This window comes from Paenibacillus intestini, assembly GCF_030803945.1.
Lineage (GTDB): Bacteria > Bacillota > Bacilli > Paenibacillales > Paenibacillaceae > Paenibacillus > Paenibacillus polysaccharolyticus.
This window is the reverse complement of sequence record NZ_JAURUN010000002.1, coordinates 749,729-865,071: the sequence shown is the minus strand read 5'-3', so window position 1 is coordinate 865,071 and position 115,343 is coordinate 749,729. Positions and strand designations below refer to the sequence as shown.

The 115,343-nt window shown below is 44.5% G+C and carries 100 protein-coding genes and 1 pseudogene (1 of these 101 cut by a window edge); 76 read left to right on the top strand and 25 right to left on the bottom strand.

The genetic code is table 11. From position 1 onward, the window contains the following. From J2T16_RS08955 to J2T16_RS08940, 4 genes are all read left to right on the top strand, one after another. On the top strand, window positions 1-2,427 hold the 3' portion of the coding sequence (locus tag J2T16_RS08955) for an EAL domain-containing protein (RefSeq protein WP_154886820.1). Its footprint begins 60 nt before the window's first position; only the last 2,427 of its 2,487 coding nucleotides appear in the window; its start codon lies off the left edge, out of view; it ends in the stop codon at window positions 2,425-2,427. 192 nt (window positions 2,428-2,619) lie between these two features. Beyond that, window positions 2,620-2,853: a hypothetical protein gene (locus J2T16_RS08950; protein ID WP_336122199.1), complete on the top strand. Its 234-nt coding sequence runs from the start codon at window positions 2,620-2,622 to the stop codon at window positions 2,851-2,853. 446 nt (window positions 2,854-3,299) lie between these two features. After that, a complete protein-coding gene (locus J2T16_RS08945) occupies window positions 3,300-3,977 on the top strand; it encodes a hypothetical protein (RefSeq protein ID WP_221786428.1) in 678 nt (225 codons plus the stop codon). A 4-nt stretch (window positions 3,978-3,981) separates the two neighbouring features. After that, complete coding sequence (locus J2T16_RS08940; RefSeq protein WP_221786429.1) at window positions 3,982-5,721, top strand: zinc ribbon domain-containing protein; 1,740 nt, start codon at window positions 3,982-3,984, stop codon at window positions 5,719-5,721. A gap of 459 nt (window positions 5,722-6,180) precedes the next feature. On the opposite strand, the pseudogene J2T16_RS08935 reads toward J2T16_RS08940, so the two are convergent. Further along, window positions 6,181-6,489, bottom strand: a pseudogene (locus tag J2T16_RS08935) (stage V sporulation protein R); the annotation flags it as partial. Between the two features lie 14 nt (window positions 6,490-6,503). Between J2T16_RS08935 and J2T16_RS08930 the strand changes: the two are divergent. Beyond that, window positions 6,504-6,701 (top strand): hypothetical protein, encoded by a 198-nt coding sequence (locus tag J2T16_RS08930; protein ID WP_221786430.1) that lies wholly within the window; start codon window positions 6,504-6,506, stop codon window positions 6,699-6,701. Between the two features lie 182 nt (window positions 6,702-6,883). On the opposite strand, the gene J2T16_RS08925 is transcribed toward J2T16_RS08930, so the two are convergent. Continuing rightward, complete coding sequence (locus J2T16_RS08925; protein WP_221786431.1) at window positions 6,884-7,297, bottom strand: hypothetical protein; 414 nt, start codon at window positions 7,295-7,297, stop codon at window positions 6,884-6,886. A gap of 60 nt (window positions 7,298-7,357) precedes the next feature. After that, on the bottom strand, window positions 7,358-7,780 hold the full coding sequence (locus tag J2T16_RS08920) for a YqxI family protein (RefSeq protein WP_221786432.1): 423 nt from the start codon (window positions 7,778-7,780) through the stop codon (window positions 7,358-7,360). 400 nt (window positions 7,781-8,180) lie between these two features. On the opposite strand from J2T16_RS08920, the gene J2T16_RS08915 reads away from it, so the two are divergent. Continuing rightward, window positions 8,181-8,876: a hypothetical protein gene (locus J2T16_RS08915; protein WP_221786433.1), complete on the top strand. Its 696-nt coding sequence runs from the start codon at window positions 8,181-8,183 to the stop codon at window positions 8,874-8,876. A 184-nt stretch (window positions 8,877-9,060) separates the two neighbouring features. Here J2T16_RS08915 and J2T16_RS08910 read toward each other — a convergent pair whose 3' ends face one another. Continuing rightward, window positions 9,061-10,497: a SpoVR family protein gene (locus tag J2T16_RS08910; RefSeq protein ID WP_154886817.1), complete on the bottom strand. Its 1,437-nt coding sequence runs from the start codon at window positions 10,495-10,497 to the stop codon at window positions 9,061-9,063. Continuing rightward, window positions 10,494-11,660, bottom strand: coding sequence for a sporulation protein YhbH (gene yhbH / locus J2T16_RS08905; protein ID WP_154886815.1), 1,167 nt, complete (start codon window positions 11,658-11,660; stop codon window positions 10,494-10,496). Before yhbH ends, J2T16_RS08910 begins: the two co-directional genes overlap by 4 nt. A gap of 257 nt (window positions 11,661-11,917) precedes the next feature. On the opposite strand from yhbH, the gene J2T16_RS08900 reads away from it, so the two are divergent. The 9 genes from J2T16_RS08900 to J2T16_RS08860 all read left to right on the top strand — a co-directional run bounded on the left by J2T16_RS08900 (window position 11,918) and on the right by J2T16_RS08860 (window position 21,860). Next, the gene (locus J2T16_RS08900) at window positions 11,918-13,258 is read left to right on the top strand and encodes an MFS transporter (RefSeq protein WP_261769205.1); all 1,341 of its coding nucleotides are present in this window, start codon (window positions 11,918-11,920) and stop codon (window positions 13,256-13,258) included. Window positions 13,259-13,615: 357 nt separating this feature from the next. Beyond that, window positions 13,616-14,884: a sulfotransferase family protein gene (locus tag J2T16_RS08895; RefSeq protein WP_253495843.1), complete on the top strand. Its 1,269-nt coding sequence runs from the start codon at window positions 13,616-13,618 to the stop codon at window positions 14,882-14,884. Next, entirely contained in the window at window positions 14,881-16,812 is a 1,932-nt protein-coding gene (locus tag J2T16_RS08890) for an asparagine synthase-related protein (protein ID WP_336122202.1), read from the top strand. The genes J2T16_RS08895 and J2T16_RS08890 overlap by 4 nt, the downstream gene beginning before the upstream one ends. Window positions 16,813-16,853: 41 nt before the next feature. Next, window positions 16,854-16,991 (top strand): paeninodin family lasso peptide, encoded by a 138-nt coding sequence (locus J2T16_RS08885; protein ID WP_123065008.1) that lies wholly within the window; start codon window positions 16,854-16,856, stop codon window positions 16,989-16,991. Between the two features lie 138 nt (window positions 16,992-17,129). After that, window positions 17,130-18,074 (top strand): aldolase, encoded by a 945-nt coding sequence (locus tag J2T16_RS08880; RefSeq protein WP_499018166.1) that lies wholly within the window; start codon window positions 17,130-17,132, stop codon window positions 18,072-18,074. Next, entirely contained in the window at window positions 18,071-18,370 is a 300-nt protein-coding gene (locus J2T16_RS08875; RefSeq protein ID WP_090919998.1) for a lasso peptide biosynthesis PqqD family chaperone, read from the top strand. Before J2T16_RS08880 ends, J2T16_RS08875 begins: the two co-directional genes overlap by 4 nt. A 4-nt stretch (window positions 18,371-18,374) precedes the next feature. Continuing rightward, window positions 18,375-18,857 carry a lasso peptide biosynthesis B2 protein gene (locus tag J2T16_RS08870; RefSeq protein WP_221786435.1) on the top strand — a complete coding sequence of 161 codons (483 nt, stop codon included), beginning with the start codon at window positions 18,375-18,377 and terminating at the stop codon, window positions 18,855-18,857. Then, complete coding sequence (locus tag J2T16_RS08865; RefSeq protein ID WP_221786436.1) at window positions 18,847-20,043, top strand: nucleotidyltransferase domain-containing protein; 1,197 nt, start codon at window positions 18,847-18,849, stop codon at window positions 20,041-20,043. The genes J2T16_RS08870 and J2T16_RS08865 overlap by 11 nt, the downstream gene beginning before the upstream one ends. 20 nt (window positions 20,044-20,063) lie before the next feature. Then, window positions 20,064-21,860, top strand: a complete 1,797-nt coding sequence (locus tag J2T16_RS08860) for an ABC transporter ATP-binding protein (RefSeq protein WP_499018165.1) — start codon at window positions 20,064-20,066, stop codon at window positions 21,858-21,860. Between the two features lie 107 nt (window positions 21,861-21,967). On the opposite strand, the gene cysC is transcribed toward J2T16_RS08860, so the two are convergent. Next, a complete protein-coding gene (gene cysC, locus J2T16_RS08855; protein WP_090920009.1) occupies window positions 21,968-22,606 on the bottom strand; it encodes an adenylyl-sulfate kinase in 639 nt (212 codons plus the stop codon). Between the two features lie 148 nt (window positions 22,607-22,754). Here cysC and J2T16_RS08850 point away from each other — a divergent pair, with 148 nt between their 5' ends. Continuing rightward, window positions 22,755-23,162, top strand: a complete 408-nt coding sequence (locus J2T16_RS08850; protein WP_499018163.1) for a hypothetical protein — start codon at window positions 22,755-22,757, stop codon at window positions 23,160-23,162. Between the two features lie 100 nt (window positions 23,163-23,262). Beyond that, window positions 23,263-24,042: a delta-lactam-biosynthetic de-N-acetylase gene (gene pdaA, locus J2T16_RS08845; RefSeq protein ID WP_499018162.1), complete on the top strand. Its 780-nt coding sequence runs from the start codon at window positions 23,263-23,265 to the stop codon at window positions 24,040-24,042. Between the two features lie 156 nt (window positions 24,043-24,198). Here the strand turns inward: pdaA and J2T16_RS08840 are convergent, their stop codons facing one another. Next, on the bottom strand, window positions 24,199-25,047 hold the full coding sequence (locus tag J2T16_RS08840) for a DegV family protein (RefSeq protein ID WP_221786439.1): 849 nt from the start codon (window positions 25,045-25,047) through the stop codon (window positions 24,199-24,201). 111 nt (window positions 25,048-25,158) lie between these two features. After that, window positions 25,159-25,578 carry a hypothetical protein gene (locus J2T16_RS08835; protein ID WP_499018161.1) on the bottom strand — a complete coding sequence of 140 codons (420 nt, stop codon included), beginning with the start codon at window positions 25,576-25,578 and terminating at the stop codon, window positions 25,159-25,161. A 184-nt stretch (window positions 25,579-25,762) separates the two neighbouring features. On the opposite strand from J2T16_RS08835, the gene J2T16_RS08830 reads away from it, so the two are divergent. Further along, entirely contained in the window at window positions 25,763-26,149 is a 387-nt protein-coding gene (locus J2T16_RS08830; protein ID WP_154886792.1) for a DUF423 domain-containing protein, read from the top strand. A 100-nt stretch (window positions 26,150-26,249) separates the two neighbouring features. Here J2T16_RS08830 and J2T16_RS08825 read toward each other — a convergent pair whose 3' ends face one another. Continuing rightward, a complete protein-coding gene (locus J2T16_RS08825; protein WP_154886790.1) occupies window positions 26,250-26,849 on the bottom strand; it encodes a hypothetical protein in 600 nt (199 codons plus the stop codon). Window positions 26,850-27,095: 246 nt separating this feature from the next. Here J2T16_RS08825 and J2T16_RS08820 point away from each other — a divergent pair, with 246 nt between their 5' ends. From J2T16_RS08820 to J2T16_RS08705, 24 genes are all read left to right on the top strand, one after another. Further along, window positions 27,096-29,825 (top strand): hypothetical protein, encoded by a 2,730-nt coding sequence (locus J2T16_RS08820; RefSeq protein WP_336122206.1) that lies wholly within the window; start codon window positions 27,096-27,098, stop codon window positions 29,823-29,825. Next, window positions 29,822-30,562, top strand: a complete 741-nt coding sequence (locus tag J2T16_RS08815) for a hypothetical protein (RefSeq protein ID WP_336122207.1) — start codon at window positions 29,822-29,824, stop codon at window positions 30,560-30,562. The genes J2T16_RS08820 and J2T16_RS08815 overlap by 4 nt, the downstream gene beginning before the upstream one ends. A gap of 319 nt (window positions 30,563-30,881) precedes the next feature. Beyond that, window positions 30,882-31,370, top strand: coding sequence for a YomW family phage-derived protein (locus J2T16_RS08810; RefSeq protein WP_336122208.1), 489 nt, complete (start codon window positions 30,882-30,884; stop codon window positions 31,368-31,370). 26 nt (window positions 31,371-31,396) lie between these two features. Continuing rightward, on the top strand, window positions 31,397-32,083 hold the full coding sequence (locus J2T16_RS08805) for a hypothetical protein (RefSeq protein ID WP_499018157.1): 687 nt from the start codon (window positions 31,397-31,399) through the stop codon (window positions 32,081-32,083). 55 nt (window positions 32,084-32,138) lie between these two features. Next, window positions 32,139-32,882 (top strand): YomU family phage tail tube protein, encoded by a 744-nt coding sequence (locus J2T16_RS08800; protein ID WP_090920040.1) that lies wholly within the window; start codon window positions 32,139-32,141, stop codon window positions 32,880-32,882. Window positions 32,883-33,124: 242 nt separating this feature from the next. Then, window positions 33,125-33,622 carry a YomO family phage-derived protein gene (locus J2T16_RS08795; protein ID WP_499018156.1) on the top strand — a complete coding sequence of 166 codons (498 nt, stop codon included), beginning with the start codon at window positions 33,125-33,127 and terminating at the stop codon, window positions 33,620-33,622. A gap of 42 nt (window positions 33,623-33,664) precedes the next feature. Beyond that, window positions 33,665-34,063, top strand: a complete 399-nt coding sequence (locus J2T16_RS08790) for a hypothetical protein (RefSeq protein ID WP_499018155.1) — start codon at window positions 33,665-33,667, stop codon at window positions 34,061-34,063. A 50-nt stretch (window positions 34,064-34,113) separates the two neighbouring features. Then, window positions 34,114-40,671: a phage tail tape measure protein gene (locus tag J2T16_RS08785; protein WP_499018154.1), complete on the top strand. Its 6,558-nt coding sequence runs from the start codon at window positions 34,114-34,116 to the stop codon at window positions 40,669-40,671. A gap of 29 nt (window positions 40,672-40,700) precedes the next feature. Continuing rightward, complete coding sequence (locus J2T16_RS08780) at window positions 40,701-44,174, top strand: phage tail spike protein (protein WP_499018153.1); 3,474 nt, start codon at window positions 40,701-40,703, stop codon at window positions 44,172-44,174. A gap of 30 nt (window positions 44,175-44,204) precedes the next feature. Then, complete coding sequence (locus J2T16_RS08775) at window positions 44,205-44,822, top strand: distal tail protein Dit (protein WP_499018152.1); 618 nt, start codon at window positions 44,205-44,207, stop codon at window positions 44,820-44,822. A 20-nt stretch (window positions 44,823-44,842) separates the two neighbouring features. Continuing rightward, the gene (locus J2T16_RS08770) at window positions 44,843-45,478 is read left to right on the top strand and encodes a hypothetical protein (protein ID WP_499018151.1); all 636 of its coding nucleotides are present in this window, start codon (window positions 44,843-44,845) and stop codon (window positions 45,476-45,478) included. A 10-nt stretch (window positions 45,479-45,488) separates the two neighbouring features. Then, the gene (locus J2T16_RS08765) at window positions 45,489-46,130 is read left to right on the top strand and encodes a hypothetical protein (RefSeq protein WP_336122215.1); all 642 of its coding nucleotides are present in this window, start codon (window positions 45,489-45,491) and stop codon (window positions 46,128-46,130) included. Between the two features lie 9 nt (window positions 46,131-46,139). Next, on the top strand, window positions 46,140-46,628 hold the full coding sequence (locus J2T16_RS08760) for a PAAR domain-containing protein (protein WP_139168889.1): 489 nt from the start codon (window positions 46,140-46,142) through the stop codon (window positions 46,626-46,628). 24 nt (window positions 46,629-46,652) lie between these two features. Continuing rightward, window positions 46,653-47,807: a hypothetical protein gene (locus J2T16_RS08755; protein ID WP_499018150.1), complete on the top strand. Its 1,155-nt coding sequence runs from the start codon at window positions 46,653-46,655 to the stop codon at window positions 47,805-47,807. Window positions 47,808-47,828: 21 nt separating this feature from the next. Then, window positions 47,829-48,371: a hypothetical protein gene (locus J2T16_RS08750; RefSeq protein WP_499018148.1), complete on the top strand. Its 543-nt coding sequence runs from the start codon at window positions 47,829-47,831 to the stop codon at window positions 48,369-48,371. An 84-nt stretch (window positions 48,372-48,455) separates the two neighbouring features. Continuing rightward, window positions 48,456-49,076: a hypothetical protein gene (locus tag J2T16_RS08745; protein ID WP_244159306.1), complete on the top strand. Its 621-nt coding sequence runs from the start codon at window positions 48,456-48,458 to the stop codon at window positions 49,074-49,076. A gap of 36 nt (window positions 49,077-49,112) precedes the next feature. Further along, on the top strand, window positions 49,113-49,685 hold the full coding sequence (locus J2T16_RS08740) for a hypothetical protein (RefSeq protein WP_499018147.1): 573 nt from the start codon (window positions 49,113-49,115) through the stop codon (window positions 49,683-49,685). A 4-nt stretch (window positions 49,686-49,689) separates the two neighbouring features. Beyond that, on the top strand, window positions 49,690-50,376 hold the full coding sequence (locus J2T16_RS08735; RefSeq protein ID WP_499018146.1) for a hypothetical protein: 687 nt from the start codon (window positions 49,690-49,692) through the stop codon (window positions 50,374-50,376). Window positions 50,377-50,378: 2 nt separating this feature from the next. Continuing rightward, on the top strand, window positions 50,379-53,024 hold the full coding sequence (locus J2T16_RS08730; RefSeq protein WP_499018145.1) for a discoidin domain-containing protein: 2,646 nt from the start codon (window positions 50,379-50,381) through the stop codon (window positions 53,022-53,024). Between the two features lie 55 nt (window positions 53,025-53,079). Continuing rightward, window positions 53,080-54,624, top strand: a complete 1,545-nt coding sequence (locus J2T16_RS08725) for a discoidin domain-containing protein (protein WP_499018144.1) — start codon at window positions 53,080-53,082, stop codon at window positions 54,622-54,624. Between the two features lie 60 nt (window positions 54,625-54,684). Beyond that, window positions 54,685-55,350 carry a hypothetical protein gene (locus J2T16_RS08720; RefSeq protein ID WP_499018143.1) on the top strand — a complete coding sequence of 222 codons (666 nt, stop codon included), beginning with the start codon at window positions 54,685-54,687 and terminating at the stop codon, window positions 55,348-55,350. 50 nt (window positions 55,351-55,400) lie between these two features. Beyond that, window positions 55,401-57,407 (top strand): hypothetical protein, encoded by a 2,007-nt coding sequence (locus J2T16_RS08715; RefSeq protein WP_499018142.1) that lies wholly within the window; start codon window positions 55,401-55,403, stop codon window positions 57,405-57,407. Window positions 57,408-57,721: 314 nt separating this feature from the next. Next, window positions 57,722-59,377 carry a CBM96 family carbohydrate-binding protein gene (locus tag J2T16_RS08710; protein ID WP_499018141.1) on the top strand — a complete coding sequence of 552 codons (1,656 nt, stop codon included), beginning with the start codon at window positions 57,722-57,724 and terminating at the stop codon, window positions 59,375-59,377. A gap of 222 nt (window positions 59,378-59,599) precedes the next feature. Then, complete coding sequence (locus tag J2T16_RS08705; RefSeq protein WP_090920088.1) at window positions 59,600-59,902, top strand: YunC family protein; 303 nt, start codon at window positions 59,600-59,602, stop codon at window positions 59,900-59,902. A 135-nt stretch (window positions 59,903-60,037) separates the two neighbouring features. Here the strand turns inward: J2T16_RS08705 and mtnA are convergent, their stop codons facing one another. Further along, window positions 60,038-61,102, bottom strand: a complete 1,065-nt coding sequence (gene mtnA, locus J2T16_RS08700) for an S-methyl-5-thioribose-1-phosphate isomerase (RefSeq protein WP_336122228.1) — start codon at window positions 61,100-61,102, stop codon at window positions 60,038-60,040. 23 nt (window positions 61,103-61,125) lie between these two features. Continuing rightward, the gene (gene mtnK, locus J2T16_RS08695) at window positions 61,126-62,343 is read right to left on the bottom strand and encodes an S-methyl-5-thioribose kinase (protein ID WP_336122804.1); all 1,218 of its coding nucleotides are present in this window, start codon (window positions 62,341-62,343) and stop codon (window positions 61,126-61,128) included. A 297-nt stretch (window positions 62,344-62,640) separates the two neighbouring features. Between mtnK and J2T16_RS08690 the strand changes: the two genes are divergently transcribed. The 9 genes from J2T16_RS08690 (at window position 62,641) to J2T16_RS08650 (ending at window position 70,620) form a co-directional block, all read left to right on the top strand. Next, the gene (locus J2T16_RS08690; RefSeq protein ID WP_090920097.1) at window positions 62,641-63,102 is read left to right on the top strand and encodes a Dps family protein; all 462 of its coding nucleotides are present in this window, start codon (window positions 62,641-62,643) and stop codon (window positions 63,100-63,102) included. Between the two features lie 153 nt (window positions 63,103-63,255). Continuing rightward, a complete protein-coding gene (locus J2T16_RS08685) occupies window positions 63,256-63,834 on the top strand; it encodes a DUF1802 family protein (protein WP_499018140.1) in 579 nt (192 codons plus the stop codon). A gap of 443 nt (window positions 63,835-64,277) precedes the next feature. After that, entirely contained in the window at window positions 64,278-65,060 is a 783-nt protein-coding gene (sufC, locus tag J2T16_RS08680) for a Fe-S cluster assembly ATPase SufC (RefSeq protein WP_090920103.1), read from the top strand. Window positions 65,061-65,084: 24 nt separating this feature from the next. After that, window positions 65,085-66,389 (top strand): Fe-S cluster assembly protein SufD, encoded by a 1,305-nt coding sequence (gene sufD, locus J2T16_RS08675; RefSeq protein ID WP_251502704.1) that lies wholly within the window; start codon window positions 65,085-65,087, stop codon window positions 66,387-66,389. Then, window positions 66,386-67,606: a cysteine desulfurase gene (locus tag J2T16_RS08670; RefSeq protein ID WP_336122231.1), complete on the top strand. Its 1,221-nt coding sequence runs from the start codon at window positions 66,386-66,388 to the stop codon at window positions 67,604-67,606. The genes sufD and J2T16_RS08670 overlap by 4 nt, the downstream gene beginning before the upstream one ends. Further along, window positions 67,596-68,027: a Fe-S cluster assembly sulfur transfer protein SufU gene (gene sufU, locus J2T16_RS08665; protein ID WP_090920111.1), complete on the top strand. Its 432-nt coding sequence runs from the start codon at window positions 67,596-67,598 to the stop codon at window positions 68,025-68,027. The genes J2T16_RS08670 and sufU overlap by 11 nt, the downstream gene beginning before the upstream one ends. 20 nt (window positions 68,028-68,047) lie before the next feature. Beyond that, on the top strand, window positions 68,048-69,445 hold the full coding sequence (gene sufB, locus J2T16_RS08660; RefSeq protein WP_090920114.1) for a Fe-S cluster assembly protein SufB: 1,398 nt from the start codon (window positions 68,048-68,050) through the stop codon (window positions 69,443-69,445). Window positions 69,446-69,600: 155 nt separating this feature from the next. Next, complete coding sequence (locus J2T16_RS08655) at window positions 69,601-70,314, top strand: M23 family metallopeptidase (RefSeq protein WP_499018138.1); 714 nt, start codon at window positions 69,601-69,603, stop codon at window positions 70,312-70,314. 165 nt (window positions 70,315-70,479) lie between these two features. Beyond that, complete coding sequence (locus J2T16_RS08650; protein WP_167375722.1) at window positions 70,480-70,620, top strand: hypothetical protein; 141 nt, start codon at window positions 70,480-70,482, stop codon at window positions 70,618-70,620. 85 nt (window positions 70,621-70,705) lie between these two features. Here J2T16_RS08650 and J2T16_RS08645 read toward each other — a convergent pair whose 3' ends face one another. Together J2T16_RS08645 and J2T16_RS08640 are read right to left on the bottom strand one after the other, a co-directional pair. Then, window positions 70,706-71,752, bottom strand: coding sequence for an HD-GYP domain-containing protein (locus J2T16_RS08645; protein WP_499018137.1), 1,047 nt, complete (start codon window positions 71,750-71,752; stop codon window positions 70,706-70,708). Between the two features lie 116 nt (window positions 71,753-71,868). Continuing rightward, the gene (locus tag J2T16_RS08640; RefSeq protein WP_499018135.1) at window positions 71,869-72,618 is read right to left on the bottom strand and encodes a molybdenum cofactor biosynthesis protein; all 750 of its coding nucleotides are present in this window, start codon (window positions 72,616-72,618) and stop codon (window positions 71,869-71,871) included. Window positions 72,619-72,737: 119 nt separating this feature from the next. On the opposite strand from J2T16_RS08640, the gene J2T16_RS08635 reads away from it, so the two are divergent. From J2T16_RS08635 to J2T16_RS08605, 7 genes are all read left to right on the top strand, one after another. Next, complete coding sequence (locus J2T16_RS08635; protein ID WP_499018134.1) at window positions 72,738-74,168, top strand: bifunctional metallophosphatase/5'-nucleotidase; 1,431 nt, start codon at window positions 72,738-72,740, stop codon at window positions 74,166-74,168. A 69-nt stretch (window positions 74,169-74,237) separates the two neighbouring features. Then, a complete protein-coding gene (locus J2T16_RS08630; protein ID WP_154958199.1) occupies window positions 74,238-75,359 on the top strand; it encodes an HD-GYP domain-containing protein in 1,122 nt (373 codons plus the stop codon). A gap of 224 nt (window positions 75,360-75,583) precedes the next feature. Then, window positions 75,584-76,720, top strand: coding sequence for a radical SAM/CxCxxxxC motif protein YfkAB (yfkAB, locus tag J2T16_RS08625; RefSeq protein WP_499018133.1), 1,137 nt, complete (start codon window positions 75,584-75,586; stop codon window positions 76,718-76,720). Between the two features lie 46 nt (window positions 76,721-76,766). Then, the gene (locus J2T16_RS08620) at window positions 76,767-78,113 is read left to right on the top strand and encodes a hemolysin family protein (RefSeq protein WP_221786445.1); all 1,347 of its coding nucleotides are present in this window, start codon (window positions 76,767-76,769) and stop codon (window positions 78,111-78,113) included. A gap of 272 nt (window positions 78,114-78,385) precedes the next feature. Then, a complete protein-coding gene (locus J2T16_RS08615; protein WP_090920510.1) occupies window positions 78,386-78,676 on the top strand; it encodes a spore coat associated protein CotJA in 291 nt (96 codons plus the stop codon). After that, complete coding sequence (locus J2T16_RS08610; RefSeq protein ID WP_090920142.1) at window positions 78,648-78,923, top strand: spore coat protein CotJB; 276 nt, start codon at window positions 78,648-78,650, stop codon at window positions 78,921-78,923. Before J2T16_RS08615 ends, J2T16_RS08610 begins: the two co-directional genes overlap by 29 nt. A 22-nt stretch (window positions 78,924-78,945) precedes the next feature. Further along, window positions 78,946-79,515, top strand: coding sequence for a manganese catalase family protein (locus J2T16_RS08605; RefSeq protein ID WP_090920145.1), 570 nt, complete (start codon window positions 78,946-78,948; stop codon window positions 79,513-79,515). 373 nt (window positions 79,516-79,888) lie between these two features. Here the strand turns inward: J2T16_RS08605 and J2T16_RS08600 are convergent, their stop codons facing one another. The 4 genes from J2T16_RS08600 to J2T16_RS08585 form a co-directional block, all read right to left on the bottom strand. After that, on the bottom strand, window positions 79,889-80,881 hold the full coding sequence (locus J2T16_RS08600) for a 3-oxoacyl-[acyl-carrier-protein] synthase III C-terminal domain-containing protein (protein WP_336122233.1): 993 nt from the start codon (window positions 80,879-80,881) through the stop codon (window positions 79,889-79,891). Window positions 80,882-80,946: 65 nt separating this feature from the next. Further along, window positions 80,947-81,288: a hypothetical protein gene (locus J2T16_RS08595; RefSeq protein ID WP_154886770.1), complete on the bottom strand. Its 342-nt coding sequence runs from the start codon at window positions 81,286-81,288 to the stop codon at window positions 80,947-80,949. 194 nt (window positions 81,289-81,482) lie between these two features. Next, entirely contained in the window at window positions 81,483-81,851 is a 369-nt protein-coding gene (locus tag J2T16_RS08590; RefSeq protein WP_499018131.1) for a carboxymuconolactone decarboxylase family protein, read from the bottom strand. Between the two features lie 12 nt (window positions 81,852-81,863). Beyond that, window positions 81,864-83,501 carry a thiamine pyrophosphate-binding protein gene (locus J2T16_RS08585; RefSeq protein ID WP_336122235.1) on the bottom strand — a complete coding sequence of 546 codons (1,638 nt, stop codon included), beginning with the start codon at window positions 83,499-83,501 and terminating at the stop codon, window positions 81,864-81,866. Window positions 83,502-83,784: 283 nt separating this feature from the next. On the opposite strand from J2T16_RS08585, the gene J2T16_RS08580 reads away from it, so the two are divergent. The 9 genes from J2T16_RS08580 (at window position 83,785) to J2T16_RS08540 (ending at window position 94,910) form a co-directional block, all read left to right on the top strand. Next, window positions 83,785-84,765, top strand: a complete 981-nt coding sequence (locus tag J2T16_RS08580) for a Gfo/Idh/MocA family protein (protein WP_336122236.1) — start codon at window positions 83,785-83,787, stop codon at window positions 84,763-84,765. Window positions 84,766-84,794: 29 nt separating this feature from the next. After that, window positions 84,795-85,481 (top strand): HAD family hydrolase, encoded by a 687-nt coding sequence (locus tag J2T16_RS08575; RefSeq protein WP_251502718.1) that lies wholly within the window; start codon window positions 84,795-84,797, stop codon window positions 85,479-85,481. 285 nt (window positions 85,482-85,766) lie between these two features. Beyond that, complete coding sequence (locus J2T16_RS08570; protein ID WP_090920165.1) at window positions 85,767-86,657, top strand: carbohydrate ABC transporter permease; 891 nt, start codon at window positions 85,767-85,769, stop codon at window positions 86,655-86,657. Between the two features lie 22 nt (window positions 86,658-86,679). Then, a complete protein-coding gene (locus J2T16_RS08565; RefSeq protein ID WP_499018130.1) occupies window positions 86,680-87,561 on the top strand; it encodes a carbohydrate ABC transporter permease in 882 nt (293 codons plus the stop codon). A 116-nt stretch (window positions 87,562-87,677) separates the two neighbouring features. Next, window positions 87,678-89,423, top strand: coding sequence for a sensor histidine kinase (locus tag J2T16_RS08560; protein WP_499018129.1), 1,746 nt, complete (start codon window positions 87,678-87,680; stop codon window positions 89,421-89,423). Between the two features lie 14 nt (window positions 89,424-89,437). Continuing rightward, window positions 89,438-91,045, top strand: a complete 1,608-nt coding sequence (locus tag J2T16_RS08555) for a helix-turn-helix domain-containing protein (protein ID WP_499018128.1) — start codon at window positions 89,438-89,440, stop codon at window positions 91,043-91,045. A gap of 129 nt (window positions 91,046-91,174) precedes the next feature. After that, the gene (locus J2T16_RS08550; RefSeq protein ID WP_499018127.1) at window positions 91,175-92,575 is read left to right on the top strand and encodes an ABC transporter substrate-binding protein; all 1,401 of its coding nucleotides are present in this window, start codon (window positions 91,175-91,177) and stop codon (window positions 92,573-92,575) included. Between the two features lie 92 nt (window positions 92,576-92,667). Then, window positions 92,668-93,003, top strand: coding sequence for a cupin domain-containing protein (locus tag J2T16_RS08545; RefSeq protein WP_499018126.1), 336 nt, complete (start codon window positions 92,668-92,670; stop codon window positions 93,001-93,003). Beyond that, a complete protein-coding gene (locus tag J2T16_RS08540) occupies window positions 93,000-94,910 on the top strand; it encodes an alginate lyase family protein (protein WP_499018125.1) in 1,911 nt (636 codons plus the stop codon). The genes J2T16_RS08545 and J2T16_RS08540 overlap by 4 nt, the downstream gene beginning before the upstream one ends. A 173-nt stretch (window positions 94,911-95,083) precedes the next feature. On the opposite strand, the gene J2T16_RS08535 is transcribed toward J2T16_RS08540, so the two are convergent. The 5 genes from J2T16_RS08535 to J2T16_RS08515 all read right to left on the bottom strand — a co-directional run bounded on the left by J2T16_RS08535 (window position 95,084) and on the right by J2T16_RS08515 (window position 101,430). After that, window positions 95,084-96,262 carry a YheC/YheD family endospore coat-associated protein gene (locus J2T16_RS08535; RefSeq protein ID WP_499018124.1) on the bottom strand — a complete coding sequence of 393 codons (1,179 nt, stop codon included), beginning with the start codon at window positions 96,260-96,262 and terminating at the stop codon, window positions 95,084-95,086. A 37-nt stretch (window positions 96,263-96,299) separates the two neighbouring features. Next, window positions 96,300-97,406: a YheC/YheD family endospore coat-associated protein gene (locus tag J2T16_RS08530; protein ID WP_221786547.1), complete on the bottom strand. Its 1,107-nt coding sequence runs from the start codon at window positions 97,404-97,406 to the stop codon at window positions 96,300-96,302. After that, window positions 97,406-98,779, bottom strand: coding sequence for a YheC/YheD family endospore coat-associated protein (locus J2T16_RS08525; protein ID WP_090920191.1), 1,374 nt, complete (start codon window positions 98,777-98,779; stop codon window positions 97,406-97,408). The genes J2T16_RS08530 and J2T16_RS08525 overlap by 1 nt, the downstream gene beginning before the upstream one ends. 61 nt (window positions 98,780-98,840) lie before the next feature. Next, a complete protein-coding gene (locus J2T16_RS08520) occupies window positions 98,841-100,031 on the bottom strand; it encodes a YheC/YheD family endospore coat-associated protein (protein ID WP_499018123.1) in 1,191 nt (396 codons plus the stop codon). A gap of 31 nt (window positions 100,032-100,062) precedes the next feature. Then, on the bottom strand, window positions 100,063-101,430 hold the full coding sequence (locus J2T16_RS08515; protein WP_090920197.1) for a YheC/YheD family endospore coat-associated protein: 1,368 nt from the start codon (window positions 101,428-101,430) through the stop codon (window positions 100,063-100,065). 233 nt (window positions 101,431-101,663) lie between these two features. Here J2T16_RS08515 and J2T16_RS08510 point away from each other — a divergent pair, with 233 nt between their 5' ends. The 3 genes from J2T16_RS08510 to J2T16_RS08500 all read left to right on the top strand — a co-directional run bounded on the left by J2T16_RS08510 (window position 101,664) and on the right by J2T16_RS08500 (window position 103,948). Beyond that, the gene (locus J2T16_RS08510; RefSeq protein ID WP_090920200.1) at window positions 101,664-102,011 is read left to right on the top strand and encodes a YlbF/YmcA family competence regulator; all 348 of its coding nucleotides are present in this window, start codon (window positions 101,664-101,666) and stop codon (window positions 102,009-102,011) included. Window positions 102,012-102,119: 108 nt separating this feature from the next. Further along, window positions 102,120-102,404 (top strand): hypothetical protein, encoded by a 285-nt coding sequence (locus J2T16_RS08505; RefSeq protein ID WP_090920203.1) that lies wholly within the window; start codon window positions 102,120-102,122, stop codon window positions 102,402-102,404. Window positions 102,405-102,613: 209 nt separating this feature from the next. Continuing rightward, entirely contained in the window at window positions 102,614-103,948 is a 1,335-nt protein-coding gene (locus J2T16_RS08500) for a DRTGG domain-containing protein (RefSeq protein WP_090920206.1), read from the top strand. A gap of 287 nt (window positions 103,949-104,235) precedes the next feature. On the opposite strand, the gene J2T16_RS08495 is transcribed toward J2T16_RS08500, so the two are convergent. The 3 genes from J2T16_RS08495 to J2T16_RS08485 form a co-directional block, all read right to left on the bottom strand. Beyond that, complete coding sequence (locus J2T16_RS08495) at window positions 104,236-104,556, bottom strand: YtpI family protein (protein WP_090920209.1); 321 nt, start codon at window positions 104,554-104,556, stop codon at window positions 104,236-104,238. Window positions 104,557-104,648: 92 nt separating this feature from the next. Further along, on the bottom strand, window positions 104,649-105,137 hold the full coding sequence (locus tag J2T16_RS08490) for a sporulation membrane protein YtrI (RefSeq protein ID WP_090920211.1): 489 nt from the start codon (window positions 105,135-105,137) through the stop codon (window positions 104,649-104,651). Window positions 105,138-105,157: 20 nt separating this feature from the next. After that, window positions 105,158-105,487, bottom strand: coding sequence for a YtrH family sporulation protein (locus J2T16_RS08485; protein WP_090920214.1), 330 nt, complete (start codon window positions 105,485-105,487; stop codon window positions 105,158-105,160). 290 nt (window positions 105,488-105,777) lie between these two features. Between J2T16_RS08485 and J2T16_RS08480 the strand changes: the two genes are divergently transcribed. The 6 genes from J2T16_RS08480 to pyk all read left to right on the top strand — a co-directional run bounded on the left by J2T16_RS08480 (window position 105,778) and on the right by pyk (window position 115,300). Then, the gene (locus tag J2T16_RS08480; RefSeq protein ID WP_499018122.1) at window positions 105,778-109,959 is read left to right on the top strand and encodes a DNA polymerase III subunit alpha; all 4,182 of its coding nucleotides are present in this window, start codon (window positions 105,778-105,780) and stop codon (window positions 109,957-109,959) included. 506 nt (window positions 109,960-110,465) lie between these two features. Further along, entirely contained in the window at window positions 110,466-110,957 is a 492-nt protein-coding gene (locus J2T16_RS08475; RefSeq protein ID WP_123064193.1) for a phosphatidylglycerophosphatase A family protein, read from the top strand. Between the two features lie 282 nt (window positions 110,958-111,239). Continuing rightward, complete coding sequence (locus tag J2T16_RS08470; protein ID WP_090920220.1) at window positions 111,240-111,428, top strand: glutamate decarboxylase; 189 nt, start codon at window positions 111,240-111,242, stop codon at window positions 111,426-111,428. A gap of 339 nt (window positions 111,429-111,767) precedes the next feature. Then, complete coding sequence (gene accD / locus J2T16_RS08465) at window positions 111,768-112,661, top strand: acetyl-CoA carboxylase, carboxyltransferase subunit beta (RefSeq protein ID WP_123064194.1); 894 nt, start codon at window positions 111,768-111,770, stop codon at window positions 112,659-112,661. Next, window positions 112,662-113,765: an acetyl-CoA carboxylase carboxyltransferase subunit alpha gene (locus tag J2T16_RS08460; protein ID WP_154958184.1), complete on the top strand. Its 1,104-nt coding sequence runs from the start codon at window positions 112,662-112,664 to the stop codon at window positions 113,763-113,765. 107 nt (window positions 113,766-113,872) lie between these two features. After that, window positions 113,873-115,300 carry a pyruvate kinase gene (gene pyk, locus J2T16_RS08455; RefSeq protein WP_090920229.1) on the top strand — a complete coding sequence of 476 codons (1,428 nt, stop codon included), beginning with the start codon at window positions 113,873-113,875 and terminating at the stop codon, window positions 115,298-115,300. Window positions 115,301-115,343: the final 43 nt, after the last annotated feature.

Sequence of the window (115,343 nt, the reverse complement as noted above, 5' to 3'; positions counted from 1 at the left end):
TCGTTAGCCTCTTATGCAGCACTTGATCTTGCAGGCCGTGTATCTTTGACGAGTGGAAAGGCGCGTCACTGGTGGGTTGCTTGCGGGGCAATCTCTATGGGACTGGGTATCTGGTCGATGCACTTTGTTGGCATGATCGCTTTTGTGCTCCCTATGCACGTTTCCTATTCCATGGACAAGGTGATCTTGTCCGTTTTGTTAGCTATTATCGCGTCGGGGGTAGCATTGGAATTTGCAGGTCGCCCGTCCAACCGGATTAGCAAACTTGTGTTTGCCGGATTGTTGCTGACTGCAGGCATCACCTCTATGCATTATGTAGGCATGGCAGCGATGTCTATTCCGATTACGTACAAGCCGGGCCTTGTGGTGTTATCCGTTCTGATCGCGGCACTGGCTTCCTATGCAGCGCTGTGGCTGATGTTTTTTTTCAATCGTCCGGAATCTAAACATCATTGGGTCTATAAAATAGGCAGTGGACTCATTATGGGTTTGGCCATTACAGGCATGCACTACACCGGAATGGCAGCAGCTCAATTTCATCAAGTGCAAGTCATCCCTGAGAGTCTAAGCAGACAGGTGGAGTCGGAGGTTCTTGCTTACCTTATTGCGGCGGGAACGATTGTGGCCATTGGTCTCACGTTATTCGGTAATTTTATCAATCAACGGATGATTCAGAAAGATCAACGTATTCATGAAAATGAACAGTGGTATCATGCACTGTACCATAATCATTCGGATGCCATCGTTTCCGTAGATCGCGAAGGTATCATTAAAGGCATTAACGCTGTAGTCACTACAATTACTGGATATCCTGAAAAGAGGGTGATTGACCGCCCGATTAACCAGATTATTGAGCAGATCAGTGTACAGTGTTCGAGTAAGGATAACGCTCACACGTGGGACAACCAGGAATTGCAACAGCGGCATTACATGGCCAAAATGAGAAATACACAAAATGAACTCCTTGATCTGAGTATTGCGGTCATTCCAGTCATCATTGATGACACCCATGTTGGGAGCCATATCTTGATTAAAGATATTACAGAAGAGACCCAGGCACAGCAAAATATTCGGCATCAGGCTCTGCATGATCCACTTACAGGGTTGCCTAACCGACGCAAGTTGGATGAAGTGCTGGCTACTACGATAAATGTCTGTGAACAACAAAAACAGCATAAGTTTGCTGTAATGGTCATGGACATAGACCGGTTTAAGATGATTAATGACTCTCTGGGGCATTCCATCGGGGATGTGTTTCTGAAAGAAGTGAGCAACCGGATTATAACCGTAATTGAAGCTTCTCATCCTCAGGCAACCTCTAATGTTACGCTAGCCCGAATGGGCGGGGATGAGTTTACCATGGTAGTCACAGGAGAACAAGCGGATGAAAAACAGGTGGTTCGACTTGCAGAAGAAATTGTGGAAGCGATTAAGCAACCTTATCGTTTGAAGGAAAATGATTTTTACGTTACAGCCAGTATCGGTATTGCCATGTACCCTGAACATGGGGTTGGAACGGATGCTTTGATTAAACATGCCGACTCCGCAATGTATGAGGTGAAGAAAAATGGCAAGAACGGTTACCAGTTCTATACGGCTCAGCTCGACTCTGAACTTTATGAACGGATTGAGCTCGAAGGTTATCTAAGGAAAGCACTGGAGCGTAATGAGATGGTGCTGTACTATCAGCCGCAGATTCGTACGCTGGACAGCCGAATGATCGGGGTAGAGGCTCTGATTCGCTGGCAACACCCGCTTAAAGGGCTGCTTGCACCCGATGTATTTATCCCCCTGGCCGAGGAGACCGGCATGATCTACGATATTGGTAACTGGACGATTCGTGAAGCCTGTAGACAGATGAAGCTGTGGCACGCTAGCGGCGGGCCACTCATACCGGTGTCTGTGAACTTGTCCAGCCAGCAGTTTCACCAGTCCAACCTGGTGGAGCAGGTGCAGAATGCTTTAACTGAGACAGGTCTGGAAGCCAAATATCTGGAACTGGAAATCACAGAGAGCATGATGATGGATGCAGCGGTATCCACGGCAATTCTAAACGAGCTATCCGCTCTGGGTGTGAAGATCAGTCTGGACGACTTTGGCACGGGATACAGCTCACTGAGTTATCTGAAGCATTTTCCGATCCACAAACTCAAGATCGACCGCTCGTTTGTCACGGATATCACCGAAAGCCATAGCGATCAGGCTATCGTAGCCACAATTATCTCGATGGCCCAGAATCTTAAGATGGAAGTGATTGCAGAAGGGATCGAGACCAAAGGCCAGCTCGATATTTTGATGCAAAATGACTGTCGGGAGATCCAGGGTTACTACTTCAGCAGGCCACTACCCGCCAATGAAGTGGAAAATAATTTCTTTGTACCCCTGCGTTTGCTGGGGGAACGTAACACGGTGTTTCATTCGGTATAACAGGCTAAGCGGCAAGTTCTCGATCTGTATCGGGAACTAGCCGCTTTTCTGTTCTAAGATACAAATGAGAAATGATTAAATACAGGATTATCACAGTGGGTGACGACTAAGTTCTTACTTGGTTATATGCTATAATCAGATTAAACATTTCATCAGAAGATGTTGTGATTTCATCAAAGGAGGTTGCAAGGGATGAACTTTAGTCTGAAAGCTCCTGATGACACCGTCATTGAATCCTATGAGAAAGATCATAAGGAATTTATTCGTATTGCAGGCTTGGAATATGAAGTGTATAACCCGGTGGATAAGTTGGATTCCGATCCGGAAATAAGACAAATGATTGAAGCATCCGAGAAAGACATCGAGCAAGGCAAGTTGTATTCAACAGATGACCTGATTGAACTGGTGAAGCGTGGTGAGCTGTAATTGATGGTTCAATGGACCGCAACGGCGATGAATCGACTTCGTCAGATCAAGAGTGAACATTTTACAGATCAAGAAACGTTTTGTAGAGTGAAAAAAGTAGCCACCATTGCCCATTGTTCCTGCTCATCTCGTGTTGGATGACCCCAGCGGAGGTCGATATCTTCAGAAATTTTGAGTACTAGATAGTATAGGTTCAGACTCTTTTTGGACGGCTACACAACGGAAAAATCAGCTCGGCAAATTTGATGGTATCTTAACTACTCAGGTCAAACTTGCGTATGATACGTTGAGGCTAGTTCGAAGCCCGGCCTTCTTTGAATAAAGCGCTTGAATTAAAATGAATATATGGATAAGTATTACAACGTAAAATTTATTTTTCTAGTATAATAAAGTCTTACGCATGTAAGAAAGAGGTGAATTATCTGGACTCAAAAAAAAGTTTAAATATGTACCAAGAGCTACATAAGAAATTCAAAACTAACTTTACTATATCTTTGGCTAGCGAATCAGTTCTTCTAACTAGAGTGGAGTTAAAGTCTAGGTCATTTGCTATACTAGGTCAAATTATCAGTGAAGATAAATCTCTGAATCCTCATCAAAAAGAAATAATCACAATATTTGACGAACTTTTTTCTGACATATCAATAGGTATTTATTTTGCAGCATGTTCATTGGAGAACCCAGCAAAGATTCAGTTGAGGAGGGTTTTAGAACTAGGAATAGCTTCAGTGTTCCTTTGGGATATGCCTCATATTTTTTGGGGGTGGAAAGACCACGATAACGATTTAAACTTCAATGATATGCTAGAGCATTTTTCTAAAGATGGATACAAGTCCTATATTAAGTCGATCAACAAGGAATATAACAATGCTGAAATTTTAAACTTTAAAGATGCCCGAAGACTTTACAGGATCTTAAGTAATACTGTACATGGTAAAATAACAACTTTTGAGTCAAATTTACCAAAACGTTATTCCCATCAAGTAGAGGACTGGAAATCCATCTTACAGATGGCTGAGGAAGTCGAGGATATAGTTTTAGGTTTATGGAAAAAAAGATTTAATAAATATTTCCCTGAGCTTTACATTCAAGTTCCGTCTCTTACTATATTAAATGGAAGGTGAAAGCATGATTAGTACGTTACAAGAAGATGACTTGCTACAAGCGGCAAGGATGGAAGACTTGGTCTATGATCAAATTAGTGATTTAACAGTTCTCGGAGGTTTTGAAAGAAAAATTGTTGACACTTTAAAACAAAGTGGTGCGCATTTGTTAATGGGTGCACGTGGTGTTGGCAAATCAATGTTATTAAAACAAGCAGAGATAGAGCTTGATAAGGATTTCACAGCTAGTAGGAAATTAGCTGTGTACGTTACATTCAAAACCAGTACTATTCTAGAAGGGGTTAAAGCTGAAGAGAGAGATGCTTTTCAAGTCTGGGTTGGGGCTAAGATTCTGCAAGCTCTACACGACAAACTAACTCAACTAAATTTAATTGGTCATGAAGGAAGTACCGACCCTTATTTTAGAATTTTTGGTATTAAGTCAGCACATGGTACAAAAACAATGTTACAAGATAAAATTCATCAATTGCAAAAATTGGCGATTGCTTCTGATAAAGAAAAAATTATAAATGATATTGGCAGTAATTTTTTAGATAAAGTTAACGATGTAAGCTTTATAAATGAAATAATCAGAGATGTACTTAGTGAATTTAAAATTCAAAAACTAATTTTCTTATTTGACGAAGCCGCACATACGTTTATTCCTGCTCAACAAGAAATATTTTTTGAAATTTTCAAATTATTACATGGTGGACCTATTGCAGTAAAAGCTGCGGTGTATCCAAGTGTCACTTCTTATGGAAGGAATTTTGAAGTAGGGCATGATGCATATATTTTACAAATGGACAGATACGAAACTGGTGAGTTAGGACGTAAAGCAAATAGAAAGCTATTTAGAGATTTATTGGATAAGCGATTACCCCAACAGAGTTCGCTGAGAAAAAAAATCTTCCAAAAGGGAGAAATCTTAGATAATTGTATTGATCTGTCTACAGGAAATCCTAGAGCGTTTTTGCATCTATTAGTCAGAAGCCTGGATAAAGGCTTTTCAGAAAGAGCATTGTCATTATCAACGCAAGAGTATATTGATCAGGAACTGCTACCTTATCATAATAATCTTACAAAAAGGTTACCTAAATATTCCAATCACATTAAAGTTGGTTTGGATTTATTAAAATCTTATGTTATACCTGAAATTAAAGAGAAAAATTTACGTGAACGAAAAAATACATATCAGTCAGCATTTTTCACGTTTCCCAGAGATGTTTCTCCTAACTTAAAATTGGCATTAGATATTCTTTGCTATTCAGGGGTTCTAACCAGTAGAGGTACTGTAAAAATAGCCGATAGAAAAACTGGGCTTAGGTATATGGTCCATTTAGCTTTACTTACTACAGAAAAAGTCTTCTCTTCAAATAATATTAGTGAATCGTTGGGGAACATTAGTCTAACTGATTATAGAGAATTCAGTTTAAATGATTCTAATATTGAAGGCTATCTCCAGGAGATCAAGGATTTGTCTGATAAATGTGCTGATTGTAATAGAGACTTGTCCCCGAATGCAAAGTTTTGCTCTGAGTGTGGAAAAAAAGTCGAAAACACTTCTATTATAAGTAGTTTATTGGATGAATCAGTATATAAACTACCAATAGAAGCTCATTTAAAAAATAAAATTTCTTCTACGTATCCTCGGGTAGGAGATATTATCCAGACTTCTCGTGAAGAACTTATGACTATAAAATATATTAAAGAAGTTCGCTCGAGAATTATTAAGAACGCTGCGGATGAATTTGTATCAGGATGACAACGTAAATTTAGAGAGTGTTGTGAAACTGGAATGTCAGTTTTACAACACTCTTTAGATTGTTAAAGAGCTTGGAATTAATCGATGGAAATATGAACTTTTAGATTAAACTCTCGCATAATAACTCGTTGATAAAAAAACAAGAAAGACATTGAGCAAGGCAAGCTGTATTCAACAAATGAATTGATCGAATTGGTGAAGCGTGGTGAACTATAATTGATGGTTCAATGGACCGCAACGGCGATGAATCGCAAATATAGATTCTAGTTTTCGAAACAATCATGTTAAAACGGCCAAGCGGCAAGTGCCCGAGTTATATGGTGAACTTGCCGCTTTTTTTTTATGTCATATCCTCATATGTTTTAAGCGGAAGATAAGGCATTCTTTTTCTAAAGGAAAAGATTGGTACCACCTCACTCTGACTCATGCAAAACATTTCGGGTGTACGATCACTTCCGCCTATAAAAACTTGCGGTGGTGTTTTTTGCCGTCATAGGTGAACCAGATCAAGTTTATCCTCCACACTGGTCTCCACATGCACCGTACTTCTCCAGAGTCGATATAGGTAGAGGAGTGTGTGCTCCATGTATTTCAGAACCATTTCGATGCCCTCGTATGAGCTACTGTTCACACGGGAGAATACCAACTGGTGCTAATGCTTTCCCAAGACTTGTCGGTGATTTTCCAGCCCGGTCCTTTTTTCTCAAACACATAGAGGTCGAGATCTTCGGTTAACTTTTTGGTCATGTAGTTACGGATAAAGGCTATTATCCAGAAATAGGGTGACGGTTCGAAATACCGGAGATGATGAATACCGGATTGCTTATCGTTATGTACGGAACGTCAATGTGGACGCTATTAGTTCAATTGGGCATAACGGTCGAAGAGATGAACAGTTCAACGAAGACTTCTATATTGTTACGGCGGGCACAGTGCATGACGAAGCGCTTCTTCAAAGTGGGAAGCACGACTACGCGTGAAAGAAATAGCCGCTATCAAAGTTTGTATGACAAATGCTGTAACCGTTGAAGGTCGATGTTGAAATATGCAACGAAGGGTTGAAGGAATTAAGTAGGAAGATTAATCTGGAACAATTCATGTAGGACAACATATGTGTAGACAAAAAAACAGCCGTATAGGCTGTTAGAAAAAGCATGGTATGTTAAGAGTCTTTTAAAAGTAACTCGCATAATTCTGAAAACATGGATTGTCTATGCATGGCTGTTAATAGATACTTTGGGTTAATATCACTATTCATAATCTTGTCTATATATCCGCAAAATTCATGATAATTAGGCATATTATTTACATTTAATTCTTGGACGGTTATTCCATGATTTTTCAACTTATTTAATATGTTATCAGAAATTAAAGCAGTAGTATCAATTATTTCGCGGTTGTCTACTAAATAGCGGCGGCGTGAATTCATTGAAATCATTAAAGAGTTCAGTAAGTTTGTTTGATCTTCTGTTACCTCATGATCGAGTAGATACATGAAATAAGGGTGACTATCACCGCCTATTACCATTTTCATCAGTTTGATTTGATACTTCAACAGTTCAATTTCCTTGTTCAAAAGATCGCTTCCTTTATTTATTTAATAGTGTAGCAAGGCGCTAGAGGACTTACAAATTAATTAAAGCAGAATGCCCGTAATTGCACCAGCAATTACCCTAGCATAGCCTTGTGGTATATCACATTGGAATATTAAGAAATCTAACAATTTCTTTTCGATCTCATCAGTGACAGAATCGAGGAAATCAGCTATTTTACTAGAATGCTTAGATAAGTATTTAGCTTCTTTACTAGCAACTCCTAACCAGTCTAACAGAGTGTCAAGAGCTTCTCCACCATGTCGCAATGCTTTGACAACAACAGTCTTTTTAAAACCCATTGCATCAACTGTGTCATTAGCAGGTTCTTCAACTATAGTTGGTTGTGGAAATTGTGGTTGTACTCGATCTTGTGGATTAGCAGCATAAGTTAACGACGGAGCAACTATTCCAAGACCTAAAGCTACTACTAGCGTAGCAGCAACATACTTGATTTTTTTGAACATCAATATATTACTCCTTTATCCTTTTTTTTCCTCTAGCGTCTCTCTTGAATATAATCGGGTGTGTATAAAATGTCAATAAAACACTTCTTTTTACTTTATTGTGTTTTTATTTTATATTTTAGAAGTTTTTTTAGAAATACCCAAAGAAAATAGCCTGAAAAGGGTAATTTTGGAAAAAAATACTTATTACTAAAATAGGGAAAGTACGTGAAAACTGAAATCGGGAAGGGATAGAAAACAAGGCGCATCGGACGTTAGTATGGTCGCCAAACGGAAGTAATCATTTCGGAATACGGTCAATAAATGGTTGCCAACATAAAAAAACACTTCGATTGTTTTCACCTGTTGCCTGATAAGCCGCTAGAAATGGCGCTGCTAAACATGGAAACTTTGGAACCTGATGAATCGGAAACGAATCAATTTTGAAAAGGGACGTGTAACGTTCTCGCCGTTTTCTGCGTCCGAGTGTGAACGCGAATTGTTCTATAAGACGTTGAAGGGTGATAAGGATGAACAAGTAATATTTCCGTATCAGAAACGTTGGGTTCGTAATGGTTCCGCTACATGCGGCACGGTACAAAAAGATCTGATTTATGCTGAACGTTTGGACGGTGTGAAGTTCACCGTTGATCGAATGTCTGACAAAACACCCGCATGGGAGCAAAACTTGAAGGGCGTAAAGCTAGTTAAGCATAACGGCGTTCGATTCCAAATTTTTTTAGGCATGATGGACGGTATTCTTGTTTACAAAGACGGTTCACAGGCTGGATTCGAGTTCAAAACGAAATCGACGACGATGGGCGCGATTGGTGAATATAAAATGAAGGATGCCCAAGATGGGCATAAAGAAAAATGCGTTGCGTATTCGATTCTCTTCGACATGGACGAGTTCCATTTGATATATGAAAGTCTTGTTAAGAATGGATGGAACAAAGGCGAAGAAGCTAAGCCTAACGTTCGACCGTCTTCCCTGAAATGGTCAAAGATGCTGAATTCCCTTGACTTCGAGAAGCATTCCCAGCTCAAGTACGAATACGGAAATCGAAAATTTTGGACGAAGCTGAATGAAAAATTAATACGAAGAGCCATTCAGTAGTAATCGGAGGCAAAAGAAGTAAAACCAGTTTAACTGATAAGTCAAGGTGACAAATAACACTGAGCCTGAACAACCCTGCTGCCAGGCTAGCGTTTTTAGGCGGAGTTTAGCAACAGGGGTTATACTCCGAGAGCAAACCACCCGTTGGACGGGTGGTCATGATTTCAAATATTATTACTCCCGCCTATAAAAACTTGCGATGGTGCTTTTTGCCGTCATAGGTGAACCAGATCGGTTTATCTTCCACACGGGTCTCTACATGCACTGTGCGTCCCCAGAGACGGTACAGATACGGAAGCGTGCGCTCCATGTATTTCAGATCCAACTCGATGCCCTCATACTGATGTTTCAACACGAGTTCGCCTGTACGCAGATAGTCTGCATCCTGTACGACTAGATACGGAGAGCCGCCGTTAATGCGGGAAAATACAAGCTGGTCACGGATGTTTTCCCAAGACTTGTCGGTAATTTTCCAGTCGGGTCCTTTTTTCTCAAACACGTAGAGGTCGAGGTCCTCGGTTAACTTTTTGGTCATGTAGTTACGGATGAACGAGGTATCGGAGTCGAACTCGCGCACTTCGAACATTTTGGCCCGGCCTTGCCCAGGCTGACGTCCCCAACGTTCCTGTTCCTCGCGTGTCGGATGATCCCAGCGCCGCTCGATATCTTCAAAGATTTTCAGTCCCAGGTAATATGGATTCAAACTCTGCTTGGACGGTTGCACAACGGAAGAATTCAGCTTGGCAAATTCGATGGTATCCTCACTGCTCAGATCGAGTTCGCGTATAATACGTTGATGCCAGTACGAAGCCCAGCCTTCGTTCATGATTTTCGTTTCCATCTGAGGCCAGAAATAGAGCATCTCCTCACGCATCATACTCATAATATCCCGTTGCCAATCGGTGAGCACCTCGGAGAACTCTTGGATGAACCACATAATGTCTTTCTCCGGCTCTGGTGGAAAATGATGCACTTGCAGACTATCCGTGGACTTTTCCTCAGTTTGCAGATTGTCGAGCGACCACAGGTCGTCATATTGACCTTCCGGTTTAGGGGCTTTATCACCACGTTGTTCGCGAATTTTCATCTCCATATAACGCTGTTTGTCTAGGTGCCGCGGTTTAATGAGCTGTGGGTCCACATGTTCTTGAATGGCAATTACCGCATCGATGAAGGCTTCAACCGCCTCCGTGCCATATTCCATCTCATAATTGCTGATTCGATCCGCCGTGGCGGCCATGCTTTCAACCATATTGCGGTTGGATTTGGAGAAGCGGGCATTGTTTTTGAAAAAGTCGCAGTGTGCGAGTACGTGGGCGACGATTAATTTATTCTGAATCAAAGAGTTGCCATCCAGCAGAAAGGCGTAGCAAGGGTTGGAGTTAATAACGAGTTCATAAATTTTGCTCAGGCCAAAATCATATTGCATTTTCATCTTGTGAAACGTTTTGCCAAAGCTCCAGTGGCTGAACCTTGTTGGCATGCCGTAAGCACCAAAGGTGTAGATGATATCCGACGGGCAGATTTCGTAGCGCATCGGGTAATAGTCGAGGCCGAATCCATCGGCAATCTCCATAATTTCAGCAATCGCGTATTCCAGTTCGCGGATTTCATCGGTCATCCTAGGCTGCCTCCTTCTCTTTTTTGAAAAAAGCTGCGGAGCGCTTTGTACACCTCGCCTTTTTCCTTGATGACGTAATACATAAACTGATCCATCTTAATATGGCGGTAAGCAGACATGAGTGTACTGCTGCGGTTATATTGGTTCACTTCACCGTAACCAAACATGTTGCTGCGCTTCATTAATTCCCCGATCAGCTTCACACAGCGCTCATTATCCGAGGTGAGGTTATCGCCATCCGAGAAATGGAACGGGTAGATGTTGTAACTGGTAGGCGGGTAACGTTTATCGATAATATCCAGTGCCTTCATATATACAGAGGAGCAGATCGTACCGCCGCTCTCGCCACGAGTGAAAAATTCCTCTTCCGTCACTTCTTTGGCTTCCGTGTGGTGAGCCAGAAACACAATTTCGACTTTCTCATACTGACGACGAAGAAAACGAGTCATCCAGAAGAAAAAACTGCGGGCGCAATATTTTTCAAATGATCCCATCGACCCGGATGTATCCATCATGGCGATGATGACGGCATTGGACTGAGGGATGATTTTGTCTTCCCACGTTTTGTAGCGGAGATCATCCGGACTGATGTGATGAATGCCCGGATTGCCCGTGGTTGCATTGCGGCGCAGGTTCTCCAGTATGGTTCGTTTCTTATCGATGTTAGACTGCATGCCTTTTTTGCGAATATCGTTGAAGACCACGGTATGTGTCTCGATCAAATCTTTATCCTTTTGTTTCAGATCCGGCAATTCCAGTTCGGCAAAAAGAATATCTTCCAATTCCTCAATGCTGACCTCAGCTTCCACTATGTCATGACCTGGTTGATCGCCAGCTTTCTCGCCCTTGCCCGGCTTCTGGGACGCAGGATCACGGCCAATGACATCGCCAACCTGACTGTCACCGTCCCCCTGACCGACATGTTTTTGCTTTTGGTAGTTATACACGAAACGGTACTCATCCAGACTGCGAATGGGTACCTTGATGATTTGTTTTCCATCGGACATGATAATATTTTCTTCGGTGATCAGATCGGGCAGATTCTGCTTAATGACATCTTTCACCTTTTGCTGATGGCGCTGCTGGTCCTGGTACCCTTTGCGGTGAAGCGACCAATCTTCCCGGGATACGACGAACGAGTAAGGCTGGTGTGAATTTGACATGTAGGCACCCCCCATTGATTACGCGGCACAGTTTGGCCTGTCGGTAATTAAGTATATTCACGGGCGGGGACGATATGTGATGCGATCTCAACTAAAATGAATGAAATACGCTGCAATTGCCTTAGGATAGGCTGGAGCGAGGTACATGTTTAAATTTTACAAAAATCATGATCATATGTGATATCTTTCCTTTACAATAGAGAAAAAGGTCTGATTCTGAGCATCGAGCCCTGATGCATGTAAAGGAAGGATTAAGTGTGGATAAACGTGCAGTAAAAGCCTGGATTACGTATGACTGGGCCAATTCGGCTTATGCTACAACCGTGCTTGCGGCGGTGCTACCTGTATTCTATGCTTCTGTTGCTGCGGCAACATTGGATAAGGATACGGCAGCTTCTTACCTTGCTTATACACACTCTATTGGAATGTTGTGTGTGGCGCTGTTAACTCCGCTGCTAGGAACACTGGCTGATCTATCGGGACGAAAAGGGGACTTCCTGCGAGTTTTCGCGATAACAGGAATTGTGTCAACGCTGGGATTCAGCGTGATCGGAGAAGGAGACTGGTTGCTTGCGTCTACCCTGCTCGTGTTATCCACGATTGGTTTTGCCGGAGGAAATACATTCTATGATGCGATGTTACCGGATTTAGTTCCCGCAGAACGAAGAGACATGGTATCCTCCAAAGGTTATGCCTATGGTTATATAGGCGGGGGGTTACTGCTTGCAATCAATCTGTTAATGATTCAGCAGCCGGGCTGGTTCGGCATGCCGAGTACACTTGCAGGTACGCGACTTGCGTTCATTTCAGTTTCGATGTGGTGGCTACTGTTCTCCCTTCCCATCTTCCGCTATGCACCTAGAAGGCCAGCCTCGTCTGAGTTGCCTGCATCCGCAACAGGTTATGCAAAGGTTGGCGTACGCAGATTACGGCAAACCTTCGGTCAGATCCGGCGTTTTCCGCAGTTGCTTCGGATGTTGGTCGCATTCTGGTTTTTCAATGACGGGATTAATACCATTATTCTGATGGCTACAATCTATGGAACAAGCATTGGCATTGGTACATCGGATTTGATGTTGGCGCTACTAATTACGCAATTCATCGGTTTCCCGTGTACACTGCTTCTAGGTGCTTGGGCGCAGCGGTGGGGAGCAAAGCAGGTGTTATTGGTAAGTTTAAGTATTTATATTTGTATCGTTATACTTGGCTACTTTATGACCCAAGCTCTGCACTTTTATGTGCTCGCAGGGTTGGTTGGCGTTGTGCAAGGGATTAGTCAATCGACGGCACGTTCCTTGTTTAGCAATCTGATGCCGGCTGCACGAACGGGGGAGTATTTTGGATTTGTTAACATTACAGGGAAGTTCGCTTCGATCTTTGGGCCATTTGTATTTGGTTACGTGGGACAGATTACAGGTTCTACCCGCTGGGGCATTCTGTCACTGATCTTCTTTTTTGTAGCAGGCATTGCGGTATTATTAACCGTGAAGGTACAGAAAGGAATGCAGGATGCTCAGTCAGCCGACCAGGAAGAGTTGGAACGTATGCAAGGCCTAGGTATGGCTGGAAAAGGGAAGGATGTTACCTTTACCGGATAAGTTTAGTCTGGTTTCAATTGGTTAGGTTAGATTAGGTCAGCTTGGTTTAGATAAGATGGATATAGTCATTGTGTCGTATCGGTTATTGATTATCTCGGTCTCCAGATTCTGTTTATCTCATAACAGGAACTGGAGGCTTTTTTGCATTGTTGCGTACTTAGATCATCGGCAAGTGAATAAATTATGAAAAGGTGAAAATAAAAGATTGACATGATACATTTTGTATCATAGAGTAAAGGTATAAATACATATTGTATCTTAGAGTGTCGAAATTCCCTGTCATTTCCAAGGTAATGATCATCCGGTCGATCCGATCCCACGGCATAATTTTATAAATTTACAGAGGAGAGGCTGCCATTGATAGATACGCAAGGAAACGGACTTGTCTTTTTATTATGCATTCCCCGCAGTGGCAGTTCGTTATCTACCGTTATGCTGCAAAATCATAGTCGCATATTTGCCACGCAGGAGATGTGGTTTCTGATGAATCTCGTCGATTTGTCCAAAGCCGACTCTCGCGCTTACGGTGGCAGTTCCATCATCCGTCAATTTTATCAAGCGATGGTGTCCGAAGATATTTTCGAAAAGGCGTGCAGAAGCTTTGCTCTTGAAATATATAATGGATTTCTGGAAGGGAGCGGAGCAGACTTCATCGTTGATAAATCTCCGCGTTATTATTATATGCTTGAATGGCTGGATCGATTGTTTCCGCAGTCCAGACGCATTCATCTTCAGCGTAACCCCCTTTCTGTAGCGGCATCCTTTAAAAAAGTAAATCGCCATACCGGCGAAGGTTTTGATCTGATTCAGAGTCTGAATCATTCAAAACTCAATATGAAAGCCGTAGACCTGACACTTGGTCTAACTCGATTGAATGATTATTTTGCAGAGGCTCATCCTTTGGCCTACGAATTAAAATATGAACAGCTCGTTATGAAACCTCAGGAAGAACTGGAGAAGTTATGTGCTTTTCTAGGCATTACTTATGAACAAGGCATGGAGCGATATGGTCAGTTTGTGGATAGTACGAAATCTGACATGTTCTATAGTATGGGCGTCGGGGACCCCTTCCTCTCTTCACATCAGGAGGCACATCAAGGTTCTGTTAACAACTGGAAAAACATACTCGAGCGGCAAGAAGTTGAACTGTATTGCCGTGTACTCGGTGCGAACCTGTTCCACCGGATGGGGTACAGTGAACAGCTACAAGAAGCTGAAGATTGGACGGGAGTCCAGTTTCAGGCAGAGCCGGATACAGAGGTATTGGAGCGGCTCAAGCAACAGCTAGTACTCGCAACGGAGTGTCGTTGGCAGCCAAATTACCGCATGGATGCGCCGATGAATGGAGCCAAGGATCGGTCTCCGATCCACAGCGGCAGTGAGGAGAAGGAAAGCGCCAAGATTGACCCGTCACTAGCCGCTATGGCCACGATCAGACAATTGCAGGCAGCTCTTCGCGCAGCGGATCAGCGGCTGGAACGTGGGTATACGGAGCGGGAACGTTTGAAGAAACAGCTACATGCTGCCCATAGCAAATTACAACGAATCAAATCATGGATACCATTTGGTCATCGAATTAGCGCATGGGCATCCCAGCGCAAGATCGTTCGGGGAGGAAAGTCATGAGCGCCATAGCCGGAATCGTACATACAGAAGGTCAGCAAGCACTATGGGAGGACAGCTGGCGGCTCTACGCAAGTCTTGGACATATCCCGGCAGATACAACGGGGGTATGGAAAGGGGATGAAGCGTTTCTTAGTTGCCATGCTCAGTGGATTACGCTGGAGTCCGTAAACGAGAAATTGCCTCTCTATGATGAAGAAAGTCAATTGACCATCACTTCAGATGCCATTTTGGATAACCGTGAGCAACTGGCCGATCAGTTGCAGATTTCACGAGCAGAGCTGGCTGGACTGGCGGACAGCGAACTGATTCTCCGTGCATACCAGCGCTTTGGAGAAGATGTAGCTAGTCAACTTCTTGGGGACTTTGTATTTGCGATCTGGGATGAACGCCGCCGCATGTTGTTTGCTGCGAGGGATATTACGGGCATGCGGGCATTTTATTACCGACATGACGGTTCGCGATTTGCCTTCTGTACGTTAATGAAGCCATTGCTTGAGCTTGGAGGGGTGCAGAAGGCACTTGACGAAAACTGGCTATCCGAATTTCTGGCCATCCCTGACATGCACGATTCGGCTGATATTCATTCCACGGTGTATCGCGGAGTGAACCAGTTGCCCTCTGCGCACACGCTGACGTTTCGAAACGGGAGGATCGAACTCAGGCAATATCATCGCTGGGATGATGTCGAACCGCTTCGACTCAAATCAGATGAAGACTATGTTGAAGCTTTTCGTGAGGTGTTTAGCCAAGCCGTAGGTTCGCGCTTACGAACGCATAGACAGGTTGCAGCGGCATTAAGTGGTGGACTGGATTCAGGAGCTGTTGCGGGTTTTGCTTCCGGAACGCTCCGGAGTCAGGGGAAGCAGCTACAAGCTTATAGCTACGTGCCTGTTCCGGATTTTACGGATTACACATCGAAAACGTTACTAGCAGACGAGCGACCATTTATTCGTTCCACCATTAATCACGTAGGCAATATCTCGGAGAACTATCTCGATTTTGAAGGACGCAGTCCGCTCAGTGAAGTGGATACGTGGCTGAACATGATGGAGATGCCTTATAAATACTTTGAAAATTCATTCTGGATCCGTGGATTTTATGAAAAAGCGAGTGAGCAGGATGCCGGTATTTTGCTGACAGGCGCACGTGGCAATTTTACGATCTCATGGGGACCTGCACTTGATTATTACGCTAGTCTACTGAAAAGTGGCCGATATTTCCGCTGGTTCCGTGAGATGCAACAGTACAGCGAACGAACAGGGATGGCATTCTCACGCATCGCCCGTATTACAGGCCGTAAAGCGTTCCCAGACTGGTTCAAAGGAAATAACAAGGGGACAGCTCAGCCTGCAGGCGCACAACTGATTCATCCAGATTTGGCCAGGAGAACAGGCGTGCTGGAGCGACTTAAATCCATCCTTGTACTCCAGGGCGGTGCCCGAGCCGATGCACTACAGGTGCGAGCCGACAAGTTCAACAATCTAGCGATCGCGAATAAAAATGGGGCCGTCGCCACCAAATGTTCCCTTCGTTACCGGGTATGGGAACGCGATCCAACAAGTGATCCAAGAGTGATCCGATTTTGTCTCTCTGTCCCGATTGAGCAGTATGTAAGACAGGGAACGGATCGTTCGCTCATTCGCCGTGCTACATCACCGGAATTGCCGGACAAAGTGAGGCTTAATCAGCGTGTACGGGGCGTACAGCCTGCCGACTGGCTACACCGTATTTTGCCTGACTGGCAGACGTTTACCTCGGAACTGCAAACCTTGTGTTCTGACAGTCAGGTTGCCGGCATATTAAACACGGATCGGATTAAATCGGCTCTGGCTAATTTTCCGAGTCCCAGGCCCGAACTGGCATCCCATCCAGATTTGCGTTTAATGATGCACAGTTTAATTGTATACCGCTTTATTCAGAAGTTTTGATCCAAGGCAAACGTATACGCTCTTGAAAGGAGGTGAAAACGATGCAAAACGAAAAAAAGGAATGGCAAGCACCCGTTCTTGAAGTGTTGGATGTGAATGAAACGATGGCAGGGGTAGGATACAGACAAATCGACTGGATCACTGTTCACGATGCCGACATGTACGATCCAACGTCCTAATTTTGTAGTTTCCCCAGCTAGTTCATACTTAAAGGGCGGAAATGCAACCAATCCAGCTTTTTCGCCTCCGCCCTAATATTGAGCTTGTGAATATCAGGGCTTTTTTCATATCTATAAATGAAGGAGGCGCCCTTATTGTTGCCTTTGTACTATGAAGCTTATGGTTTACGCTGGTTGAGTCAGATTCCAATGCCTGAGTTGCAGCGCGCAACTCTGACTGCTGAAACGCAGCAGGATGTAGCTGATGTACAGATCGAGTCTTTTGATCTGGCAGGGTTATGGGAGAAATGGGATGTTGGTAGCGACAACTTTGTGGCGCGAGACGGTTGTCTTTTTTTCAGAATCGAAGATACGGGTCTTTTTTTAATGGAGCATGGCAAAAGAATCGTTGTCTCTCAAGTATCTGGTGCCGATCCGAAAAAAGTCAGGCTGTTTATCCTCGGGACATGCATGTCCGTGATTATGATGCAGCGTGGAATTCTTCCTCTGCACGGAAGCGCAGTTGTGATTGATGGTTGGGCCTACGCGTTCGTTGGGCATTCTGGCGCGGGAAAGTCTACGTTGTCAGCGGCACTGGCCTCACGCGGATATCCTCTTCTCACCGATGATGTGGTTGCCTTGACCTGGGATGCTGGAGGCAGAGCGATCGTATCCCCCGGATATCCCCAGCAGAAATTATGGCAGCCTAGTCTCGAAGGCTTCGGAATGAAGCAGCAGGATTATGCAACGGTGCATGCTGAAATTACGAAATACGCCATACCGGTTCAGCACTACTTTCACGAGAGGGCTGTTCCACTTGGGGGAATCTACGAACTTGTACCTGAGCCGGACCAGGAATCTGGTTCTGTGTATTTGCAGGAGGTAAGTGGTCTGGAACGTCTGCACTTGCTCTGCTCTCATACCTTTCGCGGTGGACTGGTGAATCGCCAAGGACTCGCTCAATGGTTGTTTGAAACAGCTTCAAGACTTTCAGCCAGTGTGGAGATTAACAGAATTAGCAGAACGGGGCACCATTTTACAGCATTTGAAATGGTGGATCGGATCATTAATCATATACGCAAAGGAGTGCAGATAGAAATATGACAGCAATTACACCTATCGATGCGAATGACGTCGTAATCCAGAAGGATGGCAACTTGGTCAGTGATATGGGTGGCGAAAAGGTGATGATGAGCATCAGTTCAGGGAAATATTACAATCTGGGGAGTACAGGCGGACGAATCTGGGAACTGATTGCAGAAGAGAGAACGCTGAATGAATTGATTGAGACGCTTGCTACAGAATATGACATTCAGGCAGAACAATGCCGTGATCAGGTTGTGGCTTTTTTGGAACACCTCTCACGTGAAGGTTTAATCAACATTTCGCGCGGAGTGTAGGAACATGTTTCGTAAAGTGAAGTCCTATTTCTCGCTTCCAGGTAGGATAAGGCGTTTGGTATGGGAGGCTTATATCCTGCTAGGATGGGCTAGAGTGCAGAAGGCAAGGCCGTTTGCCAAAATTGCTCCGAGGCTTGGTACACCTATGGTCGAAACACCTGTTACTGGATTGAATCGGACTCAAGTGACGGAAATAAGAAACATATCGAAAGCCGTTATGATTGCTAGTAAATATACGTTTTGGGAAAGCCAATGTCTTGTTATGGCGATAGCTGCAATGAAAATGCTGGAACGGCGTAATATCGCGAGTACATTATATATGGGTACCGCAAGGAATAAGCAAGGACAACTGATGGCACACGCCTGGCTACGAAGTGGAAAACTGATCGTAACTGGAGCAGATACGATGGATCAATATACGGTCGTCGGCGTGTTTGGCAAACGATGTCCTGAGAAGGGATCTGGAGAGATTGTCTATGACGCATGAAACTGAACTGTATTCCACAGGGTTTCCGAAGGAGCTCAAGCTAATCTTGAGCCTGCTTAGAGATGATCTGGCAGATCTGACTTCCGAGGAGATCAAGGGCCGACTGCACGAGATGGATTGGCCACTTTTTTTACAACTTGTGGTCCATCATCGTCTGTATTCTGTTATTTATGTGAAATTAAAAATGCTGGATCTGCGGTTTATTCCCGAAGCAGTTTTAGGGAGTTTGAAACAGCAGTATACGATTAATACCTTCCGTATGTTACATTTAACAGCCGAAATGGAGCAAGTGTGTGGAGCATTTCGGGAGCGTGGCATTCGCACGATTACACTGAAAGGGCCTGCTCTGGCTCATGATTTGTACGGAGATGTGTCCATGCGGACTTCGAAAGACCTGGATATTTTAATTCCAGTTCAGAATGTGGAGGAAGCTGGCCGTATTCTTGTCGACCTTGGTTACCAGTGCAAAGAAGGAGAAAGGGCGCTTACTGTTCGTAGCTGGAAGTGGCGGGAGCATCATATCTGTTATGTTCATCCGGTCAAACGTACTCAAGTGGAGATCCATTGGCGGCTTAACCCTGATTCTGGCCGGGAAACGGAGTTTGAACTGTTGTGGAAACGAAGCCGATTCAGTTCGTACACCCAGACACCTGTACGTATGCTTGAAAGAGAGGATCTATGGGTTTATTTAGTGACGCATGGTGCAAGACACGGCTGGTTCAGACTGCGGTGGTTACTGGATATCGATCAGATGATTCGTTCGATGCCGCTCGACATGAAAAAGGTAGAACGTCGTTTGAAAGCAGAAGGACGTCTATCCATCGGTTCCCAGACATTACATCTCGTTTCGGATCTGTTGCATACCCCGCTGGGCGATCCGTATTTATCGATTATGGCTACGCGTGAGCGCATGGGAAAGCGACTGGCGAGAGAAGGTGCGCTGTTTATGAACAAAATGTTAGACAGTCCAGAAGAGCTACACAACTATTCATCTTATTTATTCTCTCTTCGTAGTACGAGGCAAAAATGGTTTTTCTTTATTGAGCGGTTATATCCAAGTACTTGGGACGTACATCAATTCCCGCTACCACGTTCCCTGTTTTTTCTGTATTTTCCGTTACGTCCATTTCTCTGGTTCTGGCGGCGCTTCAAAAAAAGCACGATGGCAGAGAGGGGAAAGGTATGATCTCCGAGTTAAATTATTTCATGCGAAAACTGCATCATATTTCTGGGCCTATATTATATTGGAATCTGCTAGCTATGATCTTGATTGGTTTAATGGAAGGAATCGGCATCTACATGCTTGTTCCTATGTTAAGTTTAATTGGTGTTTTTGAGATGGGCTCTTCTGGTATACATATCCCCTGGTTAACGGAGCTACTCCACCGATTCTCGGAAAATGGTCAATTGCTACTTGTTTTACTGGCTTTTGTATTTATCCTCTCAGGACAGGCATGGATGCAGCGTCTTCAGACGATTCGCAATACCCGTATTCAGCAGCAATTCATACGAACGCTGCGTCTGGAAACCTACAGTGCACTACTTCGGGCACGGTGGTCTTTTTTTCTCCAAAAACGAAAATCCGATTTCAACCATATATTAACCACAGAACTTGCCAGGGTAAGTCAGGGAACAAGTCTAGTCCTGCAGATGGCAGCTTCGCTGACTTTTACAGCGATTCAGATCGGGCTGGCTTTCTGGTTATCCGCAAAGCTCACATCGCTTGTACTTATCAGTGGTTTGTTGTTATTTGTATTACTAAGAAAGTTTGTTAGGCGTGCCAAACAGATTGGAGATCAGACTTCCGAATTCTCGCAGAGCTACTACTACGGGATCACGGAGCATTTCAACGGGATTAAGGATATTAAGAGCAATATGCTGGAAAGTTCTCATATCCGCTGGTTTGATCGTATATGCAGCCAAATTGAACGTAATGTGGTGCAGTTTAGTCAGTTAAATACAGGTACACAGCTCATTCATCGGGTGTCAGCGGCGATAATCATTGCGGCGTTTATTTACCTTTCTTTACAGGTGATGTCGGTGCCACCAGCCAACCTGTTATTAATTATTTTGATTTTTTCACGATTATGGCCAAGGTTTACAGCGATTCAGTCTAATCTGGAGTACATCAGTTCAATGTTGCCGGCATTTCGGATCGTGAGAGAGTTGAAGGATCAAACGGAGAAGAACTGTGAGATCCGTGAATCAAGGAAAGAGACAGGTATTTCTGCTTCACAGCCTATTGCTCCAATCGATCTGGTAAAAAGCATCGTGTGTGAGGATGTGGATTACCGTTATGAGGGAAGTGACACGTATGCATTAAAGAATGTGCAAGCATTTATTCCTGCTCAAGGTATGACTGCTATTGTTGGGAAGTCGGGGGCTGGGAAAAGCACATTTGTTGATCTGATCATGGGTCTGGTGAAGCCTGAGAGTGGTCGTATCCTGATTGATGGAAAACCCTTGACTGAGGAACAGTTATTGAACTGGAGAAGTTCGATCGGGTATGTCTCACAAGATCCTTTTTTGTTCCATACCAGCATTCGTGAGAATTTACGTCTGGTTGATCCGGATGCAAGTGAAGAACAGATGTGGCGGGCACTCCAATTTTCTTCCTCCGCTTCATTCGTTCGCAAGCTTCCGCAAGGTCTGGATACCATTATAGGTGATCGCGGCATACGCCTGTCGGGTGGAGAGCGTCAGCGTCTTGTACTGGCTCGGACCATGCTTCGTAACCCTTCTGTATTAGTACTGGATGAAGCAACGAGTGCACTGGACAGTGAAAATGAACAGCAGATCCATGAAGCGCTGGAACGATTAAAAGGACATGTCACAATTATCGTCATTGCACATCGACTCTCCACGATCCGAACCGCAGACCGTGTCATTGTTTTGGAAGAAGGGCAGGTCATCCAAGAAGGCGGATATCAGCAATTATCTATGGATTCGTCAGGCACTTTCAGCAAACTGCTTCATATGCAAGCTGGTGCTGCTGGACAGTAAACCATAAGTTGTAGACTTATTAACGAAGTAAAGAGAAGCGAGTGTTACTAGAATGAAAAAAGGCGTGCCGCAGAGGGACGCCTTTCATATCTATTTCTTGAATTGAATTAATAAGTCAGAGATGAGTTGGTCTGTACAGGAAGATGTAAGGCACCGATTCGTTGCAGATGTTGCACAATTTCTTGAACAGCTTCCTCAATGTTGCATTGTTCGGTATCAATGACGAATGAAGGAGAGGTTGGGATATCGTAGGGAGCAGATATACCAGTAAAATGAGGGATTTCACCTTTGCGAGCTTTTTTGTAGAGTCCCTTGGGATCACGCCGCTCACATTCTTCAATAGAACAACGAACATAAACCTCGATGAAATCCTCCGGTTCAAACAGCTGCCTGACCATCTCCCGATCCTGTGCGTGGGGGGAGATGAATGCCGAAAGCACAAGTAGTCCCGCATCTACCATCAACTTGCTTACTTCTCCGATGCGACGCAGGTTTTCCTGCCGATCTGCAGCGGTGAAACCGAGATCCCGATTCAATCCATGCCGTACATTGTCACCATCAAGCACATAACAGCGAACACCTTGTTCATGCAGGGTTCTCTCCAGTGCAAAGGCAATGGAGGATTTGCCCGCTCCGGATAAACCTGTAAACCATATCGTGCGACTGCGATGTCCGTTGTTATTCTCCCGATCCTGTCGATTTAGACTCGATGCTTGCCAAGTAATATGACGATCTTCCTTCGACATGTTATCCCACCTCTTTTCAACTAATCCTATGTATAATATTTTAACATATTTGCTAGATTATAGACCATGAAAATTATCCGTCAAAGAAGCGTGAACCGTCTGTATATCGGGTATAGATGTTATACACAGAGAGCAGGAGGACAAGATCATGAGTGACAACATTCAAAATATTCAGGTAGGGTTCATATGCCCTGATTGCGGGCAGGAAGTGAACACCTATTTTGTGCAGCAACAAGTGAGCACAGTTCGCTGCGAAGGCTGCAATCGGGCTTATACACTCATGAAACCGACGATCGGAGATGAAATTTTGCTGGATTGGGAGCAGGAGGCTCTATATCATAAATTACGTGCAGAACGCTCTGAAAAGGACAATCATAACATGTCAGCACTCATCATCAAAGTGATAGAGCTTCTAACCTGGCGGGATCAAGGGGACGGTCAGACTCGTGCAGTCCAGACGGTAAAAGATTGGCTGGCTACCAGCGGTAAACCTCAGACTTTACTTGAGCTTTTCCATCAACCAACGCAGTCCTCACGCGAGAATAAACGGATATAACGCTAATGATTACATAATATAGACGCTCTTGCGGCATATTACCTGAAGGTGTTTGTGGACCATTAAACAAACTGAAATTTCAGGGACAGGAGCGGATAACATGAAGCGAACGGTGCTATATCTGCTGCTCGGCTTGTTCACCATTAACATGCTGGCATCACAGGCAGAAGCATCTCCCATTAACGGAGCATACCACTTTGGCTTTAAGAAAAGTCAGAATGGCGAACTGCCTTCCATTGATCAGGAAGGGTTCAAGTCTATTTTGGAGCATAATCATGCCATTTTCTTGGGGGATACCAAACAAAAGGAACTGTATCTGACTTTTGATAATGGATATGAGAATGGGTTCACACCTGCAATACTGGATGTATTGCGAGCGAAGAAGGTTCCGGCAGCTTTCTTTGTTACTGGTCATTATTTGAAGGATCAGCCGGATCTTGTCAAACGTATGGCAGCCGAAGGGCACATTGTTGGGAACCATTCATGGAGCCATCCGGATATGACTCGAATTTCCAACTCACAAATTAAAGAGGAACTGGAAAAAGTGAAATCTGAAGTGCACCGTCTCACGGGGCAACAGGCTACATTTTTGCGTCCACCTCGCGGTATTTTCAACAATCGTACACTTGCTGAGAGTTATGCTCAGGGATATGTCAATGTGTTTTGGTCTATAGCTTATAAGGATTGGGATACGAATGTACAGCGTGGCGCACAATATGCTCAACAACAAGTGCTGAAACAGCTTCATCCAGGGGCTGTCATCTTGCTGCATTCCGTGTCGAAAGACAATACGGAGGCGCTTGGAGCAATCATTGATGAGGCACGCAAGCAAGGTTACGCATTCAAAAGTCTGGATGATCTAAAAACCAGAACCTATTAATGAAGGAGTTGGGCAAGACGAGCATGGATTACGTTAGTTTTAGTTGAGGTCTGGGTATCAAAGAAAATAAGCTTATTTAGTTGTCATCCCCAACCAAATAAAGGACATGCCTAGCAATCTGCTGAGCATGCCCTTTATTTGTTGTTACCATTCGTCCTAATGAATCGTGTTATAGATTATTCCGGTCGTTTTGGGTCCGCAATGACTGCAAACGACGCAACCTGCCGTAGTTAATTCTACGCGCGCTCCGGTTTGCTCCTGCAGCGTCTTTTTCAGGTTTAACGCATCTTCCTCAGCCATGGTATGAACAACGATCACTAAATCCCGATCAATCTGTTCTCTATTGTTGAGTGTGTTTTGAAGCATCTGTTCCAGCGCCTTTTCTCGTTTACCGCGTACTTTGTAGGCGGGGGACATCTTACCATCGGTTACCCGAATGACGGGACGGATTTTAAGTAGGCTACCAATCAGATTTTGCATACCGGAGCAACGTCCGCCTTTATACAAGTATTCCAGAGTATCGATAACAAACTCTGTACGTACCGTTGGTTTCATGGCTTCAATCTGCTGCGTAATCTCGGCCAGCGTTTTTCCTTGTTCTGCTGCATACACAGCTTTCATTACCATCAAGCCAATGCCTGAGGAGAGATTTTTGGAATCCACTACAGAGATGCGCCCCTCTGGAAATTCAGAACTGGCGAGCAGAGCGTTCTGATAGGTTGAAGAAAGCTCAGAAGATAAGGAGATGTAAAAAATATCGTCGCCTTGTTCTATGTAAGGTTGAAATGCGGTCATGAAATCAGCGGGTGAAGGTGCTGCTGTTTTGGGCAGAGAACCATGGCGACTTACACGTTCGTACAGTTGCTCCGGTTTGATCTCTTGTCCGTCCTTCAGGGATTCTTCACCAAACACCACATACAAAGGAATGATGCCGATTTCGTACTGCTGGATCCACTCCGGAGCCAGATCACTGGTGCTGTCCGCAAAAATTTTAATTCGTGGCATGTCAATCTCCTTTTGAATTCAAATATTTGGTCATTCATATGTTAAGTATAACGGGGCAAAGGTTAAGCCACCTAGCTTAATTATAAAGAACCGGGGCTCTCAAGGAAAGCATTACGTCAAGTATATACCGCCAAGTACAAGCACTGTGAAAAACAAAATAAGTAGTCCACTCAGAATCGTGCCAATAACGGCAAAGACTTTCTTGCGATTTTTGAGCGCTAATCCAATAATCCCAAGAATGAGGCCGATGAGATTAAAAACCAGGCAGACAAGAAAAGCCAAAGAACCTAGAACGAATGCCGGATGAATAGCGAGTTCTTCCCGGCTGATTGACGATTCGAGGAGTTCAATGGAGTTATTCAGTACCAGAGACATCAACACAAATGTTACGAGATGCCCTAGAAAACCAACCAGTCCAATAACAAAACTTGCGATCCCCGGTCCTGAATGTTTGAGAGGTATTCCATTGATTTCTGCTGATTCTGGCGGGAGTGTATAGTCATCTGAGTTTGGTGAATTGTAATTATTCATTAGGGTACACTACCTCCTTAAAAGATATCATGATTTGTATAGGATACTGAATGTTTATTACCCTGTATAGTGTCCAGCGATTCTAGATTAGATATTCATAAGGCATTTCTTTTACTTTAGAGCTTGAATTCGCTACAATATATGGAGTAATGGCGTTCGAAACGAATCAAGGGAGAGAGTGGATATGCAACGGAGATGGATGATGCTTGGAGCCATATTAACGATGCTGTCGGTGGCTATTGGTGCATTCGGTGCACATATGCTTAAGGACAAAATTGGTGCAAGTGCAATTGCTACCTACGAAACAGGGGTACAATACCACATGATTCATGCGCTTGCTTTGCTAATTGTAGGATTAACTGCTGGACAGCTAGGAGCATCAACGAAGCTGAAATGGGCAGCGCGTTTGCTGTTCGCGGGTATCATCATTTTTTCAGGAAGCCTCTATGTACTTAGCATCTCGGGTATCAAAATTTTAGGAGCGGTCACACCGATCGGTGGCGTAGCTTTTATTGCTGGCTGGCTGCTGTTTGCAATGGATGTCTGGCAACGGGGCAAGACCAGTCTGTAGCAGTCTTTGTTACAAGAATAATCGTATAACAAAAGCAACCTGTGCCCGAATGTTTACCGCATTCCAGATCAGGTTGCTTTTTTTGTTTGAATCTTTAAGGCTACAGTAAGAACTCATCTATTTCGTTTGTTCTGAATGTGTAAACTTGTTTTTCATCCACATGATAAATGCTAACCACATTGTTATCCCGATCAAAATTAAGTATTCGACAAGGAATGCTCTGATGCTTGCCATGTTTGTTGTTTACGACAATTCGGGTGAGGCGATTTTCTTTAATTAAGGATTCAATCCAAGCATCGAACGAATTCGAATCAGCGACATGGGAAGTGTCTGCAGTAGACTTTTTCTTGTCAACTTTTGAATTTGATTCCTTGGCAACTGGTTCTTGTGGTTGTGATTTGGACGAAACCGAATCAACGATATGGTCTGACTTGTTGGAGTTTAACTGTGCGTTGGAAAATTGTGGTGAATCAAGGAAATTCTGATTAGAGTCAGTAGAACCTGTTTTAGCCTGAGTCATAGCTTCAATGATTTGACCAAGCACAATTCCGGAGTGAATCCGAAAGTCCGCAATTTGTTCTTCTTTGTTTATGAACTCGATCAGGGACTGCAGTGCCAATGCATTTGAACGGCTCTTAATAAGTATATCGACATTAAATAAATAGCCGACGTCATCTTGATTGGATAAGGTTTGTTTCATTCATCCCAGCCCCGTTAAATAATGTGTAAGCACGTATGTACTCTAATATACTATAGCACTAATATGATGGAAATCATAGTACCAAAGACTTAGAAATCGGTTAATTTTAGAACTCAGAATGATCCTTTGTTTTCCTCATATATTCTTCTTTTTTCATCCCGTGATCAAACCTTTTGCAGGCTTCATGAACCTGACCTACAACTATAATTTAGTAATCAGGACAGGAAGAAGCAGGGGGAATAGGGCATGAACATTTCATATCAGAATCGATTGAGATACGTATATAAGGTCACTTCGTCACGAATCCGCAAAGCGAATTATCATCTGAATTTAACGTACCATGACGCCTCGATAAACGGAGAACTAGCAGCAATTGGAAACCATCAGGTGTTTCGATTCATTGATCAGTTGCGTTCACAGAAAAGAATGGAAGAGCAGTGGATAGAGATTCAACATGAACTCCGACGCGTCAAAGCCTTGAAGACGACAGTTCAGCATAAACGAACGCTCAAAAAACTGCATGAGGCACAGAATAAACTCAAATTTGTTCCTGATTATCTGCTCGTCGTCATTGAAACGAATAAGGACTATGATCGCTTAAACTCTTCCAAGGGATTTAGTCTCAACGGTACAAAGTACAAACGTTTGATGGCTACCACTGGAGGGGCCAAAAGTTCAACCGTCATCTACGTAAGCGAGGATATTCACTTGCCATTGGAACGGAGATTGAATAATGGAAGAAACCCGGATATGGAGTTGGTCCCGGCCAAATTGGAGGCTTACAAAGCTCTGGCTTGTAGCACCAGTACTCCAGTCTCTCATCCAGAGCGAGTGCTGGTTATACCTGACTGTGTCACAGAATTTCGTGCAGACATTATTCAGATTGATGACTCCAGGACGGAATATCCTCAGGTAGAAAAGAAAAACGATCACCCCATACAATTGAATATGAGTGATGGATTCGGTTTGATCTCACCCGCTCTTAGCAAGTTATGGGCCGAAGAACTTGGTCATGCCTATATTCCGAGTGGTTTCTGTATTCGTAACAGTTTCTGCAAAGGTATGGTGTTTACATTTGATTATCATGAATTTGCCGATCGGGTCGCGGGTCATTACATGGTCGTGGATGCCTGGGGCGAGTCTGTAGATATACGTGAAGTGGATCTGATTATAACAACGTCTATGCTGAAGCTTTGGCAAGCATACAGCGGTATAAATGACTATTTGTTATGTTGTGGTTATCACGGATACACCTTCAGCGTAACCAAAGTAACACCGGAACAATTAGAGGATGAACGACATCTGAACTATCAGTTCATACAGTCGCTACAGCTCAGTGACAACGAAATTGATGAGCTGATCTCTCCGACAATAAGTACCATCCAAGACGTACTTGGACAAGATTATCGCAAAGCACTTTTATTTCTGAAAGGTATCCATATTCAAGAGCGAGATTACCTGTATAGTCCAGATGATTATATTAAAGGTCTGATGGTTGAAGCCGGATTAATGGACGATCCATTTGTAAAACACAAAATCCATAACCTCATTCGAAAACGAATGAATGAAGCTAAGATTGGAGTTTTACGTGTTAAAGGAAATTTCAGCATTATTTCTGGAGATCCGTATACGTTATGTCAGAGTATGTTTGGTCTGCCTTTGACGGGCTTGTTACAGTCGGATAAGTTTTATTCCCAATACTGGAATGAAAGACAAGTCCCTCAAGTCGCCTGTTTCAGAGCTCCGATGACCTGTCATAACAATATTAAAATACTTCGTTTCAGCGATACCGAAGAGATGCAACATTGGTACCGGTATATGAACACAGTGACGATATTAAATTCTTGGGATACAACAACTCATTCTCTCAATGGTGCAGATATGGATAGCGATCAGGTCTTGACTACCGATAATGCGACGATCCTTGGTGCAATCCAAGAGTTAGAGGCCATTGTGTGCGTACAAAAAACATCAACCAAAAAAATTCCGACGGAGAGTGACCTCATTCAGGCGAACAAAGACAGTTTTGGCGATCTGATCGGTTTTACGACCAACAAGATTACATCGATGTTTGATGTTTTAGCTAGCTATGAGCAGGATACCCCTGAATATAAGGAGATGATGTACAGGATACAATGCGGCCAGCATTATCAGCAGAATGCCATTGATCAGGCCAAAGGGATTGAATGTAAACCTATGCCTAAACACTGGTATGATATCCGCGTTGCTGTACAGGATGAGAATGCGTTGAAACTGGTGGCGGATAAAAAGCCTTATTTTTTCATCTACAATGATCCAGAGCAAAAGAAGGAATATAACACCTATATCGACAAAACCAATCAGAAATGCTTGCAACGGTTTGGGATGACGGTGGAGGAGTTAACAGCCACCCAAGAGCAAGGCGGCTCTGCTGAAATGGTACAGTTCTTGCAACAATACGAACAGAGAATGCCCGTATCTGTGGCTCCTTCTGTCATGAATCGTTTATGCAGACGCGTAGAGAAGCAGTTGGATGAAATCAAGTTCCGAAACTCCAAAAATGGTTTTGATCATGATATTCTGAAAACTTCCAAAAAATACTCGCAAACACGGTACAAGGAGATACAGAAGTTGTATCAGAGGCACAATGAGGAACTTCGAAACTACATGACCCACTCTCGCAAGAGCAAGGTGAACAAGGAAGAACGATCCGCGAGGTGGCAGGTTTTTGTTTCACGTTTCAAGGAGCAGGCATTGGAGATATGTAACAACGAAGAAGATCTCTGTAACATGATTGTGGATATGTGTTATCGCCGAGCAGATCAATCCAAACAATTTGTGTGGGACGTATCCGGTGAGCAGATCATTCGCAATCTGTTGCATCGCAACAGGCAGGTCATCCATTATCCAGTTGCGGCGGAGGCGACGGGGGAATTCGAATATGCGGGCAAGACCTTTAGGATGACGTCTGTTGAAGTGAGTGAGGTTACTTCATGAAGATGATTCTGAACGAACGACAGCACGCAGAAGAAGCACTCGAATATGGAAAGATGGATAAAAAACCTACGAAAACATTGGTGTGTATAGCTAAATATGAATTCGAGCAAGGATATACCCCTGCCGAAGTACAACAGATGTTAGATGGTTTTATGTCGCGTAATTATGCGGATTATAATGCTGTGCAATGGGATGCATACTTAACACGGGTTGTTAACCAAACCGTAAACTGGATCAAAAAGAGAAAAGAAGAACATAAAAGTACAATGATAGAGATTGAAAACATTCCTGTTACGGTAACAGAACTTCAAAAGATTAAAGAACTCCGCAGTATCCGCCTGGAGAAGTTGGCATTTGTTATATTGGTATATAGTAAGATTAACAATCTCATTCATGAAACTAAAGCGTATTGGATTAATAATGATCTGAAAGAGATATACAGTGATTGCGAAATGGCTGTTAGTAAAAAGGATCAGGGCTTATTAATCTATAAATTGATTCAAGAGGGGTATCTTAAAGAAAGCAAACGAGTGGATTCAACGAATGTCCAAGTTTTATTTGCTTCTGAAGGGGATACGATTGCTTTTTATGTAAAGAGGTTTGATGATTTTGTACTTGAATACCTACGTTGGAAAGGTGCCAACATCAAGAATTGTACAGTTTGTGGACGGAACATACATGCCAGATCTAATCGTATGAAGTATTGCAAAAAATGCAAGAAGGAGAAGAGGAACTAGACGTGCAGAGTCAAGATTCCCAATAAATAATGAATGAAAAACCGTGATCACCGGATCATGGTTTTTTTGTTGGAAAATGAGTTTTTTCATCATTAGAAAACGCTTCTCAGCTCAGTCGTACCAAAGCTTTCAGCGATTGTTGAAAATTTTGTTTAGTGATACACAAGGAGAGACTTACCACTATTGCTCCCCTTGTGTGCGCTGACTATTCATTCAAAGGAGGATATTGCTTGGTGATCCATCCTACCTGCTCCGTTAAAAGCTATTCGAAGCAGATCCAGGTTAGAGCTGCCCCAATCCATCAAAAAGGAGGTGTCACATGGTTCAGTCCTCGCTTGCTCGTTTGAGCAATATTAGATCAAGGCTTATCGAACGTATGTTGATGTCAGAGGAGTTAATGAAGGCCGTCGTATATGATTCAACAAACTTCCTCGAACAACCAGCTGTGGTCGATCCGGAACAATACTTATATCAACGGATTTTCCCGATTCGTCATCTTCCTGGAAAAAATGTGAATGAGCAAAAAACCGTTGTTTCGGTCTCGCTTGAGAATATTCAGTCTGTGCAGCGGGAGTATAAATCAGGAATGATTTGTTTCAATGTATACACCCATCTTAATCTGTGTCAGTCCGAGAGCGAACTGCTTCGAACAGATTTTATTATTCGTAAAATTGATGAACTCTTTCATCGAAGTCAGGATTTCGGGATAGAACGATTGGAGTTTGAAAAATTGGATGTTCTTAAGATCCTCAACCCTAACTACTATGGTGACAGCATTACATATCGCATGCTCGATTTTGCCAAATGAATGTACTGGATATCAAATTAAAGACGTTGGCGAACAAACCTGTCCTATTTCAAGGCGTTGTTATTCCACCTAAATCCCTGAATGACATCGTTGAAGATGGGTATGATTTTTTCAGTGAACGATTAAATTTAATCAGTCTTCGCATAGAAGATTTGTTCCCCTCTTTATCTATGAATGATTATGAGGGTACATTAATTGAATTATTGTTGTATATCGGAGATCAGAGCCTTCTTTCCGCATATTTAGATGCATTTCAATATTTTCTGGATGTGCCTGTTCAGTTGAGTGATACACACTCTTGCATCGATGCAGGGGACGTCATGTTATCTTATATCGAACTGGAGCAGATCGCAGGAATTATTAGAATCCAACATTGTGTCGTCACAAAACAAGACGATGATTTTAACCCACTCAATGACAGAGCAAAGGCTCTAAGGGAGAAGATGCTCGCTAGAAAACGTAAAGTGCGGGAATTAAAAGAGGGCTCGGGTGCAGAAGATACACTTACCTTTGTGGACCTCATCTCCATTCTAAGTTCAAACGCAAACGGGATTAACATTCTGAATGTGTTCAACCTGAATTTTTTTCAATTCAATGATCAGTTCAATCGGATGAAGTTACTGGATGATTATGAAGTAAATATTCAGGCTTTGTTACATGGTGCGGATTCCAAAAGTATCAAGTTAAAACACTGGATCTCTCCATTAGATTAAATGTGGAAATAGACCAATCAACCTAAACAATAAAAATAACTGGAGGTTTTATTTTATGAGCAGATACGGATCACGTGAAATTTTGGATGTAGTATTGAAAGATGTAAAAACGGGTGAACCCGTTGTTTATTTGGAAAGTTTGACGACTTCTTCTATCGAGTTTGCGGGACAAACGGTTTATGCCCGTGGCGGTAAGGGGCACCCAAAACTGATCGGTTGGGATTCCGAGAAAGATGTAACGATGACAATGGAGGATGCGCTGATTTCAAAAGAATCTTTGGCAGTACTCACAGGTTCGAAATTTGTAAAGGGAACAAAACCGGTTCACAAAAAAGAAATTGTTGCAGTCAACGCAGATGGTGAGATCAAACTTAGCCATGCTCCATTGACAACCAAACTAACACATTTCTACAAAACGTCCAACGGATCTTCTATGGATGCCAAACTTACTGCAGCGCCGATTACAGGTACCATTGTGACATTTACAGGATCAGCGCTCAACGACGGAGATAAAGTCATTGCAGATTACTACTATGCTGCACCGGATACGACTCAAAGCATGACTGTTGCTTCGGATGTATTCCCGGGAACATACCTGCTTGAAGGAACAACCAACTGGAAAAATGAAGATGGCTTCGATGTTGAAGCGGTGTATACCATCCCTAAATTGAAGGTAATGCCAGGTTTCTCCATTGCAATGGCTTCTTCGGGTGATCCACAACCGTTCACATTCACTTGTGAAGTGTTGAAGGACACTCGCTCCAAAGCCATGGTTACTATTGATGTGTTGGAAGACTAAAATGGATTGATAGGAAGGGTTGGACCTCTCATGGGGTTCGGCCCTTTTTCTGTAATCATTCGTATTGCTTGAGCATTTTACAGAATCATATCACCTCGTTATATGCTTAAATGTTGTATTTCTGTTTACGAAGTACAGCTTTTGTTATGTTTCGCCTGATATCATTAATAATTTGCTCAAGATCAGAGCCTTAATATCAGGGAGTAATTTTCAGAATGAATCCAAAAAGAGGAGTGACATATATGTCGACCACAACAAAAACCAAAAAATTAACAGCAACCGCTTTGAACACACTTGATGCCAAGAACAATAAGCGGAAAAAGATTTATGTAACGGATCAACGTTATGAAGTTCAAATACATACGTTTTTTCGAAAATCACTGATTGATAACGTGAACACCAATTATTTGTCTATTATTGATCAGCTTCGTCAGAAAACCGATGTTACAGATCAGCTCATCAAAGACACGGTGGGTTTGTATAATACACTGCTGTTGAAAGAGTTCACAGATCTGCCAATCCCCAAAAAGCTGGATGTAGAGAAACTCATTAAAGTTACGAATATGTTGCTGGATAACGGCATTATGGAAGAAGTGCTCACCCAATTTCCGGAACAGGAGTTAAAGAAACTGGAGGAACAGTTTAGAGCCCTGCAGGAAAGAATGGCTGCAATGGTATCCGAACTCGCGATTACACGTTCACAACAGGTTGCACACGAGTCCGCACACGAGTCAGTATAATTTGAATCCATCGTCAAAAGGAGCATGTACATGTTAGTTTTCATGAAGGCCAATTTGGAGAAATACATTCTATTCTTGCATGAACTTAAACTGGAAAGTAAAGATAGCCGGGTACGTAGCCGATTCAAAAAAGTACTGGTGGAGCATTATCAACAATTTCAAGAAGAAATGCATGAATTAAAAGAGCAGCACATGTTGAAAAATGAAGACGGCAGTTTTGTGATGCGAAATAGAGCGATGGTTCCACGGGATGTACACAAACTTCAACATGAATTGCAGGAACTTCTTGAAGAAAAGGTGCTCATTGAAGCGACTGGCGAACGCTTGCCGACGTTACAGGGCATCAACCAAATCTTACAACAGTGTACATTGCAGTTGGAGGGAGAAACGGCAGATGTCTACGATGAGTTGTGTGAACAATTTGAACAGTACACCGAATAGGGGCAATTTGTGTAATTGCTCCTTGTTGTGATCAAAGGAGTGATTTATAAATGTCTAGTGATGTGGAATTAAACATAGCGACCAATCAAATGATTACCGATTTGAACAAGGCTCTCCGGGAAATTGCCAGTAAAATGAATTCACTCAAAGTGAAAGTAGACTTTGATCCGAGTTTTTTGCAGGGGATTAGTTCGTATGCGGATGGCATGAACCGATTAAACCATACGATGATTGAGAATAAGATGCTTATGCAGAGTAGCTTGGATGAGTATAAGCGTATGCAAATCAATCAGGAGCGCCTGCGCAATATGACAGCAGCTGAGACAGCGGCGTATGAGAAACAACGGGTATCCATTAAACGTTTGGAACAAGAGTTGGCAGGCTACACCTTAACAAAAGATAAAGCAATTAAAAATCATGCAGGCGTAATTACAGGATATACCAAAACGTATAAAGATGAATTAGGACAACTCCTTACGGTAAACACGAACACTTCTGGTCAAGTGAAAAATTACGATAAAGTGATGGAATATGCGGCGGGACAACGGCGTGCTCTGAATCAAAAGAATCTAGAGAATCAACAACGTGAAGCGACGCTTAGTGAAGAGCAATCTACACGAAGAGCGTTGGAACAACAAACAGCCCTTAAAAATGCTGCCAAAGACGATGCTCATCGGCAAGCGTTACAACAGAACACTAAAATGAATGAAGATTTGCAAAATGCGATTGCGAAAACAGAAGCAAGGATCAATCAAGCTTCCCAAAAATATAACTTAAACGGGAAGGTATCGAATGGTTTAAACACGTTAAGAAGTGATCTGTTACTGCTGAATTCCTCTATGTCAACTGTGGGATACAAAGCAACCGCAGAAAACTTGGCCCTAATTAACGAGCGGCTTAAAGCGACCACCCAATCATCTGCCGGAGCAGGAGGAGAAATCAAGACCCTAGGGGAGGTTATGAAGAGCGCTTCGGCTATGGCTGGGGGATGGATGAGCAATGTCACTTCATTAATTCAGCCTATGGATGTTCTGCGAAAAGCAATTCAGTCCATTATAAGTATGGATGGTCAGATGAATCAATTAGAACGATCGATAGGAAGTTCGTTTAACGAAGAGCGGATGCTGGCTGGCAGTAACCTTATTGCTCAATCCACAGGGCGTAGTATGTCTGAAGTGAACGGCAACTTAATTGGCTTTGCCAATCAAGGATTTGATCAGGCAGACACATTAAGTTTAGGGAAAGCAGCCAGTGTGCTTCAAAATATATCCAGCCTTACACCGGCTGAATCGGTGAACACACTGAGTTTGGCTATGGCTTCTTTTAATATCGAAGCAGATAAAAGTATGAGCATTGCAGATAAGCTCAAAGAAGTTAGCGGAATTTACGGTGTATCCAGCAAAGATCTGGCCTTATCTTTAACATCAGCTGGTGCAGCCGCGAAATCATTCGGGGTTTCCATAGAGGAACTGCTTGGCAATACGGCAGCAATCAGCAGCATCACTCGCGAAAGTGGTGACGTTGTTGGGCGAGGATTGAAGTCGATATACACCAAGCTGGGTTCAGACGAACAATCTAAAGGGATATTAGAATCCGTTGGGATCTCCAAAGCAGATAAAGATGTAACAACATTGCTGGATGAATTGGCTGGAAAATGGAATCAGCTGACCAAGGCGCAACAGCAAAATACAGCCCTGGGTTTAGCCGGACAAGATCAGACAGCGACATTTACCGCGTTGATGCAAAATTGGGGAACTTCCCTGAATGCATCCGAATCGGCTCTGCATTCGCAAGGTGCAGCTATGAAGGACAACGAGATCTATATGGGTTCACTTGGGGCACGAATCCAAAATATGCAGACTGCATGGGAGGGGCTCACCCTTGCTTTAGGCAATGCCTTGGTGTCTGACACCCTCATCACGATCACCTCACTTGTGACGGGACTATTAAACTGGATGTCTAAATTGGGTAATGGTTTTGTAGGCTTTGGAGTAGCGGGCATAGCTGTAGGTTTGTTGAGTGCTTCTTTACGTATTTTGACAGCTGAAGTGACTAGGGCAGTTCTCAGCATCATGGGAATTCCTGCGGCAGCGGTTGCTGCAAGTGCGGGAACAAATGCTTTAAGTATGAGTGTGACGATATTAAAGAATTCGTTCAAAGCCTTACTCGCTAGTACGGGAGTTGGACTTGTTTTTGCCTTGATTGGGACTGGATTAGAGTTTGTCATGGGGATGTTTTCTAGTACTACCCAAGCAACCGAGGATTTTTCGGATAAAACTGAAGCGCTGAACCAGAAGGTGTATGATCTAAATGGGTTAAAAGCCTTGTCGGCTGAGTACGAGCAACTTTCAAACCAAGCTTCTCTTAACTTTGAAGAAAAAACACGACTTGCACAGATTGAAAGTGAGCTGTCTTCGAGATATGGAATAACAACCCAATCGCTAGACGGTCAGACTAAATCTCTTAGCGAGAATACGGAAGCGATTAAGAGGAAAGTAGAGCAACTCGAGACGGAAGCTAAAGCCGATAGATTATCAGCCGAGATGGCCTATAATATGGAATCGGTTCAAATAGAGGATAGAATTAAAGCTAAAAAAACAGAGATAACAATGAAAGAGGACGAACAAAAGACTTCCCAGTCAGCTTACATCGTGCTATCGAAGAAAAAAGATGAATACGATCGAATGGGGCCTGGTAATTACGATAATGATGATTATAAGCAAACAGTATTTGATTTAGGAGTTCATAGCAAGCGGTACGAAACATTGAAAAATGAGCTTGCTCAATTGAATCAAGAGTTTCAAAAAGATATCACTGTTAAAGCTGATGCAATTAAAGGGGCTTATCAAGATTATATCAATCAACAAGAAGCTGAAGGAACAACTGTTAAAGACTCAACTCGAAAATTTGTAGATATTTATGTTGAAATGGCTGCACAAAGCGAAGCTACAGCTGTAGAAATTAAGGACAATGCAGAAGAGATTTTTAATGCTCTGCAAGAAAAGGATTTCAAAACCCCCGAAGAAGCATTGAACTTTCTACAGCAGTTGCCTAACGTTGGTAATTTGACCATAGATACATTAAATAAAGTTAACCAAGCTATTGCCGAAATAGACGTGGCACCATTAGAAGAGTCAATACAGTTTAACGGTGATCTGAGTAAATTTAACGGCGAAGTTAGTAATATCACTTCGGAAATTGGGAAATTGAACTCGGTTATAAACAACTTATCAAAAGGTCAGTCTCTTTCCGCAGAAGAGATGAATGCTTTAATTCAGAAATACCCTGAACTTGCAAAACATGTTCAGCGAACTAAAGATGGATATACCATTGAAAAAAATGCTTTGGAAAGTTTAAAGAAAACCAAAGTGGATTATGTGAAAACATTAGGATTACTTGCACAGCAGGAACTGAACAATAACAATCAAACACTTGTGAGTAAATTGAAGGCTTGGGGTATTGAAATTGAAGCTCTTTCGACACTGGCAGGACTAAATGCAGCGAAAGCTGAGGTGAGACTAAAACTGGCTGCAGAAGTTGAAGTTGAAGACTTTACAGGAAAGGGGATAGAGAATCAAGCAGTTCTAAATCAGTCAGAGAAGGACATTCAAAAACTTATAGCTCCTTATTATGAATATATGGATTCTATTTCTGATTATAGTATATATATGAAAAATTTGATTGGTTCAGTAGACTTATTAGGTATAGGAAATGAAAAATCTGCGAATTCCGCAGACAAGGCTACAAATTCAATCAAACAAGCTAATAATACATACACAGAAACGACAGAAGTTTTAACCGAACTTCAGAAAAAGATTCAAGGTGTAGATAAATCTTTGGATGATCTGCACAATAGACAGAAACATATGGAGACCAGTTCGGCTGCATACCGAAAATCTTTAATGGAGGAAAACTCTCTACTAGAACAGAAGAAAAACCTTCTGCAAAAAGGTATCGATAATCCAGAGAAACTCGTTTCTACTAAAATAAAAACATCAAAGCAATCCGAAGATGAGACCCCTACTCCATTGGATTATATACCAAGCTCTACTAAAAGTTACACTGGCAAATATGCGAACTTTATTAACAAGTATGCCCAGCAGTATAACGTTGACCCTAATATGATCGCGGCAATTATACAAACAGAAAGTGGATTTAACCCGAGTGCTAAGTCACCAGCAGGAGCAGTGGGACTAATGCAGCTGATGCCTGATACAGCGAAAGGATTGGGAGTAAAAAACAGCCTTGATCCTGAGCAGAATATTAAGGGAGGAACACAATACTTCTCAGATCAGTTAGTCAGATTCAAAGGAAATGTTAAACATGCTTTGGCAGCATATAATGCAGGTCCTAATAGAGTGAATAAATGGGTGGAAAATGGAGAAATCAACAATATACCCATCAAAGAAACGAAGAATTACGTACCCAAGGTCATTGCAAATTATAATTCTATATCAGGAATCAAATCTACTAATCCTCCATCGTCAACTTCCAAAAGTTCAGGCGGTACGTCTGTGGTTGTTCCAGCAACATCAGAAGAACTAAATAAAGCGGCAGAAGAAAAGAAGAAAGAAGTTAAAGAGATCGCAGATCTTCAACTCGATAACCGATACAAGCTAATCGATTCGTGGGCCGAATATTATGAATTACAAATTGATAAAGTACAGACTAAAATCTCTAAATCTGCTAGCAGGCAATCGATGCTTCATGTGAACTCTGAAGAATGGCGCAAAGAAGAACAATCACAGATTAGTTATGTTGAGCAACAGATTAAATTAAGAGAGCAAGAGATTGCTAAGATTAAACAGTTACTTCAAGACAAGAAAATAACGTCAGAGAGCTATAACAAACAAATTGCAGAATTGGAATCGAAGAATGTAGAGGATGAATCTCAGATTTATGCCAAGAGAGAGAAAGTGTTCGACTCCTATATCGGAAGTTATACAGATAAACTTTCGCAACAGGATCACCTCGTTTCTCTTTCGAATTCAAAATTAAGAACGATGACCGAAGGTTCGTCAGAGTATAATAAAGAACTGTCAAGTCAGGTTCCTATTCTGCAAGAAAAGAACCGTATTACCCAAGCAGAGATCACATTTGTAGAAAAATTGCTTGCAGGTGGTAAACTAAACGCGGATCAAACCGTAAAATATACAAATATACTGAAAGACTTGAACGTTGCCCTTCTAGACAACAACTCAGCCATAAATGACGTACAAGAGAAATTAAAATCTTTACGTGAAAATGCGGCTGACAAAATCATTGAAGACTATAAAAAGGTCATTGAGCAGCAGCGTGATCTTGCCTTGGATGCGATTGATGAACAACGGAAAGCAGAAGACAAGCGTCATGAAGAACGAAACAAAAACCTGGACGAAGAGCAGAAGAAATTCGAAACATACATCAACGCTCGCTTGAAGGCTCTCGATCGTGAAAATTCCTCTACGGATTACGCAGAAGAGCTGACCAAGAAAAAGAATGAACGTCAGAAAATTGTGGACAAACTCAACGTGCTGTCATTGGACAACTCCATGGAGGCCAAAGCGAAACGCAAAGACCTGACGGAACAACTCACAGCGGTTGATGAAGAGATTGCCAAATATGAACGGGATCGTTCGCGAGAAATGGTCAAGCAGGGATTACAGGATCAGCTCGAAGATCGCAAAAACTACAATGATCAATTAAAAGAAGAAGAAGATAAGCTCAATAAAGATGAAATAGATAAATTAGATGATAAGAAAAAGAAAACGGAACGTCACTACAAAGATATTCTGGAAAATGAGAAGAGCTTCTATCAATTAAAACAAAATTTGATGAGTAATGATGTTGCGGTGGTCAATGCCAGTTTGAATACAATCGGAGAAGCGTATAAAACGTTATTTGATGGCATTCGACAACATGTTTTTGAAACTTCTGTGGAAATGGAAAATTTGATCTATAAATTCGCAGAGCCTGAGAAGGCACTCGCTAAATTTAAAGCGGGCGACTATTCGTCTTCCGATTCAGTGTCACAGACATCTTCAGGCAGTGCAAGCAGCGGTTCATTGGAAGATTTTAAAATCAAGGGCACGACGGAGGCGCGAAGGGACTGGACTTATTATTTAGATAATAAAAGTAAAGCCGAGAACATCAGAAAAGAGATGGGCTTATATAATAAGGACTCCTATAAGTATCAGCAACTGGAGAAGGAGTTTAAAAAGCTGCAAGAGGAGAACCAAAAGTACAGGGATAAGTATCAATTTCCCGATAACAGCTATGCGGAGCTGCTTAAGCTTAAAATTTTCTCTGCAGATACGGGCGGCTTGACCCCAGCATTTACGGGCGCGAAATTCCTGCTTGCTCATGAGAAAGAACTCATTCTAAACCAATCCGATACCTCCAATCTGTTAAAGATTGTAGATGTTGTTCGCGGAATTACAGATCGAATCAAAACCGGATTTGATTTCGGTGCGTTGAAATTTTCACAAAACGATGTTGCTGGAACAACGGATAATCGCATCCAGATTGATAAAGTGGAGATTGTGGCTAAGGATCAGGAGTCGGGTATGAGCTTGCTGGGGAAATTTGAAGAAGCATTAAACAATAAACTCAAGTTGAGAACCATTTAGAGGAAGAGCGTGAGCTCTTCCTTTTTCATATGGAGAAAGGAGTGGAGACATTGCCAGGTATTATAGATTATATGAAAAAGCCTATGCAGCCCCAGTATTTCTTGGCCAAACCGAATCGGGAGATCATTAGTAAACTAAGTGAGATCTGCCATGATTCGCTCAGTATTCGCTTGAATGATATTAGTGAATTGACCTTCTCATTACCGTATCACGTGGATATAGCCCATGTGTTGCATAAAAACAAAAACGTAGAATTAATCAAAGAACGTTACTTGATTAAAATGGTGCAAGGAGCGCATATTGAATGGTTCACCATCAACAGTCTTGAAGATGATCTTGGTGATTCTGACATGTTAAATGTGCGTTGTTACTCTCTGGCTAGAGAACTGGCGGACAAGCGTATCAATCGTTATTTGGCAGAGTCATATCATGCAGAGCAGGTACTCACAGAGCTATTGGCGAATACGCTTTGGAATCTCGATGTTCTGGATGCTGACTTTAAATTAAGCTACAGGACATTTGATTTCTCGTCTAATAGCGTGCTTGAGGCCGTATTTTCAGTAGCAGAGACATATAATGCTATCGTTCATTTGGATACAGACCAGAGACTGATCAGCATGACCAAACCTGAACTAACCGGAATTAATCGGGGATTGACCGTAGGGTATGGGAAGCTGTTAAAAAGCATGAACCGAGAGACGAGCGCCGAAGAAATGGTCACGAGATTGTATGCAACAGGTAGAGATGGATTAGGCATTCAAAAGGTGAATCCTACAGGACAGAACTACATTGAGAATTATGGATATTGGTTATACCCATTTGAACGGGATGCTTCCCGTAAGGTGACTTCCTCCAGTCTATGGATGTCCGATTCGTTATGTCATGCGCTACTGGATTACAATGCATTGGTGGATGCAAACAGGGAGAAGTTTAATCAATATCTGAACCAACTGGAGATTTACGAGAAAGAGTTAATTCCATTACAAGTGGATCTGAACAAGCTACAAAATGATGAGGCAGTATTGGAGGAAGTAACGCTGTCCCAACAGTTCGCAGATAAAATGTTTTTTGAAAAGTATACTCACTCGGGTACCACATCTCGAATCTTTCAGGTAAATGCTGATTTTGCGTATGCAGTTATGATCAAACTTGAACCCGCTGCTGGAGTAAATCTTTCCGTGAATGGAGCAGGTGTTAGCGCGGTATCCGGGAAGTGGACTGTGCTGGGCAAGTATCGAGGAACAAGTTCCATCCATGTAAGTTTAGACGGAGGAACAGCGAATTGTTTTATTCAAGTCAATTCAATCAATCTGGATGAGTACCAGACATCTTCGAATGAAGCAGCTATTGTGGAGCGTTACAGTCTGGATCAGAAGAAGAACCAAATTTCATTGAAAGAGCTTGAAATCACCAGCCTTAATGGAAAAATTGATGATGTCAAAAAACAGATTACACAGCTCCAGGTTCAATTGGCGGCAGAAAACAATTTTACCTCAGAGCAGTTGCAGGAGCTCAACTACTTCGTCATTGAACGTGAATTTAACGAGGATACATATATCGATGAGAAGGATTTGTACGACGCTGCATTGGAAAAATTCAAGGAATTACAAATTCCACAACTATCCGTAGATATAGACGTCGTTAACTTTCTGGAGATTGTAGAGGAACAGTTCAACTGGGATAAGCTCAATCTCGGCGATTTTGTTAATGTGAAATATGATTCCATAGGTATGAGTGTGACTGCACGTATCAGTGAAATTCAATATGACTATGAATCTTCATCGATCAAACTGACGTTATCCAACATCAAAAATGTAAATGATGAGTCTACCCGAATAGAGAAATTTTTGAACGAAACCAAAAACACGTCAATCGTCGTGGATACGAATAAAACCAAATGGGGCAAGGCTGTAGTAGATTCATCCGATATGAGTAAGCTATTCGATCGCTTCTGGAATAAGGTGACGAATGAAATTAATATGTCCGTCAATAACACGGTGGATATTAACAACAAGGGAATCACCATTACAGACCCTGATGATCCGCTACGGTTTCTACGTCTGACTAATGGTGCACTTGGGCTAACACGCTCAGGAGGATTGAGATATGAAACGGCGATCACAGCAGATGGACTTATTGCAGAGATGGTTCTGGGCAAAATTATTCTGGGGCAACGAGTAGTCATCGGTGATACAACGGGTGTATTTACGATTGAAGGGTCCAGACTCATGATTGATGATCGGTGTGGAAGGGAAGTCGTTAAGCTTGGGTTACTTTCAGATCAGCCAGATCGCTTTGGATTTTATCTGAATCGGTATGCCTCTTCCGACTGTAATGATACAACCAAGGTTAACCGGGTTTCCATGACCGCTGATGAAGGATTTGTTATTGAACGTTTTCGTAACGGAGTAGCTGATAAAACGTTTGGTACTTCGCTAGATGGTGATTTATTTATCAAAGCGGGTGTGGATGACCAGGTCTTTACCATCGATAAAAAGGGATTAGCTCTTGGCTCAAGTGTATGGGAGAGAGCGCCTTTCCATGCCGATTATTACGGTAATGTCTGGATGAATAAATTGTTTGCTGATGCTGCCGAGATTAAAAACTCCATGTTCAAGGATGGTGAGATCGAGGGTTCTTCACTTACCTTGCGAGATGGAACGGGTGTAATGAAAATGTTCCCGTTAAAAGGATTCTGGGCTGGCGCAGAAGAGTTTGAGGATGCTGTTGCATCCATCGGCATGGATGGTACGGCAAAATTCAAAAAACTTAAAATTACAGATAACCAGAACACATTATTGATTGATTCAGAACAACGTAAAATTTTCATGAATCAATGGGATATTGTGGGGGCAGGTGCGATTGATGCAGAATTGATAGCGGCCAAGATGGTTACGGCAGAAGATGGTTTTATAAGTTCCATCGTTTCGGGCAAAGTTTCGACGTTAACACGTTCGGCTGTGCAAGGATGGTCTAATTACATCAAGATTGAAGGGAAAGAACTATCATTTCTCACAAGTATGGCTCAAAGCGGAACCGGAACCCATAAAGCATTATCGGATGGGCGGAAGCTGTATTGGCGAAATGCAACTCAGTCAGGTGAAATGACGACGGATACAACGAGTTGGCCAGTAATGGTGTATGGCATGACGGACAAGACCAAGATGAAGCTTTATTTCGAGGGAGACGGACAGGCGGCCTATCCTATAATTAGCATGGGGGAGGGTGACGCAAGAGCATACGGCAAAGCACTAATCACCAAGCCGAATGGATCGCTCGAATTGTTATATACCGCGCAGTCTACGGGACGAGGCAGGAACCTTAAATTTACAGATGACAAAGTCATTGTAGAGTCTGAATCCGCGCCTATTGAGCTAAGCGGCAAAGAGATTATTTTCAAAACGGAAGCAGGTTCAACGATCCATATGAAGAGTGATGGAGATATTGAGATCAAAGCGAGTCGTAATGTTAAACTGAACGGTCAACGCATAGATCTGAACTAGGCCCGTATGAGAAAAATCCATGGAAAGGAGGTGATTACTATCACGATTCGGGATGCACTGTACTTTTCCTATGCAGGTCGAAAATCTGTGGATTTTGGCATTGTGAACGTCAATCTGAACAGCGGTATGCTGGAAGAAAGTTTTGCCCCTTCCCGGAGTATTGTGGAGGAAAAAGTCAAAGGAAGGGACCGGCCCTATTTTATAAGAACAGAGGTTGAGCCCTTGCAGTTCTCAGTTTCGTTTGCATTTGAAGAAAGCTGGGATGAAGACAAAATCAGAGAAGTGGCAAGATGGCTGACGCAGCATGATTATTATCAGGAATTATCGTTTACGACCGAAGAAGGGGTCAATCCTGAGAAGATTTTCTATGCTCTTGCTGTTGATGAGGCCACACTTATACACAACGGGTTAAGACAAGGATACATCTCGTTAACCTTCAGGTGTGATTCGCCTTATGCTTACTCTCCTGTAATGACAACCCGCAGATATGAATGGAAAGGGCAGGATTATGTACATAAACCTAATTTTGATGCCGGAACGGGGTCGAAACCTATCCTTGTGAATGCGGAAGGTCATTTGACGTTGAGCACGGTTAAACCCAAGTGGAGTGACTACCCTGAACATACCCAATGGGTTGATTTGAGATGAACTCAGAAAGGAGAGATAACATGTCAACATATACAAGCAAGCTGCAATTAAAACTGCCTGCATTCACGGATGAGATAGAAAATACGATTCGTGATCTGGGTGAAAATTTTGAGAAATTGGATCAAAACGCAGATGACTTCGCAACCGAAATTCCAACCCAAGGTGATTACAAGCAAAATGTAATGATTCGTAATGGGAATTGTGTATATGGCAGCTATTATGGCTGGGTGAACACTCGCACAGGTAAAGCTGCACCGAAATGGAAAAGTGTACAGTCTTATCAAAATGGGGATTACATTGTGCCAACAGTGGACAACGGCCATGTATATCGCTGTGTGCAATCCGGATATTCGGGTTACCGTGAACCTGTTTTTCCTATTTCAGAAGGCATTGAATTTGAAGATCTTCGTGCAACCAACGGGTGGGCTGCAAGCACGTATTATCAGAAAAACGATATGATTCTACCTTCTGTCGATAACGGGAGGTATTATTTGTGCATTCAGGCCGGAGAATCCGGGGATCAAGAACCTGTGTGGGCTATTACGGATGGGACGACAACATATGATAAAAACGCCGTTTGGGCAAGTCACCGCATTGCAAAATGGAAAGAGATCGGTGCTGCGGTCTGGTTCCGTCCGTTTGGAAAGATAGAGTAGGTGCATTTATATGGCAAATTGGCTAGCAATAACGCATCAAAAAGGGCAATATGTTTCTGACTCGATACAGATTCCTATTGAATCAGGAGGCGTGTTAAGTCATGTACATTGGGTAACGGAGGATGTCACGGCAAACTCCCAGATCGTCATTCAGACCCGTTATTCGGTAGATGAAATGGAATGGACCAATTGGGAAACTTGCCATAATGATGGCCCTGTCCCTGGAATGAATGAAGATACGGCTGTAGATCATCCTTATCTGATGTACCGTGTATTATTGACTGCTGCGGATTTGAACAAACCGCCCAAATTGCAAGAAATCACATTTACATTTGAGCCGGTTCTCGTTTTATACAATAAAGGTGACCAGATCTGTAAGCCGGAGATTTGGATTCACAAACAAGGAAATGGTGAAATCCGTATCATAAATCAGACACGACACGGTGAAGAGTTCCATTTCAAAAATCTGGTACATGATGAAGAAGTGTATGTGGATAACGATCGACAGCACATCGAGACATCACTTCCGGTCACATATAGATATAAGGATTTTAACGATCAATTCCTCCAGTTGTCTGTGGGGAAAAATATTTTGCGTATTCGTGGAGATGCCGGAATTCAGTTCAGATACCAATTCAAGTTATTACAGTAGGTGTTAGATATGACAGGAGTAGCGTATAACGGTTCGAGTGTAAGCCAGACAACTAAGAGTGGTCATGTCACATATGACATTGAACGTTGGGTTGAACGTTTTTGCAGTAACAGGGACGAAGAAACAGGCGCGTGCTTGAGCTGGGGCGGTGGAGTATGGGTATCAGCAGGCAGTGGGAGTACTAATGCCGTTGTATCACCGTCAGGAGTGGTATCTGCTTCAAACGTTTATGTGAACGGGCGAGCGATTGCATGTCTAAATGACCTGGTTCCCGATACGTGGGAGGCTAACCCTGCTGTACCAACAAGCAATGGTTCCACTCGATATGTTAACATAAGTCCTTCAAGATCAGGCAGTGGACAGGGCAGAGTGACATCAGGCAGTTCAACCGTATTTGCGGGTGGTAGAGCTCTCGGAAGCATAAATTCAGCAGCTCTTTCATCTTTGGGAACATCGGCGAGAATTACAACTGGCAGCAGTAACGTATTTACCAACTGAATGTAATCGAAAGGAGGTGAGGTATTGTCGAATCTGCATACATATATGCAATATCATGATCCGCTTACGATAATTGCTCGTAAAGGAAGCGTAGAAGACCCGTTTGTGGATCGAACAGACTCGTTGCCTGTTATCAATGGTCTGATTACGTTACTTGAGATCCCTTCTTTAACGGATAAAGTGACGATTAGTAATTTAGTTGAAGTTGATCAACAAGTTTTTGAAAAGAAACAAAAGCTGAACGAGAATGAATTTCTGGTTCACTACGGAATGGGCACAATCCAGTTCCATGCTTCCCAGGAAGGAAGAGTCCACCTATGTCGTTATAAAGGCAGGGGACTCATCATGTACCCAGCTTCCCGAATCTATGCGATGATCAAGCGAAATCCGGATGTAGTCAAAACATTACAGGACTTCATAGAAGAGTCTCAGCGCAAGCTAGATGAGACACAGATTGCGATGGAACGATTAGAGGAAGTTGTGCGCCACTCTGTTCAACAAACAGTCTTGGCCAAACGGGCTACAGACGAAGCTAATGAGGCCGCGGATCAGGCGCTGGAAGCAGCTGGCCGAGCTACTAATGCTTACCAAACAACACGATTAGTTTATAAGAGCCCGGTGGCTGATTATCGCGAATTAAGAGATACGTATCCGTTCCCGGAAGTGGGGTGGACCGTTCAGACGTATAAGGATGGCATGCGATACCGATATGATGGAAACAACTGGATTAAGATCGATGTGTTCGGCCAGAATTTGCAAGTTGTAAATCCATATCGAGATGGTTTGATGAGTGTAGCCGAACATCTGAAGTTAAATGAGATTCCATTGGAAGTCCAGGACCGCGTTGTGGTCTTTTGTAAGGAATCCTATGTCTTTCAGGAGGCCATCGGTGTAGTGGCGCCTTTCCCATTCCAGGGTGAGATTCTGGATGTGAGGGCTTTTTGTGGTGTTTATGGAGAAACGGAGACGGAAATCGTCATAGAGAAATCCAGGGATCTGATTCACTGGGTGGATATTATGGATAAGCCAATTCATTTTAATGCGTTATCGCACGCCGATGACAAAAAGGCTTCATTTACAACCAAACAGGTTGCAGCAGGAGATCTATTTAGAGTGCAGATTAATAAAGCCGGGCTTGGTTTGCAGCACCTTACAATTCAATTAACCATTAGAACATAACTTTAAAGGAGAATGATGATTATGACACAACCGATTGTTACTTGGATGGATGCAACACATAGCAATGAGATTATAGAACCGTTTGATTACGGAGTTATTGATGCCGATAGCAAAAGTGAAATTCGTATTTTTAATGTTTGGAACAATAAAGGTGGAGCCACAGATGTATCCAAAATGGAGGATTGCACATTTACTACACGAGACATGAAAGGAGGTAACGGGAATACGGAAGAATTCGATATTGAAGCTGTAAAAAATAACTGGTTCCATGTGCAGGTGGACTCCCTTGGGGAAAATGATCTGGACGAAGAGAGCTCTCGCGTAGGTAAGGACTTTTCCAAACCGATTGGAACGACAGGGAAAACAACATTAGATCATTCGGGTACACCGTATGCCACACCACTCGTACCGGGAGCGAAAGAGATTTTGGGAGTGAATAATAATGGTCAACCGCAAGATGCGGCAGGCAACTATGTGACGCTTTCCATTCAATGTGAGGTTCCATTAAATGCTCGCAGTGGTAGACAGGAATTCAAGAAACGTATTTCATATCGTTACGTGTAAGGTTAGGAGATTAGAAAAATGAAAGGGACGGGCTATTCGGCCTGTCTCTTTCTGTTTTTATAACGTATTCAAGGAGGTGAATCTGTGATCTTAGGTCAGAAACAGTATGCTCGTTCCCCGGTGCCACAAGCTTACGTTTGGATTGCTGATTATTACGATGGAACGTATTTAAGCGAATATGATTTCCAGACACAGCGCCCAGCGAACTTTTACGATATCCAAAAAGAGAAGCTGGTATATTTCGGTGTTATCGGTCAAGGCTCGCAGGCATATTACAACGTTGCCAATGGAGTTTTCCATATTAATATGGATCGTTATTCGATTGCTTATGAGTCGCACGGGCAAGAGTATCCGTTAACGGGAAGAACCTTTGTCTACAACGATATTATCCAGTATAAAAATGGATCTTCCGAAGCAAGTATGAGAGGACTGGCAGGCGGGCAATCATCGGGAGCTTTCAGAAATGCGATTGAGTGTTTTAATTTTGGCTATAAAAAAACAATGGATCTGCACGATGCGAACATTAGCTTTCAATGTGTGTGCTCTTTACCCATAAATGAAGGTGCATTCTTTCAAATTAAAATCTCTTCGAATATGGACCTGCCAGGTCAGTTGGTGATTCGTAAAAATGGATTGATCATAGATCGAGTTGTTGCTCCGTTGAAAGCTAACCACGCAGGAATGATCAACTGGGATCTTCGCTAGTGATGAAATTCTCGACAAGACAGGAGGTACACGCGGATGGCTATTGAGGAGATTGGGTTAGACATCGATTTGTCTATTGGTACGTATAACAATACGATTTTCCAGGATCAGAAGTTAAGACTCACGGAGCAGGGACAAGATGTGGAAGGCAATGTGATTTATGCTTCCTCCGGTTCGTGGGAATCTAATCCTATTCTGATTCGGGATAAATTTGCTTCTTTTAAAGGCGTAGCTTCAAAGATGAACAGCTCGGCTGGTTCGGAATATCAAATCTATTGGAGTACTTCGGATGATGGATTTCAATGGACGGAATATGAGGAAGTGCAGGAGCAGTCTGCTGTTCCCAAAGCTCAGGCGAAATATGCCAAGGTGAAAATTGAGATATTTGCTGGGAGACAGGAATCGACCTTTTACATAGACAGTTTCATGGAAAAGGGCAAGTATAGTGATCCTTACATAGAAAGTCAATCCGGTGTGCTTCGGTTAAAAACTAAGTACTTATTAAAGATGGATCAGACAGCGGTCACTTCGGTGGGTGCAGTGTATTCTCAAAAGGTTGAAAAGACGAAATTCAAAAAGATGGATCAAATCAGAGTAGGAAAGGGGTGATTCGATGGCAGTTCCTGCAACGACCGGGCAGTTGAGAGAACGTTTGGAGGATATGAAGATCGGTGATTATATTGTCTGGAAATACGATAGTACAATCACTGGATATATTTTTGGAGGAAATACAAGTGGTTATACGGAGATTGCGGTAACGGGACACCCATTAGGAAGTATGCCAGCCAAGTACTTTTGGTATGCGATCAAGGTAGATAAAGGACTATTGATAGCGGATCGAGTTGTAAGCCATACGGTGACGTGGGATTGGTTGAACTCCAATAAATTTGTTGAAGGCTCGCCACATACAATAAGTGGGGTTTCGGGTGCTGTTCGTTGTTTGAGTGGTGGAGTTGCATATGCAGATGTAAACGGAAATAAAATCTTGACTTCAACTAATACAGAATACGGGGCTTGGCCCCCGATTAACGAGTGGGAAAAGTATGTGGTTAATTTCCCAATAAATATGATTTTTACTGGTAAATCATTAAATGATGTTTGGAATTTAAGATGCATGACTTGGTGCAAAGAAACCACAATACCGCTATCAGGAACTATCCCCGGAGGTTGGACCACGGGCGGTAGAACTGTTCGTTCTGAAAATACAACAAACAGCAAAGATAGGTTATGGAGCACAATTTCCAGTTACTCTAATACGGCAGTAGGTTTTCGTCCAGTATTTGAATATAAAGAGGTGTAATGATGGCGACAGTAGGAGATCAAATCAAAGAACCAGAAGCAGGGTGGAGACGATATGATGACACACATCCTGGTTTAAAGTATATAGGAACTTGGACTACTCCATCCCCAACAAACACAGCTTACTATGGTGGAAGTATAAGAGTAACTAGCCGAGCCGTTGATAATAATTATGTTACATTTTCCTTTTTTGGAACAAAACTTAGAATTATCTCTGACTTCTATTCAGATAGGCATTCTGATAACGCTATTACGATAGATGGTGTAACAGAGACATACAGTGCCTTTCGTGCAGCAGGTACATCTAGTCTTCAGCAAGCTATAGTTTACGAGAAAATTGGACTGACCCTTGGCGTTCATACGGTGTCTATTGCAACAGGACATAATCGTATTAATTTCACATTAGATGCAATTGATATCGACGAAACAGGATATTTGACTAGGTATGCTTTAACAATCCCAGAAGCAGGATGGTATAGATTTGACGATATGCATCCTGCGTTGATATGGGGCGGATCGGTCACTTCGGTTAGCAATAGTACAACAGATTATAATGGTACACTCCATTACTGGACCGGTACATCTACCGTTGGTGCGAGTTTAGAATTTACGTTTATAGGGACGAAATTGCGGTTAATTGCTGGAACGACACCTACTCAAACTAAAGAAGTTAGGGTATCTATAGATGGAAATGTAGAAACCTATAATCCGTATAATGCAACAGATATAAGACAGATGGTAGTTTATGAAAAAACGGGACTTACTAACACCCCTCACACTGTCAAGTTGGATTCAGTAATAGCAGGAAATTGGGGAATTGATGCCATAGATATTGATGATAAGGGATATTTACTAGCTCAAGTTGGACAGCAATTGACTGCTCCAGAACCAGGGTGGAGAAGATACGATGATGGTCACAGTGCTTTTGTCTATCTTGGAGAAAATTGGATATATCAAACAGGGGTATCAGGCCTATATAATTCTACGCATCACTATTCCGCTCAAGGAAAAGGTGACAATGAGATTAGGTTTAAATTTTATGGAACCAAATTAAGGTTTATATCAAGTACAGGCAATAATTTTGCTGATAATATATCAGTAATTATCGACGGGAACATTGAGTATTTCAGCTCGAAAATGGGAACATCAACAGCTCTTAGACAGCAACTCACGTATGAAAAGTTGAATCTTCCATTAGGAATTCATGAAGTTAGACTTCTCAGTGGAACGAATGGGGATTGGAGATTAGATGTTGATGCTGTAGATATCGACTCAGATGGTCGTTTGTTTCATCCAGATGAAGTAACCAATGTTTCCGAACTTGAAATTGGTAAGCGCATTAGATGTCATTATCAGTCTTCAACAGCAAATACAGTGGGTGTTTTTAGTGGATTAGGAGAGCAAACTTCTGAACTAATTCCTCCCATGAGTTCTGCAACGCCAAATGGCGATTTTTACTTTATTATGGTTGAAGATTGGAATAAGCGTAAGCTACTAGTAGCAGATCGAAATATTCAGTTGATTAGTTGGGATATGATTAATTCCAGTGGTATGGTTGTTGGTGTGCCTGTTCTTCTATCAGGGCTTAAAGAGACAGCTATCTCAATTCGTCTACTCACAGGTGGTATTAATGCTTCAGATAAAAACAATGAGTGGGACAAATATATTGTTGATTCTACACTAAATAGAACAATTGCTGCTGGAGATGTTAATGTGTGGAATTGGAAATTGACTTCATGGACAAGTACCACTACGCCTTCGAGTTCAAGTTTTAGAATCGTAAGAGGTAACACTAAGAGCGATGAAACAAGTTATACAGTTTCTAGTAGTACGTCTTCATCAGGATTCAGACCGCTAATGGAAATTGTAATTCTTCCTATGTATAGATCACTAATTAAACAAGATGGAGAATCATACAAAACTTTGCGTGATGTTACTTCATATATATATTCTACTCGAACGGCAGTGTCTAAAATGACCAACAACAATTCCCCATCAGGTGTAGCAAGTGCTAGTAGCATTTTTAATTCTACTTATGATGCTTGGAAAGCATTTAATGAGACAGTGATTGATTTCAGTGATTGTTGGGCGACTGCAAATGGTATAGTTTCTGGATGGTTAGCGTATAGATTTTCTTTTCCAATTAGTATTTACCAATATTCAATAACATCAAGGAACAGTACAGATTCCCAGGAGGCAAGGGAATCAGCGCCAAAAAGATGGGCTTTTGAAGGATCCAATGATGGAGTCAATTGGACTGTTCTTAACACAGTGACTAACTCTACTGCTTGGAATAATAATGAAACCCGAACTTTCAAAATATCTGAAAACACCATTTCCGATTATCTAAACTATAGAATAAACATCTATGAAAATAATGGTTGGTCTACTTGGACTACGATTGCAGAACTTAAACTATTTCAAAGAACAAAAAATGTAGATAGGGAATGGAGTATCGTATCGAAAAATTTACCATCAGGAAGTACTTTCATTAATGAAGGAATGGATGGTCTATCTGTACTTGACAGAAAATCAAAGGGGTTTAATCAAGTAATGACTGACGCCGGTAACTTAGGTTCAGGTAAGTTGTTTAAATCGAGTATTAATTTGAAGAAGTTTTTTGAAATAACAAATGTAAACGCGGAGTAGAGATTATACGCTACTTCTTTTTGATTCTTGATTCTTTTAAAAGGAGATGCTTTTTATGGCAACATTGGGTGAAAGGTTACCAGCACCAGAAGATGGTTGGAGAAGGTATGACAACCTACATTCTTCAATCACCTATACAGGAACTTGGCAAACGGAAACCTTAGCTTCCAATTACAATGGGTCAGCTACCTATACACAAACCAATGGAGCTACTGTTAATTTTAGTTTTCAAGGCACAAAGCTAAGAATTATAGGTGCAAGGTTGGCTGGCAGAACAACAACAACACAAGTAATTATTGATGGAACACTTCGCGGCACAATTAATGAGACTTCTACTAGTGGTGGAATGACACAAGCTTTAGTATTTGATATTTCAGGACTAACAGAGGGTATGCACATAGTACAAATAAAAACGGTGGACACCGCATTATTTATTTTTGACGCTATTGATATTGATTTTGATGGATATTTACTCTGGGGAGTATCCAAATCTCCAGAAACAGGATGGTCACGATACGATATTATAAAAGACATGCCTAACGTTACTTTTACAGGTGTATGGAATACTAATTATACATTTGCAGGATGGTGGGGAAGTACTCTAACTTCGACTAGTACTTTTGGTAAGATAGGTTTTTGGTTTTATGGGACAAAACTACGTATTTATGATAGTCCAAATACAAATAGATCAACAAAAAACAGGATTTCAATAGATGGACTAAATAAAGAATACAGTGGTTATCGTACAAGTGTGTTAGATCAAGTTATAGTTTTTGAAATTACAGATTTAAGTTTAGGGTATCATTATGTAGAGATTTCTATACCTTCAACGGAGACTGGGAAAATTCTTGCAATCGACTCTATTGAAATCGATTCAATAGGCGAATTTAGAAATCCTTATAATAAGATGATACTTTCATCTGGAGACAAATATTACACTGTATTAAATGATGGAATTCAAGAAACTACATCCATTCCTAGAATGACGAGTAACACAACACCAGAAGGCGAAGTTCTTGTTAGCAATTCACCTAATGGCAATGCAACTTTCGGATGGGAAGCATTTGATGGTGGATTAAATACAAATTGGGGAGGAAATGCTCTTCCTACTACTATGCCCAAATGGATAGGTTACAAGTTTCACAAGCCAAAAGTTATAGTTAAGTATAGGTTATACATTACGAATACCACGTACTATCCACGCAATTATGAATTTCAGGGCAGTAACGATGGTATAAATTACGACACCCTTCATTCAATAGTGGGTGGATCTAGTGGCATATTAAATTATATTATTCCAAATAAGAAAGCTTACACACACTATAGGCTTTATATAACTGCATTAAGTTCGGGCTCAACTCTTCCTTGTGTATATGAACTTGAAATGTTTGAAATGAAACCTTCTTATATCATTGAGATGGGTAGTGTGACTGAGTTGGACTATGTGAATAAAGGTGCAGATGAAGTAAATGCCTTCAACCAAATTGTGAATGTTAAGAAGAAAATAAAAAAAAATAATACCATACTGGGTTCAGGTAAAACCTTTGAGCACACAATTGATATGTCAAAACGCCGAGCAGATAAAATTACGCTTGGTTAAATTTATGAGGGACACATCTATAAGGTGTGTTCAATTTGTTTTGTGAAAGGAGATGTGCAAATGACAATTGGTGACGTTCTATTACAACCTGAAAACGGTTGGATTCGATTCGATGGTGGCGACAACAGTATAACGAAAGCTGGTTCATGGCTGACTGCCAGCCATGTCAACTACTATAATGGCATTGGTCATTACACTCAAACGCAAGGGGCTTCATTCTCCTTTTCTTTCTATGGAAGGGCATTTAGAATCATAGACCAACGTTCGAGCAATAGAACAAAAAATGCCACAGTGATGATAGATGGAGTGTCGCAGACTGTTAATTTTTCGCTTGCAAATGACCCCAATCAGTCAGTTGTCTATGAAAAATTAAATCTGAATCCCGGCTTTCACACTGTAACAGTAACTAAGAATGATGCTACAAGCTCAACTTTACTTCTATCTGTCGATGCCGTTGACATTAAACTTCCATACAATAAATTCTTGATTTCATCAGAAGATGAAATTCTGTCTGTCATTGATGATGGAATTAAACTACTTCCTTCTAGTTTAGAAAGTGTATATGTTAATCATGGAATGTCTAAAAATTTTGCTATCGATGTTAATACCTTAAGACATAAGAAGCAAATAATAAAAAGCACATCAACATTATTAGGATCAGGAAAAGTATTCAAGCAAAAAATAGACAAAAACAATATACCAATCAAAAAAGCATCAATCACTTAATTATGTGAAATGATTGTTTTATTTAGAATTTAGGAAGGAGCGTTGAGAGAATGGCAACAATAGGACAGGCATTGATAGCTCCAGAAAGTGGATGGAAAAGATTTGATGGTCAAAACAACTTGATCAAATTCAATGGAAATTGGCTAACAGCAACCAATGCATCCTATTTTAATGGAACTAATATTTACACTGCTGATGTAAATGCAAAGATGTTATTCAATTTTACTGGAAATAAGATAAGAATATTAGGTTATAGAGATCCTGCCCGTGGTATTGCAAAAATAAAAATTGATGGAATTGAAGAAACTTATACTCAGAATGGAAATGTACAATTTCAAACACTAGTTTATGAGAAATCTAATCTAGAAAATAGAGAACATTATGTTGAAATTAGTTTCGGATCATCATCAATTGATTTAGATGCTCTAGATATAGATTCTCTGGGTGAGTTGAAAACTTTCTCAATTATATATAAAAGAAAAGTAATTGTTTTCAATAAAAATGAGTATAAATATTATTCGAACAATCAATGGACAAACATTACATCGCCCATTCAAACAGAACAGGATTATCTCACATACGGAATGGACGACATTTCTATTATTCCCGAATCCGCATGGTCACAACTTGAAGGAGAGGTTGAATTATGTTATTACACAGACGATCCAGATACAACAGAGGTATCCTTCAACATAGAAACCAAACCTTTCACACTCGCGGAAGAGTGGGAAGACAAAGAGATTAAAATCATTGAATTCACAGATGATCCAAACCAAACGGAATCCACAATCACAATCGAAACCGAACCGTTCACACTCTACGACGAGTTAGGTGATACTGTGGATGTGCTCTATTACACCGACGATCCAACGAAAACATCGGCAGCATTGAATATTACAGCAAACTACTCCCCATTGGATGAACTTGAGGGAGATTTTGACGTGGTGACATGGACTAATGATGAAGAGGTTATTGCTGGTACCCGAGATATGTCATTAACTTATGATGCGCTGCCGTTAGAGCAGATTATTGTGCAACCAACCGATCTGGTGTTGTACGGAGATTTAAAAAAGCTGGTTGCTTCTAAAATCGTTGACAGTCGCACCGCAGGAACTTTAAAACTGGCTGCTTCGTTTGACTCTGGGCTGACGTGGAAAACGTATCGTTTTGATAAGTGGGTAACTCTGGACATCCAGAACACGACATTGTTCAAAAGAAAAGGCATGAGTGTTGAAACGTTAAACACGATTCCTGAACAAGATCTGACAGGGCTAACCCGGGTTGCGTATTATTTAGATAACAGTGAGCATTATGAAAACAGCTATGCTTTGGATCAGGTGAAGATGGTTGTAGATGCTCCGCGTCAGACATTGGAAGTTCAGCAGATGGCGCTCCAACTTTTGAATACAACAGCAACCATAGATCTTACTTTTTCAGGTAATAAACTTCAAGGGATATTAAATGATGCTGACAAGGGTAAGGTCAAATATCGTATGTTTTTAAACGGCCAACCGTATTATCCAGCTAGTGGAGAGTTTACACGTTTACTCCCTTCGCCATTTAAGATTGAGATCAACATCGATGAACGGAAGTTCCTCTTTGGCAAGGAAAATACGTTAAAAGTAGAGTTCCAGGATTATTGGGGTTCCGTAGATTCCCGGGAATTTAGTTTTGTTGGAACTTACTCTGGACTTATGTTTATGGATGAATCTGGCGATTTCCTTTCGGATACGTTTGGCGGCATCCTGAAGCAACTTGATTACGAAGTTATTATTGCGGGACAAACAACATTGACGAAAAAAGTAAAGTTGATAAATCAACTCGGTTATGCTGTCGATCATGTTTATCTCGAGATGGATAAGAAATTCCAGACGAGTGGAGTTGAAGTTCAATTATCCAGACAGGCCGATCCATTTCTGCCGATTGATTACCTGACATACGGATTAATGGAACCGGAAGAGAGTGTTGATTTTTATGTTCGGATTGCAACGGACATTCATGCCAAGCCAGACCCGAATGGAATTTTCGAGATGAAGGTCAAGGCAGACCGAGTATAGCTCTCAATACAATGAGACAGGAAGTGAGTGAAATTAACTACGGGGAGACGTCATTAAACAGCTATATACATATTAAAAGTCCGGAGAATCGCTTTAGAGCAAAGTACGTTTTATACAATCAGATAGACATAGATTTGCCCTCAACATTGACATCCGCTATTAGGGAAAATAGTGAGAGGGTTTCCCGTGTTTCTGCTCGTGTAGAGCAATCCAAGGATATAAGTAGTTCACTATCCGTGGTGTATGCAACGCAATCAGACCTAAATTCTTATATTCAAGCATCACCGATAAATGATCTGACAAGTACAGTTTATGTGAGGGAGCATAATCGTGCACAGGGTAAATATGAGCTTCTGGAGGCCCCGCGCATCACGGTGAACCTGCAACCTGTTGCAGATGCAACCACTCGTAGTCAGCTCCGCTTACAGACAATCAATTTTGGGGATACACAGCGTATGATGATCGGCCGGGATGAATTGGAGCAATTCGAATCCTTTATTCATTTCGGAGATATAGACACGCGGATACCTGACCTGATGTACCTGGAAGAAGCCAAGCTAAAATTATATTACACAGGAACGATCACGCCAGGCGCATCCATTGAGCTGCATCAGCCTAATACCTTATGGCGAGAATATGGAATCACACATGCCAACAGGCCTCATTCCATTCAACGATTAACGTCAAGCTACAGCATAAATACAAGTGAGCGTTATGTTGAATTCGATATGATGGATATTCTAAAGATGCTGAGAAACGGCGAACTCCAAAATATTGGGATGATGATTCAATCTAGTGATTTGTCTCCAATCTATTTCAACACCCGTGAGTCTGCCAAGCCACCTGTGTTACAAATCAAGTATATTACTTCGCAGATTTACTCTATCGGACGTACAGAAAAAGAAAGCGAACTTTTTGTCTATGGAGTCGGACGTAAGGAACTCAAAACGACGTTATTTGTGCATAGTGATATCGGTTTTGCATGGCTGCAATCTAATTTATATGTACATCGTTATGAAGATCATATGCATCATGAAGCACCTGTCATTGTATCTGCGAGTCGTCCAGATCTGAATGCATCTATGGCTGTAGCTCATCGAACAGAAGCAAAGTTGTATTCAATCCTTTCGGTCATTGAAAGCACGGTGAGTGAGAGAGAAACGTCCGTTTGTGTCTCCAAGCCAGAAATCCCAGCCAAGCTCGTAGTCTCAATAAGTACGGAGACAGAGAGAGAGTTTGAATTATCAGTTAGGCAAATCAACGATGATGAAAGAGCGGCAAATCTTGCTGTATCTCATCCTGATTTGCCTGCTGCCCTAACGATTGATCCGAAGATGTCCTTGATAAGTGAGTTGACTGTATCCAGGGCTTATAATGCATATCTATGGAACGTTTTACACATTTCTAAACCTGAATTACATTCCGTCATAGAAGTTTCTAATTATATCAAAGCAAGCAAAACATTAGACTCGGAGTTAACCGTTATACGCAGTGCTGAAGCTGCAATAGCGTCGGAATTAGCGGTCAGTAGGCCGGATCTTGGCGGCGTGTTGTGGACCAGAGTACCGGATGAGGATGAAAAGCGCGGTATCATAGAAATTCCTTTTGTTGAAGAGATGATGTCGCACTTGTTTGTATCCAGACCGGATATTCTTTCAAGCTTGGAAGTTAAATATTCGAATGATCTGGAAGCCCATATTGGTGTCAAGGAAAGAGAATACTTGGAGGGTTTCATTGAGGTTCGAGAATGGAAAGATCTGCAGTCCGTGGTTGATGTTAGACAAATTGCTGATCTGCCTGCTGAGATGATCGTTTCTAAACCTGATGTGTATGCGTGGATTCAACCGAGAGTTGTTGCTGATGAGGAATTAAACGCCGTTGCAAGCATTCGTAAACGGGATGCAAGTGACCGAGTAACGACATTGATCGTTAAAGGGCCACGCAATCAGGCGTATTTCTATATTTTGTGACCTTTTATTTAGACGTCGTACCACAGCGTGGAGTGTTAATGAAAGAGGGCTTTTAGCCCTTTTTTTTTGCGTTAAACTAGGATGTCCTCATATTCCGGCTGAGAGTGTTACCTACATCATGATTACCCACTTTTTGTTCATCACGGCAGGTGTCCACACGGCGATACGCCAAGAGGCATACAATTATCGTGATCTGTTGAAGAGGAGGTGGATCGTGAGATTATGGTGACGATGGAGCCGATTGTGGTGGGAGAGCATGTGCTCGTTGGGGTAGAAGTGAAACTTCCGAAAACGACACTGTTAACGATTAATACATCCAAAGGGTATATCATGTGCGGCGCCCTTGATGTGGGGTTATTGAATGAGAAGCTGGGCGATCGCAAGATTGTGGCCGCACGGGCTGTAGGTGTGCGAACATTGGAGCAACTGCTTCATGCACCAATGGAATCGGTGACAACTGAGGCAGAGGCTATGGGGATTACAGTAGGGATGACAGGTGTAGAAGCATTGTTAAAAATGATCTGAAGCACGTGCCGGTTTTCATTCGGCATCATAGAAATAGAACAGAGAAAAGGGGACGAAGTCGGAGGCATCCGTCTTGTCCCTTCTCCTTACAGACCCGCAGCAATGGCTGCTATGTGGGTTGTCTTATATATGTTTTTATTCCGCAAATAAAGCCGTGAGGTTCTCCTGGAAAGGCGCACGAACAATACCTTTTTCCGTAATAATTGCGGTAACGTATTCGTTCGGGGTTACGTCAAAGGCTGGATTAAATACCTTAACGCCCTGTGGTGCAGTACGTTTCCCGAATCCTTCTGTCACTTCCTCAGCTGCACGCTCTTCGATTGGAATCAGATCGCCGGACGTTGTGGACAAGTCAATGGTTGATAGTGGACTTGCTACATAAAAAGGAATATTATGCGCTTTGGCGAGCACAGCCAGGCTGTATGTACCAATTTTGTTGGCAACATCCCCGTTTGCTGCGACCCGATCCGTTCCAACAATGACAGCTTGTACCCACCCTTTGGACATGACCATACCCGCCATGTTGTCACAGAGTAATGTGACGTCGATTCCAGCCTGTTGCAGCTCAAATGCAGTTAAACGTGCACCTTGCAGGACAGGACGTGTCTCGTCAGCAAATACCTTCAGATGAATGCCGCGCTCTTGCGCGAGATACATCGGAGCGGTTGCTGTACCGTATTTGGCTGTGGCCAGCCCCCCTGCGTTACAGTGTGTAAGTACACCCATTCCATCCTCAAATAAAGGCAGGGCATGTTCACCGATCATACGACATACTTCTTCGTCTTCCTTCTGAATCAACAATGCTTCCGATTCAAGCGCATCTGTGCTTTCATCCAGACTTAGACCAGCTTCCACGACTTGGTTAGCCTTTTGCATCATGCGATCCAGCGCCCAGAAAAGATTAACCGCTGTTGGACGGGATGTTGCCAAGTGTGCACAAACGGATTTGACATGATCCAGCCAGCCTTGAATAGCGATGCCATCATAAGCTTTGGCTCCGAGCACTACGCCGAAGGCTGCTGCGATACCAATAGCAGGCGCGCCGCGTACTTTCATGGAATGGATGGATTCCCATACTTCCTCAGGGGTGTACAGTTTCAGCATCAGGATCGTTTCGGGTAGCAGACGTTGATCGAGCATTTCAAGCTTGTCCTTTTTCCAATTAAGCGAAGACAGAGGCTGATGTTCAGGGGTTGTCATGGATGTTCCTCCGTTCAATAATGTTAGACTTTAACCGTTGTGAGAGCAGAAGATACCAGATCCAGCACCTCACCGATTGTATTTACTTGACGATTGTTTTTGATCAAGGCTTTACCAACGGCCAATGCCTTGCGTTGTGCACGTTCACGTTCAGCAGTGTCCGTAAGGGTATCAATATCAGCGACGTGGGCAAGTCCGACGATGCGGCGTACCATTTTCGCTCCAGTGAAACCAATCGTATCCCGGAATAGCTGCTGTACATACAGGTCTTGATAACCTGGCGTTTTAGCCATTGGGTCAACGAGAGCGGTAGTCCACAGTGCGCGGAAACGAGTATCGAATTCAGTCCAGACATCACGTACCATGTCCAGTAACTCTGTTTCACGTTTATTCCGCGTAGACTGATCCTGAAAACGGCCAGACAACGAAACATAATGAAGAAGCAGGTTCGCCAGCACGGCGCCTACGTCAAAACCCATCGGCCCATAGAAAGCAAACTCCGGATCAATGACTTTGGTCGACTCGGAAGTTACAAAAATACTGCCTGTATGCAAGTCCCCGTGAAGAAGGGCTTGTCCATGGGTCAGGAATTTTTCCCTGAGCAGGGCGATCTCCAAATGCAGTGCTTCGTCGGTACGAAGAGCTTCGGCTTCATCTTCAATCGCTGTTTCATAGTTGTTATTTTGTGCAATCCGATACGGTTCATCAAAGATCAGGTCTTCTGTTATTTTGCATTGGTCAGGGTTGACGAATCGTCCCTGCTGTTCTTTCTTCTGTTGTTGGTTCATACCGAGGTCTGAAGTGAAGAAGAGGGTTCTCGCCATAAACTCCCCAATATGCTGGGCGAAAAGAGGATAGGAAGCTCCGTCAATCAGACCCTTGCGCATAATAACATGGTCACTTAAGTCCTCCATGACCGTTAATGCGAGATCATCGTCATAATGATACACTTCGGGCACCATTCCAGGGCACAGACGATATTCTTCCTGCAAAATTTCACGTTCAATGCGAGCACGTACGAGGGAAAGCGGCCAGGATTCGCCAACCACTTTCGCATAAGGAAGCGCCTGTTTGATAATGATACTTTTATCGGAGTTCTGATCCGTGATATGGAAAACGAGATTCAGGTTGCCGTCACCGATCTCACGACAATCCAGATTCGCATCTGCCGTAAATGGACCCGGTAAAGTTTTGGCTAATTCGATCGCTTCTTGTGGGGTTAAAGGATGATATTGAGTCAAAGGTGCCACCTCCATATATATGAAGAAACAGGAAAACCCACTTCTTTGCTTGGTTTATGACAGTATATCGGATAAAGCACGTTTTTTGAACTTTTTTTTGAGACAAGTCTGGGTTGTGGTGATTCGAAGATCAGGCTCACGGGTAAAAATGAATAGGCTGGACGGTTGAATAAAACCGCGCCCCATAACACTTCCGCGAAATTAGCGGGTTCTGAACTTGAACTCTCTGTCTTGCGTACAGGGGAACCTGAGATAACGTGGACAGACTACATTTTAAATTAAAGGATGGGATTGAATATGGCTACAAAAAACAAAACAGATCAAGCAAAATCCGTTGAACAAGTACTTAATCGTCAGGTGGCTAACCTGAACGTACTGTATGTCAAAATCCATAACTATCACTGGTATGTAAAAGGCCCGAACTTTTTCACACTGCATGTGAAATTTGAAGAGTTCTATAACGAAATTACAGTGCAAATGGATGAAATTGCTGAGCGTTTGCTTACACTGAAAGGCAGCCCTGCAGCAACGATGAAAGAATATCTCGAGATGGCTTCGATCCAGGAAGCTTCCGGCAAAGAAGATGCGAACGCTATGGTACAGAACCTGATTGAAGACTTCGCTACACTTTCCAATGAGTATCAAGAAGGTATTGATCTGGCCGATGCGGCTGAGGATCAACCTACTGCTGATATGCTGACAGGCTTTAAAGCGGATCTAGAGAAACATATGTGGATGCTTCGTGCATACCTGGGCTAAACCGTTTCAGGACGGACTCAGATCCGTCTGTCTGTAACCCATTCGTGGTTGATGAGTTCATCCGTAAAGTGTTCAGTGTTGCCTGCTAAAAGTTGTCAGATAAGTGTGAAGCGTCTATACTGCTGTCAAGAGTGACAGGGGAGGACGAACACAATGTTAGACACAGGAGCGATACCGGCATTAAAAGAATGGGCTTCTGCAATTCAAGCTCTGGAAAACGGTCGCCAGATCATGGTGATGCGAAAAGGCGGGATTGTGGAGGAAACGAAACATTTTGAGTTGAAAAGTCCAGCGTTTTACCTGTATCCGACTTATGAGCATCAGCGTAAAGAACTGATCAAGTCCTCGGATCAATCCTATGTTGAAGAGTCGCTGGCCGAATGGGCGCCTGAAGCTTCAACCGTCCGCATTACATCGTATGCTGAAGTAACGCAGGCTTTGGAGATTCGAGATCAGGAGATGCTGGATCGACTTCTGGAATATCATATGTGGACAGCGGATTTTGCTGAATCCCGTTTGAAGTGGAAAAAGAAAGATCCGCTCCACGTGTTGATTTTACGTGTGTACCGTTTGCAGGAACCGATGGAAATTCCCGTATTGCCAGAATATAACGGTTGCCGTTCATGGATTTCCATTCCGAATGGTTTGGTGCCGCGCGAAATGACGCCGGTGCTGAACGTTGCGGATTTTGCCGACCAGGTACAGAAGATTAACGAGACACTCAGAATGTAATCTTTTTTATGTGCAAAAACTTGTGTAAATAAAGTGTAAAGGACTTGTCCGGAAATGGATAAGTCCTTTTTCATTTTGATGTGCAAGCTGAACAAACTGTGAAATTTGTGATTTATATCACTGTCCGGCAGATGAAAAGTTGTTTTCTAATTTGATTCAAACAGTCATTTATTATAGAATCATAAGGAATGAAGTTTCCTGAGAAGGACAAGAATTAATAGGAAATGACTTGATAATCATTGAGAATCAGTTTAGAATTATTCTAAAGTGATTGTTGCTCTACAGCATGTGAAGAAAGTATGCCTGAGAGTGGCAAGAAGAAATTGCTTTACAGATGTATGATGAAACAGAGAAAGTCAGGGGAAGCCCTGTTCAGATATAATAGGCGCTTTTTCGTTTTCGACAGTAAACATCAATTTAATCAATGGAGGGAAACAATACACATGACTACGAATTTCGTCATTGAAGGTCTGAAAGCGACCATTGAAGGTAAAGAAATCCTGAAAGGCATCAACTTGGAAATGAAAGGTGGAGAAATCCACGCGATCATGGGACCGAACGGAACAGGTAAATCCACGTTGGCTTCTGCCTTGATGGGACACCCTAAATATGAAGTAACAGACGGTACAGTCACTCTCGATGGTGAAGATGTACTGGATATGGCTGTAGATGAGCGCGCACGTGCTGGTCTGTTCCTGGCTATGCAATACCCGAGCGAAATTGCGGGTGTAACTAACTCCGACTTCTTGCGCAGTGCAATCAACGCTCGTCGCGGTGAAGGTAACGAAATTTCCCTGATCAAGTTCATCCGTCAAATGGAAGGTAAAATGAAAGAACTCGATATGAACCCTGAGTTTGCACATCGTTACCTGAATGAAGGTTTCTCCGGTGGTGAGAAAAAACGGAATGAAATTCTGCAAATGATGCTGCTTGATCCTAAAATCGTCGTACTTGACGAGATCGACTCCGGTCTGGACATCGATGCTTTGAAGATTGTTGCAGAAGGTGTAAATGCAATGAAGAGCGAAGATCGCGGCTTCTTGATCATCACGCACTATCAACGCCTGCTTAACTACATCACTCCAGACTACGTACACGTAATGATGCAAGGTCGCATCGTGAAATCCGGTGGACCTGAGCTGGCTCAACGTCTCGAGGCTGAAGGTTATGATTGGGTAAAAGCGGAACTGGGAATTACAGACGAAACTGTAGGTCAAGAAGCGTAAGGAAAAAACGGAGGAGGATAATAAATGACTACACAAACAATTCTTCCGGTTGAATCTGAAGCGCTTCGCGCCTTGTCGGAAAGTAACAATGAACCCGGCTGGTTGACTGAGCAGCGGCTCGAAGCTTTGAAGCTTGCGAGTGAGCTGGCGCTTCCCAAACTGGAAAAACAAAAAATTGAGCGCTGGAGTATCAGCGAGTACGGCACATATAAAGCAGACGCAGCAATTTCTTCCCTGGAAGAAGTACCTGCATCCATCAAAGAGCTGGTTCAGGATCAAGCTGAAGGAAGCCTGGTAATCCAACGTAACTCTGGTGCAGTATATTCCAAATTGTCTGCTGATCTGGCAGCACAAGGTGTCATCTTCACGGATTTGGCTACTGCTGTTCGTGAACATGCTGATCTAGTCAAGCCTTATCTGAACACAGCGGTCAAAGCCGATGAACATTCCATTGCCGCATTGCATGCAGCGTTGTGGAATGGCGGGGTGTTCCTGTACGTTCCGAAAAACGTGAACATTGAAGTTCCACTGCAAGCAGTATTGCTTACAGACGATGCTTCCGCAACATTTGCGCCTCACGTACTCGTTGTTGCCGAAGCAAACAGCTCGGTTACTTACGTAGATAACTACGTGTCTGGTGAGCTCTCTGCACCGGTATTCCATAACGGAGTTGTGGAAGTATTCGTAAAATCGGGTGCAAAAGTGCGCTTTGCAACGGTTCACCAACTGAACGTTAACGTAACGGATGTATCCTTCCGCCGTGCTGTTCTGGAAAATGACAGCTCCATTGAATGGATCGTTGGTGAAATGAACAATGGTGATACGGCAAGCAACACGATGAGTGTTTTGAAGGGGAATGGGTCCACTTCGGATTCCAAAGTGATTGCTGTGGGTTCCGGTTCACAGAAGATTAACTACACAACTGAAGCACGTCACTTCGGTAAAAATACGCCAAGCCAAATGATCACACGTGCGGTTATGCGTGAAGAGGCTTCGGCAATCATCAACGGGATCACGAAAATCGAGAAAGGCGCTACAAGAGCCGACGGACAGCAAACCGAGAAAGTATTGATGCTGAGTCCTAAAGCACGCGGAGACGCCAACCCGATCCTACTGATTGATGAGGATGATGTAACAGCAGGTCACGCGGCTTCTGTAGGTCAAGTGAATGCCGAGCAAATCCATTACTTGATGTCTCGCGGGATTAACCGTACGGATGCGGAGCGCCTGATCATTTATGGCTTCCTTGCTCCGGTGGTGGCGGATATTCCTTTGGAAGCACTGCGTACCCAATTGCAGTCCCTGATTGAGAAGAAGCTGGGACAATGAACCCATCCATTCGCGAGCAGTTCCCGATCCTCCACCAGGAAATCAATGGACACCCGCTCGTATATCTAGACAGTGCTGCGACTTCGCAAAAGCCTCGTGCTGTGATTGACGCGGTTAAACATTATTATGAATATGAAAACTCCAATGTACATCGCGGTGTGCATACACTCGGAAGCCGGGCTACGGACGCTTATGAAGGCGCTCGTGAGAAGGTTGCCAAGTTTATCAATGCTCGTCGCACGCAGGAGATCATCTTCACACGCGGCACAACGACAGCCCTGAATTTGGTGGCTTCGTCTTATGCTCGTGCCAACTGTAAAGAAGGCGATGAAATTGTTCTTACACAGATGGAGCATCATAGTAACCTGATCCCTTGGCAACAAGTCGCCAAGGAGACAGGGGCCACATTGAAATACATTCCGCTACAGCCAGACGGCCATATTGAGTTGTCTGATGTGGAGCAAACAATCACGAACAAAACTAAAGTTGTCGCGATTGCCTATGTATCTAATGTGATGGGACTCGTGCATCCCGTTAAACAGATCGCTGAAATCGCCCATCGCAATGGTGCAGTTATTGTTGTGGATGGTGCACAAAGCACACCGCATATGAAGGTGGATGTGCAAGATCTGGACTGTGATTTCTATGCGCTGTCTGGTCACAAAATGTGCGGACCAACCGGTATCGGTGCACTCTACGGCAAAAAGGCGCTGCTGGAGTCCATGGAACCAATTGAGTTCGGCGGTGAGATGATTAATGATGTGGGATTGTACGATTCCAATTGGAAAGAACTGCCGTGGAAATTTGAAGGCGGAACCCCGATTATTGCGGGAGCAGTAGGATTGGGTGCTGCCATTGATTTCCTTGAGCAGATCGGCATGGATGAAATTGCTCATCATGAAGGTGTACTGGCCGCTTACGCAACGGAACGCCTGTCAGAGATTGATGGCCTAACGATCTATGGTCCGGCTAAACGTCATGTTGGCGTAGTAACCTTTAATCTGGGAGATGTACATCCACATGATGTCGCTACCGTGCTGGATGCGAGCGGTATAGCGATTCGTGCAGGACACCACTGCTGCCAACCGCTGATGCGCTGGCTTGAAGTAAGCTCAACGGCTCGTGCCAGCTTTTATCTATACAATAACGAACAAGATGTAGATCGGCTTGTCAGCGCCTTAATCCAGACAAAGGAGTATTTTGGCGATGCAACTTGATGATCTGTACCGACGTGTTATAATGGACCATTACAAAAACCCGCGTAACCGCGGAACGTTTGACAATGACGTCGTCACGGTGAATTTGAACAATCCAACGTGCGGCGACCGGATTTCACTGCAGCTGATGCTGAATGACGGAATCGTTCAGGAAGCCAAGTATACGGGAGAAGGCTGTTCAATCAGCATGTCTTCGGCATCGATGATGACTGAGGCTGTCAAAGGCAAGACGATTGAACAGGCGCTCGATCTGGCTAACCGTTTCTCCTCATTGATGCAAGGGGAAGAAGTCGATTTCGATGATTATGAAGATCTCGAAGCCCTATCCGGTGTGAACAAGTTCCCTGCACGCATCAAATGTGCCACTCTGGCCTGGAATGCATTACGCAAAGGAATTGATGAAGAGGACAATGTACAATAACGATAGGGAGGTCGAGCAAGATGGCTAAAAAAGCACCAGAAATGGAAGAGTATAAATATGGTTTTCGCGATGAGCATAAATCCATCTTTCAAACCGGCAAAGGTCTGACAGCGGAAGTTGTAACGGAAATTTCTAAAATCAAAAACGAACCGGAGTGGATGCTGGAATTCCGTTTGAAATCCTTGAAACAGTTCGAGAAGATGGCTATGCCTAAATGGGGCGGCGATCTGGATGGACTGGATTTCAATGATATTCAATACTATGTTCGTCCTTCGGAAAAACAAGGGAAAACATGGGAAGAAGTTCCTTCCGAAATCAAAGAAACATTTGATAAACTGGGTATTCCAGAAGCGGAGCAAAAGTTCCTTGCTGGAGTATCGGCTCAGTATGAGTCCGAGGTTGTATACCACAATATGCAGAAGGAACTGGAAGACCAAGGCGTAATCTTCATGGATACCGATACGGCTCTGAGAGAGCACCCGGAAATTCTGCGTGAATATTTTGCTACTGTTATTCCGCCAGCAGATAACAAATTTGCTGCGCTGAACAGTGCGGTATGGTCCGGAGGAAGCTTCATCTACGTACCAAAAGGCGTAAAATGTGAAGTGCCTCTGCAAGCATATTTCCGGATTAACTCCGAAAATATGGGCCAATTCGAGCGTACATTGATCATTGCAGACGAAGACAGCTTCGTTCACTACGTAGAGGGTTGTACTGCTCCAATTTACAGCACAAATTCCCTGCACAGTGCGGTAGTTGAGATCATCTGTAAGAAAAATGCCCGCGTTCGTTACACAACGATCCAAAACTGGGCACCAAACATCTACAACCTCGTTACCAAACGTGCGGTTGCTGAAGAGAACGCAACGATGGAATGGGTCGATGGTAACATCGGTTCCAAACTGACGATGAAATATCCTGCAGTTGTACTGAAAGGCCGTGGAGCTAAAGGTTCCGTTCTGTCCATCGCTGTTGCAGGCAAAAACCAGCACCAGGATGCAGGCGCGAAAATGATTCACTTGGCTCCGGATACAACTTCAACGATTGTATCCAAATCGATTAGTAAACATGGTGGTAAAGTAACGTACCGTGGTCTGGCTTCCTTTGGACGCCAAGCTGAGGGCGCGAAATCCAACATCAAATGTGATACCCTCATTCTCGATAATGAGTCCACATCGGATACAATTCCTTACAACGAAATCATGAATGATAACATCATGCTGGAGCATGAAGCAACGGTTTCCAAAGTGTCCGAAGATCAACTCTTCTACCTGATGAGCCGTGGTCTGACTGAAGCTGAAGCTACACAGATGATCATCATGGGCTTCATTGAGCCGTTCACGAAAGAATTGCCAATGGAGTACGCGGTTGAGATGAATCGTCTCATCAAATTCGAGATGGAAGGTTCCATCGGTTAAGACATATGTACTGAAAAAAGACGAACCGTCATGGTTCGTCTTTTTTCTTATGCCATAAAGAGAGTAATCTTTGATTGAACATGTAAAAATAAGACTAATAGCACAGGCCAATTCATAGAGTTAAGCATTTAATGATAGAAAAAGGATGTGATGCTATGAATGCAAACCCTTTCGAAGGGTATCGGATTACTAGTTCATTCGGTTATCGAATTCATCCTATACATGGAGGCCAGACGTTTCATCGAGGGGTAGACCTGGTCACCGAGCCTTGGAATGGGCCTGTATCTGCTTTTCTTGAAGGAACGGTACGTTTTGCAACGGAAGGACGCACAGGCTCCGGCTTTGGCGGTTACGGGCTTACTGTGGCGCTGGAGGATCATCGTGGATACTTGCATTGTTATGGCCATCTTTCTCGAATTGCCGTTAATGTTGGTCAGCGAGTGAGGAAAGGGCAGCTGATCGGTTATCAAGGCAGTACAGGACAGAGCACGGGGCCCCATGTACATTATGAAATTCGAAAAACAAGCTCGCCTTCGTACGGGTATACTGCAAGTGAAGATGGCGTTGTGGAACCAACGGCGTATTTGTTAAACGAATACGGAACGATCTCTCAAGAAGAGGAGGGCTCACCCATGACAAGTCAGGAAAAGCAATTGTTCACGCTTATGCAGAAGCAATTGGAGCTTCAAGGTGGCTGGATTCAAGAACAGAAGCGATTATCCAACATGAGTTGCCCCGCCTGGGCAAAGGAGGCCCTGGATTATTATCGTCCCTATATTCAGGATGACACAGGAAGTTATGACTTTTGGAGAATACTTGTGATCATGTATCGGAAGGAAACGGGAACACTGGTGCCAAAAGAGGATTGAAACTTCAAGAGCAAGGTCGGTATTAGTGCGAAGGCAATTTTATAGAGAAAACCACTTATCACTTATGGGCTATGAACCAAATTGCGAAGAATGCCGTTTCGCCCAGTTCCTCCGGCGGGAAAGCGTCATATGTTAGGGTATACCTGATAAAGAGGAGGCAATCACATGAGCGAAGTAGGTTATGGCTGTAAAGGCAACGTTGGTGGTGTAGGCGGTGTAGGTGGATACAATCCATGTACGTCGGTTGGCGCGATCTTGGTACTGTTCATCCTGTTGGTTATCATCACAAAAGCATTCTGTGTGTAACTCCATCGGCTGAATATAAGCAAGAGGGATCAAAGGAAAGCTCAATCGAGCTTCCTTTGATCCCTCTTTACTCTTCATGTGTGATTTATTGGACGTAAATTTCAACAATGGCAATATCTCTTTCTTTCGCTAAATCGATAAAGGCCGTAGAGATCTGAACGAGTGGGCGGAAGTAGTCAGCTGGATTGTTCATTACAATGACACCAGTTTGTCCTGTTGTGAGCAGTACTTTTTTACCAATAAAATTCGGAAGCATATGTTTGATCAGCTCTTGAGTTGCTTCGCCATTCAACTGACCAAAACTGAGGCTGTACAGTTCGCATAGAACAGAAATTAGCTCCTGTTTGGTCTGATACACCCGATTCGTTGTCATTGCGCTGTAAACGTCGGCTACAGCAGTTATACGAGCATAGGGGTGAATCTCATCTCCTCGCAAACCATGCGGATAACCACTGCCATCCTCACGCTCATGATGTTGAAGAGCAACCATGGCGATGATTTCGTCCTCTGTTGAAGCTTTGATAATATCGTAACCATAAAAGGTATGTTTTTTCATTTCTGCGAATTCTTCTGTCGTTAGTTTGCCTGGTTTATGTAAGATTTCAGAAGGAATTTTGGACTTGCCAATATCATGAAGATATCCTGCCTTGGCTACCGTAAGACATTCATCCGGGCTATAACCCATCCAGTTAGCAATATAAAAAGCGAGCATACCAACCTGCAAGGAGTGGTTGTAGGTGTAGTCAATGTCTCCATCCAGCATAAGTAACAGGGAGACAACATCTTTTTGTTTTTCAAGCTGTCCCGTTAGGGTGCCTAATATTTCGTCAACCTGTGATTCATCAATAAAGCCTTTTTCTATGGCTTGTTCGAACAGAGATTCTGTGCCTTTGATCGTGTCGTTAAACAGATTGGTTAACAGACGGGTCTGATCGGAAGGCAAGTTTTGTTCATTAGAGTGAAGGTCGGATGATTGTTCTACATCTGCGAAATCAATTCCATGCTGCAGCAGCTTAGATATATCATCTTCGCTGAGAACGGAACCTTTCATCAGCATGTGGAGACCTGAAGTATTGTAGATATCATTTTTTAGCAGGTCGCCGGGTTTAAGATCTGTAACATGCACTCTCACGTATAAACCACCTTTTCCTCGACTAATATCGACACATATCATTATAATAACAAGAAAAAAATGGGTTGACAACGACTTATTTACTGTTTATGCGCCTCTGTAAACAGCGAATAGACTCATTTTTTCTCGTCCATGGGGTTCCAGGGTCCTAGTTGATGACCTTTCCATTCTGAACCGTCTTCCCAAATTTCTTTTTTCCAGATTGGTACGGTTTGCTTCAGTCTTTCAATAGCGTAACGGCTTGCATCATAACAATCGCTGCGATGAGGCGAGGATACCGCGATAACGACACTGATTTCGGCAACGTCAACTTTGCCGATTCGATGACTTATCGCACAAAGTACACCTGGCCAGCGTGCTGCTACCTCCTTGCCGATCGCAGCCATATGGGACAGCGCCATGGGGACGTATGCCTCGTATTCCAGATGGACAGTGCGCTGTTCACCAGTCATTTCCCGTGTCGTTCCTACGAAGGTTAATGCAGCGCCATGATTGGCCGTAATGACCATGTCGGTTGTTGCCTCAACGGACAAGGCCGCATCGGTAATCAGAAACAGGCCGTCTTCTGTACGATGTTCTTGTGTATAAGGGTGATCCTTATTCTGGTTCGTCGAACCATCGCCTCCGGATACAGGAGGGATCAAAGCCAGTTCATCATCCGTCTTAAGTAATGTATCGGCAGGAGCGTATCTCTGGTTAACTGCTAAAAATGATGAACGAATCTGTGTGGCAGCTTCAGGATAAGCCTGGCTCAATTGTTCTTTAAGCATAGCAGCTGTAAGCGTATCACCATCATACTCAAATTCAAGTTGGGAAGTATTTAAACGTTCTGCAATACCTGCAAATAGTTGAATTGTCAATTTCATGGAATGAATCGCTCCTTTTTGATCTCTAAACCCTATAAATATATCATAACGACGTAGAAAATGTTATGCTTATCCATTAGAAGAATGTACGTTTAATGAACGGCAGGGGAGGCAGTGTAATGCGCAGCAGCGAGAAGCAAACATTAACCATTCTGCACACCAATGATATACACAGTCATTTCGGCTCTATGAGTGCGATCGCTGCTATGATCAATGAAGAACGTGCCCAAGGTAAACATCTGCTTGTCCTCGATATTGGAGACCATATGGATCGAATGGCTGTTGAAACGGAAGGCACACTCGGAATGGCCAACGTAGATGTGCTCAATCTGACAGGTTATGATGCCATTACGATTGGAAATAATGAGGGGTTAACCTTTACGCCAGACCAACTCGCTCAGTCCTATGCGGGACTCCTTAGTCCGATTGTGTGCGGCAATGTGTTAGAACAGGATACAGGACGTCCTCCAGCCTGGATGAAACCTTGGGTTATTGTCGAAAAAGGACCATTTCGCATTGGTCTGCTAGGAGCAACAGCCCCGTTTAACACCTTCTATGAACTGTTGGGCTGGCAAGTGACGGACCCTGTGGAAACCTTAAGAGATCAGGTTAAGGTACTGCGTGAGCAAGTGGACGTGATTGTTGTTTTATCTCATCTGGGTCTTTCAACGGACAAAAGACTGGCGGAACAGGTTGAGGGCATTGATGTTGTCTTGGGCGGACACACCCATCATGTGCTGGAGGAACCCTTGCTGATTGGCAATACCGTGCTGGGAGCGGCAGGTAAATTCGGACAATGGCTCGGTAGAGTTGTGCTGGAAAGAGCAGGCCAAGCAGAGCCTGTGCAGCTGGTGAGCAGCGGTTGTGTGCCAGTACAAAGTAACATGCTGGAAGAGCAGGTGTCTCTGGCAATTGCTACGAACCGTACGGAAGCTGAACGATTGCTGGATCAGACGGCCGTGATCACGGATCGAACCTTGCCCGTTTATTATGAGCGGGAATCTCCTTTTGCTATCTTGCTTGCGCAAGCTGTACGGCACTTTACAAAAGCGGAAATATCGCTTGTGAATGCGGGCCAGTTACTCGGAAACCTGCCACAAGGCGACATTACGAAAGGAATGTTACATTCCCTATGTCCATCTCCAATAAATGCTTGTACAATATGTTTGAATGGTGATCAGATTCGTGAAGCGCTTGAACAGTCACTGTTGGAGGAATTCTTCTCTAAACCCATCGTGGGATTTGGCTTTCGGGGACGTATTCTCGGGACGTTATGTGTAGATGGAATAGAGGTTCTTTACGACCCCAGTGCGCCAGCGTATGATAAGATCCAATCCATTTATGTGAACGGTATACCTATGGATGGGAAGCGTGAATATGTGGTTGGAACGCTTGATATGTTTACGTTTAATGTGGGATACCCTTCTCTGGCTCAAGGAAGCAATATACAATATTACCTTCCGGAATTTATAAGGGATTTGCTGGAAGAAGAATTAAAACGACCAGGAGCGCTGGAGGAGAGCCTGCGTAATCGCTGGTTACCAAGCTAGAACAAGACTGCCTTCTGCTGATGCGGCGGCTAGTGTTCATTACATCTAAGGAGCGGGAGAGGATAGGCTGTGCGTTTAGTACATATAAACTTATTGCAGCCTGGCATGAAGCTGGGGAAACGAATTTTTAGTGAGGAAGGTCTGGTTTTACTCAGTGAGGATGTAGAACTGACGAGTCGTTTAATCGGACGGTTGAAAGATCTTGGGATTGGATATGTATATATTCAGGATGCTGCGACAGAAGACATTATCGTGCCCGATATGTTACAGGAAGAGACCAAGCGAAGAGCACTTGTGGAGATCAAACAGCAATTTCAACATATGTCCGGCTTCAAAAGTAAAAACCAGATCACACATTTTGGTAAAGCGCTTAGTGGGGTAATGAACAGCATTCTTGAGGACATTGGTGGTCAAAAGGAAGCGATGATCATGTTAATGGACATGAACTCCAGCGATTTTGACCTGTATACTCACTCACTGAATGTTTGTGTATATACTCTTGTTCTCGGTGTGGCATCAGGTTATACACGTCAGCAACTTATGGAGATTGGTCTAGGCGCTCTGCTCCATGATATTGGGAAAACGCAGATTCCCTCCGACATTTTACATAAACCTTCACGTCTGAGTGATGAGGAATACAAGATTATTCAACAGCATACCACGTATGGACACCGCATTCTCAAGGATGAACCCGGCATCCCTCTGCTCGCAGCACACTGTGCACTTCAGCATCATGAGCGAATTGATGGCAGTGGCTACCCTTTTGGTTTGAAAGGCAATGAAATCCATGAATATGCGAAGTGGATTGCTCTTGCCGATTCGTATGATGCCATGACGACCAATCGGGTCTACCGTCAAGCTTTATTGCCGCATCAAGCCGTAGAGGTACTGTATACAGGTTCTGGAACGCTTTATGAACAGTGGATGCTTGAAAAGTTTAGGGATTGTGTAGCGATCTATCCCGTAGGTATATCCGTAAAACTGAGCACTGGAGAAGTTGGCGTTGTCGCTGCAATTCAACCCCGCGTGCCACAACGGCCATTGATTCGTGTAATCAAGGATGCAGAAGGACAGGTTCTTGCAGCCCCCTACGAAATAAATCTTGCTACGAAGTTATCAGTCATGATTACAGGGGTGGAGGGTGCGGAAGATTCTGCTACACTTATGAAGCATGAACAGCTGAATAGTTAAGCTAACGAAGTATAGAGCAGGCGCTCAGGTGGTCATATCGGGAACGTGAAGCTAGGCTAATTTCCGATGATTCATGAGCGTTTTTTGTCATGTAATGGTCAGGGTTTGGCTGTGCAGGAAGATTCATAATTGTGCTATGATAAAAGATAACTCCCAAAAAAGTAATCTCGGATATGATGTAAATAAAACTTTTTAGGTTAATAAAAGGAATAAGGTGAAGAACAATGACCATGCTAAACTCAGGATCGGTACAACCGATGCCATTATCGCCAACGAATGATCCGTGGGATCCGATTGGCTCTTTGCGTGCATATGGCCGGCATGTGCTGACCAGTGTAGAAATGACAGTGACACATCTGTGCAATATGCGATGTGAGCATTGTGCCGTGGGGGATATGCTTACGATGCAAGAGGCACCAGCACTGCCACTCTCACTAATGTTGAAACGACTTGATGAGGTGGAGCATCTGCAGACTATCAGTCTGACAGGTGGTGAACCCAGCTTTAGCCAAAAGACGGTGGATGAGATGATCATTCCTCTGCTTAAATATGCGAAGGAACGCGGAATTCGCTCCCAGATCAATTCTAATCTGACACTGGATATCAGCCGTTATGAAAAACTTCTCCCGTATCTGGATGTGATGCACATCTCCTTCAATTATTTGAATGCAGATGATTTCCATCAGGTGGGATTCGCCAATAGCGGTAGACCGGTAAAACGTGAAGTTGCCGTGAAAATGTATGAAAAGATGATGGAGAATTCTCGCAAGCTAAGTGAGGCTGGAATGTTTATTTCCGCTGAGTCGATGATTAATTATCGGACGCATGATAAGCTGGACGGCATTCACCAATTGATTCGGGAAATGGGTTGTGTACGGCACGAAGTACATCCGATGTACAACTCTAACTTTGCATCCTCTCTTCCAGTATTATCACTGGATCACATGAGGAATGCCATTCATCGCTTGCTTGATGTCCGTGACAAAGACATGTGGATGCTTTTCGGAACACTACCGTTCTTTGCATGCAGTGCGGCTGAGCAGGATCGTAAACTTATTAATCGCTTGTACAGCGAACCGAATGTAACGGTTCGTAATGATCCGGACGGACGCAACCGTGTTAACGTCAACATGTTTACTGGCAACGTGTACGTGACTGATTTTGCCGATATCCCTGCATTCGGCAATATCCACGATCGGAAGCTGGATGATGTATTCCATGAATGGTCTGCTGAGCATCCGCTCAATCAGACCGTAAATTGCCATTGTGATGCTGCATCGTGTTGCGGGCCAAATCTTCTTGTGGCCGATATGTATTATAAAGGCGTGGACTTCAAATCTAGAAAAGCTATTTTACGTTAATATTCCAGGTGCATTCCTGAAATAGACAGAGAAGGGGAGTTACATCTTGGGCATTCATACCGAATTTCATCTTGGACAGCTGGTATTTAATCTGGTCTGTGTCTTTTTGCTCGTATTTTTGAATGGTGTATTTGTCGCAGCAGAGTTCTCTCTCGTCAAAGTAAGACAGACACGCCTGACACAATTGCAGAGTGAGGGAAACCGTCTGGCTGGTTATGCCCTGAAGGTGAACGGTAAACTGGATGCCTATCTGTCGGCAACGCAGTTCGGGATTACACTGACATCTCTCGGACTGGGATGGTTGGGGGAACCTGCGATCTCCAAACTGCTTGTGGAACCGCTGATGTTTAAGCTTGGCGTTTCCGATACAAGTCTGATCACAACGGTATCCGTTATTATCGGATTCTGTATCATTACGTTTCTGCACATTGTACTTGGTGAGCTGGCCCCAAAATCGCTGGCGATTCAAAAAACAGATGGAGTGGCGTTGCTTTTATCGGCACCGTTACTATTATTTTATAAAATTTTCTTTCCGTTCATCTGGGTTCTTAACGCATCAGCGAATGCTTTATTACGTTTGGCTGGTATTGAACCCGCGAGTGAAAGCGAGGCCCATTCCGAAGATGAGCTTCGCATCCTGATGAAACAGAGTGCCAAAAGCGGGGTCATCGACAAGGATGAGATCAAGCTGATGGATAATATCTTTGATTTCTCCGATATGCTGGCTCGCGAAGTTATGTTACCTCGTACAGATATGGACTGTTTGTATACCCATCTGTCCCTGGAGGAAAATCTAAAGATCATCAACGCAACGAAGCATTCCCGTTACCCGGTTGCCGTAGAAGATAAGGACGAGATTATCGGATTTATTCATATTACGGACTTGCTTCTGGCAGAACCGGAGCAACAACAGGATCTGGCTTCAATGGTACGTCCGATTCTGAACGTTCCCGAGTCGATGGAGATCAGTCATGTGTTACGTTTAATGCAGAAAAAGCACTCCCAGATGACGCTCGTTGTCGATGAATATGGAGGGACTGCAGGCTTGCTGACGGCTGAAGAAATTTTGGAAGAGATCGTTGGGGATCTGTATGATGAATTCGAGGATGAGCGGCCACATATGGAACGAATCGGTGAGGCTTTCTCGATTGACGGACGTTCGTTGATTGAGGAAGTTCATGAATGGACCGGAGCGATCATTGAGGATGAAGAGGTAGATACCATTGGCGGCTGGCTCTTCAAAGAACTGGAAGGCAGTCCGGCTAAGGGGAGAACACGTGAACGGAACGGCTATGTTTTTGAAGTCGAAGAGTCTACACGTCTACGAATTAACCGGGTCAAAGTGTACAAGCAATTGAAAGAACAAGAAGAACCTCTCGAAGATGAGCAGTGATCTTCTATTGTCTCCGGATGATAATCGATGTGAACAATAGCGGATAAACAAGATTTTTAAGTAAGACCTTTGAGCTGGTGTTATGACACCTTTCAAAGGTCTTTTTTTGCATGTCGGGAATAAGTGAGCTTGCTCTGCAATGGCAAAATCCTTCTTATAGTTTCTGTAAAAAGGGATTATCTTGATCATCTCGACATATGGTTATAAGGACAGGAAATGATGGGGATGTACTGTATGCCTTATGGAGTAATGCCCAGAATGCATGTGATTGCATGATAAAGGAGGCGTTTCGATTGAAAGATCCTCTGAAAGATCCTCAGGTTCGGGCTTATGTTCCTTTTGTGGGTCCGTTTGATCCGTGTAAACCTCTAGGTATTCGTACGTATCTGGTTCCACCGCAATTATTTATTCCTTTTCAGCCGATGGGGTGGCCGCAATACAGTCCGGCTGAAGCTTTAAGGCTCGGCACATTGTGGCCGGCGCTGTACAGTCCGTATACCTCGAAGAAAACGAAGGAAAGGGCGGTGGTGAACGATGGAGAAGGAACAGCCGAAAGCCTGTGACGCCAAATACTACGAACTGCTGGAGGAACTACAGGCGCTGGATTTTGTTCTGGTTGAGCTGAATTTGTATTTGGATACACATCCGGGAGATTTTCAAAGCATCGAACAGTATAACAAGTTCAGCCAGGAACGGATGCGCGTTGCTCATGAATTTCAGCAGTTATATGGTCCGCTGACGAATTTTGGTCATGCCTTTTCCAAATATCCGTGGGAGTGGTCCCAGACACCTTGGCCTTGGCAAGTATAAAATCGAAGGAGGCGTCCTGTGCATGTGGGTATATGAAAAAAAATTGCAATATCCAGTTCGGGTGAGTAAATGTGATCCGCATATGGCTAAGCTGTTGATGGAACAATATGGCGGTGCAGACGGAGAACTGGCGGCAGCCCTGCGATACCTGAATCAACGTTATACGATTCCTGACAAAATTATCGGTCTACTGAACGACATTGCGACGGAGGAATTTTCTCACTTGGAGATGATTGCAACGATGATTTACAAACTCACCAAGGATGCCACGATTGAGCAATTGGAGCTGGCCGGGTTGGATGCCCATTATGCGGCACATGACAGAGCACTCTTTTACAATAACGCTGCTGGAGTACCCTTTACCGCCACCTATATTCAAGCGAAGGGTGATCCGATCGCGGATTTGTACGAAGATATCGCAGCCGAAGAGAAAGCTCGGGCTACATATCAATGGTTAATTGATTTAACGGATGACGTGGATTTGCAGGACAGTCTGAAATTTTTGCGAGAACGCGAGATTGTGCACTCACTGCGGTTCCGGGAGGCCGTTGAAATTCTGAAGGATGACCGGGAAACGAAGAAAATATTTTGACGATGAGCCAAGCGGCAAATATGTAACGAAAGAGATAAAAGGCAGTCCAAGTGGGCTGCTTTTTATGTTTAGGTACAATGATATAAGTTGAACTGTTCTTTTACACGTTAACGGAGAGGACAGAAAAAACCTGGAAAAGCGAAGCGTTCGCCTTTATCACCGGATTTTTCCCTTTGGAAAAGGGAATTCAAAAAAATCTGGGGATAACAGCGAATGGAAGGTTCTTCTGTTATCGGAGTGGACTGTGTAAAATTTTTAGTTGAACTTATATAGATTGAAAAAATAAGATCAAAAAAAGGACGATGAATGAAGAGTTGTTCCTCAAGGTCGTCCTGCAGATTGAACATATAAGTTTGTAGAAGTGCTTTTGCCCTTAGTATTCCACGACCATGGCAACATTTTGCCACCCGGCTCCAACGGTCCAGAACAACACTTTGTCACCGCGCTGCAGCTCTCCGGAGCTAATGGCTCGATGCATGGCTATAAACGGGCTGCTTGTCGAGGTGTAACCAAATTCGTCGCCAATATATACAGCAATGTCATCAGCAATGCCGATGTTTTCGGACACTGCACGAATGTTAGCAATGGACAGCTGAGAGAAACAGGCGGCTTTAATCTCATCCGGCTTGATTTCATTTCGTGTCAGCAACGTACGAATGGACTCTGAAGCTGCATCGACACAGATTGAATCGTCAAACGGTGTGAATTTCACATGAAAAGCTCCTGCATCAACACCCGTGCTTCCGAGCTTCGCGAGTCCTTCGGCTGGAAAGAGAGAATTTTGATATACACAGGTATCCGTCTGGTAGATTGAATCGATAAACCCAACGGCATGTTCATCCCGTTCTACAATTACAGCTGCGGCCGCATCTCCGAAATTCGCAAAATAAACCGGATCATCCGGACTGGCATGAGGAGCAACATAGTCTGAGCCGATGATCAGCGCACGCTTGATTCTTGGATTACCAAGCATCTGCCGACTGACCTGTTCAAAAGCTGCGGTCATGCCTGCACAGTTGGCATTGCTATCAATACAGATGGTGTGGGCTGCTCCGCTGATCAGATGATGAATCATTAAGGAATTCGTAGGAAAAATATATTCCGGTGTTTGGCTTGCATACGCAATCAAGTCGATATCTTGTCCGGTTAAACCGGTTTTAGCGAGTAGCTTTCGGGTGGCCTCGAAGGCCATGGTCAGTGAGTTTTCGTCCTCCTTATCAATTTTGTAACGTGACTCACGCCCGAGTGCTTTTAACAAACCACGAATATCGACCCCTCTGGCATCAAAATGTTCAATATAAAAATCATTGTGCACCTTGGTTTCAGGGTGATATATATCGATATCTACAATACGAATTCCAGCCATCGTCATCCTCCTCTTAAGTGGAAAGGCAGAGCTGTCATTAAAGCATCATACAAAAAATCAGGGAACTACGCCGAAATAATTTCGAGATTGTCCAGCCCTACCGTCCGGCCAAGTCTGGCAAGCTGCATTTTCAGAATGGCATTGTTCTCCAAGGTTAACACCACTTTTTTGTATTCGTCCTTTTTAAACATGGCCAGGCATCCCTCCAGAAGAGGTACAATCTCGGGAGCAGTAACATTCAACTTTTTGCAGTCAATATCCAGGTTAAACTCCTTGGTGTTGATGGCAGATATCGTATCCTGATAAGCCGAGATCGAACGAAGACCATCCTCTTGAGAAAAAGAACCTTCCAATTCAATGTGCAACACCTTGTTTGAAGCATCCGTTTGTAGATTAAACTTTCCCATTGCGCGTTCTCTCTCCTTTGTAAAAAATGAGTGAAAACTATCCTCTATGGAATGAATGGAGCAGTCCAATAGCCCCTAAAGTGAGCGGTACCAGGTTGTAAGGCTGGAAGGATAATTTACCCATATTATAAAGGTAATAATGTAAAAAGATCAATAAAAAGGTCGAATAATGTATAAAAATGTAGAACGTTGAATTAATGGATTTCCTCAAGCGTGGCAAGCAATACATTAAATGCACTGATAATACGTGGAGCACCGACACACGGTGCCAGATGAAGCAATACTCCCTTAAGTTCATCAACGGTAATACCCACACTTAAGGCCATGGCATAATGCACACCAAGCTGTTCGAATTGTCCCTGTGTAATTAATGACGAAATAATGGCGATTTCTTTCCACTGATCTGTAATGGTTGTCCGCTGAAAAATATCACCATATGCCGTTCCCATTATAAATTCGGACAGTTCGGGAAAATGCTCCTTAATCGGAGCAAGTGCCTTCGCACCATATTCCCCGGAAAGCTTGGCAAAACGATCTAACCCTTGGGTCACTTGTTCACTCATGACTCGTACCTCCTAATCTAGATTGACAACCCGATGAGCCGTTGGCGGGATCTCGTCCCGATCGGTCAACAGCTCGATGACAACAACTTGATTTAATTCCAAAGCGGCCTCCAGTGCGGCAGAGAACTGCGGTAACGTTTCTGCACGGAAAGCCTTAGCTCCAAGAGACTCGGCAAATTTGACTGCATCCATGGGAACCTCGAAAAGTGTGCCATCGATGCGTCCCGTCGTTTTTTCCATGCCTTTCAAGGCCATATCCAGCTGTTTGTTGTTGACAACGATAAAAATAACAGGAAGATCCTTGCATACGGCTGTATTGATTTCTGTGCCCAGCATCATAAAACATCCATCTCCGGTGATACATACAACCGTTTCTTCAGGTGAAGCCGCTTTGGCACCAATTGCCATGCCGATGGCATTCCCCATGCAGGCAAAGTAGGCATCAAATATGAAACTGCCGGGTTTCTTCACTTTGTAACGCTGGACGGCATGAAAGCCGTGGCTTCCATCATCAACAAACAGTTTGTGGTCATAGGGAAGCAGTTCGCTCATCTGATCGAGTACGGCAGCAAGTGACAGATGCGGCAGATCTGGTAATGGAGTTTGATATTCAAAGGACTCGAGGGTACCTGTAGAAGCAGATGTAAGAGAAGATGGCAAGGTGCTGAGCAGATATTGCAGATTGTCCTTGATATCCCCTGTGATATGTAAGGTCTGAGATTGTAGAATTTTGCCTACGAAAGTTGGATCGGTATCGATTTGAATCAGCTGTGCCGGATGATTATGCGGCTTGAGATTACAGAGCGTCATATCACTCAGTCTGGAGCCGAGGACAATATACAGATCACTTTGATTCAACATTTCGTCGCCGTGTGGGAATCCGCCAACACCACAGGGACCATGATATAAGGGGTGATCCCATGTTATGGCTCCTTTACCACCGGGAGTTGTCACGACTGGAATATTAAATGTTTCGGCTAATTGCCTTAGTTCCTCATGCGCCCCGGCACGAGTTACACCTTTACCTGCAATGATTAATGGGCGTTCTGCTTGATGCAGTAAAGGCAGGATTCGATTCAAACTTGAGATGCTGAGCAACGGCTCAGGTTCTGGAATAACAATACGACATATTGGGAGTTGCTCCGTTTGCACGTCAAAAGGCAGGCAGAGATGGACAGGACCTTTGTTTGGGCCAAGTGCAATAGAAAGGGCATGATTCAAGATGGTTCCGAAGTGATCTCCACGTTCGACCAGTTTGCTGAATAGTGTGGCAGGTCTGAACATTTCGGCCAGATCAGCCAAATACGAAGAGGAGTCCTGACACTGGGGGATGCCCAGTTCCTGAATAGATTGATGGCCGGTAAGAAATAAAACGGGAAGATTATTCGCTTTGGCATGGGCCGCTGCGGTGAGCAGATTAGTTCCTCCAGGGCCAGAGGTGGCGAAGGCTACGCCCAAACGGCCTGTCTGCAATGCATAACCCGATGCGGCAAAGCCTGAACTAGCTTCGTGACGACCTGGGATAAATTCCAAACCGTAATCTACCATTTTCAGAAGAGCGGGACAGATGGATTTTCCGATAATACCAAATACATGAGTGACACCCAGATTGCGTAGCGTTTCTGCTAAGTAGTCCGCAACAGTTCTCATGCGTGGACACCTCGTTTCAAAGTAGTAGGTTTTAAGAACCAGGCGGCTTATCCAATTGTGCATGTTGGTATTTGTCTAAGGTTGTAAGAAGAAGAATTACTTGGTACTAGAAATGGTATCTTTTTTTGTGGTTTTTTGTCAATCCTTTTCCTGATTCCAATGGCCTGAGGCTATTTACCTATGCATATTGACGCGATGAAGCGATATCGGGATAACGCAATGCATGATCAACGGTTCTAATCCACGATTTCTGCTATACTGAAATTGAATTGGAGGGAATGCAATGACATCATTGAAAATGGCTGTAATCGGCCTGGGTAAGATGGGTTTACATATGATTCATCAAGCGGAAAATACTCAAATGGATATCTCCGTTGAGATTACTGCGGTCTGTGATGCGAATGAGCAAAGCTTACAGGAATTTGCAGCAACCCGTCCATCGGTGAAAACATATCGTGATTATAAACAGCTACTGGATGAACAGCAGATTGACCTCGTCTACATTGCTGTACCGCCGAAATATCATTATCCGGTGGTTATGGACGCTCTGGACCGTCGAATTCATGTGTTCTGTGAAAAGCCGCTCGCTAACAGTTTAGAAGAAGCGCGCAAAATGGTCGAAGCTGCTGAGCAAGCTGGTGTGGTTCACGCCGTTCATTTTTCGATGCCGCATGAGTCAGCTGTGTTGAAGTTGCAAGAGATGGTTAAACAACAGGCAGTGGGTGACATTCGCAAAATTGACCTGATTCTGCAGTTCCCGCAGTGGCCGCGCTCATGGCAGCAGAATGAATGGATCACAAGCCGGGATCAGGGAGGTTTTATCCTCGAAGTTGGCATTCACTGGATTCATATGATCCAGAATGTATTCGGGCGTCTACGTGTACTGAATGCTCAAGTAACCTATCCTGCCGATCAACCAGATGCTTGTGAACAGGAAGTGCAGGCTGTACTTGAAGTACAGGACGGAACTCGGGTTCATCTGCAGGGGATATCTCATTTTGCTGGCGAGGAGCGTGTGTCCATAGTTGTATATGGCACCGAGGGCACCATTGCGCTGGAAAATTGGGAGGAATTGATGAGTGGCAAGATCGGACAGCCGTTGTCCCCCGTGGAAGTGCTGGAATCTTCCAGCGAACTGCCTGTGTTGAAACATGTCATTGCCCGTATTCAGGACAAACCGGGCAGGATTTATACGTTCCACGATGGGTACGAGGCGCAACAGGTGCTTGAAGCACTTCGGAACAGTAATTCATCTACAAATTAACCAATTTCACTCCGAAAGGAATTTTGCATATGACCAATAAAGCGGGTTTACGTAAACCGGAAGCGATGATTTTTGATATGGATGGCACGTTGTTTCAGACAGAGACCTTGCTTTTGCCTGCGTATCATCAGTTATTTGATACGTTGCGTGCAGAGGGGCATTTTGAAGGAGAAACCCCGCCGGAAGAGCGGATGCTCGGAAGTCTGGGCATGTTGCTTGAAGATATCTGGAAAGTCGTTATGCCTGAAGCATCCGAAGCAGCTCATCGTCGTGCCGATGAATTATTGCTGCAACTTGAGATCGAAGGACTCGATGGAGGCGACTCCAAACTGTATCCCGGTGTCAAAGAAACATTGACAGCACTGAAAGCCCAAGGTATTCGTCTGTTTGTTGCCAGCAATGGGCTTGAGGATTATGTCAAGGGGGTTGCGTTCGCACACGAAATCATGCCGCTATTTGAAGGGGTATATAGTGCAGGTCAGTACAAGACACCTTCCAAAATTAACTTGGTACAGATTTTGCTGCAGAAACACCGGATTCAGGATGCCTGGATGGTAGGTGATCGTTCTTCGGACGTCGAAGCGGGCAAAATGAATAACCAGACCGTTATCGGCTGTGCTTATGCCGGATTCGGCAGGGATGAAGAACTTGCCGGTTCCGATGCACTGATCTCAGATTTCACTGATTTGCTCCGTCTATATGAAGAAGCAGAATAAGTGTTTTAACACTGCATGATCACGGCAACACCCCTGACAAACTCAAAGCTACCTGGCCTCGGTAGGGTATGTCTGGTTATCAATAAACAGCACATGAGCAACAGCTTTATCAACGAATTACAGCTTTTTATCACATACCTGTATGGGCCTTTTTGCGCCTATGCAGGTTTTTTGCGTTTTCGCACGCAGTCACATTCTCCCCTGTAGAAAGTTGATTTCCCTATCCCGCATATGATGTAAATCCCTCTATACTTTCATTCAAAAGCTATAGGGGGTCTGATTCTGATGAAACCATCCAAACTGAACGCCTACATCTTCATCATCCCAAGTCTCTTTCTCACACTGGTATTCGGAATCTATCCGTTGTTATGGGCTCTGCGCTACATGTTCTATGATTATCAGGGCATCGGGAAGCCGATCTTCATCGGACTTGAGAACTTTGCACGGATTATTCGTGATGGACAGTTCTGGGATTCGGTAAAAAATACGGGGATATATGCACTCGGTAAACTCGTCATCACCATTCCGCTGTCTCTGATTCTGGCGATTATCCTGAATCGCAAGTGGCGTGGCCGCTCTTTGTTCAGAGCAGTTTTCTATCTTCCAACCATTTTTAGTGCATCTGTCATGGCGATTGTTTTTTTCATCATTTTCAATTCATATAACGGCATTCTGAATCAGCTGCTGATGAAGTATCACATCATATCCTCGCCAATTGGTTGGCTGGATGCGAATCATGCGATGCTGACAACGATCATTATTGCGATCTGGGGTGCTGTCGGAAACTATATGTTGTTGTTCATTGCGGGTCTGCAAAGCATTCCGGAGGAGCTGTATGAGGCAGCATCACTGGATGGAGCAAGCGAATTCCAAAAATTACGCAATGTAACGATTCCGCTACTCGGACCAGTAATGCAGATGATCATTATGCTAGCGATCACGACAGCACTTAAGGGGTACGAGAGCATTATGGTCTTAACCGAGGGTGGGCCCTATGGCAAAACGGAGGTTATGTATCTGTACCTGTTCAAACTGTTGTTCCCTGTTTCGGCGGACACACAATCTTTGCAACAGCTTGGTTACGGAAGTGCAGTTGGATTCACAACAGCTCTTATTGTAGGGGCAGTAACACTCATTTACTTCCAGATTTCCAAAAAGCTTAATGATGTCTACTAATCATGATTAGGAGGGAACGATGATGACTCAAACCGTGCTTGCACCTACATCTTCGAATTCAAGTTCATTCCGCTGGACTCGCTGGACGAAGCGAACCATCCTCTTTATATTTTTGCTGATCATTGCGATCTTGTCCCTGTTCCCGATCATCCTCGTGTTACTAGGATCGTTCAAAACCAACCAGGAACTTACCGGAGGAGCAACAATCTGGCCGAAGATATGGCAGTTCACGAACTACAGCCAGGCTTGGAAGACAGCAAATTTTTCCGGATTTACGATTAACAGCATCTTTGTAAGTATTGCCACAACGTTAGGAACACTGCTGGTATCGTCCATGGCTGCTTATGCGGTGGATCGGGTGAATTTTAAAGGTAAAAAAGCGTATACGCTGCTCATGGCATCCACACTGTTTATTTCGATCGGTGCTGTGGTACTTAGACCACAGTTTGATCTCATGGTCAAGCTGGGTCTGAATAATTCGCTGTGGGGTGTCATCATCATATTAATCAGTGCCCATGCGGCAACCTATTTTATTCTCGTTGGGTTCTTTAAGAGTATCCCCCGTGAATTGGATGAGGCTGCGATGATTGATGGCTGTAACTTCTTTACCACATACTGGCGGATTATTCTACCACTCTTGCGTCCGGGTCTGGCTGTTGCGGGACTAGGTGTTTTCCAGAACTCATGGAATGAATATATTCTCCCGTTCGTATTCACGATGAGCAATCCCAAGTTGCAAACCTTGCCGGTTGGTCTGGCGAACCTTCGCTACGGCATCGGGGCTGCAGCTGAGGTGCAATTAATGATGGCTGGAGCTTGTCTGTCCATTTTGCCACTGCTCGTTGTATACATTTTTGCAAATAAATCATTCATGCAAGTTACGCTGGGGGCTGTCAAAGGTTAGGGCGGTAAAGCTGAGGAAGAGATTTCGGGGAACGGTATTCCGTGCAGATTCCGCTGTGCTATACTCTTTTTAATTACAGCGGACAGGGCCAGCCCTTGTTCAAGGAGCGACCGCCTATGAAGTCAACTTTCTACAAAATGTCTCTGAAAAAACGGATACAGCTCATCTACATTTTTCTCGTTGTTTTGTGTATCAGTGTGACGGGCATTTTCTCTTATCTCTTCGCTGCCAAAAGCATAGAGCGGAACGCGCTTGAATTAAAGAAGAGCATTCTGAACAAGTCCGTACAGGTTATGGACGAGCATCTGCGTCATATCGTCGTTTCATCTTATTCGTTCATGCTGAGTGACACGTTCACACAGGTGATGAAGGATGTGCGCAATCACAATGATGGGCGTTATTATCAGAATCTCTCTCTGCTTCAGACCACATTTGCCCAGTTGAAGCTGGTAGAGCCGCTGATTGATACCGCATATTTGAAGACACCGATCGGCAATTTTTTCTCGACAAAAGACTTCCCGAATCAAAGCAATGCGTTTGACAAGGAATATGGAGAAGTTGTCAAACGGCCCGGCTGGAATACGATGTGGTTTGGTTCACATCCCAGCGAATTATTCCAATCCCGGGGTAATGTGCTGTCACTGTTGCTTAAACCGATTGTGATCGATAACCATACCTTTTCGGAGGTATACATGGTCGTTAACATGAGGGAAGCAGCCATGCGAGATATTTTAAATCAGGATCTGATGAACAGTCAGGTACAATTGTTTTTACTTCATAAAAATGGAAGTGAGGTCATTCGTCCGGGAGCAGGCACTTTTGATCTGGTAACAGAGCCTGGATTTGCACAACGATTAGATCGCGGGTCAGGTGATTTCACGTATACCAACGGACAGGGACAAGATATGTTGGTGAATTACTCGGCTCTATCGATGAATGAGGACTGGGTTATGGTCAATGTTCAGTCCAAGGCCGATTTATTATCTCCACTGAAGAAGATTCGCTGGCTGGTCATCCTGATTATGCTGTTCTGCATCCTGCTGGCGCTCGCGTTGTCCGACCTGTTATCCTCTGCGCTGCTGAAACCGCTGAACAAATTGCGGCGGCTCATGGTCGAGGTGGAGTACAACGACTTGGACGTACGCTTTCGCAGCAAATATGACGATGAGGTCAGTGCCGTAGGACATCGATTTAATCGGATGCTCGATCAGATTCAGGTTTTGTTTGAAGAGGTGCGAGCAACGGAACAGGATAAGCGGCGGCTGGAAGTGAAGGCGCTTCAAGCTCAGGTTGATCCTCATTTTCTATACAATACGTTAAATACGATGTTCTGGAAAAGCGAGAGTGGGGAGAAGAAGGATGTCAGCGCCATGATTGTCTCTCTTTCTCTGCTGTTCAGACTCGGGTTAAATGATGGAAAAGACATGACCACCGTAGAGCAGGAGATCAAACACGTCGAGCAGTATATGCAGTTACAGCAGCAATGTTACGAAGACTTGTTTGAATACCGGATTGAGGCAGAGGAATCTTGCAAAGGAATCGAAATTCTAAAAATTTTGCTTCAGCCTCTGGTGGAAAATTCGATCCTGCATGGTTTTAATGATAAGGAAGATTTAGGACGCATTCTGATCCGGATTCATCGTCTTGAAGATACACTCCGTTTGGAGGTCACGGACAATGGATGCGGCATGGATGTAGCGAAAATGAATGCGGAAGAAACAATAGAGGGGAACCGGAAAGGTTATGCTATATCCAATCTGGTTGATCGATTAAATCTACAGTACGGTGAGCAAGCTTCGCTTGTGTTCCGTAGTGAAATAAACGTGGGGACTACGGTAGTCATTACCATTCCGATTAGCTAGGAGGGAGCGTACGTATGGAGCAACTGACGATGTGTGTTATGGATGATATTCAGGCTGTGGTCAAGGGCATCGTTTCCACCATTCCGTGGGAGGATCATGAGGTGCGGATTGTCGGCACAGCGAATAATGGAGAGCAAGGCTGGTCGCTTCTGATTGAACAGCAGCCGGACATTGTCATTACGGATATCAAAATGCCTCGGCTCAGCGGACTCGAACTCATGAAGCGGGCAATGGATGCTGGACTGCGCTCCAAGTTTATTTTTATTAGCGGATACTCCGATTTTCAATACGCCCAGGAAGCGATCAAGCTCGGAGCCTTCGATTATCTGCTCAAACCGTTTACGCCTGAGGAGATTTTGGGTGCGGTGCTAAAAGTGAGACAGGTTATTGAGAGTGAACAAGCGAAGTCGCAGCAACTTCAAAAGCTGAAACAGAAAGCGGTTAGTAGCAGTGAGTACGAACGTCACAGTTATCTTCTAGGTCTGCTTCGGCATGAGATTGGCGGATTTCTGAATGAAAGCCGGTGGGACGAGCTTGATATTGAGCTGGATTCCTCCAACCTCAACGTTATGGTCATTGAAGTTGATGGCTATACACGCTATGGATCGACGATGCACCTGGATGCAGAGATCGTTCCGTTTGCGGTTCAGAATATCGTCAGCGAGACATTGAATCGGTATACGAGAAGTGTTGTACTGCGTGAAAATCGTTACCGCCTGGCCGCTATATTTAATACATCCGAACAGATTAATTTATCCGATCTTATGGAGCAATGCCGCCACAATGTGGAGCAATATAGCAAAAAGACTATATCCATTGGAGTCGGAACGATCGCTCGCAGACCACAAGAAATCTGGATATCTTATGCCAATGCGGACAAGGCGATATCTTATCGTTTTTACAGTGAAGGAAACTACATCTTCCAGTATGCAGAACTGGAGAATCAGGATGTGGTTGCTCCCGTCTATCCTTTGGAAAAGGAAAAGGAGTTATTTTACGCATTGAAATGTGGCAATGAAAGTTCTTGTCACCGAATTATCGATGATATTTTGGAAGTCTGGCAGAACGCCAAAGGTTTTCCCGAACCACTGACGATGATCCGTCTGTTGTCAGGACTCGCATTTGCGATCTACCGGGCGTTCTGTGATGAGATCACAGAAGAAGAACGGCTTCGTCTGGAAGCAGACTTGACCGTGCTTGAAGCGATGCGGTCGTTGACGTTTGAGGGCTGGGGAGCTTACATCAAGCATTTCAGCAGTATGGGATGCGAGATCATGGATAAGAAAAGGCTTACGGATGTCAAACAGGCGATCAGTAAATCCCAAGAGTTTATTAGCATGAATCTGTCCGAAAATCTCACATTGCAAACTTGTGCCCAGTCGGTTCACTTAAGTCCAAGTTATTTTGCGAATGCGTTCAAGAAGGAAACGGGTATGACGCTTATTCAATATATTACGAAGTTAAGAATGGAAAAGGCGAAGGAACTGCTGGTTGCGGGGGTACAGGTACAGGAAATATGCCAGATGCTGGGGTATGAGGACAGACCGTATTTTAGCGGCCTTTTCAAAAAGTATTGTGGCATGACCCCTACACACTTCCGGCAGATGTATGAGAACGGATAAGACAGAGATCGTCATTTTTCCCACCTTGCATAGTCAGAATGTCCCTCACTTCGACAGAAGTGGAACGTTTATCATTACGTTAACGGGGAACCAAACAGGTTGTCCAGACAAGCATAAGGGGGCATTTCAATGGTTAAAAAGTGGATGATGACAACACTAAGTGCTGTGCTTGCATTAACGGTAGCTGGTTGTTCGACAGACAGTGGAACGACAAAGGGCAGCGAGACTGCAGCTGGCGGCGGAGAACAGAGTAGTGGCAAAACGAAAGTGGTCTATTGGACTCCGGATCGACACGATGCTGATTTTATGAAATCCAAGATCGAGCAATTCAACCAGACCAACAAAGACAACATTGAAGTGGAAATGACCGTCATGGGTGATAATTATCCGCAGGCCGTTGATATCGCATTTGCGAGTAAACAAGCTCCTGATGTGTTTCAAATCGACGATTTCCAAACGTATTATCAAAAGGGGTATCTTGCTCCAATCGACGGATATATGAGTGATGCCATGAAGGCAACGTTCAAGGACAGCCTGATCGAAAATAAAAATACGATTGATGGAAAAGTCTATACCCTTCCGAATACAGGCCAGATCTGGAGACTGGTGTACAATAAAGATATTTTCCAAAAAGCAGGCATTGCTTCTCCGCCTAAAACCATTGCTGAGATGGTAGCAGACGCAAAGAAAATTACCGAAGCAGGTAAAAGTGAAGGCATCTATGGCTTCGCCAGCCCATTCAAAAGTGGTAGCGGTTTCTGGAGAGCGGCGAACACCATTGCCGGTGCAAGCACGAACGAAGGTATCGACGGCTTTAACTACAAGACAGGTCAGTTTGACTTCAACATGTACAAGTCGATTGCCCAGGCACTTCGTCAGATGAATCAAGATGGCAGCATGCTTCCGGGTGTGGAAAGCTTGGATATTGATCCACTGAGAGCACAATTTGCACAAGGCAAAATCGGGATGTACATCAATCACTCCGGTGAGCCAGGCGTCTACAAAGATCAATTCCCGACCAAAGAAAATTGGGGTGCCGCTCCTGTGCCAACAGACGATGGTACGATTAAAGGGGCTTCGCAAGTCATTGGTGGTTCCTATATCGGCATCAATGCGGACTCGAAAAACAAAGAAGCAGCTTGGAAGTTCATGGAGTACGTATACAGCACGGATCTGCAAAGCGAGTATTATGAAAAAGGATACGGTATCTCTCTGATTCCTGCCGTACTCAGCTCCGATAAAAAACCTAGCATTCCAGGTATCGAAGGTTTCTTACCTAAGAAGTACGACGCGATCTTCCCTGCCAATCCAAGTGTGATTACAGAGAGCTCGCTGGAAGGCATGAAATGGGCTGAAGCTTTCTCCGCTTACGTATTCACTGGTGGTGATCTGGATGGCGTGATCAAGGATCTGAACACACGGTATAATGCAGCACTTGAGAAAAGCAAAGCGGCAGGCCTGACTAAAATTGCGGCAGATCCAGCGTTTGATTCATCCAAGCTTCAAGGTAAACTGTCCAAAGAAGAGTAAATTTAAACATGGCGGCCGTCGTATTCATACTTCGGTCGCTTCACTTTACTGAAATTTTCAAAATTATCTTGCCTTGGAGAGGGGAATATCCAATGATTATTGACCAGAATTCCGTAAAACCACATATCATTAACGAAACAAGTTCGCGCAAAATTTTGGGGATGGGTGGAACACTCATGATGGTCGAAGTTACCTTTGCCAAAGGTGGGATCGGCGAAGTTCACTCCCATGATGCGCACGAGCAAGTCAGTTATATTGTAAAGGGTAGCTTTGAGGTTCAAGTAGGCGAAGAGACCAAAGTTCTCCAAGCAGGAGACAGTTTCTATGCAGGCTTGAATGTGCCGCACGGGGTAAAAGCGCTGGAAGATGCGATTATACTGGATGTGTTTACGCCATTCCGTCAGGATTTTCTTGAGGCAGACCTATGAGTGATTTTTACCTTTCAGCAGACGAACTGCAGCAAGCAGCGCTATATTATCAGGAGCATTTTCCAGAGGAAGCCCGAAATTCAGTGACGATTGCCAACCGTGCTATTCTGAATGAATTTATTGTGCCATATACGAATGATCTAACCAACTGGATTCCACTGGGTACGCCGGTGGACTGGCTTCACAATCCGACCAATGATCTGGAGTTCACGTGGGGCATTAACAGGCACTGGCATATGCTTGATTTAGGTAAAGCTTATCTGATGAAAGGCAACCCGTTATATGTGACTACCTTTATCGATCACTATCGTACATGGAGAGAACAGAATCCGGTGCCAGTTCATCTGGCATATGATGAAGCAGTTTTTTTTCAGAAACCAGGTCCTTGGCGTTTGCTTGAAACAGGTCTGCGTGTGCAATCCTGGATTGCAGCGTACAAATATATGGAATCCAGTCCGCAACTGGACGATGTCTTTCGGGCCGAATTTCTGCAAGGGCTGGAGGAGCATGCGGAATTCCTGACGCATTATCTCGGCAGTACGGAAATTAATCATGCCATTATGCATATGCAGGGTTTGTTTATGATTGCGGCTTTTTACAAGGAGCATCCACGAAGTCCATTCTGGCGCCAAGTGGCTACTGAACGGCTGGAGCTATGCCTGTTGCATCAGTTGAATGAAGAGGGCATCCAGGTCGAATTGAACACCCACTATCATAACGCAAGTATTGAAATGTTTGGTACACCGTATCTGCTGGCAGGTATTTCGGGACATCCGTTCTCGGCGTGGTATGGGGAATGTTTACGGAATATGGCCGCGTTCACCGAAGCCATGATCAGACCCGATCATCAATCGACGGGAATTGGAGATTCGGACTGGCTTAGTGACGGAAGGCAGCGGTTAACGCTGTTAGGTGCCATTTTGGGAGACGAGGATCTCATGGCTCGCGGGACTGATAGTTCAGAATGTCTCTGGCTGGTGGGCGCTACAAAATATGAGCAATGCGTCAGATTGCAGGCTGTTGCTTCCCGTTCATTGACGAGCCGTACCTTTCCACAGACCGGATATTATGTAATGAGGGATGATCGTCAGTATCTGTTCTTTGATGCAGCCTCGATGGGTGGTGCTCACGGTCATGCGGATGCTTTGAACATCGAATGGATGTGGAATAACCGACTGTTCTTTACGGATACTGGACGTTATACGTACGAGGAAGGGCAGTGGCGGCATTATTTTAAAAGCACGCGGGCACATAATACGATTACCATAGACGGGACAGATCAGACACCTTATGTATCTACTCAGCAATGGGGTGAGCCTGAGGCAGAAGCGACAACACATCGCTATGAGAGTCAAGGCAGCTATCACTTTATGGATGCTTCACAAGATGGATATACACATCTTCCCGATCCGGTTAGCCATCGTCGGTGGGTGCTTGCAGGCAAAAGCGTACCTCTGCTTCTGGTGGTGGATTGGCTGGATGCTGAAAAGACACACACGTTGGAGCAACGGTTCCATTTGCATCCGGATGCACTGCTTGTATTACGCAAGGAAGATCAAGCGAAACAGCGAGCAGGCATTCGATTTGACGATTCCTCCACGAAGCTGTGCATTAAATTTTTGATGGCGGGGGATGGCAGTGAAACGTTTGAGTTGACAGAACAGGTGGGCTGGGTATCTGAAATCTACGGCTCGAAATCGGAAACGGCTGTTATTCAAGGCAAAGCTGAATTTTCTGGCAAAGTGGGCGTTGTAGCCATAGGCCTACCGGCTGACGAATCAGAAGAAGCTGTGAAAGTTACAGGATGTGCACTGGAGCCGGAACAAATGAGGTTCACGCTAGATTACGAGTACCGCGGTCAGGAAGCCCGGATTGTGATCGACGAACATCAGGTGGACTGGAAGTAGTTAGAGCCTGTTTGCATATGCTGAAATTTATAAAACGATAAGCTCCATGCTTACAGCTAGATAGGATGGATGGAGTGGAACCGTAAAAGGATTGCAGGCTCAGCTTATTACTGAACCTGCAATCCTTTTTACTTTGCCCAGCCTAGTGTTACGATGTATGATCAGCTAGCGGGCTACTTCACTCTCCGGCCCCGCTTCACTCTCGTTGCTTTAGAAGTAACGGGCCTGGGAGAGGGAGGTTTTTTAACCGTTTGAGTAGGGCGGTTGCGGTATACCCACAAGGCATATTCCAGCGGCTGTGTGATCGCTTTATAATAAATGCTTCGTTCACCAATTCGGGCAAAGACTTCACGGGCAGGTTTGGGGTTGACCTCAAGCAGGTAGATTTGCCCACTTTTGTCTATCGCCAAATCCAGTGCAAGCTCACATAGATCGCCATACGTATCCTCAAGGAACGAAGCTACATCAATGCCAAATTTTGCTGCTGTTGCTGTCACTTCTTCTCGCAGTTCTTCTTCGGGAATCCATTGTTTCATCAAACGCTGCATGGCTATGGCCTGCCCGCCTCCATGAAGGTTCGAGGTTACACTTTTCTCAGCGCCCATGCGCCCTGCGCATCCTGTGAGTTCCCATTCGCCTTCTCCGTTTTTCTGAACCAGCATACGGTAGTCATGTACTCTGCCGTTAGGAAGCTGGAGCTGAATCCCTTTTTGCACCAGATATTTATCTTTCATGTTCCAGTGCTGGAGCAGGGGGCCGAGCCTGGATAGATGAACCTTGCGCGGTGTAATAATGCGGCGTTTCTGATCGCGGCCTTGAACGAGTACTGTACTGGGTTCCTTGCTGCTACGTTCTACGCGCAAAATGCCCCGTCCGCCTGTGCCGTTGATCGGTTTCAGATAGATCAGCGGGGACACCTTGAGCATTCGGTTTACATCGGACATGTCCTGAAATAAAATCGTTTCCGGCAAATGCTGCCGGAAGGCGGATTGCTCGGACAGGGTTTGATGAATGGTCCATTTATTGCGTAAAGGTCGATTCAGAAAGAGCAGATGTCCGTATTTTTCACGAAAGGCAAGGAGTTGCTGGAAACGGTGGTTTCGCTGGATGCGGCACCGATCAAAAATCAGATCCGGGAATGCGCGCCATTCCCTGGACCAGCCATTCTTTTCGTCATACACCATCGCTTCGATCTGCCTACCGCTGGAATGAACATCAGCAGGTGTGAATACATAAATATCAAGTCCCCGTTTGCGCCCTTCCAGAATCATTCGGCGGTAGATGCTTCGTTCTTCCAGAGCGCGGTGTTCATTCAGATACAATGTCATAATGCCCAGAACAGGTGAGGACACAAACAATCACCTTCTTTGTATGCAGTATTCCTGCCATTCATCGTACAGACTGACGGGCAAGATAGGCGCTGTACTGGAAAATGCGTTCCAGAGAACGCCGCCTGATCTGTGGTTCATCAAATTTCATCGGTTTTGCATTGGCTTCAAAAAACCAGATCTCCCCCAGATCATCCACGCCAAGATCCATCGACATTTCACCAAGTGTATGTCCCGAACCGCGCTCAACCTGCCTGGCAATCATTAAGGAGGTAGACTTTACCCGTTTCATTAGAGCTGTAGTCATTTCTTCCCCAAATAGCTCGGTGAGTAGCTTCTCCGGGTCTTCTACACTTCCGCCTCGAGGCACGTGAGTTGTAATGCTGCGTGAGCCTGCCAGTCGTGCACCGATGCCAGTCACACTCCATTGCCCTTTGCCATTTTTCTGCACAAGCACACGAAGGTCGAAAGGTCGTTTGTGAGAAGAAGCGAGCTCGATGCCTTGTTGCATGATATAGGGCGTATGTCCGGTTTCTTTGCGAATTCGGGCCCATAACTTGGATAACGTGGCTGCCTTGTATGTCATACTTTTTCGAGTGTTTTGTATTTTAAGTCGGTAAGGCAGCTTTTCTTTTTCTTGAAATTTGAGCATCATGATGCCTTTGCCAGCTTTGCCGCTCTCCGGTTTCAGGTACAAATAAGGATAGGTGCGAAGTACCGTGCCAAGTGAAGATGCGCTGCGCATCCGCCGGGTATGAGGAATCAATTGCTGCGTGGACTTGGATTTTTTGAGCCATTCGAACAGATTCCATTTATTGAAAAAATACGGGTTATACAATTCAATACCGGATTGCAGACATTCTTCAATTTTACGTTGAACCGAGGGTTTGCGTTCATCTTCCCGGTTAGGAATACGGTTATAGAGCACATGAGGGAGAGGGAACGGCTTTGAAGTCCATTTGCCGCTCCCTTTGTTGTACGTATATCCTTTCACGGTAGGTCCAGTCATATTAAGATCGCGGACTGTCACGATATAAACGACGTAGCCCATGCTTTCACCTGTTTGCAAAATATCCTGAAAATTTTGATGATTTCCTCTGAACATCCGCTGTTGATCATGCATGGTGAGTACAGCGATCACAGGTTTGAAATCATCATGAAGGCTCATCAAATGCTGTCCTTCTTCCGGAATTTGCTCAAATACAGGCAATGCTCCAAAATGTGTTCCACCGACGATTTGCCCTCCACCCGGAGTGAAGGGTGACGGAAGATGGAGCGCCCGGGTTTGGCGTTCGCTTCGAACATCCATACATGTTCCTCCTGATCAATGCCCAGATCAAAGCCAATCTCACCAATCAGATGCTGGTGCTGGGATTCAATCGCCTGGGCCAGTGTAATAGCGACGGATTTCGCCTGTTGCAGAACCTCGCCCGCACGTTCCCCGAAATTGCGACTGAGCGCCTGTTCAGGGGTCATTAGAGAGCCGCCATTTTTGATGTGAGTTGTTACACTTCCGCGTCCGGCTTTTTTGGCACCAATGCCAACAACAACCCACTGATTATTCCCGTTCTTATGCATGTGGAAACGAAAGTCAATAGGGCATTCGTCAATCTCAATCAGCCGTATTCCCTGTTGAACGACATAGCCGCGTAACTGCTTGCCATGTCTGCCTTGAAGCATGCGCATGAGGCTATTAAATGAACCAAAGCGCAAGAGGGCGTTGCCGCCTTTTTTGCGATAACGTGCAAAATATCCACGTTTAGGTGAGTAGGTTAAGCGGTAGATCCCGTTGCCAAGGCTGCCAGCGGTGGGTTTGTAATAAACGAACTGATGCCGCTCAAGCATTTCCCTCATCTGATCAATTGTAGGATTGGTGATGGATTCCGGGATATAACGTCCTGCGGTGGGTTCGTTCTCCAGCAACTTGTAAATATCCGATTTATTGAAGAAGCTCCAGTTGAAAAAAGGAATTTTGCGGCGGATAAATCGTTCCCGCAGCTGATTGATCGCTGGTGAAAAGTCGGAACGGCGGCTCGGCAAACGATTGTAAACCACATCGGGCAGTGGCACCGTCCTGCGGAAGAAGCTTCCGCTCTCATTGAGGAAGTACCCGGAAACGGTCTCGTTCTGCCAGTTGATATCTCGCGGAGTGAAGGCATAGATATACGATTTACGGCTTCCTTCACGGAGCAACTGCTTGATGAAACCGGTACGTGAGCCGAACGGATTCGAGCTTGAAGAAGAACCGTCGGACAGCACCCCGATGAGCGGTCCCAGCTGCACTTCATCATTCTGGAGGTTGCGAAGATAAATGCTGCCACGTTTGGGAACGTTCATTAAGTTGCGGATGCCTGATGCCAGATACAGATGTTTCCCCGCTTTGCGAATCGGTTTGATGGTGGCTGGCACGCGATCACGCCCGAACCGCAGATGTATCGTTTTTTTGCCGGACAGATTAAGGCTTTTCATTAAAGCATTAGATACGTACACCACTTTTTCGGGTTTTTGGGTGAAATGCAGATTGCAAAAGGTCAAACTCATGATTTATCCTCCTATCCTGAAAAAGATCCTTGTGCTCCATGGCAAGCAGGCGTTACAGGCCTCAGCTACCTGGAATCGGGATGCGTTTCAGGCCAGCTTTGCTGGATGAATTCGGCATTTTCATTGGACGTGAGACGTCCGCGAGAACATGTTGTTGCAGCAGATAACGGGCATAAGCAAGTGGTTGTGTATACGTCAGGGCATGCATGTGTTTGTCATCTGATTCCGCAAATGAGGCGCGGCCTGGTTTTGAATTTACTTCAATCAACCACAGCCTGCCGTCTACATCAGCTCCAAAATCAAGACCAAGTTCCGCGAGTCGGCCGAAACGGCTCTCCAGCGTCGAAGGAATGAGAGCGGCAGCATGTTTGATCTGTAGCAATAACGATGAAGCTTTGTCTTTGCCATATCGCTCTGTAAGGTATGCATCAGCAGGATAAGCGTTACCCCCGCCGTGAAGATTCGAGGTCAGAGAGCCTTCAGCTCCTTCCCGAATCATACAACCCGTCAGCGTCCAGCGCCCTTGCCCGTTTTTTTGTACCAGTGCCCTTATATCAAATGCTCTTCCGTGATGGCTAAGCTCCAGATAAGGCTGCACAATCATGTTTTGTACAGCCTGATGTGATTCCAGCCAGGAAGATACATCCGTTGCTTGATAAAATGACTTGACATAGTGTTCGTTGCCTCTATTACGACCCTCCACAATCCAGGGGAATGGCAATTCTCCTGTGGATAAGCGGAAGGTGTTTTTGCCATGAGTTCCTGAGGCGGGTTTGAAAAATAAACCTTTGGGCCAGCGGGCAAGCCATATTTCCCAGGGAATAGTCGACCTAACCCGAGTGGTTGGAGCAAGTAGTCCTCGAAGGGTGGTTGACTTCGATAGAGCACGATGAACTTCCCATTTGCCAGGAAGTGCACTTGACCAAGAACGCTGACGAAGACTGGAGGTATGAGGTAGATATTGTTCCAACTGCTGCCTGGTATTTCTGGAAAGTGGATTCAGGCATCGGTTCATCACCAGATCGATCATAGGCATAGGAATAGCTTTCCATTTCTTTTGATGATAAGTGTATGCTCTCTGAAGAATGCCTTCGGTATATTGGGCAGGAATCGGGATGACGATAATTCGTAACCCGTACCTGAAACTTTCCACGCAAAGCCTGCGGCAGAAGCGTTCATCTGCAAAAGGAGGTGAGCCTTCTGCTTCACGGACGAGTATAGCCATGGTATTGTTTTGCGGCGATGTAAACATTTTTGCTGCACCTCCTTCATGAGATCAAACTTCAGAATCCGGCCAGATATGTGGAGTATTCAAGCATGGCTTTGACCGACGGGCGAATTTTGCTCTCGCTCAGCGGGGTATTATCGTTTTTGGATGGTTTCGAATTCACCTCAAGTAGCCATACGCGTCCACTTGTATCTAGCGCGAGGTCGATACCGAGCTCACCAAAATGGGCAGGGATCGCACTCTCAATCCCTTTGGCGATATCGAGTGCTGCTGTATGCAGTCCGGCATAGGCCGAGGCTTTGGCAGAACTGGACAGCTGCGTTTTGGCTACGGCTTCTTTGACGGTACTGAGGCTTCCGCCTCTCGCCAGATTGGAGACGTAATGACTGCCCCCTGCAATACGGGCAACGATGGAAGTTACACTCCACTTTCCTGTCTTGTTTTTCTGTACGAGTGCGCGGAAATCAACAGGCCTGCCGCTGTTGTCAATCAAGGTCAGTCCCTGCTGAATCTGATAACGCGTTGTTTTCATTTTTCCGGACATACTGGCATAGAGTTTATCCAGAGAAGCATAAGATTGTTTGCGGGTACCTCCGACACTTGTCGCCAGAGTTAGATATCCTCCTTCTGGCTGACGGGAGACCCGGATAATGCCTTTGCCCAGTGAACCACGAACTGGCTTCAGAAAGATGACCGGATAACGTTGGCACATTGCTTTGAGAGTCGCTGATGTTTTGAGTAAATGGGACTCGGGCAGCACCCGTTTGAGTGTCGGAATCGACTTAAGTGCGTCAAACACCTCATTTTTGTCCAAGAACTTTTCGTTAAAGGTGTGTGTACCGTATAGCGATTTTACTTCTTTCATAAAATGCTGTACGCTAGGTTTGTTCTCGAGTTTGCGGGACGTCAGCCGGTTATTGACCACATCTGCCACAGGCAGAACGGTCTTTTTCCAGCCGTCATCATATACCCAGCCTTGCATGTAACCAGTTACTGCTCCGATGTCCTCCGGTGTGAAAAAGGATACATAGGCGCCCTGCTTTCGGCAGGCATGCACTAATTCCTGGCAGAACATCGTAATCGAGCCAAAAGGCCGATCAGGTTGATCGGGGTAATCCTGGCTGACCATAACGCTGATGTAGGGTCCCAGGCGAAGCGTATGGCTGGAAGCACGGTAAGATACCCTCAGGACTGAACGGGGCACAAGGCCGGTTTTGCTGGCTACCGTCTGATTGAGTCTTAATCCGTCATACCGGGGAACCGGAATAACTGTAACTTCACGGCGGTACGAACCGAATTGCAGTTGAAGAGGTCTTCCCGAAGGAATCTTGAGTGCTTTGAGAACCCCTTCGCCCAGCATGATGACGTCGTCCTGCAGGATGCCCGAGCCGGTAACCTGTATCGTTACTTTTTTAGTGGACATCACGGATCTCCTTCCGGGCGGCAGCTTGATGTCTGATCTTGAAGTTGAACGGCATCTGAACATGGCATGTGCTTCATCATATGAGGACATATACCCCTTGGTGATTGACCCAGCCGGATTTAAATGTGTTTGATTTGGGGCGTTTTTGGGCGGCCTGATCCAGAACCTTTATTTGAGAGCATAGAATGCGTGTTCTTACACGGATGAACAACCAATTTAGAGGAGGAATTATAATGAATATTTATGACAAAGCCAATGATTTGGCAAAAGCACTAAGAGAAAGTAGCGAGGTTGAGGAGATTACCTCTGCGATGAAATTGATTGAAGCTGATCCAGAGGCCAAAGCGATGCTGGACAACTTCCGTAACCAACAGATGGAATTGCAACAACGCATGATGAGTGGAGATATGCCAGCACCGGATGAGATGGAAAAGATGGAAAAACTCTTTGAAGTATTGAGTCTGAACCTGAACATCCGCCGCCTGTTTGATGCAGAGCGTCGCCTTAGTGTAATTATTGAGGATGTAAACAAAATTATTGCAGATAGCCTTGCTCATCTGTACGGCGGAGCAGAAGCTTAAGCTATAAGCTCAATAAGATACACTTGTCTGTTTTTTTCTCTGATCCTCTCATATTCCCTCTGAACCGTTCATAGACTAGCTATATATGGAACGAAGGAGCTGTGAATAGTGAAGAGGTTGAAAAAAACAAAACATGTCATCTATCTGCTGATTGCATTGTCAATGCTGGTTATCGCGCTTCCGCGCATTTCCTTTGCTGGCGGAATGGACTGGGTTAATATTTTCGGTATCGTGTGGGTGCTGTTCTCGCTGTTAATTGTAGGCGCACACCTGCATTTCATTCTTGGCGTAGATGAGGAGAAGAAACGTGCGCTGGAGGCTGTACGCCGGGCGAAGTTACGGCAGTGGGAGATGAAACTGCTGGACAAGCAGGAGCGTAGCGAATCCGTATAAATGAGTTTTAGATAGACCGGAATCCTGAAGTGTGTGGGGTTTCGGTCTTATTTGTGTTTTCAAGCAAAGTATATAGGATCAGACCATGCAGGATAACATTGAGAAGTTTTTTTGCAGGTCAGGACTCTATGTCAGATGGGGGTTATTTTCCTAAGGTCGTGTTATAATAGATACAGTATAGTACAGATGCAACCTCGGGGGTGGTACAGTTGGACGGACAAGAAGAAAACGTCACGAAGCATGAACAGCTTCTACAGCATATTGAACAATTGAAGGTGGGCAGCAAAATCTCGGTGCGCGGGCTTGCACGTGAACTGGGGGTAAGTGAGGGAACCGCTTATCGTGCTGTTAAAGAGGCGGAGAACTTCGGACTGGTCGTGACGAAAGAGAGAATCGGAACGGTGCGGATCGAAAAAAGACCTCGGGGCATGTCGGAGCAACTGACCTTTGCCGACGTGGTCACGATTGTGGAGGGACATGTGCTTGGCGGTAATGAAGGACTAGCCAAGCCATTGCACAAGTATGTGATTGGTGCGATGAAGGAGCAGGCGATGGCGCGGTACATCGATGCTGGCAGTCTGCTTATTGTCGGTAACAGGGAAGATGCTCATTCTTTGGCATTGGAACAAGGAGCTGGCGTATTGATTACGGGTGGTTTTGGTACAAGCAGGGATGTAAGGATTATGGCGGATGAACTGGGACTGCCGATTATCTCCTCCAGACATGATACCTTTACTGTGGCCTCTATGATTAACCGTGCGATCTTTGACAGGCTGATCAAGAAAAAAATCATGCTGGTGGAGGATATTATCGGCCAGAAACCACGTCTGCAAGTGCTCAAAGTGACGAGTTCGGCCGCGGACTTTCATTCGCTGGTGTCGGAGACAGGGGAGCACCGTTTTCCGGTTGTGGATGAATGGAACCGGGTCATTGGCATTGTGAGTCTGAAGGATGTCAGTGAGCTACAGCCGGATCAAAGCATTGAAAAATGTGTCGTTCGCCGTCCGATTACAGCATCGTTACAGACCTCCCTTGCTTCTGCTGCGCAGATTATGACCTGGGAAGGCATTGATTTCCTGCCCATCGTTGACCGAAACCGCAAGCTTATTGCTTCCGTTACACGGAAGGAAGTACTGCAGGCTATGCGTGATGCACAGAAGCAGCCCCAGCTTGGCGAAACCTTTGATCATCTGATCTGGAACGGATTCGCGGAAGAACGTGGGGAGCAGAATGAACTGTTATTCCACGGCTTCATTATTCCCCAGATGGCCACGGATTTGGGGACGATTTCGGAAGGCGTGTTGCTGAATGTCATGACACAAGCTGCACGAAGAGCCGCGTGGGACGTCACGGGCAACGACCATGTGGTCGATAACGTAACGACATATTTTGTCCGTCCGGTACAGATTGAAGATCAGATTATGGTGCGTCCCATGATTCTGGAAACGAGCCGCAGGACATGCAAAATGGATATTGTCATTACCCGCGAGGGCAGTGTGGTGTGCAAGGCCGTCATGACGCTGCAGTCCATAGACCATGCTTAGAATAATTGCATAATACCTTCTCGGAAGCGATGGTCTGGAAACATATCCTGGCACATAAAAAAAGAGAGCGATAGCCGTTCAGGGGAAGAAGTGAGCCATTGATCTGCTATGCGGCATTTGCATTTTGACATGTACGGATCAGCATGTACAGATGACAGCAATGCAGCAAAGTGCATACGGCTTACCTTATTCACCTCAAGATTGTTCGGGAGTGCTCTCTTTTTTTGCTGATATGTTGTCCAAACCTGACTTGTAGCGAAACGCTTCGGTATGTGCAACGTCTAACCCTAAGCGGTTGTATTGCTGGAATGCTGTTTAAGTCTGGCGTAGTAACTGCGATTACGGAGACCGGCAAACACATTGTAAGCTCCCATGATCAGGAAAAGCGCTTCCACAATGACAGATAACGTAGAACCGGTAAAAACAAACATCAAGATCAGTGCGAGAATGATAAGCATGCAGCCCATCCAGATATTCGTCCAGGAGCGATACAAACCGGCAACATGTTGGTCAGTTGTCCGGCGTGAACGAATGCTGTTCATGGCAGAACAGATCATAGCGATGGCGAAGAGGGCGATCAGGATATACTTGAATACTTCGATCAACACGCAGAAGCAACTCCTTTTTTGAAAAACATAGACTGCCCTTATTGTAGCATGTGACCATGCAGACCAGGGCAGTTTTTTGCATTTTTCGGAGATTATGCTGGAACGTGAATGCGAATCTGTACCCAGACTTGTAAAACGCCCTCCATGACAAGCATCGTTTTGACCTGAACGGAATATTCTTTTTCCCTGACTTTATATATTTTCTGGTTAAGCATGATGCGTGTCATTTTGCTATATTCGTCGATGTTATACACATCTCTTCCACGCAAAACTTCAAGCTCATCCCCGAGTTTCTGTAACATTAGTTTTAGTGAGGCCTCGTCAGGGCCTTTATCGGATTCTTCGGCGCGAACTTTGATCTCTTTGATCACCGTTTGGCGCTTGCTGTATTTTTTCAGAGTTTTTATATCCTCCTCGTTCTGGTGTAGTTGAAGTTGCAGCTCCTGATTGTTTAGCCACAGTTTGTTGTAACTGAGATGAAACACGCCGTTATACACAACACATCCAGCGATCATTCCGAGTACAAATACGGCAGTCATACGCATCAACGGGCGGTAGCGGGAGAAGGGGGGAAGTCTCATACAGGGTCATCACGGGTCATCTAACCCCGACCTCCGCCGCACACCCATTTCACCAGTTCCGTTCCCATATGTGCCCCCATAAAGGCTGAGATCAGGTATAGGATTTGTTTCACTGCTGGTGACAGGTTGCCATCCAGAAAATTACTCTCAATGACTCGCATCGGATCGATCGTACCACCCACAGCGGCAGCGAGTGCCCAGATTTTTATTTTGCCAGAAATATCGAGCATGGTTTGTGTGGGAGGCTGAAGGGAAATGACAGCACCTATACCTCCAATCATCGCGCCGCCCAGCACGATCCCGAATGCAATAAAGAAATCAAGAATGGCTTTGGATAAAAAAGTGCTCACCCACAACACCCCTTTCAGACCAGCAGCATCCCGCCTGTTTTAGGTTTGTACAACAGGGGAGCAGCTTGTACTTCTATTGTATGGGCGAGCCCCCTGACGTTATGATAAAATAGAATAATAAACTCTTTTATTTAGATAGAGAATTCAATTTTAACGGTAACATTCATATAAGTGCATATTTACGCGGATTTCGACGATTCGGATTTTGCGCATTATAAAGTACACTACGGCGGCACACAGCATCAATGATGAGAGCTGCCACTGTAAGCGGGGAAAGGAAGTAAAAAGACATGAGTTCTTTTGTGCATTTGCATGTTCACAGTGAATATAGTTTGCTGGACGGCGCTGCGCGTATTCCGGATCTCGTGGATAAAGCCGCAGATCTGGGGATGACGACACTTGCGCTGACCGATCATGGCGTCATGTATGGGGCTATCCCATTTTATAAAGCCTGCGCCCAGCGGGGAATCAAACCGATTATCGGCTGTGAAGCATATATGACGGCAGGTTCTCGCAAGGAACGGGGAAGCCGGAAGGATCAACCGATCTATCATTTGATTTTGCTGGCGAAAAATATGACCGGTTATCGGAACCTGATGAAGCTGTGTTCCATTGGACATCTGGAGGGTTTCCACTATAAACCGCGTATCGACATGGAGAGTTTGGCGGCACATCATGAGGGAATTATCTGTCTCAGCGCTTGTCTCGGCGGCGAAGTTCCTCAGCATCTGTTGCATGGACGTGAAGAAGAGGCGCGCCGCGCCGCGCTACGTTACAAAAACATCTTTGGCTCCGACTTTTATCTGGAACTACAGGATCACGGACTGGCTGAGCAAAAAAGAGTCAATCCGCAGCTGATCAAACTCGCTGCTGAATTGGAAATCCAGCTTGTGGCAACGAATGATGCTCATTATCTGTCCGAAGAGGATGCAGAACTGCAAGATGTCCTGATCTGTATCGGGACAGGTAAAACGGTAGAGGATGAGACTCGTTTGCGGATCGGAACGAACCAATTGTATTTGAAGAGCGGCGAGCAGATGGTTCGTCTGTTCCCTCATGTGCCGGAGGCCATCGCTAATACAGTCCGCATCGCCGATTCTTGCGAACTGGAGCTGGAATTTGGCAAATCCATTTTACCGGAATACCGTCCGCTCCCTGAAGGTTTGAGTCCGTCTGCATATCTTCGTCAGTTGTGTGAAGAGGGTATGAATGCCCGGTATGCAGACTCCGATCGGTGGAACGATACGGCGCTTCGTACAGAGCTGGAGCAACGGCTGGACTATGAGTTGCGGGTTATTGACAGCATGGGATTCTCGGATTATTTCCTGATCGTGTGGGATTTCATCGCTTATGCGCACAAGCAGGGAATTGTCACCGGACCGGGTCGGGGTTCATCGGCAGGAAGCCTGGTGGCTTATACACTTCGTATTACGGATGTCGATCCGATGAAATATAACCTGCTCTTCGAGCGTTTTCTCAATCCTGAGCGGATATCCATGCCCGATATCGATATCGATTTCAGTGATGAACGTCGTGACGAGGTCATTGATTATGTGGCACAGAAATACGGCAAAGCCCATGTTGCCCAAATTATTACGTTTGGAACCATGGCAGCCCGGGCTGCAGTCCGTGATGTTGGGCGGGCGCTGAATGTGCCATATGGCGAAGTGGACAAGGCTGCGAAACTGATTCCTGCACAGCTCGGCATCAACATTGAACGAGCAATGGAAGCTACGCCGGAGCTGAAGGCGTTGTATGAGACGAAACCCAAGACACGTGAGCTGCTCGATATGGCAATGAAGGTGGAAGGCATGCCTCGTCATGCTTCCACGCATGCTGCGGGTGTCGTCATCTCACGAGATCCGCTGACGGATGCCGTTCCATTGCAGGAAGGAAGCGAAGGAACAGCCCTGACACAGTATTCCATGGAAAATCTGGAATCGATAGGGCTGCTTAAGATGGATTTTCTCGGCTTACGAACCCTCTCCATTATAGAACGTTGTCTGCGCTGGATTGGGGAGCGTGCGGAAGTTCCAGATTTTACACGGATTGCTGACGACGACCCACTTACGTATGAGATGCTGGGACGCGGCGATACGATGGGTATATTTCAGCTGGAATCTGCCGGAGTACGTCGTGTGTTGAAGGAAATGAAGCCGAGTGTATTCGAAGATATTATCTCCGTACTGGCGTTGTACCGTCCAGGTCCGATGGAGTTTATCTCCAAATACATTCAGGGTAAGCATGGTCAGATTGAAGTGGAATATCCACATGATGATCTGGAGTCGATTCTGAAAGATACGTACGGCATCATTGTCTATCAGGAGCAGATCATGCAGATTGCATCCCGTATGGCGGGCTTTTCCTTGGGAGAAGCAGATTTGCTTCGCCGAGCTGTTTCCAAGAAAAAACGGGAAGTGCTCGATCTGGAACGAGGCCACTTTGTTCAGGGCAGTCTGAAACAGGGATATAGCGAAGCAGAAGCAGACCTCGTTTACGATATGATTGTCAAATTCGCCAACTACGGTTTTCCACGTGCTCACGCGGCAGCGTATGGTGTGCTTGCATTCCAAACGGCTTACTTGAAGGCGCACTATCCCGTGCATTTCATGGCTTCTATGCTAACCGCTGTTATGGGGAGCCATCGTAAGGTTGCAGAGTATGTAATGGAATGCCGTCACATGCAGATTAATGTGCTCCCGCCAGATGTAAATGAAAGTGGCATTTTGTTCACACCTGTGTTTGCTTCGTCTGCTGTGAAGGAGATGGATGAATCAAGGGAGACAGGTGGACAACCATCAAGACGTGAAGCTCCCGAAGCCCACGAAGATGCTTCTTATGATAACTATGAGGAACATGGGGATTACGGAGAGGTGCCGTTACCGGATGATCCTGGGCCTATGCCGGAGGATAACGAACACTTAACGGAAATGGAGAGAAGTGGATACGACGAAGGTTGGCAGGCTGTATCTGCTAAGTCAGATTCGAAAGAGTCGGGCCGTAAGTTAGACCCGGGTCTGGTGAGAATATCTGTATCGGACACTGTGCTTGGATCGGAACAGGCTCATGATCAGCAAAAAATGCGGGATCATGATAGGATGCAGGGTGCCGAGCATGCTCAGTCTGAGGATGAGACGCACAACCAGAATCGCGATCAGACGTATAGACAGATTCAGGAAAAGGCATCAGAATTAAGCAATGAGGATAGTGGAGCAGTAACGATATGGTCTTCTGGAGCCATTCGTTTCGGGCTGGCTGCAGTGAAAAATGTAGGCACACAAGCGATGGAAAGTATTATGGCAGTCAGACAGGAAAAACCGTTCGACAGTCTGCTCGATTTTTGTCGCCGTGTTGATCTGAGAGTGTGCAACAAACGTGTCATTGAATCGCTGATTCAGGCTGGAGCATTTGACAGCTTGCCAGGACATCGTGCGCAATTGCTTGCAATGTTAGACGAGACTGTTGAAGCGGCTCTGAAATGGCGTAAAGAGCGTGAGGATCTGCAGATTCAGCTGTTTGACTTTGTGGAGACACCAAACTGGGAGATTGAATATCCGGAAATTCCGCCGTTCTCGGCAAGTCAGCAGCTGGAACTGGAACGTGAATTGCTTGGTCTGTATCTGTCCGGTCATCCACTGGATGATTACGAAGATGTGCTCGCATCGAGCGGGGCTGACCGGATCATGGAATTGACGGAAGCGGCTGACGATACGATGGCCGTCGCCGCAGGTATGGTGGTGTCCGTGAAGTTGATTACGACGAAACAGGGCAAGGCCATGGCGTTCATGGAGCTGGAAGATCAGGTCGAACGCTGCGAAGTGGTTCTCTTTCCCGAGGTATGGCGGCGAAGCCAGCAACATGTCGGGAAAGGTGAACTGCTCGTCGTGCGTGCCAAGGTGCAGCAGCAGGACGAGGGCTTTAAGCTGCTGGCCGAGGAGGTGTCGCCGCTGACACCGGCGGCACTGGAACAGCAGCTGCGCAGCCGCGACCGCCGGGGCAAGCCCGGCAGCGGCAGCGCTTCGCGCCCGGTGCAGGCGGCTTCGCCGCAGCGACCGGCGGGCGCGGGAGCCGCAGCGCAGCGCAGCAGCGCAGGCGGTGACGCTTCCGCTGCGCGTGCAAGCGGAAGCCGCAGCCCTGCCTCGGCGCGCAGCGAGGCAGGCACAGGCGCCGCAGCCAGCGCACGCGCGGGCAATGCGACGCCTGCGGCTGGCGCGGCGGAGCAGGGCCGCGCGCCGCGTGGGGCCGAGCAGCGGGTGTTCGTGAAGCTCACCCCGCAGGCCGAGAAGCCCGAGCTGCTGGCGCGCCTCAAAGAGCTGCTCCAGCAGCATCCTGGCCCGGTAGCGACCGTACTTTTCTACGAGCAGCAGCAGAAGCTGCTCGCCTTGAGCGACGCCTACCGGATCAAACCTTCACCGGCACTGTTCTCCGAAATGGAGAAAATGCTTGGTGAAGGGACAGTCAAAATCAAATAAAGCTGAAGCAGGTTTTCACCACCTTCAGCGAGGGATGTCCACCGTTTGCAAGATCAAGAACGGTGGGCATCCTTTTTTTATAAAAGTTCCGTCAATGATGTATCCCTTCGGCTCAGTGTTATCGTTCACCAGAAGTCTTTGCGCGAATGTACACATTGCCAGTTGTAATGATAACAAGAACGGTTATTCCGGTGAAAAACAGCAAAATACGCCGGGAAATTCTATTTTATGCGGAATTGTGTGTGCTCCGTTTACCATGAACTCCGTCTTGAATTACAAGGCTCTCTCTATGAATGAATGATGAGGGAAATACCCTCTTTGAAATTTTATCCAATAAACGCCAGCTGTACTTGCACATGCTAGCCAACAGAAGATCGGTATGGCGTAATGTCAGCTTGAGCGTGTACATTCGCACAATTTATGAACATTTTGGAAGTTCACTGCATACACTTGAGAACACCGAAGAACTTGGAGGTTCTCGGGGGATTGATGCGGGAGGTCGAGATATGTCATATGAGATCGCGGAAGCTATGCTGGCCCGGCGAGGTGTACACATTGATGCTATCGCAGAGATTGTATATCGTTTGCAGAAAGGGTACCACCCGGAATTGACCATGGACGACTGTGTAACCAGCGTAAAATCCGTGTTGCAAAAAAGAGAGGTACAGTACACACTGTACACCGGCATTGCGCTTGACGAACTGGCTGAAAAAAAGCTTCTACCCCAACCGCTGCAAGCGATAATGGAAGCGGATGAGTCACTCTATGGAGTGGACGAGACTCTGGCTTTAGGGATAACACATGTGTATGGCATGATTGGTTTAACCAGTTTTGGCTATCTGGACAAGGAAAAAATAGGTGTGATTCATGATTTGAATGAACAAAAATCAGCCGTTCACGTGTTTCTGGATGATCTGGTTGCAGGTCTTGCTGCAGCCGCCTCCGCGCGGATTGCACACAAGAATATTAAAGCTAAGAAATACCCTTCCGACCTGTAAGATCTATTAATACCAACATAAACCTGTGGTTACCATCTCAATCTGTCCAATAGGATTAGGGGCGGCTATGGCTGCCCTGTAAGGTTTTTGCCTCTTAGTAAAAGTCAGCGAATTATATCACATGACTATGACCATTTGGCTTGCCAAGCAGGGGGCAATGTCCCGAATCATCCGATTTTCTCCTGAAAGGTCTTCAACCCTTCCTTGCAGAAAAAAACGGAGGTATGGTATCATTAGTCCAATATACGGGCTCTGAACATTAGCTTAGGGGGCGGACATGGCATGTGGACGGTGATTTACATTGCGCCGACAGCAAAGGTTGCGGACAAGATCAAGACCAAGCTTTCGGAAGAAGGTTTTCTGGTACAGACCCGTCCCATCAGTTTATCCAAGCAACAATATGAGATTCGCGTCCCTTCTGGGGAATTGGAAGAGGTTCAGGAAGTGTTGAATTCCATTCTGCATTCTTGATTCTCGATATTGAAGTGCCTTGGCAGATAACAAAAAGTACCACTGGTACATAAGGGACTGACCGCGGAAGCGGAAAGAGGAATCGACTTGCATGAGTATAATGCTACTGTCCTTCCTTCTTTTTTTGTTAATCGGTTATAGCAGGTAACCTCAATTGTGCGGAGAGTAGCCGTTGAGGTTTGCCTTGTATCGGAGGAATTTTGTTCTGAATGCTAGTAAGGTATAAGTCTTAGCATGAGTTATAAGCGTAAGCGGTTCACCGCAGCATGCAGATCAAGCTGATTGTTACAGCGGACTGTGGCCTGCGGCCATCAAATTATTGGCTGGAGAGGTGTAGTTGTGTTCAAAGATATATTCCAAAAGAAACGGAAGTACGCTACCATACCTTCCGAGCGTGCAATTCCAGGTGAACGTCAAGAAGCCGTCGAGCGCCCGAAACGTGAAATACCTGAAGGGCTTATGAACAAGTGCAGCAAATGCGGCACCATTCAATATAGCAAGGAACTGGAGAAAAACCTGAAAGTATGTCCTGCCTGCGGCTACCATATGCGTCTTAACGCTATGGAACGTATTGCAATGGTACTGGATGAAGAAGGTTTTGTTGAGCATGATGCCGATATGGTTTCGGTTGATCCACTCGGATTCCCGGGGTACAGCAGTAAGCTGGAGCAGCAACGTCTGAAATCGGGTTTGAAGGAAGCCGTTATAACAGGAGAAGGGACCATTGAAGGTCTTCCTGTTGTTGTTGCTGTAATGAGCTTTGATTTCTTCACAGGCAGTATGGGCTCTGTAGTCGGAGAGAAAATTACCCGTGCTGTTGAACATGCCATTGAGAAGAAGCTTCCTTTAATTATTTTCTCTACTTCAGGCGGTGCACGGATGCAGGAGAGTATTCTGAGTCTGATGCAGATGGCTAAAACAAGTGCGGCTTTAGCTCGTTTGGACGAGCAAGGCGGGCTCTATATTTCGGTGATCACCGATCCGACAACCGGTGGGGTATCGGCTAGTTTCGCGAGCCTTGGCGATATTATTATCGCTGAACCTGGCGCTGTATTTGGTTTTGCAGGCAGGATAGTAATTGAGCAAACGATCCGTCAGAAGCTGCCGGATGATTTCCAGACCGCAGAATTCAACCTCCAGCATGGTCAACTGGACATGGTTGTTCACCGGAAAGAACTTCGGGCAACCCTTGGCAAGCTTCTCGATATGCACAGTGAAAAGGGAGGGGTCTAAATGGCGGGTAGTTTGCCATATGAAGCGCCTCTGATTGAGATGCGCAAAAAAATTGAAGAACTCGTTCAGTTTGGGCAGGAAAAAGGTATTGATTTTACCGAAGAAATAGCCCGTCTCGAAGAACGTTATCATAGACTTGAAGAAGAGATTTACACCAGCATAACACCGGCTCAGAAGATGCATTTGGCTCGTCACCAGCAGCGTCCAACAGCACTGGATCTGATTCAGCTCATTTTTACTGATTTTACCGAACTGCATGGTGACCGTATGTTTGGTGACGACCTTGCGGTTGTTGGTGGACTCGCCAAGCTGAATGGACAAACCGTAACGGTACTTGGCCAACAGCGTGGAAAGGATACGAAGGACAACATCGCCCGCTTTTTTGGAAGTGCTCACCCGGAAGGGTTCCGTAAAGGACTGCGTTTAATGAAACAGGCTGATAAATTTGGCCGCCCGATTATTACGTTTGTTGATACTAAAGGAGCGTATCCGGGTAATACTGCAGAAGAGAGAGGTCAATCGGAAGCGATTGCCCGTAATTTGCTGGAGATGGCTAAACTCTCGGTTCCTGTTATTGTTGTTGTCATCGGCGAAGGTGGAAGCGGCGGTGCTCTAGCTATGGCTGTAGGTAACCGTGTGCTCATGCTCGAGCATGCCATCTATTCTGCAATTTCTCCTAATGGTGCGGCATCGATACTATGGAAGGATGCATCCAAAGCAGATCAGGCCGCTGAAGCGATGAAAATTACGGCGAAAGACCTGCTCGAGATGGAAGTGATCGAAGAGATTATCCCTGAACCGCGCGGCGGAGCTCACCAGGACTATGATACAGCTGCAACAGCGATCTCCGAAGCTCTAGTTCGTCATCTGGATGAGATGAAAGGATGGAGTGCGGAGCAATTAAAGCAGGATCGCTATGAAAAATTCCGCAAAATCGGCTCAGTGACTTTTGAAGCACCAGCCTCTGCGGTAGAACCTACTAAAGAAAGAGAGCCTGCGGGTGAAGTTGAAGCAAATTCCGAGGCAGAATCTGTCCAAGTGGAAGCATCGGAACAGCCGTTAGAAGCAGAACCTGTGAAAAATTTGTCGGGAAATGCAGAATGATGTGACGAATTTCCTATACAAATGATCGAAAGTATAGTAAATTTAATAGTTGGAAAAAGAAAAATAGAGATATAAAGTTAGACCTTTAAAATCGGAGGAAACCCAAAATGCGCAAAACGAAAATTGTATGTACGATTGGCCCATCCAGTGAATCCCTGGAGAATACCAAGAAACTGATTATGGCTGGCATGAACGTAGCCCGTCTGAATTTCTCCCACGGTGATTTCGATGAGCACGGCGGACGGATCGTAGCGATTCGCCAAGCATGTGAAGAGCTGAACAAAACTGTAGCAATTCTGCTGGACACCAAAGGACCGGAAATTCGTACAGGTAAACTTGAAGTTGAGCCAATTGAATTGGTTCAGGACGAGTACATCACTTTGACGACAGAAGAAATTCTGGGAACCAAAGATCGTCTTTCCATTACGTATGCAGATCTTCCTAAGGATGTTGAAGCTGGATCTACAATTCTGATCGACGACGGTCTGATCGGACTGACTGTGGTGGAAGTACAAGGCACCGAGATCAAATGCCGTATCGTTAACGGCGGTACAATCAAAAGCAAAAAAGGTGTTAACGTTCCAGGCGTCGCGATTTCCCTGCCGGGTATCACTGAAAAAGATGCTAACGATATCGTGTTTGGTATCGAACAAGGTATCGATTTCATCGCAGCTTCTTTCGTTCGTAAAGCAAGCGACGTGCTTGAAATTCGTGAATTGCTTGAGAAACATAATGCAGGTCACATTCAAATTATCTCCAAAATCGAAAACCAACAAGGTGTCGACAACCTGGACGAAATCCTTGAAGTGTCTGACGGCCTGATGGTTGCTCGTGGAGACCTGGGTGTGGAAATCCCTGCTGAAGAAGTACCACTGGTACAAAAACGCATGATCGAAAAATGTAATGTTGCGGGTAAACCGGTTATTACAGCTACACAAATGCTGGATTCGATGCAACGTAACCCGCGTCCGACTCGTGCGGAAGCAAGTGACGTAGCCAACGCAATCTTTGACGGTACAGATGCAATCATGTTGTCTGGTGAGACAGCTGCCGGTAAATATCCGGTAGAGTCCGTGCTGACAATGTCCCGTATTGCAGAAAAAGCAGAATCTGCTTTGCCTTACCAAGAGTTGTATCTGAAACAACGCGTTGCACAACAAACAACAGTTACTGAAGCGATCAGTCAATCCGTTGCTCTGTCCGCTCAAGATTTGAACGCAAAAGCGATCATCACTTCGACAGAATCCGGACATACTGCACGTATGATCTCTAAATATCGTCCAGAAGCTCCAATCATCGCTGTAACGACAGAAGACAGAACTTCCCGTCGTTTGGCACTGGCATGGGGTGTAACTCCTGTTAAAGGTAGATTGGTTGATTCTACGGATGCTTTGTTCGAAAATGCAATTGAAGGTGGCGTAAAATCAGGACTGGTTAAAGAAGGAGACCTGGTTGTCATTACAGCAGGTGTACCTCTGGGTCGCTCCGGTTCTACTAACCTGATCAAAGTTAGCCAAATTCCAAACAACGCTTAATTGTAGCGTATGATTCGGTAAGTAACATGAAAGAAGCAATGGG

Excerpts from the sequence above, each read along its gene's own strand:
- J2T16_RS08515 (WP_090920197.1), bottom strand. The coding sequence starts at position 101,430 with ATGTCCACTAAAAAAGTAACGATACAGGTTACCGGCTCGGGCATCCTG.
- J2T16_RS08875 (WP_090919998.1), top strand. The coding sequence starts at position 18,071 with ATGACAGCAATTACACCTATCGATGCGAATGACGTCGTAATCCAGAAG.
- J2T16_RS08595 (WP_154886770.1), bottom strand. The coding sequence starts at position 81,288 with ATGGGAAAGTTTAATCTACAAACGGATGCTTCAAACAAGGTGTTGCAC.
- J2T16_RS08480 (WP_499018122.1), top strand. The coding sequence starts at position 105,778 with ATGAGTTCTTTTGTGCATTTGCATGTTCACAGTGAATATAGTTTGCTG.
- J2T16_RS08725 (WP_499018144.1), top strand. The coding sequence starts at position 53,080 with ATGGCAACATTGGGTGAAAGGTTACCAGCACCAGAAGATGGTTGGAGA.
- J2T16_RS08650 (WP_167375722.1), top strand. The coding sequence starts at position 70,480 with ATGAGCGAAGTAGGTTATGGCTGTAAAGGCAACGTTGGTGGTGTAGGC.
- J2T16_RS08550 (WP_499018127.1), top strand. The coding sequence starts at position 91,175 with ATGGTTAAAAAGTGGATGATGACAACACTAAGTGCTGTGCTTGCATTA.
- J2T16_RS08560 (WP_499018129.1), top strand. The coding sequence starts at position 87,678 with ATGAAGTCAACTTTCTACAAAATGTCTCTGAAAAAACGGATACAGCTC.
- pyk (WP_090920229.1), top strand. The coding sequence starts at position 113,873 with ATGCGCAAAACGAAAATTGTATGTACGATTGGCCCATCCAGTGAATCC.
- J2T16_RS08820 (WP_336122206.1), top strand. The coding sequence starts at position 27,096 with ATGAACATTTCATATCAGAATCGATTGAGATACGTATATAAGGTCACT.
- J2T16_RS08530 (WP_221786547.1), bottom strand. The coding sequence starts at position 97,406 with ATGAGCCTTCATGATGATTTCAAACCTGTGATCGCTGTACTCACCATG.
- J2T16_RS08605 (WP_090920145.1), top strand. The coding sequence starts at position 78,946 with ATGTGGGTATATGAAAAAAAATTGCAATATCCAGTTCGGGTGAGTAAA.
- J2T16_RS08525 (WP_090920191.1), bottom strand. The coding sequence starts at position 98,779 with ATGAGTTTGACCTTTTGCAATCTGCATTTCACCCAAAAACCCGAAAAA.
- J2T16_RS08670 (WP_336122231.1), top strand. The coding sequence starts at position 66,386 with ATGAACCCATCCATTCGCGAGCAGTTCCCGATCCTCCACCAGGAAATC.
- J2T16_RS08870 (WP_221786435.1), top strand. The coding sequence starts at position 18,375 with ATGTTTCGTAAAGTGAAGTCCTATTTCTCGCTTCCAGGTAGGATAAGG.
- J2T16_RS08690 (WP_090920097.1), top strand. The coding sequence starts at position 62,641 with ATGGCTACAAAAAACAAAACAGATCAAGCAAAATCCGTTGAACAAGTA.
- J2T16_RS08600 (WP_336122233.1), bottom strand. The coding sequence starts at position 80,881 with ATGGCTGGAATTCGTATTGTAGATATCGATATATATCACCCTGAAACC.
- J2T16_RS08575 (WP_251502718.1), top strand. The coding sequence starts at position 84,795 with ATGACCAATAAAGCGGGTTTACGTAAACCGGAAGCGATGATTTTTGAT.
- J2T16_RS08815 (WP_336122207.1), top strand. The coding sequence starts at position 29,822 with ATGAAGATGATTCTGAACGAACGACAGCACGCAGAAGAAGCACTCGAA.
- J2T16_RS08460 (WP_154958184.1), top strand. The coding sequence starts at position 112,662 with ATGGCGGGTAGTTTGCCATATGAAGCGCCTCTGATTGAGATGCGCAAA.
- J2T16_RS08540 (WP_499018125.1), top strand. The coding sequence starts at position 93,000 with ATGAGTGATTTTTACCTTTCAGCAGACGAACTGCAGCAAGCAGCGCTA.
- yfkAB (WP_499018133.1), top strand. The coding sequence starts at position 75,584 with ATGACCATGCTAAACTCAGGATCGGTACAACCGATGCCATTATCGCCA.
- J2T16_RS08910 (WP_154886817.1), bottom strand. The coding sequence starts at position 10,497 with ATGACCGATGAAATCCGCGAACTGGAATACGCGATTGCTGAAATTATG.
- J2T16_RS08915 (WP_221786433.1), top strand. The coding sequence starts at position 8,181 with ATGAATCGGAAACGAATCAATTTTGAAAAGGGACGTGTAACGTTCTCG.
- J2T16_RS08950 (WP_336122199.1), top strand. The coding sequence starts at position 2,620 with ATGAACTTTAGTCTGAAAGCTCCTGATGACACCGTCATTGAATCCTAT.
- J2T16_RS08615 (WP_090920510.1), top strand. The coding sequence starts at position 78,386 with ATGATAAAGGAGGCGTTTCGATTGAAAGATCCTCTGAAAGATCCTCAG.
- J2T16_RS08940 (WP_221786429.1), top strand. The coding sequence starts at position 3,982 with ATGATTAGTACGTTACAAGAAGATGACTTGCTACAAGCGGCAAGGATG.
- J2T16_RS08920 (WP_221786432.1), bottom strand. The coding sequence starts at position 7,780 with ATGTTCAAAAAAATCAAGTATGTTGCTGCTACGCTAGTAGTAGCTTTA.
- J2T16_RS08610 (WP_090920142.1), top strand. The coding sequence starts at position 78,648 with ATGGAGAAGGAACAGCCGAAAGCCTGTGACGCCAAATACTACGAACTG.
- J2T16_RS08565 (WP_499018130.1), top strand. The coding sequence starts at position 86,680 with ATGACTCAAACCGTGCTTGCACCTACATCTTCGAATTCAAGTTCATTC.
- pdaA (WP_499018162.1), top strand. The coding sequence starts at position 23,263 with ATGAAGCGAACGGTGCTATATCTGCTGCTCGGCTTGTTCACCATTAAC.
- sufB (WP_090920114.1), top strand. The coding sequence starts at position 68,048 with ATGGCTAAAAAAGCACCAGAAATGGAAGAGTATAAATATGGTTTTCGC.
- J2T16_RS08475 (WP_123064193.1), top strand. The coding sequence starts at position 110,466 with ATGTCATATGAGATCGCGGAAGCTATGCTGGCCCGGCGAGGTGTACAC.
- J2T16_RS08750 (WP_499018148.1), top strand. The coding sequence starts at position 47,829 with ATGACACAACCGATTGTTACTTGGATGGATGCAACACATAGCAATGAG.
- J2T16_RS08885 (WP_123065008.1), top strand. The coding sequence starts at position 16,854 with ATGCAAAACGAAAAAAAGGAATGGCAAGCACCCGTTCTTGAAGTGTTG.
- J2T16_RS08865 (WP_221786436.1), top strand. The coding sequence starts at position 18,847 with ATGACGCATGAAACTGAACTGTATTCCACAGGGTTTCCGAAGGAGCTC.
- J2T16_RS08585 (WP_336122235.1), bottom strand. The coding sequence starts at position 83,501 with ATGAGAACTGTTGCGGACTACTTAGCAGAAACGCTACGCAATCTGGGT.
- J2T16_RS08720 (WP_499018143.1), top strand. The coding sequence starts at position 54,685 with ATGACAATTGGTGACGTTCTATTACAACCTGAAAACGGTTGGATTCGA.
- J2T16_RS08850 (WP_499018163.1), top strand. The coding sequence starts at position 22,755 with ATGAGTGACAACATTCAAAATATTCAGGTAGGGTTCATATGCCCTGAT.
- sufD (WP_251502704.1), top strand. The coding sequence starts at position 65,085 with ATGACTACACAAACAATTCTTCCGGTTGAATCTGAAGCGCTTCGCGCC.
- sufU (WP_090920111.1), top strand. The coding sequence starts at position 67,596 with ATGCAACTTGATGATCTGTACCGACGTGTTATAATGGACCATTACAAA.
- J2T16_RS08840 (WP_221786439.1), bottom strand. The coding sequence starts at position 25,047 with ATGCCACGAATTAAAATTTTTGCGGACAGCACCAGTGATCTGGCTCCG.
- sufC (WP_090920103.1), top strand. The coding sequence starts at position 64,278 with ATGACTACGAATTTCGTCATTGAAGGTCTGAAAGCGACCATTGAAGGT.
- J2T16_RS08510 (WP_090920200.1), top strand. The coding sequence starts at position 101,664 with ATGAATATTTATGACAAAGCCAATGATTTGGCAAAAGCACTAAGAGAA.
- mtnA (WP_336122228.1), bottom strand. The coding sequence starts at position 61,102 with ATGACAACCCCTGAACATCAGCCTCTGTCTTCGCTTAATTGGAAAAAG.
- J2T16_RS08545 (WP_499018126.1), top strand. The coding sequence starts at position 92,668 with ATGATTATTGACCAGAATTCCGTAAAACCACATATCATTAACGAAACA.
- J2T16_RS08640 (WP_499018135.1), bottom strand. The coding sequence starts at position 72,618 with ATGAAATTGACAATTCAACTATTTGCAGGTATTGCAGAACGTTTAAAT.
- J2T16_RS08790 (WP_499018155.1), top strand. The coding sequence starts at position 33,665 with ATGAAGGCCAATTTGGAGAAATACATTCTATTCTTGCATGAACTTAAA.
- J2T16_RS08685 (WP_499018140.1), top strand. The coding sequence starts at position 63,256 with ATGTTAGACACAGGAGCGATACCGGCATTAAAAGAATGGGCTTCTGCA.
- J2T16_RS08825 (WP_154886790.1), bottom strand. The coding sequence starts at position 26,849 with ATGAAACAAACCTTATCCAATCAAGATGACGTCGGCTATTTATTTAAT.
- J2T16_RS08765 (WP_336122215.1), top strand. The coding sequence starts at position 45,489 with ATGGCAAATTGGCTAGCAATAACGCATCAAAAAGGGCAATATGTTTCT.
- J2T16_RS08785 (WP_499018154.1), top strand. The coding sequence starts at position 34,114 with ATGTCTAGTGATGTGGAATTAAACATAGCGACCAATCAAATGATTACC.
- J2T16_RS08490 (WP_090920211.1), bottom strand. The coding sequence starts at position 105,137 with ATGAGACTTCCCCCCTTCTCCCGCTACCGCCCGTTGATGCGTATGACT.
- J2T16_RS08635 (WP_499018134.1), top strand. The coding sequence starts at position 72,738 with ATGCGCAGCAGCGAGAAGCAAACATTAACCATTCTGCACACCAATGAT.
- J2T16_RS08655 (WP_499018138.1), top strand. The coding sequence starts at position 69,601 with ATGAATGCAAACCCTTTCGAAGGGTATCGGATTACTAGTTCATTCGGT.
- J2T16_RS08715 (WP_499018142.1), top strand. The coding sequence starts at position 55,401 with ATGGCAACAATAGGACAGGCATTGATAGCTCCAGAAAGTGGATGGAAA.
- J2T16_RS08860 (WP_499018165.1), top strand. The coding sequence starts at position 20,064 with ATGCGAAAACTGCATCATATTTCTGGGCCTATATTATATTGGAATCTG.
- J2T16_RS08470 (WP_090920220.1), top strand. The coding sequence starts at position 111,240 with ATGTGGACGGTGATTTACATTGCGCCGACAGCAAAGGTTGCGGACAAG.
- J2T16_RS08705 (WP_090920088.1), top strand. The coding sequence starts at position 59,600 with ATGGTGACGATGGAGCCGATTGTGGTGGGAGAGCATGTGCTCGTTGGG.
- J2T16_RS08835 (WP_499018161.1), bottom strand. The coding sequence starts at position 25,578 with ATGAATAATTACAATTCACCAAACTCAGATGACTATACACTCCCGCCA.
- J2T16_RS08780 (WP_499018153.1), top strand. The coding sequence starts at position 40,701 with ATGGAGAAAGGAGTGGAGACATTGCCAGGTATTATAGATTATATGAAA.
- cysC (WP_090920009.1), bottom strand. The coding sequence starts at position 22,606 with ATGTCGAAGGAAGATCGTCATATTACTTGGCAAGCATCGAGTCTAAAT.
- J2T16_RS08800 (WP_090920040.1), top strand. The coding sequence starts at position 32,139 with ATGAGCAGATACGGATCACGTGAAATTTTGGATGTAGTATTGAAAGAT.
- J2T16_RS08890 (WP_336122202.1), top strand. The coding sequence starts at position 14,881 with ATGAGCGCCATAGCCGGAATCGTACATACAGAAGGTCAGCAAGCACTA.
- J2T16_RS08830 (WP_154886792.1), top strand. The coding sequence starts at position 25,763 with ATGCAACGGAGATGGATGATGCTTGGAGCCATATTAACGATGCTGTCG.
- J2T16_RS08795 (WP_499018156.1), top strand. The coding sequence starts at position 33,125 with ATGTCGACCACAACAAAAACCAAAAAATTAACAGCAACCGCTTTGAAC.
- J2T16_RS08770 (WP_499018151.1), top strand. The coding sequence starts at position 44,843 with ATGTCAACATATACAAGCAAGCTGCAATTAAAACTGCCTGCATTCACG.
- J2T16_RS08590 (WP_499018131.1), bottom strand. The coding sequence starts at position 81,851 with ATGAGTGAACAAGTGACCCAAGGGTTAGATCGTTTTGCCAAGCTTTCC.
- J2T16_RS08555 (WP_499018128.1), top strand. The coding sequence starts at position 89,438 with ATGGAGCAACTGACGATGTGTGTTATGGATGATATTCAGGCTGTGGTC.
- J2T16_RS08570 (WP_090920165.1), top strand. The coding sequence starts at position 85,767 with ATGAAACCATCCAAACTGAACGCCTACATCTTCATCATCCCAAGTCTC.
- J2T16_RS08740 (WP_499018147.1), top strand. The coding sequence starts at position 49,113 with ATGGCTATTGAGGAGATTGGGTTAGACATCGATTTGTCTATTGGTACG.
- yhbH (WP_154886815.1), bottom strand. The coding sequence starts at position 11,660 with ATGTCAAATTCACACCAGCCTTACTCGTTCGTCGTATCCCGGGAAGAT.
- J2T16_RS08760 (WP_139168889.1), top strand. The coding sequence starts at position 46,140 with ATGACAGGAGTAGCGTATAACGGTTCGAGTGTAAGCCAGACAACTAAG.
- J2T16_RS08520 (WP_499018123.1), bottom strand. The coding sequence starts at position 100,031 with ATGTTTACATCGCCGCAAAACAATACCATGGCTATACTCGTCCGTGAA.
- J2T16_RS08945 (WP_221786428.1), top strand. The coding sequence starts at position 3,300 with ATGTACCAAGAGCTACATAAGAAATTCAAAACTAACTTTACTATATCT.
- J2T16_RS08580 (WP_336122236.1), top strand. The coding sequence starts at position 83,785 with ATGACATCATTGAAAATGGCTGTAATCGGCCTGGGTAAGATGGGTTTA.
- J2T16_RS08730 (WP_499018145.1), top strand. The coding sequence starts at position 50,379 with ATGGCGACAGTAGGAGATCAAATCAAAGAACCAGAAGCAGGGTGGAGA.
- J2T16_RS08810 (WP_336122208.1), top strand. The coding sequence starts at position 30,882 with ATGGTTCAGTCCTCGCTTGCTCGTTTGAGCAATATTAGATCAAGGCTT.
- J2T16_RS08735 (WP_499018146.1), top strand. The coding sequence starts at position 49,690 with ATGGCAGTTCCTGCAACGACCGGGCAGTTGAGAGAACGTTTGGAGGAT.